89 protein-coding genes and 2 tRNA genes (2 of these 91 running past the window's edge) are annotated in these 115,343 nt (G+C 41.6%); 44 read left to right on the top strand and 47 right to left on the bottom strand.

Going from position 1 to position 115,343, the window contains the following annotated elements:
* The 17 genes from BN3283_RS12415 to BN3283_RS12335 all read right to left on the bottom strand — a co-directional run.
* Positions 1-1,455, bottom strand: partial view of a hypothetical protein gene (locus tag BN3283_RS12415; protein WP_059026807.1) — the 5' portion only. Its footprint begins 333 nt before the window's first position; only the first 1,455 of its 1,788 coding nucleotides appear in the window; the start codon lies at positions 1,453-1,455; the stop codon falls past the left edge of the window.
* Positions 1,452-1,922, bottom strand: coding sequence for a hypothetical protein (locus tag BN3283_RS12410; RefSeq protein ID WP_059026806.1), 471 nt, complete (start codon positions 1,920-1,922; stop codon positions 1,452-1,454). The genes BN3283_RS12415 and BN3283_RS12410 overlap by 4 nt, the downstream gene beginning before the upstream one ends.
* 164 nt (positions 1,923-2,086) lie before the next feature.
* On the bottom strand, positions 2,087-2,641 hold the full coding sequence (locus tag BN3283_RS12405; protein ID WP_059026805.1) for a hypothetical protein: 555 nt from the start codon (positions 2,639-2,641) through the stop codon (positions 2,087-2,089).
* Positions 2,642-2,716: 75 nt separating this feature from the next.
* Complete coding sequence (locus BN3283_RS12400; protein ID WP_147625605.1) at positions 2,717-3,289, bottom strand: hypothetical protein; 573 nt, start codon at positions 3,287-3,289, stop codon at positions 2,717-2,719.
* Positions 3,290-3,574: 285 nt separating this feature from the next.
* Positions 3,575-4,465, bottom strand: a complete 891-nt coding sequence (locus BN3283_RS12395) for a hypothetical protein (protein ID WP_147625603.1) — start codon at positions 4,463-4,465, stop codon at positions 3,575-3,577.
* A 288-nt stretch (positions 4,466-4,753) separates the two neighbouring features.
* Positions 4,754-8,068: an HD domain-containing protein gene (locus BN3283_RS12390; protein ID WP_059026802.1), complete on the bottom strand. Its 3,315-nt coding sequence runs from the start codon at positions 8,066-8,068 to the stop codon at positions 4,754-4,756.
* Positions 8,069-8,072: 4 nt separating this feature from the next.
* Positions 8,073-8,612: a hypothetical protein gene (locus BN3283_RS12385; RefSeq protein WP_147625601.1), complete on the bottom strand. Its 540-nt coding sequence runs from the start codon at positions 8,610-8,612 to the stop codon at positions 8,073-8,075.
* A gap of 175 nt (positions 8,613-8,787) precedes the next feature.
* Positions 8,788-9,987 (bottom strand): site-specific integrase, encoded by a 1,200-nt coding sequence (locus tag BN3283_RS12380; protein ID WP_059026800.1) that lies wholly within the window; start codon positions 9,985-9,987, stop codon positions 8,788-8,790.
* A gap of 102 nt (positions 9,988-10,089) precedes the next feature.
* Positions 10,090-10,162 (bottom strand) — tRNA-Lys (locus tag BN3283_RS12375).
* 71 nt (positions 10,163-10,233) lie between these two features.
* Complete coding sequence (locus BN3283_RS12370; RefSeq protein ID WP_041503178.1) at positions 10,234-10,950, bottom strand: YebC/PmpR family DNA-binding transcriptional regulator; 717 nt, start codon at positions 10,948-10,950, stop codon at positions 10,234-10,236.
* A 116-nt stretch (positions 10,951-11,066) separates the two neighbouring features.
* Positions 11,067-12,473 (bottom strand): FimB/Mfa2 family fimbrial subunit, encoded by a 1,407-nt coding sequence (locus tag BN3283_RS12365; protein WP_082667107.1) that lies wholly within the window; start codon positions 12,471-12,473, stop codon positions 11,067-11,069.
* Between the two features lie 187 nt (positions 12,474-12,660).
* Positions 12,661-13,575: a glutaminase gene (locus BN3283_RS12360; RefSeq protein WP_041503176.1), complete on the bottom strand. Its 915-nt coding sequence runs from the start codon at positions 13,573-13,575 to the stop codon at positions 12,661-12,663.
* Positions 13,576-13,640: 65 nt separating this feature from the next.
* Positions 13,641-14,666: an AMP-binding protein gene (locus BN3283_RS12355; protein ID WP_059026798.1), complete on the bottom strand. Its 1,026-nt coding sequence runs from the start codon at positions 14,664-14,666 to the stop codon at positions 13,641-13,643.
* A gap of 10 nt (positions 14,667-14,676) precedes the next feature.
* The gene (locus BN3283_RS12350; protein WP_059026797.1) at positions 14,677-15,723 is read right to left on the bottom strand and encodes an o-succinylbenzoate synthase; all 1,047 of its coding nucleotides are present in this window, start codon (positions 15,721-15,723) and stop codon (positions 14,677-14,679) included.
* Positions 15,724-15,727: 4 nt separating this feature from the next.
* Entirely contained in the window at positions 15,728-16,549 is an 822-nt protein-coding gene (gene menB / locus BN3283_RS12345) for a 1,4-dihydroxy-2-naphthoyl-CoA synthase (RefSeq protein WP_041503173.1), read from the bottom strand.
* Between the two features lie 8 nt (positions 16,550-16,557).
* Positions 16,558-18,261, bottom strand: a complete 1,704-nt coding sequence (menD, locus tag BN3283_RS12340) for a 2-succinyl-5-enolpyruvyl-6-hydroxy-3-cyclohexene-1-carboxylic-acid synthase (RefSeq protein WP_059026796.1) — start codon at positions 18,259-18,261, stop codon at positions 16,558-16,560.
* A complete protein-coding gene (locus BN3283_RS12335; RefSeq protein WP_059026795.1) occupies positions 18,242-19,381 on the bottom strand; it encodes an isochorismate synthase in 1,140 nt (379 codons plus the stop codon). Before BN3283_RS12335 ends, menD begins: the two co-directional genes overlap by 20 nt.
* Before the next feature lie 116 nt (positions 19,382-19,497).
* Between BN3283_RS12335 and BN3283_RS12330 the strand changes: the two genes are divergently transcribed.
* Positions 19,498-20,859 carry an MFS transporter gene (locus BN3283_RS12330; RefSeq protein ID WP_059026794.1) on the top strand — a complete coding sequence of 454 codons (1,362 nt, stop codon included), beginning with the start codon at positions 19,498-19,500 and terminating at the stop codon, positions 20,857-20,859.
* 177 nt (positions 20,860-21,036) lie between these two features.
* On the opposite strand, the gene BN3283_RS12325 is transcribed toward BN3283_RS12330, so the two are convergent.
* Entirely contained in the window at positions 21,037-21,675 is a 639-nt protein-coding gene (locus tag BN3283_RS12325; protein ID WP_041503167.1) for a trimeric intracellular cation channel family protein, read from the bottom strand.
* Between the two features lie 410 nt (positions 21,676-22,085).
* On the opposite strand from BN3283_RS12325, the gene BN3283_RS12320 reads away from it, so the two are divergent.
* Together BN3283_RS12320 and BN3283_RS12315 are read left to right on the top strand one after the other, a co-directional pair.
* Complete coding sequence (locus BN3283_RS12320) at positions 22,086-23,930, top strand: DUF262 domain-containing protein (RefSeq protein ID WP_059026793.1); 1,845 nt, start codon at positions 22,086-22,088, stop codon at positions 23,928-23,930.
* 11 nt (positions 23,931-23,941) lie between these two features.
* Positions 23,942-26,050, top strand: coding sequence for a DUF262 domain-containing protein (locus BN3283_RS12315; protein ID WP_059026792.1), 2,109 nt, complete (start codon positions 23,942-23,944; stop codon positions 26,048-26,050).
* Positions 26,051-26,400: 350 nt separating this feature from the next.
* Here the strand turns inward: BN3283_RS12315 and BN3283_RS12310 are convergent, their stop codons facing one another.
* From BN3283_RS12310 to BN3283_RS12285, 6 genes are all read right to left on the bottom strand, one after another.
* Positions 26,401-27,939 carry a DUF4998 domain-containing protein gene (locus BN3283_RS12310; RefSeq protein WP_059026791.1) on the bottom strand — a complete coding sequence of 513 codons (1,539 nt, stop codon included), beginning with the start codon at positions 27,937-27,939 and terminating at the stop codon, positions 26,401-26,403.
* A gap of 3 nt (positions 27,940-27,942) precedes the next feature.
* Positions 27,943-29,262, bottom strand: a complete 1,320-nt coding sequence (locus tag BN3283_RS12305; RefSeq protein ID WP_059026790.1) for a DUF4959 domain-containing protein — start codon at positions 29,260-29,262, stop codon at positions 27,943-27,945.
* 38 nt (positions 29,263-29,300) lie between these two features.
* On the bottom strand, positions 29,301-31,265 hold the full coding sequence (locus BN3283_RS12300) for a RagB/SusD family nutrient uptake outer membrane protein (RefSeq protein ID WP_059026789.1): 1,965 nt from the start codon (positions 31,263-31,265) through the stop codon (positions 29,301-29,303).
* 18 nt (positions 31,266-31,283) lie between these two features.
* A complete protein-coding gene (locus BN3283_RS12295) occupies positions 31,284-34,730 on the bottom strand; it encodes a TonB-dependent receptor (RefSeq protein ID WP_059026788.1) in 3,447 nt (1,148 codons plus the stop codon).
* A 113-nt stretch (positions 34,731-34,843) separates the two neighbouring features.
* Positions 34,844-36,004 carry a FecR family protein gene (locus BN3283_RS12290; RefSeq protein ID WP_059026787.1) on the bottom strand — a complete coding sequence of 387 codons (1,161 nt, stop codon included), beginning with the start codon at positions 36,002-36,004 and terminating at the stop codon, positions 34,844-34,846.
* A gap of 53 nt (positions 36,005-36,057) precedes the next feature.
* Entirely contained in the window at positions 36,058-36,627 is a 570-nt protein-coding gene (locus tag BN3283_RS12285) for an RNA polymerase sigma-70 factor (protein ID WP_059026786.1), read from the bottom strand.
* A 328-nt stretch (positions 36,628-36,955) separates the two neighbouring features.
* Between BN3283_RS12285 and BN3283_RS12280 the strand changes: the two genes are divergently transcribed.
* Both BN3283_RS12280 and BN3283_RS12275 read left to right on the top strand, forming a co-directional pair.
* Positions 36,956-37,144, top strand: coding sequence for a PLDc N-terminal domain-containing protein (locus BN3283_RS12280; protein WP_041505285.1), 189 nt, complete (start codon positions 36,956-36,958; stop codon positions 37,142-37,144).
* Positions 37,145-37,714: 570 nt separating this feature from the next.
* A complete protein-coding gene (locus BN3283_RS12275) occupies positions 37,715-38,113 on the top strand; it encodes a fibronectin type III domain-containing protein (protein WP_059026785.1) in 399 nt (132 codons plus the stop codon).
* 179 nt (positions 38,114-38,292) lie between these two features.
* Here the strand turns inward: BN3283_RS12275 and scpA are convergent, their stop codons facing one another.
* Together scpA and BN3283_RS12265 are read right to left on the bottom strand one after the other, a co-directional pair.
* Positions 38,293-40,449, bottom strand: a complete 2,157-nt coding sequence (gene scpA / locus BN3283_RS12270; RefSeq protein ID WP_041503154.1) for a methylmalonyl-CoA mutase — start codon at positions 40,447-40,449, stop codon at positions 38,293-38,295.
* 60 nt (positions 40,450-40,509) lie between these two features.
* Complete coding sequence (locus BN3283_RS12265) at positions 40,510-42,387, bottom strand: methylmalonyl-CoA mutase family protein (RefSeq protein WP_041505287.1); 1,878 nt, start codon at positions 42,385-42,387, stop codon at positions 40,510-40,512.
* Between the two features lie 241 nt (positions 42,388-42,628).
* On the opposite strand from BN3283_RS12265, the gene BN3283_RS12260 reads away from it, so the two are divergent.
* Positions 42,629-43,525 (top strand): diaminopimelate dehydrogenase, encoded by an 897-nt coding sequence (locus tag BN3283_RS12260; RefSeq protein ID WP_041503152.1) that lies wholly within the window; start codon positions 42,629-42,631, stop codon positions 43,523-43,525.
* Between the two features lie 32 nt (positions 43,526-43,557).
* Here BN3283_RS12260 and BN3283_RS12255 read toward each other — a convergent pair whose 3' ends face one another.
* On the bottom strand, positions 43,558-43,887 hold the full coding sequence (locus BN3283_RS12255) for a hypothetical protein (protein ID WP_059026784.1): 330 nt from the start codon (positions 43,885-43,887) through the stop codon (positions 43,558-43,560).
* A gap of 457 nt (positions 43,888-44,344) precedes the next feature.
* Here BN3283_RS12255 and BN3283_RS12250 point away from each other — a divergent pair, with 457 nt between their 5' ends.
* The 3 genes from BN3283_RS12250 to efp all read left to right on the top strand — a co-directional run bounded on the left by BN3283_RS12250 (position 44,345) and on the right by efp (position 46,357).
* A complete protein-coding gene (locus tag BN3283_RS12250; protein ID WP_041503150.1) occupies positions 44,345-44,920 on the top strand; it encodes an L-threonylcarbamoyladenylate synthase in 576 nt (191 codons plus the stop codon).
* 20 nt (positions 44,921-44,940) lie between these two features.
* The gene (gene tsaB / locus BN3283_RS12245; protein ID WP_059026783.1) at positions 44,941-45,627 is read left to right on the top strand and encodes a tRNA (adenosine(37)-N6)-threonylcarbamoyltransferase complex dimerization subunit type 1 TsaB; all 687 of its coding nucleotides are present in this window, start codon (positions 44,941-44,943) and stop codon (positions 45,625-45,627) included.
* 160 nt (positions 45,628-45,787) lie between these two features.
* Positions 45,788-46,357, top strand: a complete 570-nt coding sequence (efp, locus tag BN3283_RS12240) for an elongation factor P (protein ID WP_041503148.1) — start codon at positions 45,788-45,790, stop codon at positions 46,355-46,357.
* 161 nt (positions 46,358-46,518) lie between these two features.
* On the opposite strand, the gene rnc is transcribed toward efp, so the two are convergent.
* The 3 genes from rnc to BN3283_RS12225 are packed head-to-tail and all read right to left on the bottom strand — an operon-like array spanning position 46,519 to position 48,781.
* The gene (rnc, locus tag BN3283_RS12235; RefSeq protein ID WP_041503147.1) at positions 46,519-47,262 is read right to left on the bottom strand and encodes a ribonuclease III; all 744 of its coding nucleotides are present in this window, start codon (positions 47,260-47,262) and stop codon (positions 46,519-46,521) included.
* 22 nt (positions 47,263-47,284) lie between these two features.
* The gene (fabF, locus tag BN3283_RS12230) at positions 47,285-48,529 is read right to left on the bottom strand and encodes a beta-ketoacyl-ACP synthase II (protein ID WP_041503146.1); all 1,245 of its coding nucleotides are present in this window, start codon (positions 48,527-48,529) and stop codon (positions 47,285-47,287) included.
* A gap of 15 nt (positions 48,530-48,544) precedes the next feature.
* Positions 48,545-48,781, bottom strand: coding sequence for an acyl carrier protein (locus tag BN3283_RS12225; protein WP_041503145.1), 237 nt, complete (start codon positions 48,779-48,781; stop codon positions 48,545-48,547).
* Between the two features lie 171 nt (positions 48,782-48,952).
* On the opposite strand from BN3283_RS12225, the gene purN reads away from it, so the two are divergent.
* The 5 genes from purN to trxA all read left to right on the top strand — a co-directional run bounded on the left by purN (position 48,953) and on the right by trxA (position 58,464).
* Positions 48,953-49,519, top strand: coding sequence for a phosphoribosylglycinamide formyltransferase (purN, locus tag BN3283_RS12220; RefSeq protein ID WP_059026782.1), 567 nt, complete (start codon positions 48,953-48,955; stop codon positions 49,517-49,519).
* A 53-nt stretch (positions 49,520-49,572) separates the two neighbouring features.
* Positions 49,573-52,776: a S41 family peptidase gene (locus BN3283_RS12215; protein WP_059027259.1), complete on the top strand. Its 3,204-nt coding sequence runs from the start codon at positions 49,573-49,575 to the stop codon at positions 52,774-52,776.
* Positions 52,777-52,836: 60 nt separating this feature from the next.
* Entirely contained in the window at positions 52,837-54,237 is a 1,401-nt protein-coding gene (locus BN3283_RS12210) for an MFS transporter (RefSeq protein WP_059026781.1), read from the top strand.
* 161 nt (positions 54,238-54,398) lie between these two features.
* On the top strand, positions 54,399-58,058 hold the full coding sequence (gene dnaE / locus BN3283_RS12205) for a DNA polymerase III subunit alpha (protein WP_041505294.1): 3,660 nt from the start codon (positions 54,399-54,401) through the stop codon (positions 58,056-58,058).
* Between the two features lie 88 nt (positions 58,059-58,146).
* Positions 58,147-58,464, top strand: a complete 318-nt coding sequence (gene trxA, locus BN3283_RS12200; RefSeq protein WP_041503141.1) for a thioredoxin — start codon at positions 58,147-58,149, stop codon at positions 58,462-58,464.
* A gap of 88 nt (positions 58,465-58,552) precedes the next feature.
* On the opposite strand, the gene BN3283_RS12195 is transcribed toward trxA, so the two are convergent.
* Positions 58,553-59,482 carry a DUF3137 domain-containing protein gene (locus BN3283_RS12195; RefSeq protein WP_059026780.1) on the bottom strand — a complete coding sequence of 310 codons (930 nt, stop codon included), beginning with the start codon at positions 59,480-59,482 and terminating at the stop codon, positions 58,553-58,555.
* Positions 59,483-59,491: 9 nt separating this feature from the next.
* Positions 59,492-60,043 carry a LemA family protein gene (locus BN3283_RS12190; protein WP_059026779.1) on the bottom strand — a complete coding sequence of 184 codons (552 nt, stop codon included), beginning with the start codon at positions 60,041-60,043 and terminating at the stop codon, positions 59,492-59,494.
* A gap of 215 nt (positions 60,044-60,258) precedes the next feature.
* On the opposite strand from BN3283_RS12190, the gene BN3283_RS12185 reads away from it, so the two are divergent.
* A complete protein-coding gene (locus BN3283_RS12185; RefSeq protein ID WP_059026778.1) occupies positions 60,259-61,113 on the top strand; it encodes a helix-turn-helix domain-containing protein in 855 nt (284 codons plus the stop codon).
* Here BN3283_RS12185 and BN3283_RS12180 read toward each other — a convergent pair.
* The 3 genes from BN3283_RS12180 to araJ all read right to left on the bottom strand — a co-directional run bounded on the left by BN3283_RS12180 (position 61,110) and on the right by araJ (position 63,481).
* Positions 61,110-61,646, bottom strand: a complete 537-nt coding sequence (locus tag BN3283_RS12180) for a chromate transporter (protein ID WP_041503137.1) — start codon at positions 61,644-61,646, stop codon at positions 61,110-61,112. The two genes, BN3283_RS12185 and BN3283_RS12180, sit on opposite strands and share 4 nt — an antisense overlap.
* Positions 61,647-61,666: 20 nt before the next feature.
* Positions 61,667-62,236, bottom strand: coding sequence for a chromate transporter (locus BN3283_RS12175; protein ID WP_041503136.1), 570 nt, complete (start codon positions 62,234-62,236; stop codon positions 61,667-61,669).
* Positions 62,237-62,329: 93 nt separating this feature from the next.
* Positions 62,330-63,481: an MFS transporter AraJ gene (gene araJ, locus BN3283_RS12170; RefSeq protein ID WP_041503135.1), complete on the bottom strand. Its 1,152-nt coding sequence runs from the start codon at positions 63,479-63,481 to the stop codon at positions 62,330-62,332.
* 157 nt (positions 63,482-63,638) lie between these two features.
* Between araJ and BN3283_RS12165 the strand changes: the two genes are divergently transcribed.
* Positions 63,639-65,759, top strand: coding sequence for a DUF3352 domain-containing protein (locus BN3283_RS12165; RefSeq protein WP_059026777.1), 2,121 nt, complete (start codon positions 63,639-63,641; stop codon positions 65,757-65,759).
* A gap of 10 nt (positions 65,760-65,769) precedes the next feature.
* Here the strand turns inward: BN3283_RS12165 and BN3283_RS12160 are convergent, their stop codons facing one another.
* The 8 genes from BN3283_RS12160 to BN3283_RS14555 form a co-directional block, all read right to left on the bottom strand.
* Positions 65,770-67,020 carry a peptidoglycan DD-metalloendopeptidase family protein gene (locus BN3283_RS12160; RefSeq protein ID WP_041503133.1) on the bottom strand — a complete coding sequence of 417 codons (1,251 nt, stop codon included), beginning with the start codon at positions 67,018-67,020 and terminating at the stop codon, positions 65,770-65,772.
* Positions 67,021-67,165: 145 nt separating this feature from the next.
* Positions 67,166-68,614, bottom strand: coding sequence for a carbon starvation CstA family protein (locus BN3283_RS12155; RefSeq protein WP_059026776.1), 1,449 nt, complete (start codon positions 68,612-68,614; stop codon positions 67,166-67,168).
* 81 nt (positions 68,615-68,695) lie between these two features.
* Positions 68,696-70,975, bottom strand: a complete 2,280-nt coding sequence (gene rnr / locus BN3283_RS12150) for a ribonuclease R (protein WP_059026775.1) — start codon at positions 70,973-70,975, stop codon at positions 68,696-68,698.
* 247 nt (positions 70,976-71,222) lie between these two features.
* Positions 71,223-72,191: an NAD-dependent epimerase/dehydratase family protein gene (locus BN3283_RS12145; RefSeq protein ID WP_041503129.1), complete on the bottom strand. Its 969-nt coding sequence runs from the start codon at positions 72,189-72,191 to the stop codon at positions 71,223-71,225.
* Positions 72,192-72,291: 100 nt separating this feature from the next.
* The gene (rnhA, locus tag BN3283_RS12140) at positions 72,292-72,777 is read right to left on the bottom strand and encodes a ribonuclease HI (protein WP_059026774.1); all 486 of its coding nucleotides are present in this window, start codon (positions 72,775-72,777) and stop codon (positions 72,292-72,294) included.
* 1 nt (position 72,778) lies between these two features.
* A complete protein-coding gene (locus BN3283_RS12135; protein WP_041505298.1) occupies positions 72,779-73,789 on the bottom strand; it encodes a DUF3089 domain-containing protein in 1,011 nt (336 codons plus the stop codon).
* Between the two features lie 219 nt (positions 73,790-74,008).
* The gene (locus tag BN3283_RS12130) at positions 74,009-75,337 is read right to left on the bottom strand and encodes a metal-dependent hydrolase family protein (RefSeq protein ID WP_041505299.1); all 1,329 of its coding nucleotides are present in this window, start codon (positions 75,335-75,337) and stop codon (positions 74,009-74,011) included.
* 171 nt (positions 75,338-75,508) lie between these two features.
* Positions 75,509-75,676, bottom strand: coding sequence for a hypothetical protein (locus tag BN3283_RS14555; RefSeq protein ID WP_154665530.1), 168 nt, complete (start codon positions 75,674-75,676; stop codon positions 75,509-75,511).
* Between the two features lie 208 nt (positions 75,677-75,884).
* Between BN3283_RS14555 and BN3283_RS12125 the strand changes: the two genes are divergently transcribed.
* From BN3283_RS12125 to BN3283_RS12115, 3 genes are all read left to right on the top strand, one after another.
* Complete coding sequence (locus tag BN3283_RS12125) at positions 75,885-77,765, top strand: heavy metal translocating P-type ATPase (protein WP_059026773.1); 1,881 nt, start codon at positions 75,885-75,887, stop codon at positions 77,763-77,765.
* A gap of 5 nt (positions 77,766-77,770) precedes the next feature.
* The gene (locus BN3283_RS12120; protein ID WP_059026772.1) at positions 77,771-78,193 is read left to right on the top strand and encodes a Fur family transcriptional regulator; all 423 of its coding nucleotides are present in this window, start codon (positions 77,771-77,773) and stop codon (positions 78,191-78,193) included.
* Positions 78,194-78,826: 633 nt separating this feature from the next.
* On the top strand, positions 78,827-79,177 hold the full coding sequence (locus BN3283_RS12115) for a hypothetical protein (protein WP_059026771.1): 351 nt from the start codon (positions 78,827-78,829) through the stop codon (positions 79,175-79,177).
* Positions 79,178-79,470: 293 nt separating this feature from the next.
* Here the strand turns inward: BN3283_RS12115 and BN3283_RS12110 are convergent.
* Positions 79,471-79,545, bottom strand: a tRNA-Val gene (locus BN3283_RS12110).
* Between the two features lie 384 nt (positions 79,546-79,929).
* Here BN3283_RS12110 and BN3283_RS12105 point away from each other — a divergent pair.
* The 4 genes from BN3283_RS12105 (at position 79,930) to BN3283_RS12090 (ending at position 82,881) form a co-directional block, all read left to right on the top strand.
* Positions 79,930-80,403, top strand: coding sequence for a Dps family protein (locus BN3283_RS12105; RefSeq protein ID WP_041503468.1), 474 nt, complete (start codon positions 79,930-79,932; stop codon positions 80,401-80,403).
* 173 nt (positions 80,404-80,576) lie between these two features.
* Positions 80,577-81,455 carry a TonB family protein gene (locus BN3283_RS12100; RefSeq protein ID WP_059026770.1) on the top strand — a complete coding sequence of 293 codons (879 nt, stop codon included), beginning with the start codon at positions 80,577-80,579 and terminating at the stop codon, positions 81,453-81,455.
* Between the two features lie 188 nt (positions 81,456-81,643).
* The gene (locus tag BN3283_RS12095) at positions 81,644-82,555 is read left to right on the top strand and encodes a DnaJ C-terminal domain-containing protein (protein WP_041503120.1); all 912 of its coding nucleotides are present in this window, start codon (positions 81,644-81,646) and stop codon (positions 82,553-82,555) included.
* 11 nt (positions 82,556-82,566) lie between these two features.
* Positions 82,567-82,881: a chaperone modulator CbpM gene (locus BN3283_RS12090; RefSeq protein WP_041503119.1), complete on the top strand. Its 315-nt coding sequence runs from the start codon at positions 82,567-82,569 to the stop codon at positions 82,879-82,881.
* Positions 82,882-82,963: 82 nt separating this feature from the next.
* Here the strand turns inward: BN3283_RS12090 and BN3283_RS12085 are convergent, their stop codons facing one another.
* Entirely contained in the window at positions 82,964-83,887 is a 924-nt protein-coding gene (locus BN3283_RS12085; protein WP_059026769.1) for a DMT family transporter, read from the bottom strand.
* 282 nt (positions 83,888-84,169) lie between these two features.
* Between BN3283_RS12085 and BN3283_RS12080 the strand changes: the two genes are divergently transcribed.
* From BN3283_RS12080 to BN3283_RS12000, 17 genes are all read left to right on the top strand, one after another.
* Positions 84,170-85,390, top strand: coding sequence for a dicarboxylate/amino acid:cation symporter (locus BN3283_RS12080; protein ID WP_059026768.1), 1,221 nt, complete (start codon positions 84,170-84,172; stop codon positions 85,388-85,390).
* Between the two features lie 271 nt (positions 85,391-85,661).
* Positions 85,662-85,964 carry a hypothetical protein gene (locus tag BN3283_RS12075; protein WP_059026767.1) on the top strand — a complete coding sequence of 101 codons (303 nt, stop codon included), beginning with the start codon at positions 85,662-85,664 and terminating at the stop codon, positions 85,962-85,964.
* An 8-nt stretch (positions 85,965-85,972) separates the two neighbouring features.
* Complete coding sequence (locus BN3283_RS12070; RefSeq protein WP_059026766.1) at positions 85,973-86,416, top strand: DUF6973 domain-containing protein; 444 nt, start codon at positions 85,973-85,975, stop codon at positions 86,414-86,416.
* An 11-nt stretch (positions 86,417-86,427) separates the two neighbouring features.
* Positions 86,428-86,817: a hypothetical protein gene (locus tag BN3283_RS12065; protein ID WP_059026765.1), complete on the top strand. Its 390-nt coding sequence runs from the start codon at positions 86,428-86,430 to the stop codon at positions 86,815-86,817.
* A gap of 185 nt (positions 86,818-87,002) precedes the next feature.
* Positions 87,003-87,602 carry a TetR/AcrR family transcriptional regulator gene (locus tag BN3283_RS12060; RefSeq protein ID WP_041503114.1) on the top strand — a complete coding sequence of 200 codons (600 nt, stop codon included), beginning with the start codon at positions 87,003-87,005 and terminating at the stop codon, positions 87,600-87,602.
* Positions 87,599-88,201 (top strand): TetR/AcrR family transcriptional regulator, encoded by a 603-nt coding sequence (locus BN3283_RS12055; protein ID WP_059026764.1) that lies wholly within the window; start codon positions 87,599-87,601, stop codon positions 88,199-88,201. The genes BN3283_RS12060 and BN3283_RS12055 overlap by 4 nt, the downstream gene beginning before the upstream one ends.
* Before the next feature lie 106 nt (positions 88,202-88,307).
* On the top strand, positions 88,308-89,744 hold the full coding sequence (locus BN3283_RS12050) for a TolC family protein (RefSeq protein ID WP_059027258.1): 1,437 nt from the start codon (positions 88,308-88,310) through the stop codon (positions 89,742-89,744).
* 26 nt (positions 89,745-89,770) lie between these two features.
* Positions 89,771-90,766, top strand: coding sequence for an HlyD family secretion protein (locus tag BN3283_RS12045; protein ID WP_059027257.1), 996 nt, complete (start codon positions 89,771-89,773; stop codon positions 90,764-90,766).
* Between the two features lie 52 nt (positions 90,767-90,818).
* The gene (locus BN3283_RS12040; protein ID WP_059026763.1) at positions 90,819-91,991 is read left to right on the top strand and encodes an ABC transporter permease; all 1,173 of its coding nucleotides are present in this window, start codon (positions 90,819-90,821) and stop codon (positions 91,989-91,991) included.
* A gap of 28 nt (positions 91,992-92,019) precedes the next feature.
* The gene (locus BN3283_RS12035) at positions 92,020-93,189 is read left to right on the top strand and encodes an ABC transporter permease (RefSeq protein WP_041503111.1); all 1,170 of its coding nucleotides are present in this window, start codon (positions 92,020-92,022) and stop codon (positions 93,187-93,189) included.
* 73 nt (positions 93,190-93,262) lie between these two features.
* On the top strand, positions 93,263-94,330 hold the full coding sequence (locus BN3283_RS12030; RefSeq protein WP_041505309.1) for an efflux RND transporter periplasmic adaptor subunit: 1,068 nt from the start codon (positions 93,263-93,265) through the stop codon (positions 94,328-94,330).
* Positions 94,327-97,452: an efflux RND transporter permease subunit gene (locus tag BN3283_RS12025; protein WP_059026762.1), complete on the top strand. Its 3,126-nt coding sequence runs from the start codon at positions 94,327-94,329 to the stop codon at positions 97,450-97,452. Before BN3283_RS12030 ends, BN3283_RS12025 begins: the two co-directional genes overlap by 4 nt.
* A gap of 26 nt (positions 97,453-97,478) precedes the next feature.
* Positions 97,479-98,888, top strand: a complete 1,410-nt coding sequence (locus BN3283_RS12020; RefSeq protein ID WP_059026761.1) for a TolC family protein — start codon at positions 97,479-97,481, stop codon at positions 98,886-98,888.
* 149 nt (positions 98,889-99,037) lie between these two features.
* Entirely contained in the window at positions 99,038-100,117 is a 1,080-nt protein-coding gene (locus BN3283_RS12015) for an efflux RND transporter periplasmic adaptor subunit (RefSeq protein WP_059026760.1), read from the top strand.
* 66 nt (positions 100,118-100,183) lie between these two features.
* Positions 100,184-103,342 carry an efflux RND transporter permease subunit gene (locus tag BN3283_RS12010; protein WP_041503108.1) on the top strand — a complete coding sequence of 1,053 codons (3,159 nt, stop codon included), beginning with the start codon at positions 100,184-100,186 and terminating at the stop codon, positions 103,340-103,342.
* A 41-nt stretch (positions 103,343-103,383) separates the two neighbouring features.
* Positions 103,384-104,817, top strand: coding sequence for a TolC family protein (locus tag BN3283_RS12005; RefSeq protein WP_059026759.1), 1,434 nt, complete (start codon positions 103,384-103,386; stop codon positions 104,815-104,817).
* Positions 104,818-104,822: 5 nt separating this feature from the next.
* Positions 104,823-105,542 (top strand): head GIN domain-containing protein, encoded by a 720-nt coding sequence (locus BN3283_RS12000; protein ID WP_059026758.1) that lies wholly within the window; start codon positions 104,823-104,825, stop codon positions 105,540-105,542.
* Here BN3283_RS12000 and BN3283_RS11995 read toward each other — a convergent pair.
* On the bottom strand, positions 105,529-106,869 hold the full coding sequence (locus BN3283_RS11995; protein WP_059026757.1) for a S41 family peptidase: 1,341 nt from the start codon (positions 106,867-106,869) through the stop codon (positions 105,529-105,531). The genes BN3283_RS12000 and BN3283_RS11995 overlap by 14 nt on opposite strands.
* Positions 106,870-107,280: 411 nt before the next feature.
* Here BN3283_RS11995 and BN3283_RS11985 point away from each other — a divergent pair, with 411 nt between their 5' ends.
* Together BN3283_RS11985 and BN3283_RS11980 are read left to right on the top strand one after the other, a co-directional pair.
* Positions 107,281-107,640: a hypothetical protein gene (locus BN3283_RS11985; RefSeq protein WP_052649415.1), complete on the top strand. Its 360-nt coding sequence runs from the start codon at positions 107,281-107,283 to the stop codon at positions 107,638-107,640.
* Between the two features lie 224 nt (positions 107,641-107,864).
* Positions 107,865-109,202: a sigma-54-dependent transcriptional regulator gene (locus BN3283_RS11980; protein WP_059026755.1), complete on the top strand. Its 1,338-nt coding sequence runs from the start codon at positions 107,865-107,867 to the stop codon at positions 109,200-109,202.
* On the opposite strand, the gene BN3283_RS11975 is transcribed toward BN3283_RS11980, so the two are convergent.
* Positions 109,197-111,680: an ATP-binding response regulator gene (locus BN3283_RS11975; RefSeq protein ID WP_059026754.1), complete on the bottom strand. Its 2,484-nt coding sequence runs from the start codon at positions 111,678-111,680 to the stop codon at positions 109,197-109,199. The two genes, BN3283_RS11980 and BN3283_RS11975, sit on opposite strands and share 6 nt — an antisense overlap.
* A 303-nt stretch (positions 111,681-111,983) precedes the next feature.
* Between BN3283_RS11975 and BN3283_RS11970 the strand changes: the two genes are divergently transcribed.
* Together BN3283_RS11970 and BN3283_RS11965 are read left to right on the top strand one after the other, a co-directional pair.
* On the top strand, positions 111,984-112,469 hold the full coding sequence (locus BN3283_RS11970) for a hypothetical protein (protein ID WP_059026753.1): 486 nt from the start codon (positions 111,984-111,986) through the stop codon (positions 112,467-112,469).
* A 24-nt stretch (positions 112,470-112,493) separates the two neighbouring features.
* Positions 112,494-115,343: the 5' portion of a golvesin C-terminal-like domain-containing protein gene (locus BN3283_RS11965; RefSeq protein WP_059026752.1), read on the top strand. The gene runs 447 nt beyond the window's last position; 2,850 of the gene's 3,297 nt are visible here — the first part of the coding sequence; it begins with the start codon at positions 112,494-112,496; its stop codon lies off the right edge, out of view.

The following is a 115,343-nucleotide window of genomic DNA, read 5'->3' as shown; positions in this document are numbered from 1 at the left end:
TACTATAAATGGATCGGTCTGAAACAACTGATCCTTCCATTGCCTCTTTGATTCGGAATCCATGTCCTTGATTAATTCCAGCAGTTCTACCATAACCTTCTTCTTTTCCTTGATGGTTTTAGACTTGCTGGCAACAACTAACTTTTCCAGCTTCTCGCTTGCCTTGTGGTAACCTCCCCTGATGTAATTTATCTTGTAATCATTATTCTGGTTGTAGCCATCCAGTAGTCTGTCAACGCTATTATAAAATGATGTCACTATACCTTCATCAATATAATTATCTATTAACTGCCAATCCTTTTGATCGTTCCTGCCTAGAAACTTTTTATAAGGATGTGACTTCAAGGTTTCCATGTACACTATTCTAGCATTCCTATTAGAGGCATGATCGTATTGTAGCTGGAGATAATCATGTACCTGTTCCATGATAGAGATTTGTTCTTTTAAATCGGTAATAGACTGTACTGGCAAGTTCTGGTTAAAGTTGGTGACGTGATACACGTCTGCCACTCCATTCCTGAATCTCCCGATTATTTGCCAGATGTCTGTTCTGGGGTCGAGCATGGTATGGGTGGCATGGTACAAATCTGTTACCATTACAACCGTGGGACGTTCTTGCATCTCTATATCGAGGGCGCAATAGAACCTGCTGGTAAAGAAATTGTATTTCTTCATACTTTCCTCTTTCCAGTCCTCATGGGCGTTCATGAATCCTTTAACGTTTAATCTCTCCACGCTTTTAGGGGCACAGAAGACGGTTGATTCTTCCTTTATTTGCAGGGTGTTCATTATAGAGTCTATGATGTCAGTGCTGTTTATAAAGAAACATATCTTACCTTCCCGCTGGATTACTTCCTTTAATGTTTCCAGAATATTATTGGTGGGATAAAGGTTGATAGTCTTTTGGATGTTGTAAGCTGGTACAACCTCCATGGTTTTAAACGTGTTGAATCTAGGGTCACTAAATTTTACTGGTGTAGCGGATACCAGAGCCTTACTTTTAAACTGGAAAAAGTCATCGAAAGGCAGGGTTATATCCTCCCTGTAATCCACGTCCTTCACCACCTTGTGACACTCGTCAAACAACAGGAAACATTCCTCCTTCATGTCTATATCCAGAACGCTAAAGGCTTCCTTGACCTTTTGAAAACTCTCTGGGGTGGATAGAATCTTGAATCGCCTATTCTCCTTGATACTCTGGTGAAGGTAATTGATAACCTGTTCCCTGTAAACTCCTTCATGAACTCCAAGCAGGTTATCTTCTCCATGCTCTGGCTTAGAATATTTGCCTTTTATCACAGGAACGTTAGGCTCTATTATTATGGAGTGGCGGTCTGCCTTGATCTCGCCATAAGTTGCCCCGCAACCAGTGATCTTTTTATCCAGTATCGTGTTGTCTGGAATGACGGGTAGCACATCTGACAGGTGTTGATCTTTGTTCATATAGACTTTCATCCCACGAGTAAATTTACAGGTTGATCGTTGGCTTTCAGGTATTGTAACAGTTCTGGCGTTCTCTTTAACTTGAAAAATATAGTTCCTCGCTCGCACGAGGCTAACGCCCTGACTTTACCCGTGTTCTCCCTTAATAGAGGGATGTATTGCATCTTCACTTTAGCTTGTACCAGTCTCATGAAGACAGGTAATTCCACGTCATCACGTGTGTCTACTTTACACGGGTTAATACCGAAATCCTCTATCTCTCCGTGTAGGAGGTAACCTAACAACCATTGCAGGCTGTCATTATTTAAATAGTAGGCAAAACATTTCACCCCAATCGTTTCAACGGTGGCAAATGGCAGTCCCCTGTAATCCGTGTTAAACGTGATCTCCAGCCTGCGATCATATAACATCAGGAATTTGAGTGTTTCATGATTCGAGGTGTTATCCTTTAAATGGATGGATGGTAAATGTAGTTTCATACCGCTTGTTTTAGTTTGACATGACAAAAGTGTGCGAACTCCAAGAGGTATGTAATAAAGAATGAACGGGGTTTTGAAGGGGATTCTTTAGATGCCTGATACAGAAGAAGAGGGACATTCATCCCTCTTGATCTTTTTATAATGGAAAAGGAAGTGATTTCCCTCTAGGATTCTTGTTCCTTGTTAAAGGTACGGGTTAAAACTAGTCCCCTGTCTATCAAAAATTGTTCCAGTTCTGGGGTGCGCTTGATACAGAATTTAATGACACCTCTCGTGTGCCAGATGTCCGCTTTCATGCAACGTTCCCCCCTGCTAGTGATGAAATCTTCTTTAAAAATGATCCTTGACTTGTTCTCCACTTCCAACTTGAACAAGGTAAAACCGAAATCTTCTCCTAGCTCTGCATCGTAATCCTCCTCGCCTGTTAATTCTGGCTTGTCGGGGAAACGAGCGTTTACAAGCAGGTAAACGTACTCCACTATTTCTTGATTGACATAAACATCAAAATAATACTTGCACCCGTTCTTCTCGACAGCAACCTTGAAAGCCCGCTTACCATTTATAGTAGTCGGCATTAATTCTGGTTTTACTCCATCGAAGTTTATAGCATCCAGCTTGTCGATACTATCTTGATTAAACACTTTGCCAGTCTTGCTCGCTGGAGTCTTTTGATCCAGCCCCAAGCTCGGGAGATTAATGGAATTTTTTAATGCTACCATGATTATGTATTTTAAATTAATGAAATAAATATCGTTCGAGAGAGGAGAGGGGAACATACCCCTCTCTTTAGTTTGCTACCTGAGATTATTAGCTTTTAAATAGTTTTCAACTTCCTCGTTCAGGGGCAGGTACAAGTCAATGACGAACTTGCCCCCGTTCTTGACTTTAAAGGGTACGCCAACAACCTCACCCTCCTTCACCTTGTCCTCCTCGGCGATCATCCGCACCCCTGCCTCGTTCAGTAACTTGAATACCTCGAAGCTAAGGTTTTCTTCTGTTTCTGCCTCCCAGCCAGCAATGTCAAAGCTAGTGATCTCTTTAGGCTCTTGCCCGAACCAGATCGAGATTAGGGCATCAAACAACTCCTGATTCAGAGGAAGTTTGAACTCTCTAAAGCTTCTCGTGTTAGGAATATAACTTCTAACGATAGCCATCCTCACGCCATTTCTGGTGTTGTAGAAGCGAAGGGTTAATAAACTTGCCACAACTACAGCCATTTTTAACTTCTCGTAAGCCGATTTTACTCTTTCTACATCATCTTTTTTTACATTTTGCGTCAAGGGCGCATTCATACTGATTTTTGTTACCATAAAAGTTGCCTTTTTAAAATTTGTAATATTAATTTCAATCGCTAACGAGGTGCGCACCGTTCATCTTTGATTGCTGGTACAAAACTACTGCCCTGTTACTGGCAAATCCATAAAGAATAAGGAGCGTTTGAAGTCCCATTCTTTAGAAGATCATTACCTGTCAGAACTCTCGTTTCGTGTTGCAACCTTACTTCAAATCGAGGTCTGTTTTAATCACTCTCTTTACCCGTTCGATTGCGGAAGCAAAGGTGGTGCAAAATAAGGGGGTGAGTTATAAAGAAATATAGCCAGTTCAAGGGGTATTCTTTAGCTGGCTATTAATCAGACATGTAAGTGGTAATACTACCAGAAATAAAGTTTGGAAGGATTGTTAGGGGAAGTTCTATAATTACCTTGTGAGGCTGGTATCCATTCTGGTTTGTAACCATGCTTGTCCAGATAAGCTATTTTAGAGTTTATGTAGTTCTCGTCGATTTGTTTATCTTCATCCTTTACCAGTCCTATCAATTCCATGTAATCGAGGATAAATTTATATATATCACTTTTTCTCTCCATGCCAGAACGGTTTACCAGTAAACGGTATATCCCTACCATCACGAGATTCTGTGCTGGGTTATCTGCCTTACGCCCTTTCTTCGGTGAATAGACTTCTTTTAATTCTTCTTCCGCTTCTTCAATAGAATTTACTCCCAAGTATACATGAAGGTAAGAATCTAGGAGATTGGTGAACCAGCTTTCCATGGCGTTGTTAATGGTGATCTTTTCTTGATTATTACTTAAAGTGATTGATTTATCTTTCTTCCTTTTATCCCTTTCAAGGAACAGGTAGAGTTGTAACATTTCAGGTCTTACTTGCTGGAAATAGGTATCCATGTTATACGTTTCTTCCAGTAATTCAGGGTCGAGGATAGGTTTGAACGCTTGATGCTTCTTGTAGATAATGACTAGCATCCAGAGAGTGTGAAATATGGCATCCCTGTTTTTATCTGGCAATTTACTAGTCAACTCCTCTATTTTCTTTTTCAATCCATCATCTTCAAAAAGGATTCCTTTTATGTTTTCTGTCATGTAAGCCAAGGTATCAACCACTTTTATCATCTTTTGCTCTCTGGGAGCGTAACGTTGCCAATCAAACGGGTTATCACTTGTTGCCAGTTCATCTAGCGTGTTAGGAACTTCTATCATGTATTTATCCTCTACCTTACCCATGAATCCCCACGTGGCTAGATACATTTTTTCTATTTCTGTATATAACATAGTTCTGTTATAGGCGAAATACTCTACTAGAAATGGTTCTACTTGTAGTAAGGTTGCAACTGGATAGATAATATTTGATATAATATTCATATTACATTAATTAAAGTATCTTATTGACATAAGAAAGTAATATCGGATTATCAATAATTTGTATTACATTTCAATTTTTTTAGGAAGAACATTTGAAATCTAATAATATCTGCATTCCTTTTAATAAAAAGTAATAATTTATGAATCACAATAGTGCAATAAGGTGAAATTGATTTATGAAATCCTATTTCTCACTATATCAATGTATTCTGCTGAAATTGAATTCAAATCTTCATAATTTAGAACAACTTTAATTTTGGATTTAAATAAATTATTTATATTCCTATTTAAATAGCGTTGTAAATCATATAATTCATCGAATAAATACTGATTCTTTACCCTCATCCATTTACATAAGAAATAGCAATTAGAACAATTTTCAAATTCTTGCTTAGTACTATCCTCATGAATTTCAATCTCAAGTTTTTGATTCGTTTTATCTAATTGACAACTCATATAAGAACATCGATTTATGGTATTTACATTTTGAAGCCTTTTCATATTTAAAGTCAACTCAACTATAAACTCTTCAACAACAGATCCATTTTGACAATATTTATTTACATTGCTAGGGTTATGATAATAATTAGATTTTATTTCACATTTATCTGTTACTAGATGGGAAATCCAATGAAATTTAGATTCTGATGGCATATACTTGATATTTTGTTTTAGTATATTGATACTAACTCTATCTTTTACCATATCCATCAAATCTGCAAGACGAAGTAATATCATCAAATATTTTAAATTGATTATATCACTTTTTGCTGTTGATTTTAAGCCATATATATCATAAGTATTATAACCATGAGATTCAGACACTTCTGCAATATATTTTTTCTCAGGACCAATTAAGATACTATCTATTTCTTTATTTTTTTTTATAATAAAATTAGCACTTAATTTTGCATGTTCTTCTCTAATTTTTGTTTCAAAAAAATTATTGACATCTTGATAATTATCAACTATAAATTTTTTTATCTCATCTCTATATTTAATATCCTGATAATTATCGATCTTCTTTAAGCGTTCTTTAAATATTGTATATATTTGCTCTGATTTCTTTTTATCTGGTATAAATTGATATATATCAGGATAAATAACCATCGATATGTCATGTAAATAGCATGCTGAAAATAAAATGAAGTAATCAGATTGTTTCAGAGTTAGAAAGTTTATTGCTCTCATTAACTTAGTTACCAACTTTATTAATTCTACTGAATGTTCTTCATTATGCAATGTATAGAAATACAAAAATTTCGAACCATTTTTCCATAAACTATTTACATATTTGTGAAGTAGGATCAGACGATCAATATCTTTAGGCTCTGCCACATGTTTTCTAAAAATAGGTAACACATCTAATAACGTAAGGTCTATTTTTTGATAACCATTGTTATCAATATCAGTTATAATGTGATGTATTTTTTCCTTAAAAGTTTCTAGATGAAATCTACTATTTCTTAACAGTACAAGTATCCTCAATTCAAAATATCTAATACTCTGACCATTTATTTTTATGATATTCCCTTCATCAGAAATAGGGACAGAAAATAAATGTGAAAATAGAGTATTTAAAAATCTTCTTTGATACGAAACTGAATATTTAAATACAAAATTATTATAGCTACCTTTTATATTTAAAATTTCGTTTACGGCATTAAGTGCATTACTTGAAACAATATACTTGTTTAGATAACTATCAATTTCAGTTTTTAAATAAGATGTGTTGATACTGCGATAATCAGGAAAATATATTTTTATTTTAGAAGAAAGACTCTTATACACATCATTAATCAGAGATAATTCTAATTTTAATCCATTTATGTATTTCTTGTAATACAAAGATTTAAGTTTTTCTCCAAACAATTTTCTTTCGAATGCAATTATGTTATTTGTTAGTTCTTTCTGTTTCTTTTTATTGGACTTTAAATTTTTAATCATCAATAGAGATTCAGCCCAAAAAATATCTTCTTCTACTAATTCCTTGCATTCATTAAGTATTTTGGGATCTTCATTCTTTAGAATATCACAATAACGAGTGTTATAATCTTTTTCTTCATTGTCATCCATACCATCGTAAAGATTATCTCCTTTACTCTCATGTAATTTTAGCAACAATAATCTAAAAGAATAAAACTTTTTATAGCGTATTAATAATTTAATCCTATTCTTATATTTAGTTGCAGATTCATTTTCATGCTTTTTCAAACGAATTATTTCTTGATTAATTTCATTCAGTAGGGCTTCAACTTTTTCTTTCAAAGTATAATCATCAGAATCGTCAATACTAGAAAAAAGATCGTGAGATATAACAGATGCTTGTTTAGCTATAAAAAATATGCCTCCCCACTCATCATCCTTTGTTGTAATATCTTCACATGTAGATTTTTCTTCTTCATGAATACGAATGAGATAGTTTAAATAACTATTAAATTTTTGACATGCTATATACGGTGTTTCTTTATCTTTCTTACAATACTCCTCTAAATATTTATTTATATTATTTATACATATTCTAAATGTTTGAGGATTAGAAAAATCAGTATTAGAAAAGATCGTCGAATCATCAACATAATAAAAAAATTCTCCTTCAATTTCTCTTTTTATAAAAGAATCTACCTGAATCATGCATAAGTTTCCAAAAAAATAAGATTGAGGTAGTCCTTGAGGTATACCTAATGTATAGAAATCAGCATTTCCAATGAATTCGTCATATTTTTCTTCGTTTACGACTTTACCATAATACTCATAATAATCTTCAGGATCTATGCTTAATTTGAAATATAAGAGTTTAAATAGAACCTGATCTAAACAATCTAGTTCACTTTCAGGATATAAATGTGCAAATGAATTTTTAATTAACTTATAAATAATATTAGGGTTTATTGACGGGAAAAAATTTTGTATATCTAAAGTTATTTCATATTTATATCGTTTATTTTCTTTATAATTATGAAATCCTTCTATTACATCCTGAGTATATTCTTTATATTTTTTTATCCAAGGGATAAAAAGATTATCAATATCCGTACTGGGAATATTGCCATAAAAATAGGATGGTAGCATATTACTGATTTCGGACAGTTGTCGTCCTTTTTCAGGAGAATCTTCAAACATCAGTATATTTAGCATACAAACGATACAAATTTGACTTATCAAATCAGCCGAATGAATTGGACGAGATTTTGCGACAAATTCTCCTTGGTCATTCCGATCAATTTTTTTGAACTTAAAATAGACTGAAACATTAAAAAGAGAATCTTTGTTACACAATATGTCTTCAAGTTTTTTTTCACATCTTTCAATAACTTCACAAATAATTTTATCATTATATCTGTCTACAAGTGCATTTAATAATGTTATATCTTCCTCATCTAATAATTGTCTTTCAAAAATATATGATTCAACAGAATATATTGCTGTGAAAATATTTTCTTTACTTGTTATTTTTTTATATAATTGAGTCGTTTTTATATCAATCATAGCATTAATTTAAAATTGATTTTATTTTCATTAAAACATCATTGTTTATATTTCCCTTTAATTCCACAAAATTTTTATAGGTCAATATATATAAAGATTCCTCTTTATATCCTTGGGGAAATTTAATATTACATTGAATACAAGTATTTTTTAAGGAGAGTATCTCCATAGGAAGAGATTCTAAATTCGAAATAAACCGTATGTCATTCTCTGTATTTAATTCACATAAAAAGCAGTAGTCAATAATAAGAATACACTCATATTTTTCTTTAAAAGTCTTGAACCATGTTACCAGTTCCTTTTTAAGCTCACTATACAACTGTTTTTTTTGTTTTAATGTCTTAATTGTATTGACAAATGAATCAATTTGATCTGTAATATAGGTAATATTATATTTATAATTCTTGTTTGTAGAAATATAATAAGAGAATGCTTTCAAAATATTAGAAGTTTGAGATTCTTCAATTTCAAAAAAAAGATTCAGGTAATCTGTGATGTTAATTTTTCCATCTGGCTCCATTAGTGATTGTTCTATTAACAACATAATTTATATACTTAAAGTTTTCTTGATTCAATATTTTACTAACAACGTATTTATCTTCAAAGATAAGTAATTTCATGAATTATTCATAATTGTATTATAAATAGCCAGAAGATACATTGTTATGTACCATTCTGGCTAAAACTCACTTTACTAAATTTATTAATTTTAGATGTACCTAAAGTAAATTACTCATGGCTTCATCTATCTGGTCATTCTCGAAGCTATCCAGATATATTTGTGTTACCTTTTCAGAACTATGCCCCAATGCTTCACAAATGAGTGATGTACTTACACCTGATCTTTTGAGTGTGGTTGAGAATGAATGTCTAGCAACGTAGGTTGTCAACTTCTTATCTAAATCTAATTCAACTCTTAATGTTTTCAAATGCTTGTTTACCTTACCAATAACTTTATGAATCCTATTTATTTTCTGCTGTTCCGTTTTGTGAAATGTTGATAGAATAGGGAAAATGTAAGGATTGCTAAGTGATTTATATTTGTTGATAATTTCCATAGCTTTGGGTTGCAACGGTAATTGTATCAGCTTCTTTGTCTTCTTTCGCTTATATGCCAATCGTCCATCAATGATATTATCATGCTTGATTCTTGCCATATCAGTGAAGTTGATACCTCCCATGAAATAAGAGAAAGTGAATAAATCAATGGCTAATTCTTTATAAGCATTATTTGTGGAGGTCGATACGATCTTTTTTACATTATCTTTCACAATAGCCCGTTTGGGAGTGTCTTCATGTAGTTTTGAAACATTATAATCTTTAAATGGGTAAAGATCGGCTTTGACATACTTTTTTTTGATAGCAATGTTATATACTGCTCTTAAAGTACGAAATCGGATACCGATAGAGTTTTCTGCACTTCCATTCTTTCTTTGCCAATCTTCATATTTTTGTAACCATTGTACATCAATATCGGAGAAGTAAATATCTAAATGTCCGTTGAACTTTAATAGATTCTTATAAACAAATTTATGCGATAAAGCATAACTAATTCTATCTGCGTTGTATAAGTGTTGAATTTGTTCTTGAAATAATTCTCCTACTGTTTTGCGTTTTGTTGGGTTATTTACTTTATCAATGAGGCTTTTGCTTGTAAAGTCCTTCTTTTCAATTTGTAAATCAACAATATTATCTGTATATTCTTTAATTTTGTCTGTAATAAGTCTTTGAATTGCCATATAATTGGGGCAATTAGTTTTAGGCTTGTTCTTTTTTGTATCCCAAAAATTCGGATGAATATTAATGCCTAAACTCACATATTTAGGTTTCCGATTTTGAGTAACTCTTAGCATTAAAGGGTGATTCCCATTCTTTAATGTTTTTGATGTGTAGTAAACTACTGAAACAGAAGTATTCATGTCTAAATTCTGGTTTAAACATGGTTTAAACATCTACCTCAAAACACCCCAATTTTACTAAAAAAAGAAAACCACCTACTTTCGTAAGTGGTTCATTTTCTGTGACCTCGGTGGGACTCGAACCCACGGCCCATTGATTAAGAGTCAATTGCTCTACCAGCTGAGCTACGAAGTCATCCTTTGCTTACAGTGTTGACTGATTTGCGGGTGCAAATATGCAACTATATTTTTTAATCTGCAAGAAATTTATTCTTTAATGTTGTGATAAACATTGGTGACATCGTCGTCTTCGTCCAGTTTGTCGAGGATTTTGTCGACTTCGGCACGTTGTTCTTCCGTCAATTCTTTCGTATCTAACGGTATCCGTTCGAATTCTCCGCTAACGATGTCGTATTTGTTGTCTTCCAAGAATTTTTGGATGTTTCCATAAGCCTCGAACGGGCCGTAAATTACGATAATGCCGTCCTCGTCTTCGAAGATTTCGTCAGCTCCGTAATCGATCATTTCCAGCTCGAATCCTTCCATATCGAAATTTTCCGGTTTATGTATTTTGAACACGCATTTCCGGTCGAAGAGAAAATCCAAAGAACCGGTGGTTCCGAGAGAGCCGCCGTATTTGGTGAAAGCATGGCGTACATTGGCTACCGTACGCGTATTATTGTCCGTGGCGGCTTCAACGACAATTGCTATTCCGTAAGGAGCATAACCTTCGTATACCACTTCTTTGTAATCCGAGGTATCCTTTGAAACGGCTCTTTTGATGGCTCGTTCCACGTTTTCTTTCGGCATGTTTTCAGCCTTAGCGTTTTGGATTAAGATACGGAGGCGTGTATTGTTTGCGGGGTCGGGTCCTCCGGCCTTCACGGCGATATCAATTTCTTTACCTATCCGAGTAAAAGTACGGGCCATGTTACCCCACCTCTTCAGTTTACGTGCTTTACGATATTCAAACGCTCTTCCCATAGTTGTATCTATTTGATTATTATTCTATCTCTGAATTAGGGTTGCAAATTTAATGGTAAAACTTAAAACTAAAAAGGAAATAAAAAGAATTTATTGGGATGACCCGTATGAAATCGTTATTCTAATTTACGGACTTCGAAATTATCCACGTAGACAGCCTCTGCGGGGTCTGGTATTTTTGATCCCGGAGAGTAGGTTCTGATCTCTATTCTCAGGAATTTAGCTCCCATCGGAGCCCTGAATTTATTATTGGCTCCTAAAGGTTCGATCCAGCCATCGGTCGCTTTGGTTTCTTGGGTCTGAAGTTTTTCGTTGAAACCGGATAGGGCGGTTGATGCTTTACGCCATGTACTGGTTATTTTCCAAGCGTAAGAGGCCGCTGTCGAGTTTACGTTTAATTTGATTAGAAAACATTCTCCTTCCATGACCGGAATATCTTGATAAATATAGGTTTGATGTTCCAGTCGAGCGGAGTTACCCGAGAGAGAGAAAGTCGCATCCGTGTTTTTATGAACAACGTTATGAGCTCCTCCGGTTACCAGCCAACCGATAGGGGTTACCGGTGCCGTTTCCCAGGTTTCAAAATCTCCGTTTGTCAGGAGATTCGGGCCGGTCGGATTGCCTGTAATCGGTCGGTCGTCGGCGACAATGGGGTTATTGTCGTCAAACGTGAATTGGCTACCCGCATCGATGACGTTCTCGTCCCAATCTTGAATAATAAAGTTGAAAGTTTGTCTTGTCGTCGGGATGAATCTTCCGGATATTCTTACGATCTGATTTGCTCGGATGGCAGGAGCCATGGGCATGACACCCCGGTAGGTGACCTGATTTTTTGTATACAGAATTCCGATTTCCGCTTTATTGGCCGCAACGGGAAAGGTTAAGAGTTCAGCCGTACACGTTCGCATACCTTTCACGTGGGCTAACTTTTTAAGGATAGTATTGGCTGTTCCGAGTTTGCTTCCGTCGACGGTAGAGGTGTATGGAACCCCTTTCAGTTCCACTTTGATCGAATCGATATCCGGATCGATGTCGTTGAGATCGACAATTACTTTTCCGACCCGTCGTTGGAGGTGAACGGCAATGGGGGCCGGAGGTGAGTTTTCGGTAATATTCACGCGTTGTATGACCGAGAGAAATTCAGAAGATTCCCGGTAGTTTTCACCTGTTTTTAAAAGTTTCAACAGTATCTTCTCTTTCGGGTCACCTATTTTGGCACTAACTTCGTTTTCATCCGTTCCGTTGGCAATAAAAGCAATGTCATAATTGCCTATCGGGAGGTTGATCGATAGGTCGGTTCCGTCGAGATCTTCTTCCGAATAGGAAAATAGGCGTGCGACATGATTGGTTTCATCGAATGCGATAATGCGTAAACGGGAAAACGCGGCGTTTACGTCTTTCGTCTGCGAACCTGCAAGCGTCGTACTAAAACTAACGTGAGTTTCCTGACCTGTAATGATTTCATCCATGAAGCAGCTTATGCAAAAGCATACGATTACGAGTAGAAAAATTAATTTTTTCATGGGGTCTACATTTATTATTTTTCAGCATGTTAACGTACCGTGATAAAATCACGTAATAAGACGAGGATATACTCCTTCTTTTCCCGAGTAGAAGGAGGGAGCATCGGATAAATAATTTTGGTAAGAGATTTAATACACGCCTCCGTGTTTCAAAATTATGACAAAAAAACGAGAAACCAATGGAATGTTAGAAAATAGAGATACCAATATTGGTGGTAAAACGTTCCAAGGTCTCTATGCCCATGTATGAATTCCCATGGCGATTTAATTCGGGACTCCACACGGCAATACTGAGTTTACCGGGAATAATGGCTACTACTCCTCCTCCGACACCGCTTTTTCCGGGCATACCTACCCGGAATGCAAAATCTCCGGATTCGTCGTAAAATCCGCAGGTCAGCATCAAAGCACTAAGCCGTTTGGAACGACTGACGGTAAGAATTTCTTCCTGATTATAAGGATTCGTTCCGTGATTTGCCAAAAAAAGAAAAGATTTGGCTAAATCGACACAATTCATGGCAATACTGCATTGATGACAGTAAACGTCTACCAGTGAATCCACGTCATTCCGGATATTTCCGAAGCTTTTCATAAAATGCCCCAAAGCTTTGTTTCTGCTGGCGTGTTCGAATTCGGAGGAGGCTACGTTTTTATCGTAATAGATATCATCATTTCCTGCCACCTCCCGAATAAATTGTAAAATTGCTTCTTTTGGGCGCGGATAAAGGTCCATTAACTTATCGGTAACGACAAGGGCTCCCGCGTTGATAAAAGGATTTCTGGGAATACCTTGCTCATGTTCCAATTGTACTAACGAGTTAAAAGGAGTACCCGAGGGCTCTCGTCCCACGTATTGCCATAAGTCGCTTCCGAGGTGACGGACAACCATGGACAGAGTAAAAACTTTGGATATGCTTTGTATGGAAAACTTGGTGAGGTAATCTCCGGTACCGATTATTTCACCGTCTAAAGTAGCGATGGCAATACCGTACTGGTGCGGATCCACATGGGCTAAAGCCGGAATATAGTTAGCTACTTTTCCTCTTCCGAAAAAGGGTTTGACTTCCTGGTATATGTTCTCGATGACCTCTTTGTAATCCATCTCGTTCGTAATTTATCGGTCCAAATATACGAAAGATTTTATTTGGGTTAAGTACGTGACATGATTTAAAGTTTTCGAATGACTTTTCCGGAATAAGTTTCCCGGAACGGATTTTGGAATAGAATATTTTTAGGTACCTCGTAGGGAGGAAGTAACTGTTTTATTTGTTTTTTCAGGGCTGTACACCGTTTCTTGTCCCAAGGAGCGTCTTCTATAACTAAAACGGCTTTTTCTCCCAAGTAGTCGTCCGGTTGGGAAGTAATAAAAAAACGTTGAGCGATGTAAGGGGCTAATTTTTGCTCCAATGTTTCGGGGAAGAGCTTTATGCCCCCCGAATTGATAACGTTATCGTGGCGCCCTAACCATTCGAAGTGTCGCTCGTCTATAAGCCGGACGATATCGTTGGTTGTGAATGTTCCGGTATGCAAATGCGGAGTATGGATAACCAAACAATCCCTGTCGTCGGTAGCAAACCGGACTTGGCCTATGGCAAAATACGGATCGGAAGCCTGCGGACCGTTGAGATAACGAAGAGCTACGTGTGAGACGGTTTCCGTCATTCCGTAAGTTCCGAAGCAATGGGAAGAAATATATTGCAGCTTTTTATGGAGTAAAGGAGAGGTAGCTGCCCCTCCGATAATGACGTGCCGGATCCGGTTAAGTCGTTTGGCTGTCTCCGGGGTTGATAATGTTGTATCTACTTGCATGGGAACCATTGCGGCAAAATCGATTGCTCCGGAGAAATGGGATAAAGGGGAGGAAGAAGGAGGAGTAACCCATAAATTTGCCTGCGCCGTCAAAGCTCTTACGATCATCATCTTTCCGGCGATGTAAGAGGGGGAGAGGCATAACAGCATATTGGTTTCCTGGCCTATTTCAAAAAAAGCATTGGTGATCCGGGCGGAAGCCAGCATATCTTTTTTTAAAAGTCGGATCTCTTTCGGCTTCCCTGTTGAACCGGATGTACGACCAATAACGTATTCGTTCGGGTCGAACCATTCTTTTAAAAAAGAAGCGACTTCTTTATTTTCGGATGGATCGATTTCCGAAAGTTTTGTGTAAGATTTGCCGTTCAGTCGAATTTGTTTCATGCGGTTGGTATTAAAAAGAGAGTGGATTCAATTCCCATTTTTTAGTCGGATTATAACTGATAAAACAACCTTTTTGTTCTAAGGGAGACGGTATATTGTTGATGTATAATTGCCCGGTTCCTAACCCTTGGGGCATGGCGGTAGGTAGTGTTGCCGTCCATTGGGCAATGGCGTTTAGCCCTATGTTCGATTCCAAGGCGGAAGTAACCCACCAGCCGATACGGAGTCGACCGGCTATTTCGATCCACTCTTCCGCGCCGGAGAATCCTCCTGTCAGGGCGGGTTTTAATATGATGTACCGGGGTTGTATCGTCATCAGCAACTCTCTCTTTCTTTCTGTTTCCGATATCCCGATTAACTCCTCGTCAAGGGCGATAGGTACGGGAGATAATCGACAAAGCCGGGCCATCTCTTTCCATTGGCCTTGGCGAATGGGTTGTTCGATGGAGTGGATATCGTAACGAGCTAATTGTTCTAATTTTGATAAGGCTTCATCGGGAGTAAAGGCTCCGTTCGCGTCTACCCGTAACTCTATATCGTGACGGTTAAAACGGGAACGGATCAGTTTCAATAGTTCCAGTTCCGATTGAAAATCGATTGCTCCTATTTTTAATTTTATGCAATGGAATCCGGCGTTCAATTTTTCAACCAGACGCTCTTCCATCGTTTTCCGGTCTCCCATCCAAATAAGGCCGTTAATCTCTATCGGCCGGCTATTTTCAAGGAAAGGGGTAGGGTAAATCCAACGTTTACCCCCGTTTCCCAAATCAGCCAAAGCGGTTTCTACGCCGAAACGGATCGAACTCCAATCATTCAATGTCTCCAACGGTAATCGGTCTATGTTTAGGCATACCTGTTCCAGTTGTTTTTCGTAGTCGGGCCGATCGTCGGCACTTAACCCCCGGAATAGTGCGCATTCCCCTATCCCGAAGACCTCGGGGCGCTCGGTGTTCCATACTTTTATAAACCAGCTCTCTTTTGTCGTCAGGATTCCTCTGGAAGTTCCCGCCGGTTGTTTAAAGACGAGACGATAAGGGATATAGGATGCCTTTAACATAGAATCAGGGGAATTTAGGGAACTTTTTAAAATCCGGATCTCTTTTTTCCAAAAAGGCGTTTTTGCCCTCTTGGGCTTCCTCCATAAGATAATACATCAAAGTGGCATCTCCGGCGAATTCCATTAAACCGTGCTGTCCGTCCAATTCGGCATTAAGCGCCCGTTTGATCATCCGAACGGCCATAGGGCTCCGTTGCATGATGGTTTTGCACCACTCTACCGTTTCGTCCTCCAGTCGTTCGAAGGGCACCACTTTATTCACCATTCCCATCTCTTCTGCTTCCCTGGCCGTGTACTGTCGGCATAAGAACCAAATTTCCCTTGCTTTTTTCTGGCCGACATGTCTTGCCAAATAGGAAGAACCGAATCCCCCGTCGAAACTTCCTACTTTAGGACCGGTTTGACCGAAACGGGCATTTTCGGAAGCGATCGTTAAGTCGCATACGACATGCAGGACATGGCCGCCTCCGATAGCATAGCCGTTTACCATGGCGATGACGGGCTTAGGAATGGAACGGATGGCTTTGTGCAGGTCTAAAACATTTAACCGGGGAACTCCGTTTTCGTCTATATATCCACCACTCCCCTTTACGTTTTGATCGCCTCCTGAACAAAATGCTTTATCCCCGGCACCCGTGAGGATGACGACATAAATATCGTTTCGCTCCCGGCATATGGCCATGGCATCCAGCATCTCCGCATTGGTTTGCGGCCGGAAAGCATTGTAAACCTGTTGCCGGTCGATCGTTATTTTTGCAATTCCTTCGAAGAAATCGAATTTGATATCTTCGTATGCTTTAATTGTAGTCCAGTTTCTTGTTGTCATATTATTATTCAGTTTCTTTTACTTAGGTGTTTAAAATATTCTTTCAATATATTGCCGTTTACAGTCCGGGGTGTTTTTACAACTAACAGATAAGGTTTTTCTGCCGGTTGAAAAAAAGAGGAGATGCATTCTTTCAGGGTTATTTCGTTGTCTGCTTCAAATACCTTAAATCCGTGGAGCTCTCCTAATCGAACGATATCGACTTGATGCGGCGTTTCAAAGAACTCTTCTACCTCATCCAATACAGAGGGACCGGGAAGAAATCTGAAGATGCCCCCTCCTCCGTTTTGGATAACAACGATTTTTAAATTGGAAGACTTGTATTTTATCCATAAAGCGTTCGAATCATATAGAAATCCGATGTCTCCGGTAATCAGTATCGTTGGATCGCGAGTTGTCACGGAGGCCCCAACAGCGGTGGAGGAGCATCCGTCGATTCCGCTTGTCCCCCTGTTTCCGTCTGCTCTTGCTATCGTGTTACAATGGAAAAGTTGGGCATATCTTACGGGGGTGCTATTCCCCAATTGTAAACGCGTATTCGCGGGCAAGGCGGGGAGAAGAAGCGAGAAAGCCTTCAAATCGCACCATGGAATCCGGCTAAGGTATTCATTATGCCGTTTTTCCGCTAAGTTCTCTTTTTCTTTCCAGAGCCGGAAATAATCCGAAGGTTCCGGTTTTTCCGCTAATCCGCTTGTCAGTTGAGTAAAAAAAGCCCGGGCCTCCATTTTTATCGGTAGAGTCAGGGATTGATAAGTATCCGGGGCAATTTCTCTTAAATCGATATGCCAGTGTTCCCGCGGCGGATGATGGCGAATAAAAGTTTTGATCATTCGCGAAACGACGGCTCCTCCGAAAGTAATCAATAAATCGGGAGCGAAGAGGGATTCCTCTTCGTATTGGATCGTGGCCAAAACCCGGTCGATGGTCGGAATGGCCTGCGGGATGTTTTTATTTGCTATATTTTCGGTTAAGACGACAACTTTATGTTGCAGGATGAGTTGTTCTATTTGTTGGGTAATAATTTTGTCGGGTGTATGAAAACCTACGATCAGTAAAATTCTGTTATACCGGGAGAATAATCCTTGTAATTTTGCTTTTTCATCCGGCAGCAGTTCGGCTCGAGTAGGACTTACCCGGATGATTCGCTGGGGCGATATCCCGTGTGAGTGAAATCCGTACAGGGGTTCCCGCAGGGGTATGTTTACGTGTACAGGACCTTTATATGCTGTCTGGGAGGCATTGATCGCCTCGTTGATCAAACGATTGGCATACCACCGGTCTTCCGGCGTAACGATATTTACCGGTAACTGGCAAGAGTATTTGACGAAAGGGGTCAGGATGTTGTTTTGCCGGATGGTTTGGCTATCGTCCTGATCGATCCATTCCGGCGGACGGTCGGCCGAAATGACAAGCAAGGGAATCCCTTGATAATAAGCTTCGGCTATCGCGGGAGCATAATTCAGGAGTGCGGTTCCGGATGTGCAAATGAGGGCGACTGTTCGTTGACTTTGTTGCGCTATGCCTAAAGCGAAAAAGGCGGCGGATCGTTCATCGGGAATGACGAAATGCCGTAACTTTTTTTCTTTGGCCACGGAGACCAGTAGGGGGGCATTTCTGGAGCCCGGGGAGAGGACGATATCGTGAATCTCCTTTTGAACCAACAGTTCCGTGAGTATACGTACGCTCTCTATATCAGAATGTAGTTTTTCCATAATTGATCTGTCGTATTAAATTTAACAGGGTATCGGCTTTTGTACAAGTTTCTTCCCATTCGTTTTCCGGGTCGGAGGCCGGAGTAATTCCGCCGCCCACGTATAGTTTTAATGCATCGTTAAAAAGCTCCATGCTCCGTAGGTTTACAAAAAGATTGAAGGCGCCGTTTTGTTGTATGGGGCCTAAGTAGCCTGCGTAATACCGCCGTTCCTGTTTTTCTATTTCTGAAATCAGTTGCATGGCCCTCTTTTTAGGAATGCCGCAAACCGCCGGTGTCGGATGCAATAGGGAAATCAATTGATCTATCTCTTCGGCAGGCAGTTGTTCGTCGCTCTTAAACAAGGTACAAAGGTGGTATACGTTTCCGGCTTGTACGGTTTCCGGTCCTGTTATTTCTAAGTTGCGAGTAAAAATAGGTTGTAAAATCTGAGTAATATAGTCCGTTACGATCTGTTGTTCTATTCTATCCTTTTCACTCCACACGATTTTTTCTTTAGGTGTTGTGGCCGGTTGTGTTCCGGCAAGAGACATTGTAAAGAAACCGTTCCTGTCGTATTTCAAAAAAGTTTCCGGGGTAGCTCCCATCCAGGCACATTTGCCGGGAATGACCACGAAAAAGAGAAAAGCGTGATGATATTGTTTCATCTGCTCGAAAAGAATGGGAGCCATTTTGAGTGAATCGCAAGGGAGGGTAATTGTTCGTGAAAAGACCACCTTCTTCATGGATTCTCTTTTTAAAGTCGCGATTAAAGTCCGGAGTTCATCGATGTATTCAAGATGATCGTAATCGTTTTTGGTAAAATGGCGCCCTGGAGTATTGAATACCGTGTTCTTGAGATTTATGATCGCTTCCTGGTCGCACAGGTAATCGGTAAAAGCGAGGTCTTCTTTGATAAAAAAAGGAAAACTCCAGGAGGCCCGGCTAAAAGGTGCAATGATAAATCCTTTGCCTTTCTGGTGTTTATCGAAACCATTGAATATATTGATATCGTTTGAAAGCTGTGCTCCGAAAACCATCTCCTGGGAACCGGGTAGACGATACGTGTAAAAAGGAATGTTATTTCTCAGACAAATTCCTTGCACTTCCGCGATAGAAAGTTTGCTTTTTGTTTCCGACATAGTACTAAATTCTTTATTAAACGAATTTGTCTTACAAAAATAGCCAAAATTCTGCTGTTGATGTCTACATTGTTTAAAATCTGACTACTTTTGCCTAAGTTAGATTTCTGATCGGAATGCATGAGGATAAAAATAAAAAGAAATTTTGGGGAGGAAGAAAAGGATGGCGAGAGTTATTACCCAATAACTCGAGTGCTTTTTTTTATATTTTTTCTTCTTTGAAAAATTATAATTTCCGTCTTTATTTTGGCGGGCAATGTGTTTCTCTGATCGGAACGTGGATGCAGCAAATCGCCATGAGCTGGTTGGTATTCCGTTTGACGGGTTCCGTTTTTTTGTTAGCCACGGTGACTTTTATGGCTCAGATTCCGATCTTGCTCGTGACACCTTTCATGAGTGTTTTTGTCGATCGTTTTAACCGTCGTCATATTTTGATCTTTACCCAAAGTTTATCTATGTTGCAAGCGTTGATTATGGCTTGGTTGACCTTATCGGGTTGGATCGAAGTGTGGCATATTTTAGTTTTAAGTGTATTTATCGGTTTGATCAATGCCCTGGATAACCCTACCCGGCAATCGTTTTATCCGAGTTTGGTTCCGAAAGAGAATTTGGGGAATGCCATAGCTTTAAATTCAGCGGTAATTAACGGTTCCCGGTTAATAGGTCCGGCTGTAGGAGGTGTATTGATCGGATTATTCGGGGAGGGATATTGTTTCTTATTGAATGGAATCAGTTATTTGGGTGTTATTGTTGCTTTATTGATGATGCGTTTGACCCCTTTCCGGCCGAAACCGGTTGTTCAGCGGGTATGGGTGGATATAGAAGACGGATTTCGGTATGTATGGGAAAATATTCCTATACGGACTTTATTGTTATTAATGAGTAGCGTTAGCTTTTTCGGTATCCCGTTGATGACTTTTATTCCGGCATACGTGAAGACGATCCTCGGGGGAGAGAGCGAGATGTTGGGCGTATTGCTCTCCAGTATCGGGATCGGTTCTTTCGGGGCGGCCCTCTATCTGGCGGCCCGGAAAAGCGTGTTGGGGTTGGGAAAGGTGGTGATGTTATCCACACTCTTACTTGGAATCGGGATTATTCTGATATCTTTTGTCTCCGTTCCCTGGGTGGCAACGATCTTATGCATACCGATCGGTTTTTTCATAATAGCGGCAGTAGCTTCCGTCAATACGTTGTTGCAGACTTTGTCCGATGAGGACAAGCGGGGGCGGGTTATGGGATATATGGCCATGACTTTTACGGGGATGGCTCCGATCGGGAGCATGGTTTTGGGAGCTATTGAAAAGTATATCGGGTTACCCGCTATCATTATGTGTTCGGGTATCGGTTGCGTATTGGCTGCTTGCCTTTTCGAGCATTATCGCCCGTTGATCCGCCGCCTGACCCGGCCTGTTTACGTGGAAAAAGGCATTATCCCTGAAATTGCTGTCGGCATAGAGAACTCAGAGGAGAACTTTTAGATTCAAAGATTTAAGTTATTGAATGATCTTGAGATTAAGGGATTTTGAAATTGTTCGATTAAATAATTGGGGGATTTTAGAGATTAAGGAGAAATTTACGATTTAAACTTTAGATTATCGTATCTCCTGCGATCGGAGTGGTTCCTCTCTATGATCCGATCGGGACCGTATATAAGTTTATGGATTATTGTGATGCTCTCCTTTTAACACGGGCAAACTGATATGATATTTTACGGCTAAGACACGAATGATGATGACACTGATTGCCGTGACGATTTGAGTAGATACCGGGCCGATTTGTATAAAATCGCAGAAAAAATAGATGAATCCTCCTATGATGCAGGCTATCGCGTAAATGTCTTTTCGGAAAATCAGAGGAACCTCGTTGATACAGATATCCCGGATAACTCCCCCGACGGCTCCGGTTGTCATTCCCATGATAATCGCCACCCAGGCAGGAAATCCGCTTAACAGACTTTTTTCAATGCCGACCACGGTGAATAGTCCCAATCCGATGGCATCGAAGATAAAGAAGGTGTTATTCAATCTGATCACGTGTTTTCCGAAAAGGATAACAAAGCCTAAGGCAAGTGCCGTAACGATTAAATAAGAGGGCTGGTGCATCCAGAAAGGCGTCACTCCGAGCAAAAGATCCCGGGTGGTTCCGCCACCGATAGCCGTGGCTGCCCCGACCACGTATGCCCCGAACCAATCGAAGTTCTTTGCTGATGCTAATCGGATACCACTGATTGCAAAAGCAAAGGTTCCGATGTAGTCGATAATTGTCGTAAAATTGATATCTGAAAAATGGAACATATTATTGTTATTAGCGGTGGCAAAGTTACGATAAATCTATCGAATAGGCGAATAAAACGGATAGATGTCTTCGAATGGCTATAGCTAAGTTGTTTGTAGGAACAGATATAGTGTATTGATCAGATTTCTGGTCTTCGTTATTTTGCTTCCGGTAAGATAAAACAACTTTTACCGTTTTAATGTATATGGTGACCTTTGATGCGCAACAATATAAGTAAAACTAAATTGAATTTTTCCACAACTTGTGTATTGAATTGACATGCCTTTATATAGTTTTGTGATATTAAATAAAGTTTTATGGCAAAGAACCCGTGTGTTTATCGATAAACTTTGTGGAATGATGCTTTATGACAATACCATGAAATGGAAAAATTTCGGAAAAAAGAAAAGATGTTGATAAATATAGTTATATGGACGAACTAATATATAGCGTACGTAAAGTATTTAGAGATTATTTACCTTCGCAGGGTTGTGATTTCTTTAATATACCGGAATATCAACGGGGTTACAAATGGACGGCAGACAACGTGAAACAGTTGCTCAACGACCTGAAGAACTTTAGAAAGGGTGATTCTGAGGCATTTTATTGCTTACAGAATATTACTATTACAAAAAGTAAATTGAATGAAAAGGTTTGCATGAATGTTATAGACGGACAACAGCGTCTTACGACATTGTTTATTATCGTTTCATACATTCAGCGAAATATGATGAACCGTATCCTCGAGAGTAATTCTGACATTCTCAGATATTCGGTTCGAAAGACAACCGATGAATTCTTGCGTACGGAAATTATTTCAGGTTCCTTGTGGAATACTAATATAAATCCGGATAAAGCAAAATCGAAAGACCAATATTATATCATGGAAGTTGCTCGTGCCATAGACGATTGGTTTAAAAAAAACGATTTAGCCCCCGAAGTGATACTCGATAACCTAATTATTATTGTGAACAAAGTTGATAGTGGCGATGAAGAGACCGTTTTTGCAAGTCTCAATGGGGGCAAAGTTGATCTTGATGGAGCAGATTTAGTTCGTGCAATACTTATTACCAGAGCTGCAAAACAGAAATACCCGTCTATGATTTCAAAGGAACAGCTTCGACAGATTACCAATGAAGATATCAATCTGAATATCGATATCACCGTGTCTTCACGAGGGAAGATCAACGAGTTTCGTGTGAAATTGGGTATTGAACTTGACAAGATGAATAAATGGTGGTCTGACAGAGATGTACGCAATTACTTTGAACAATTACTGCCAAATAGAATATCTCAAAATCGTTCGTTCAAATATAGTCAATATCCTATTGATTTACTGTATTATGCATTTTACGAGGCATATAAGGAATACTTTACAGAATTGAAGAGTGATCGTGATTTGGAATTAAGATTCTTTGAAAATGGTCTTGACTTAAACGGTGATAATAGTGACGATCATCTCGAATTTTATAATGCAGTGGAAGAATTTCATTTTACGATGGTAGATTGGTATAGTAATGATGAGATTTACAACTTAGTCGGCTATCTTATGTATAATTTCAAGGGCTCCACGGTTACTTTTGAGAGGCTTTGGCGTATTTGGAAAACTTCAAATTCAAAGCGTTTATTTATAGATGAAATCAAACGAATAATTAATGAACAATTGGCTTTCCATTTTTCAGGTGAAACGGAACAATCCGGAGAAGAACTTATAGCTTTGAGAAAAGCGATTCTTGATACATCGTATGATTGGTATACAAACGATTTTACAATTAAATTATTACCTCTTCTGGATATACTTCCTATTGAAAAGAAACAAAAAAATAGTGTGACAACTGTTATTAAGCGAATTCAAACAGATTATTTCAAACGCATAAAAGAAGAAGATAAAGAACATGTACGTTCTCAAACTCGTCGTATTAATGAAGAAAATATTACAGAAGAGGATAAAGAAGCGCAACTTGATGAGAACCGTAACGGGTTGAATTCCATAGGTAATATCGTTTTGCTGCATGAGAGTATAAATCGTAGTTATGGAAATGACAAACATACATTGAAAATGGATAGAATAGCTAATGAGTTTATAATGAATAACTGTTATATTCGTCCACATACTTTCAGCGTATTCATTTCAAAATTGAAAAATATGGACAACAACGGAATAAATGATAACGAAATATTTTGGTCTGACGATGACATTTTAAAAACCATTCAGAAAATAGATATGCGTATCAGTAAATATTTGAATTTCCCTGAAATTAGCCAAGAGGATTAATTAGTGGAATTATGGAAAAGAAGACTGTATTCGATTTGCTTTGCAACCACTATTTCGTTGTTCCTGAAATACAACGTGAATATGTGTGGGGAGATAGCAGGAACAAAAATGTTCTCATACAATTCCTTAAAGATTTAAATGACAGGGTTTGTCATGGGGAAGCGAACATCGGTTTTTTGTATTCATATCAATCGGGAACTGAACACTATCTGATAGATGGGCAGCAGCGGTATACAACCGTGTTGCTTCTTCTCTATCATTTGTCTCTAAAAGATAATCCTGTTGTCTATTTTAATTATTTGAAACTTCATCACCTTGATAGCAAGATGCCCGCTTTCTCTTATAGAGTGCGGACACATACAGAATCATTTTTTGCTCACCTACTCAAATCTAAAGTAATAGATTCCAAAACGATAAAAGATCAGGTATGGTTTAAAAGCGAATATTCTAATGATCCTACAATAGAATCTATGTTAGGTGCTCTTGATGTATTTGAGGAACTTTCGTCAAAATTGACAAATTTAACCTATGAAGTAGTTATGGACAAGGTTTGCTTTTGGTACTTTGACGTAGACCAAACTTCGCAAGGGGAAGAGCTGTATATTACGATGAACAGTAGAGGAGAAAAGCTGACGGATTCGGAACAGATAAAACCGCGTTTATTAAACAAAGTGAAGGATATATGGGATAAGGAGACGTATGGGAAAAAGTGGGATGATTGGGAAGAATTTTTCTTTGATAAATCGTTGCGTGGCGAACGTAAAATAGAGTCCATAGATAATGCAATGAACAATATGGTACGAATTGTACTTGAACTTATTACTCGTGGTGAGCATAACTACATCAAACCCGTTGAAGATGCAGAGAGTATAAGTCTTGAGGACATAGAACTGTATATGGATGCTATCGTACGACTTTCAAAATTATCTAATGGCAGATATAAGGCCGAGGTGGAAGGTATCTATGGTGATAAGGAAAGTGATGGAAATTTTTATGTGTTAAAGGCGTTACTTACGGAGATTATAAAAAAACAGGAAGACGACTTTGAATATGAACGAGTTTATCAGACCATCCTAAACCAAGTGCGACGGAACAAGATTAAAAAGCACATAGATTATTTATACTTTTTATCAAAATATAAAGAAAGCCCATTATCCTTTTATGATTTTATTTTGGATTCTAATGATGAACGTATAAAGAGTATTGTTACCGGGCATGAGTTTGAAAAAGTGATGATATGCCGTGATGCGCGAGACAGGGTAGTAGAAAATGCTATTTGGAAAGAACAATCTTTAAACTTCTGGAATGGAGAAATCAAAGCTTTGATGAATTGGTCGAAAGAAAATGAAAGATTCTCTTTCCTTGAATTTAAGAGGATATGTTGCAATTTCCATAAAATCTTTAACGAGAATGCAGACTGGACCAGTGATCTTGTCCGGCAGTCTTTGATAACTTGCCGGATGCCTCATTATCCAAATAATGAGAAATTTGGATTCTATTCGAACGAGTGGAAAGATATTTTTGCCGCCAATAGCCTGGAGTTTTTAGCTTTTCTAAATCGATTTGACAGGATTGAAGGTTCAGATGTCGGAATTATTTTGGAGAAAATGAAAGAAACATATCCAGAGAATCCCAATAATCCATGGGCAGAATTTGTGCATTACAACTATTTGTTGGAATATTGTAATACAAAACACCTCTATTGGGCAGATAATTACGGTTGGATGCTTGTGCAACGTTCGTGGGCAAAGCCTATATCTGTTAAAAATATGCGTTTATATCATGATTTGAAAGAAAAATATGGTCATGAAGATATAAACGGATGGAGATTTCATAAAAACATCACATGGGATTCCAGTATTCGTATGCGAAACGAAGAATCAAAAGTGTATGTAGACATGAGATATTTGCGTCAATCAGATAATAATTATTTTTTGAAAATCGATATAGCAAGGGCAGACTTTCCTGTAAAGGATCAATCGATCCTCAAGCATGAATTGACAAAATATATTTCTCCTAATGTAGAGATGCAATGGGATGAAGAGCGTAAATTATACACGGTTACGGTAGGTTCTATCGATGTCCTTCATATTATACTCTCGCATTGTCTTGTCCAGTAGAGAAAGTGTCCTTGTATCGTCTTCACGGTAGTGAACAATGATCGGGATACCGGGAATAATTTTGTTAAGGAAGTGTTTATTTCGATGAACAGTTTTGCTCTTGGTATGTGCCGCTTGATATTGCATAGAGTTTGAAAACAATCGCTCAAATATTCACACGAAGTATTTTACTACCTTATTCTAAGCCGAACAGTGTTTATAAATATTATGCATAAACAAATCTGTCAAAATTTTTTATTCCATATTTTTCGTGAACGGGTATTTGGCTTGTTTTGTTGCATTCGTTTGATTTTTTTTATTGGTTAATAACCCGTCTAACGGGTGTTATTGTTAGACGGGTTTGACTGATACTACTGATAAGCTACGATGTCTGCTAATTTGATTCTGAATATACCTTTGTTTACTTCGTCGTGTAGAATGATTTTGATGTATCGGATCTCTCTGGAACCTTCGGCGATTGGTAGTAAGGTAACCTCGCCGGAACCTTTGCCGAGAATGTTCTCTTCCATGTAAGTGACGTTTTTCCAGTCGATCTGGTCGGTCGAGGTTTTGATGATAACGGAAGGGGGCAAATAATGTGGCGAATCCCTGTCCTTGGTGGGATCGAACAGCATTTGTGTTATCTTGATCCCGCGTACTCTTTGGGGCTTTTTCAATACGATGGTTAACTCGTAAGTACGGGATATCGGAGATACGGAAGATTCCCACCAGGTATTCGGGTCGTTGTCCAATAGATCAGTTAGATAGGTATCACTGTCGCTATCGGGGACAGAACATTTAATGGCCTCTACTTCTGTTTGGGGGATATAATGGAGTTTGTCCAATTCTTTCCGGTCGGGATAGCCCATCTCCCGGATGTAGTTCCGGTGGATATTACCGAAATAGTGGTTGTGGTAACGTTCGACGTTTAATCCCGTTAATCCGTTTGCCGCATCCAATACGCGGAGACTGCGTTCTTTTTCATAAAGGAGGCTGTTGTCTTCCGGGGTTGAGTAGGCGGGATCGGGGTAGAGGTAACGATTTTTACCGAGTAGCAACTTTTCGAGCTTCGGGCAATAGAGAACATCTTCGAAAGTGGTTGCGTCATAATCGAATTCGAGTATTCTGACCGTATCGACAAAGTGTCTGAATGCCGCTTCTTCAGCCGTGCTTTGATCGTTATAACCGTAACGTTGCCGTATGGCCGATTTGAAATCCGAGGAAAAAGTCCGCTCGTTACCCAATAGCACGGGGGCAAAACGAATAATATCCGGACATCCTTCTAATTTTCCCAAACGATCGATCGTGATCGGCTTGTCATGATCCACATCTTCCAAGACCGTAAACTCTTCGTTGAACTTCTCTTCGGTCAGCGGGTAGATTTGACTTTTGCCTTGCGTGTCGGTGTAATTGAGCTTTATTTCTACAATATTGTCATTCCATTGATCCATAAAAAAGACCAGATTGTCTTTGACTTTATAGAATTTGGTGACTGCTCTCGTGAAGGTCCGTACGGCCTCGTGATCCTCCGTGTAAGGGCGGGCATAATTCGATACGATTAACGATTCGTTACCGTTTTTATCCACGGCACAAACGTCTACGCGATAGGTCCCGTCTCCCAAATTACGAAGATCGCACGATGTTGCGGATTTTTCTAACAAGGAGTCGTGTTGTATATTTGAGGCAGACCAAGATACTTTTATCTTATCGGTGAAGGCATCCACGCCGTTGTTCCACTTTAATTCCAACCGTTTCCATCCGACGGTTACCTCTAAGTCGGAACATTTCGCCGGATAACGGATCTTACCGTTACCGGCATAGTCGCTGTACGTGTCTTCCAGACTTTCTCCGCAGCTTACTGATACCACCGTCGCTATCAGTAAGTTTACCAAATATTTTATTCTTTTCATAACTTAATCTTTTTTTACGTAAACTTCCAACTCTTGTATTGAAATATATTTACCATTATTTTCATCTACACCAGGATAATAGTATTCGTATGTATCGTTCACTATCAATTTTATATAGCGATATCTTATTGGAGTGGCAGGAAAGAGTATTTCCAAATAAGCCGGATCGGTAGCTTCAAGCATTTCCAAGGACTCCATCCTTCCTTCATAGTTTATATTTGAACAAGGCCATGACCATCTATCTTTGTCTTTTGTTGCCGGATGCTGATAAAAATAGCCGATCTTTGTCCACGAGGAAGGATTGCCCTCCTTCTCATTACCCGCGTAAACTGTTACTTCGCAGGGGAGTTTATTCGTGTATGCTGAGTTCCATACCGTTCCTAAAAGTTCATCTTTTCGGGTAAAATAGATTCCCAGGTTCAGCATACCGTATATTCGGATACTGGCCGGGATTTTTTCTTCTTTCAAGTCTATGATAAAAGGGTTCCCTTGTGCGTTGGGGCCAGCCACAAAAGTGTAAACTTTTTCCTTTTTCTTAGTTTTAAAACGCTCTTCTCCTTTCGTATCTCCGTTAAACAAATAATTTACTCCCGTACAGGCTTCTTCGTTTTCGATAGAAAGATCGCCCGCAAAAAAATTCTCTTCGGAAAGGTTCCATTTCTCGAAATAGAAAGATTCCACGTCTTTCCATATTTTTTGTCTTACGCGATAACCACGGTAGTCCTCGGTACGAATAACCACGGTATTCATTGTCTGATCTTGTTGCAAATGAAACTTGATGGTGTCCCCCCCTTTATTAATCGGAAAACTTTTTAACAGGATGGTATCTTCTTGTTGGGTCAGGGGATTGGTACCCAAATAAAGAACGTGTGCCATTCCCGATACTCGTTCGGGTGTATTGTATATTACTTGAAAACCACCCCAGTAAGAGGAGACTTCCGCCGTATTGAAAAAAGCGTATGGTGCGGAGTCCTGCGTGTCAAAGGTCACCTCGAAAGGGGCCGACTCCTCGTTCCGGTTATTCACGAGGGAGACACGGGCGGAGACTTTTTGTCGGGCCTCGTTAAAACCGTCGATAAGAAGCGAGTCAGATCCGTAACCTCCGGTTTTTAATACCTCGTAACCCCTGGAATCGATATAGCGGATATTAATGGCGAAAATTTCAAAATCGGAAGGTAGGTCGTAATACATTGCAGCTCCACCCGGCAAAGCTTTGAACCGGATATTGTCCTTGGGCATAGTTGCGTCGAATGCAAGGTGATCGTCTTTCGAACAGGCAAAAAATCCCAAGAGTATGATTGATATAAATAAAATATGTTTCATGATTGACCGTTTTAATGTTTTTTTTATGATGTCCGTTTTTACCACCCCGGATTTTGAACCACTCCGGAAATCAATACTTGTTCCGCCCTGATCGGGTTGAGATAGTCTCTCGGGGCCGTAAATTTGCACTTGTTCCAGATAACCACGGGACCTTCGAAATTGTTGTAAAATCCCCGAGCCGTTTCGCCGAGTACGTTCCACCCGTATTGTTTTTCATTTAGCTTTTCGTGTGCGATTTTCCAACGGCGGAGGTTCCAGTAACGGTGTCCCTCGAATGCGAGTTCTATATTGATCTCCTGACGGATAATTTCGCGCATCCCTTCCCGGGAATCGACCTTATCGGGATTTTTTGAATAGGACTTCCATGCGGTTAGCACGTCTGGGATTCCGGCTCGTTTGCGTACTTTATTTAGCGGGGCATATACCCGGTTGTCGGGTTTCTCTAAATATTCGTTCCAAGCCTCGGCCTGAATCAGGTAAAGTTCCGCCAAGCGGATGATCGGTAAGGTTTCTTCCCGGGTAAGATTTCCCTGATATGTTCTGGTAGCCCAGGTAGAATACGAGTGTTTTTTTAGCCAATAACCGTTGATGTTTTGCCAGGAATTGCTGGTAACGATATCGTATTGGGAGCCGAACTGTTCTCCTTTATAGGCTTTCACGATCAGGTTATAATCGTCGCGAGGAGTATTCGTGCCGAGTTGCCAGTGAAGGCGGTCGGCCGCAATACAGGCGTAGAAACGGGGCTCTCGACGCAAGTGAAGTTGAAGTACTTCCGTGTTGGGCGGTACCACGTTTTTATATAACGAACTGGCTTCCTTACTCATTTGGTAACGGCTGTTGTAGTTCCAAGTATTGTCGGCATCGATGGGAAGCCCGTGTTCCGTGTAATACATCTCTACCATTTTCATGGAAGGAGAGAGACAACCATACAGTTTTTCATTAAAATAAGTCAAATCCGAGGACTTAAATCGAGGTAGACAAAACTTGTAAAATCCTTCGCTTGTGTATTTCCACTCCAAAAGGAATTCGGGATTCGAAAACGTGGAATACATGGAAAATTCGATATCACCCATTCTGTTCAGCAAATCGGACTCTTTGCTGTTTGTTCCATCATACAAGTGGTGCCCGACTTGCTCGGATACTCGGATTGCTTCGTCAGCAGCTTCTGCCGCCCGTTTCCATTTCTCGGGATCTTTTTGAGTACTGAAAAGGGGCTCGCCGTTCTTACCTTTAAAATCCGAGTAGTACTCGTTACCGTTAAAAAGGGGTGAGGCTGCATAAACTAATACCCGAGCTTTAAGGGCAAGTGCAGATTCCTGGCAAAAATAGGGTGCCCGGTCTGATGTTCTTGTGGTAGTTGTCGGTAAAAATGGGACGGCTTCGTCGAGTAGACGTACGATGGTATTGAAACAGGTGTCCACGTGGACCCGGGGTTGTTGCATCTTGGACATGTCTTCGTCCACACCGATGTTATCGGGTACAAGGACGATCGGGCCGTAACGGCGAACTAACTCGAAATAGATAAAAGCCTTTAGGGCCTTGACCTCCGCTTTCCATTGCCGTTTTTCGCTTGTTAACATATTGTAAACGTTATCGATATTCTCGATAAAAATATTACACGAACGTATGAGTTCATAAAATGAACTATAATAGTTATTTATACCGCCTTCTTCCCATAAGTTATCATAAGGAGCTTGGGACATTTGCAGTCCGTCGGAAATTTTAAAACCCGGGTATTCGTATTTACCTTTACCTCCCGCTGCATTTCTGAGTCTATTACAGGTAACCAATTCATCTGCACCTAAATAAGCTACATTATCACATATGTTTGCCATTAACATTGTCGTTAATCCGTATATACCGGCGAGCCAACTATCAGCACTCGTGCGTTGCTCAAAAATAGTCTCTATCGTATCGATATCTTTTTCAGGTGTCATATTCAAGTAATCGCTACACGCGAATAACAGCATGACGGTACATAAAATATATAATGAATGTTTCATTGTTCAATCGTTTTAAAATTAGAAACTTACGTTCATTCCGATCGAGAAGGTTCGCTGTATCGGGTAACTGAAACCGTTATCTCCCAGCTCCACGTCCCATATTTTGAAATTACTGATCAGAAAGGGGTTATTTACCCGGGCGTAAAACTTTGCATTTTGCATTTTTAATTTGGTCATCAGATTAACGGGTAGGTTGTAGGCTAACTCCATCGACGTGCAACGCAAAAAACGGCACTCGCGCATGAAATAGGTACTTTTGCGATTTTCTGTTCCGGCATCCCAGTCTTCTTGCGGGTTATGGACGCTGATCGGCTGGGTCGAAAGGCGGGGCCAAAAAGGACGTTCTTTCATATTGCTCTCGCTCCAGTGGTCGTCGTGTATGGCTTTTAACATGGCCCGATCTCCGACAAAAGGATTGATTTGCATGGGGTCCATAAAGAAGGTCCGTTTGCCCGATCCCTGGAAAGCAAAGCTAAATTCCCAGTTTTTATAGTTGATGAATCCGCTGAAGCCGTAGATGATCCGCGGTGTGGTCGGAAAACCGATATGCGTGGCGTCGTTGACATCGATTTTTCCGTCGCCGTTCAGATCCCGGTAACGGATATCCCCGGGCATGACGTCGCCTCCCTGGACGGGGGAGTTGTCGATTTCTGCCTGATCACGAAATAGTCCCTCTGCAATATACCCGATAGATTGCGATAGTTCGTGCCCCTCTTTTAATTGCCAGGCAGGTTTGTCGGAGGCTTCCTCGATATTGAGGTAAACGGCCTTGTTGTAGGTGAATGTGCCGTTGAGGATGATCCAGCAATCTTTATTGAAAGCGTGTTGGATTTTTCCCGATAGGTCGACTCCCCGGGAACGGGCTTTGCCGACATTGGCTAATTGATGCTCCTCGATACCGACGCTTGCCGGAATCGTGATGCGGTAGTCGAGGATGTTATGACGGATTTCCTGGTAGAGATCGGCCGTCACCTCTAAAAAACCTTTAAATAGTTTGGTCTCGATACCGATGTTGATCTGTTCGGCAATCTCCCATTTGATTTTATTGTTGGGATAGGAGACTATTTTGTATGTCTTTACTCCTCGTCCTCCAGGACGGGGGTCAGGAATTTGCCTTTCCGTAAGTAACGGAAGATGAGTAAAGCGGGGGGAGGAGATAATCCCGTCGTTACCGACCTTTCCCCATGAAAACCTGAATTTCAAGAAAGACAGCCAATGAGCGGTATGGTCGGCTAACAAACTCTCTTTGGAAGCGATCCATGCCGCCCCGACAGCCGGGAAAAATCCCCACTGGTGATTTCTGGCAAAACGCTCGGAGCCGTTGTAACCGAAACTCGCCTCTGCAAAATAACGATCCTTATACCCGTAAGAAGCCCGCATGGAGAAACCCATGTTACGTCGGGGAATACCGTCCAAAACGGATGCTGTCTGTGAGATGGTGGTTTCCTGTACACCGAGAACTGCGGTCAAACTGGTTTGATGCTCTTTCCAGGCGGCCGTATGCAAGGCACGTACTTCGTAACCGAGTTGCGTACTTTGGCTACTGCCGCTTGCCTCTCTGTTTTTTTCTAAAGTTCTGCTGGCCGTGTTGGGATTCAGAGCGGATAACGTGTGTTTTCCCGTTTCAAAATCGTAATTATTGTCCAATAAGGCGTATAAATAGGGTTCTGTGTTATAGGCATTGACGTAATATCCTATTTTATTCAAAGAGATACTGGCTCTCATTTCAAGGCCTTTGACTATGGACGAGAGGTTGTGGATGTATTCCGCCCGGGTGGTCGCCGAGTAGCGACTCCGTTCCTTATACCCCATTTGGATGGCCATGTAAGGATTAACACTCTCCCGAGTGGTAGCTCCGAATCGCAGGTGTGGCCAGGCATAGGTTTCATCTGCGGGATACATGGGTGCAAAATCCACGGGTGAAGCGGCAAAGGCCATGGCGTAGGCTTGGGTTACATCAGTGAAGGGACCGTGATATTTGTCGAGTGAAGCCGTGGAGTTGATCAGCAACCTGATTCCTGTACTCAGATCGATATTCAGATTGGTACGAAAAGTGAACGTGTTGTTACTGATATTGCAGTCGAACTGGTTCAGTCTATCGGTTTTTAGCATACCTTCATCCCGGGTATAATTGACAGAAGCGTAGTATTGTATAATCCTCGATCCGCCGCGTAGATTCAATCCCATGTGATGGTTGACGGAATGGTCGTGGAATAGAATCTTATACCAGTCGTTGGCCGGATAGACAAAGGAGGGATATTTGCCGGATCCGGTGCGTTCGATACGTTCTACGCTGTATTGCGGCATGGCCATCGGGTTTCGAGCCAGGAGGGCTTGATTGTACATCTTCATGTAAGTCACTGGATCGACCACGTCGATTTTTCGTGTAGGCATGGAAGTGATTGCCTCGTAACGTACGGAAGTGTATACGCTACCCTCCACGCCTTTTTTAGTTGTGACGAGGATTACTCCGTTGGCTCCGCGAGCCCCGTACATGGCTGTTGCCGAGGCATCTTTCATCACACTGAAGCTCTCGATGTCTTCGACGGGCATGCGCGCTAAATCCAATTTCGACGATTCCACGCCGTCGATCAGAATCAGCGGGTCGATGTTGGCATGAGTTTGAAACGAGGTGATTCCCCGGATATAAAATTTGGTATTCATCTCGTCTTCCGTCAATGCCCCGGGGAGTCCTCCCGTTTGCCACCCGATGATGCCGGCGATCTTTCCTGCGAATTGGGTGGTCAGATCGCTACTCGATGATTTCAGGCTTCCCGGGTTAACGGTAGTGATGGCCGCTACCACGCTCTCTTTCTTTTGTTCCCCGAAGGCCACCACGGTTACCTCCTCGATATTTTCAGCGGTAGGATTTAGTCGTATATTGATTTTGGTTTTTCCCTTAATCGGTACGATCTCTGTTTTATATCCGATAAAAGAGACTTTTAGTACATCATCCGGTTTTGCAGGAATTACGTACCGTCCGTTGGTATCGGAGGCAACACCCCGGGTTGTTCCGTGGATAATTACTGTAGCCCCGGGAATGGGATTCCCTTTTTCATCCGTAATCTTACCGCTTATTTTAAGCAGGGATACCGTTGTTTTTTCACGGATCGTGATTAAATTTCCTTGAATGGAGTATTCCAACCCCAAGCCGGGAAGAATTTCATCAAGAATCAGTTTGACTTCCTTGTTTTCGGCCTTTACGGAAATTTTTCCTTTCGATTTTGCCAATTCGCTGTTGTAAAAAAAATCGTAATCGGTTTGTTTTTTCAGTTCCGCAATCACTTCGTTTAAAGTGACCTCTTTTAAGTCCAGTGTAACCTTGTTTTTCTGTTGTGCCTGCAGGGTTATGGGTACGGAAAGAGATACGCCCAAAAACAAAAGCACAAAGAAATTCTTAAAGATTAACATTCTTCGTCGTGTATTCCAACTTCTTGGTAATGCATGGTCTCGTTTTTTTTTCATAAATTTGTAGTATTATAATTTGACATCGATACATCCGTTTCTTGCAGGGATGTCGGATGTATTTATGAAGAGAAGCAGGTTGAAGATTGATCAGGTTTTCAACCTGCTGTGTTTTATTTCCCTTGTATCGTTATGTGGTCTTTTTCCACGACAAATTTTACATCTCTGGTATATTCCAACCTATCGAATAGAGGTTCGAGGTCATCGTATCTTTTTAAACGTCCGCTGAATTTTATGTTTTTCAATTCCGAATCGGAGAATTCGATTTTGATATTATACCACCGGGAGAAGATTTGCATTAGTTCCTCTAAAGACATGTCTTCAAAATCGTAATAGCCGTCTTTCCAGGAGGTAAATTGCCGCGTGTTTACGGGAAAGTAGTCTGTTTCCTTGGTTTGTTTATTATATACGACTTGCGTTCCGGGGACCATGATAACGTGATGATCTCCGCATCGGGTTTCCACGCGACCTTGTTCCAATGTCGTTTTTATCCATGTTTCGTCGGGATAGGCCTTTACGTTAAAGGAGGTTCCTAATGCCCGAACCGAAACATTTGCCGTGTGTACGATAAACGGGTGTAAAGAATCGTCGATAACTTCAAAATAGCCTTCTCCGGTTAGAAAAACCTCTCGTTTTTTTTCGGCAAACTGATCGGGGTAACGTAAGGAACTCCCCGCGTTAAGATAGGTCTTGGTCCCGTCCGGGAGGATCACGTTGTATTCCGCTCCGAACGGGACGTTTATCGTGTAAAATTCGGGAACCCGTTCTTCGGTTGTGTAGGACTCGAAGATCAGGGTTTGTTTGTCTGTACGAATCTTTTTCTTGTCATCGGATAAGATGACGGTCGATTTGTTTTGGCTGAGCAGTTGTTTTTTCCCGTTCGGTAAAATCAATTCCGCCGCAGGTTTGGTGACAGAGAGACCGGATAGGTATATTTGATCCATGTGAAATTTCTTTTCTGCCGGTTTTTCCCATTTAAAGGCAAAGTAAAAACCTACCAACAAAACGGATACGGCGGCACAAGATGACCAGAAAATACGTCTCCGTTTTTTTCTCCGGAAAATTTCTCGTTTGATCTGGACGAAAACCGTATCTCTTTTTTGGTGTTTATCCAGTATCCTCTTCTGAAATGTTAATTCCTGGATGATTCTTGCAATTTTTGCGTTTTGAACGGAAGTACATTCCCATTCTTTAAACAATCGTTTTTGATCGTCTGTCAACGCATTGTTGTTCAGTATGTCTGCTAATATTTCATCGATCTTGTTTTCCATCATTTACCACGCTTTTCTTATATATTTATAAAATAAGAAAAAAGGGTGATAGAGAATCAATCTTTTTTTGTTAATAAATATAAAAGTGTTAAGAAGATCTTTTCCTGAAGGTTCTCACGCAGGAATTTAAGAGCTGTTTTCATTTGAGTCTTTACCGTGTTGATGCTGATTTTCATCTCCTCTGCAATCTCTTGATACCCTTTGTCGTTCAAGCAGGCCATTAGAAATATTTTCCGGCATTTTTCGGGAAGTAGGTTTACGGTTTCATATAGAATTTCGGCTGTTCCCTGGTACTCTTCCGTCGTGTCGTAGTGATGTATGTCATTTTCTTTTGAAAAAGAGAGCTGGGTTTCGTATCTTTTTTTATGTTCTTTCAGGAAAAGTAGAGAGCGGTTTTTGACGATCTTATAAATATACCGGTCCAGATCTCCGGTGAACGTGTGGAGCTTTTTGCTGTTCCACAAGCCGATAAAACAATCTTGTACGATGTCTTCCGCGGCTTCCAAATCATCTGATATATGGTAAGAATACAATAGTAGATTATCGTAATATTGTTCAAAAAGAAGTTGGAAAGCATTGCTTTCGTCTTTCTTGATCAAATGTAGTATGGTTGCCGATGAATTCATTTCTATTATTTATGTATACAAATATAATGAACTCCAATATTGAAGCAAACTTTTAAGGGAAAGAATTCGTGTATCGATGTTATTATGGCCGAATACCGTTGCGCTAATCCACCGTCGATACTCCTGTCGGGCAGCGAGAATAGGGGTATATATACGGGAATTTTTTCTGAACGCGATCTAAAGGATACGCGTATATTTTATGAGAAATGGGAATTATGGTTTTATTTAAGTTAAATTTTAAAATTTGTCGTATTTATTTCTGTTTTCAGTTGATGAATTCGACTAAAACAGGTTATTTTGCAGTATTAATTTTAAATAAATAAATGTTATGGGATTGATTATCTATATTATCGGGATCGTGGCGACAATTTATGCCATTCTTGATCTTGTAAAGAAAAACATTTCGACGCCTTGCAAGTTGCTGATTATCATTGTTCTTTTGTTGACCAGCTGGATCGGTTTGATTATCTATTTCTTGTACGCGAAAGACCACGTGGAAGAGTGGTGTAAACAATGAGGTGATTCAAAAATATACGAGACACTCTTCACAAACTTGCGAAGGGTGCCTCGTGAAAAGTAATTTTATGAAAGCGGAGGCCGTTCGTTTACGGTTTTGTCTCCCTGTTACGATTATTGAATCTACCGGTGTATCTGCTAATTCATTTTTCGAGCGGCCTAAATTCCTGAACAAGTACAAATTTACTGTATAGAGCCGATAGCTCAAAAATGATCTGTCTTCTAATTCGAGGTTGCTTTTCTTTTCGATAATTTTTCTATCGTGTTTAAGCTATAACGGCATCCGCAGTTTTTCGGAATGTCTCCGCATGGTATGCTGTCTCTTTTAAAATGGGAGTTTTAATTCTCGGATAATAGGAAGATCCGTTTCTATTTTCGAGATAGGGATAATCGGATCTTTGATTGCATGGTTACGGTTAAAAAAGGATGCCGTGAAAAGTAATAAAAGTAGTTTTCATTCGTTATAGTATAATTTATTTAATAAAATAAATATAATTATTTTTAAATATAAAAATTATATTAATTTTGTAAGTGATATATTTAAGTTATTAATCTTATAATTAATAAAACTATGAAAAAGATTAGAAAAAACATTTTGAAGTTATTTTTATTCGTCTGTTTGGGTTTAACCCTTACGACGATAGTGTATGCCAATTCAGATTTTTTTATTACTCCTGATGCTCCGGGGGAGCCGCAGATTGATAGAATACGAGTTGATGGATGTGACTTGTCATACGAAGCGCCCAAATACGATGGGGGGGCACCAATTACGGGTTATCTTATTGAGTATAGAAATATATTCAACTGGTACTGGGAAAAGGTTGGTATAACGAAGGGGCGTACATATGCCGTTCGTAATAAGCAAGAAGGAGACAGGGGGGTATTTCGTGTTTCAGCTATAAATGAAGCTGGAGTAGGAGTACCGTCAAGGGAGTCAAGTGTTGTTATATTTAGAAATCCATACAATTAACAATAAAATGTCAAGGAATAATAAAAATTAAACCTAATCGAAAATACGTGTTTTTTACACTTGTTTTTTAACAGAATGAGGTTGGATTTGGATATACATTTATTCCCATTTTCTTAAAGCAAAAAAGAACTGTCTATATTTATTAGACAGTTCTTTTTATTTTATAGAGCATTCGAAAATTATTTCTTAGCTAAATCGATCAGGATTTCGAGAACCTGAATAGCGCTCTTGGATACTTTGGTTCCGGGACCGAATACGGCGATAGCACCGGCATCGAACAAGAATTGATAATCTTGATGAGGGATAACTCCTCCTACATAAACGAGGATATCCTCGCGGCCTAATTTTTTCAACTCGTTGATAACGGCGGGTACCAATGTTTTATGTCCGGCAGCCAAAGAGGAAACTCCGACTACGTGTACGTCGTTTTCCACGGCCTGTTTAGCGGTCTCTTCCGGAGTTTGGAACAAAGGTCCCATGTCCACGTCGAAACCGAGATCTGCATAACCCGTGGCAACAACTTTAGCACCGCGGTCATGTCCGTCCTGACCCATTTTGGCAATCATGATACGAGGACGACGTCCGGTCATTTCTGCAAATTTGTCTGCTAACTCTTTTGCTTTCCGGAAATCTTCGTCTTCTTTTGCTACGCTTGAATATACTCCGCTCACGGTTCTGATAACTGCTTTATAACGTCCTACAACTTTTTCACACGCGTATGATATTTCGCCCAAAGAGGCTCTTTTCTTGGCAGCATCTACGGCCAATTCCAGTAAATTGCCTTCTCCGGTTTCCGCACATTTGGTGATGGCCTCCAAGGCTGCATCCACTTCAGCTTGATTACGGTTTGCTTTTAATTCTTGCAAACGGCGAATTTGTGCTTCCCGTACGGCAGTATTGTCCACCTCAAGAATATCGATCGGATCTTCTTTTTCCAAACGGTATTTATTTGTTCCTACGATAGTTTGAACTCCGCTATCGATGCGGGCTTGCGTACGTGCGGCTGCCTCTTCGATCCGAAGTTTAGGTATGCCGGATTCGATGGCTTTGGCCATACCGCCCAATTTTTCGATTTCCTCGATATGAGCCCATGCTTTGTCTACCAATTCCTGCGTCAGGCTCTCCACGTAGTAGGAACCTCCCCACGGGTCGATGGATTTGCAAACGGTGGTTTCATCCTGGATATAGATCTGTGTATTACGGGCTATACGTGCGGAGAAGTCGGTCGGAAGAGCGATGGCTTCATCCAGCGCGTTGGTATGCAAACTCTGGGTGTGTCCAAGAGCGGCGCCCATGGCTTCTATACAAGTGCGTCCCACGTTGTTGAACGGATCTTGTTCGGTCAAGGACCAACCGGAAGTCTGGCTGTGTGTACGTAATGCCAAAGATTTCGGGTTTTTCGGGTTGAATTGTTTTACGATCTTTGCCCACAACAGACGGCCGGCTCTCATTTTGGCGATCTCCATGAAGTGGTTCATACCGATGGCCCAGAAGAATGATAAACGCGGAGCGAAGGCATCGATATCCATTCCCGCGTTCACTCCTGCGCGCAGATATTCCAAACCGTCGGCCAATGTATAAGCCAGCTCGATATCGGCGGTAGCACCTGCTTCTTGCATGTGGTATCCGGAGATAGAAATAGAGTTGAACTTCGGCATATTTTTGGAAGTATATTCGAAGATATCGGCGATAATCTTCATAGAGAATTTAGGCGGGTAAATATAGGTATTACGCACCATAAACTCTTTCAGGATATCATTCTGAATGGTTCCTGACAATTGATCCAGGGTGGCTCCTTGCTCTAATCCGGCAACGATATAGAAAGCCAAGATCGGAAGAACCGCACCGTTCATCGTCATGGAGACGGACATTTTATCCAACGGAATCTGGTCGAACAGGATCTTCATATCCAAAATAGAGTCTACGGCAACACCGGCCTTACCCACGTCTCCGATTACGCGCGGGTGATCGGAGTCGTACCCGCGGTGAGTGGCCAAGTCGAATGCCACTGACAAACCTTTTTGTCCGGCGGCCAAGTTACGGCGATAAAAGGCGTTAGACTCTTCTGCCGTGGAGAATCCGGCGTATTGACGAATCGTCCAGGGGCGCATCGGATACATTCCGGAATAGGGTCCGCGGAGGTAGGGAGGAATACCGGCTACATAGTCCAGGTGTTCCATACCTTTCAAATCTTCTTCGGTATACACGGGTTTTACCGGTATAAGTTCAGGGGTCATCCACGATTTTTCAATCTGATTGGCTTTCTCCCACTCGGAAGCGGTCGTAGCAGGCTTTTGTGATGACTTGATATTTATATCTTTAAAATTCGGTTTCATCTTTGTAATTTGTAATTATGATTAAGGCTGTGCTCTCAATCTGAAATCTAAAATCGTCAACTATTTAATTCCCAATTTTTGTTGGTAACCCTTCAGGTCTTCCAGTACGTTACATTTTACATGAACATAGTTGGTGATACCGATTGCTTCCAATTCCGGTCTGGATTCCGGGTTTCCGGCAACAACGACAATGGCTTTGTCTTTTAATGCAGCGTAAATCTCCGGAGCAATCGTCGCGTATTCGTCGTCCGAACTACAGATTACCACGATATCGGCTTTGTTGTCCAAGCAGGCTTTTGCTCCTTCTTCCACGGTTTTGAATCCGTTATTATCCATTACCTGGAATCCGGCACAAGCAAAGAAATTGCATGCGAATTGGGCTCTTGCCTTACGCATGGCCAGATTGCCCATGGGGAACATGTAAACGACCGGACGGTGTCCGTTTTCTTTGGCAAACATGTCGGTTCTTAAACGCATAGCCTCAAAAGCCTGGGTTCCGCGGTAAGGTTTCAATGTTTCTACAACAGCATCGGGGGCGGTGAAGTCTTCCGGTTCCAAGATGCAAGAACAAAGAGCTTTGTCGATCTTTTCGTTGAAATTCGGGAATTGGTTTGTTCCCAAGAAGTTTTCTTTGCGGTTTGCGATGTCCTGGTCTCTCTTTTGGGCGGTAGCCTTTATTGCGGCTTGAACGAAGCCTGACTCTAAAGCTTTCTGCATGCCGCCTTGTTCCTGAACTTCGAGGAATAACTTCCAGGCAGCTTCAGCAATGAACTGAGTCAGCTCTTCGATATAATAAGATCCTCCGGCTACGTCTGCAATCTTGCCGAAATGAGACTCTTCTTTTAACAGTAATTGTTGGTTGCGAGCCACCCGTTCACCCAATTCAGAGGGATGGCATTCGTAGATATAGTCGTACGGGTGTACGGTGAAAGAATCAACACCGCCTAAAATAGCGGACATGGCTTCCGTTTGAGTACGAAGCATGTTTACATTCGGGTCATAAACCGTTTTGTTCCATTCTGAAGTTTCAGCATGTATATTCATTTTACAGATGGAGTCGCAGCACGGGTTGTAAGCTTTCACGATTTGAGCCCACAAGAAACGAGCGGCTCTCAACTTGGCTATTTCCATGAAATATTTGGAGCCTGTGGCAAAGTGGAAGCGCATTCTGGGGGCGATATCTTTGATATCCATGCCGGCATCTGTCAGTTTATCTAAGTATTCAACACCGGCAGCCAGACTAAATCCCAATTCCTGTACAATGGAAGCACCGGAATTGTTGAAAACAAATCCTCCGACTTCGATGCTTTTGAAATTTTTCATCTGGGCCGTTCCTTCCGTGGTCGTTTTTACAACATTGAAAGGATGAGGATCACAGAACTTGCCTTCCAGAACCAATTTCGTGATCGGATCTATATTGATACCTCCGTGGATGGATTCCGGATTCACTCCTTTTTCCGTAACCACTTCTTTAAACATATTAAGGATGGCAACTTTATTGCAACATAAAACGAAGTTGATTTCGATGCAGTCGAGGCAAATATCTTTTAAAAGAGCCTCCATGTCGGCTTTCGTGAAGTTCTTGCCATCAGAAATAACGAAGCCTAAGGAATCAACACCTCTGTTCAAAATGTCCAACGCTTTCTTATTCGCCTCTGCAACATTCTCTACCTTAATGTCTTGACGAATAAACCAGTTGTTGTCTTTTTTGTTACCTCTCACGTAAGGAAATTCTCCGGGGAAGCAATCCAAGTACTTGAGGTCCTTCATATTCTCCAAACGATACATCGGTTGGACATTGAAGCCCTCGTTTGTTCTCCAAACCAGCTTTTTATTGAAATCAGCCCCTTTTAGGTCTGCAGTTACTTTGTCCATCCACTCTTGAGTCGTGTTTGGTGCAAATTCACTGAAAAGCTTTGTGTGTACATTCTCTGCCATAATAAGTTTTTATGTAATTGTTCTGTAACTGTTTGTTATTAAAAACGAAAAGCAAAATTAACCCTTTTCGACAATTTAAAAAAGAAAATCCCTTTTATTTTCGGCTATTCGACATATTATCATGGTTTTTTAATAGTTCGTTGAAATAATTTGATATTTGGGGAGATGAAAAATAGAGATACCTTTTTACGGGAGAGGATTATTTTGTAATTTGCAGCGTTAAATTTAAAGTAAGAAACAGATGAAAAAGATAAGAGCTGCCATTGTCGGCTATGGAAATATCGGACGCTATGTGCTTGATGCGCTTCAGGTCGCACCTGATTTTGAAGTGGCGGGAATCGTACGCCGAGATGCCGCGGATATACCTGATGAGTTGAAAAGTTTTCCGGTTGTTTCGGATATCGCCTGTCTGAAAGAGGTGGATGTTGCTATCCTGTGTACGCCGACCCGAAGTGTGGAGACTTATGCTTCTAAGATTTTGAAGATGGGGATAAATACCGTCGACAGTTTCGATATTCATACGGAGATTTCCGGATTACATGAGCGTTTGGGAGAGATAGCTAAAAAATACAATAGTGTTTCTATTATTTCTGCCGGTTGGGATCCGGGGAGTGATTCTATGGTTCGGGCCCTGTTGGAAGCTTGTGCCCCGAAAGGAATTACTTATACGAATTTCGGCCCCGGCATGAGTATGGGACATACGGTAGCCGTAAAAGCTATCGAAGGGGTAAAAGCGGCATTATCTATGACGATTCCTGTTGGTACGGGCATTCACCGCCGGATGGTTTATATCGAATTAAAGGAGGGGTATGATTTCAAACGGGTGGCGGAAGCTATTAAGACGGATCCTTATTTCGAACATGATGAAACCCATGTAATGCAGGTGGACAGTGTAGATGCTTTGAAAGATATGGGACACGGAGTCAACCTGATCCGGAAAGGAGTTTCCGGAAAAACACAGAATCAATTGTTTGAATTCGGTATGAAGATCAATAATCCTGCCCTGACGGGTCAGATTTTGGTGGCTACGGCCAGGGCTTCCGTGCTGCAGCGGCCGGGATGTTATACTTTGATAGAGATTCCGGTTATTGATCTACTGTACGGAGACCGGAAGGAGCTGATAAAGCATTTGGTATAGAGAATATTTTACTGGAAAAGACCGGACCATTATCATCGTCCGGTCTTTTTCAAAAAAGCGAAGACTCGATTAAATGCTTCCTGTTCCATTGCTTCCTGTAGACCAATCCGTACACTGGCTGTAACTTGAATTCCGGTAGCTGTTATCGTAAACGTCAATGTATGTTTCTGATTAGCTATAAGCGTCAGCTCGTTTTCTCCGTCTTTCGGCGTTACGGTTTTATCTGTATTATTTAGGGTCAGGGTAAATTCCGGGGCAGAACCGGGCCATACCAGGTAATCGGTGACGAATGTTTCGCCGGATTCGCTCAGACCGGCTCCGGTAACCTGAGGATAATAGGCGTAAAAATCGAGGGAACCCACGGGTCAAAAAGCTTCATTGCCCGGTTCGAAGTCGAATTTTGTTCCGTTCGTACTTATCGAAATTTTTGCGTTATTTAAATTTTCCTGTGTAGTTTTTGTCCTTTGTAATTAACAACAACGTTAAACCACAAAATAGAGGTATGATAAACGAGAGGACGTACGAAAAATACATCCAGAAAATGGAAGAAAACAATTCACTGATCATGATCCCTTTTGGTACTATAATGTACATATTTACGTGTTCAAATATAGTAAAATAATGTCTTGTAAAACGTTTTTCAGGAGGTAGTGTTGTATTAGGCCGTAATTGATACGAAATGATCCGAATAGAACCGTTGGATATGGATTCGAAGGAAATAGGATGCGTAATAGCACAAGGGAAAAATTATTTATATGAATAAAATTGAATCTGGAAAATAATTGACAATTTTGTATCATCAATTTCAATGATACTGATATGAATGTAGAAAAATGCAGAGAAGAAGTAAAGAAGGCTTGTGAGGTATTGAAAAACGGAGGGATAATCCTTTACCCCACGGATACGATTTGGGGAATCGGATGTGATGCGACTAATGATGAGGCGGTAAAACGGGTATATGAGTTGAAAAAGCGGGAAGACAGTAAGGCGATGTTGGTTCTTTTGGATGATTTGGGTAAGTTGGCATCCTATGTGGATGTGCCGGATATTACTTATGATTTGTTGGAAGCTGCCGATCGTCCGATGACGGTCATTTATCCGCGTGCTAAGAATTTGGCCAAAGGACTGGTTAGTGCGGACGGCACGATAGGAATCCGTATCACGAAAGAGATTTTTTCGCGAATGTTGGTTGCTCGCTTTCGCAAGCCGATTGTTTCTACATCTGCCAATATTAGTGGAGATCCTTCGCCCAAGTGTTTTGCCGATATCAGCGATGAGGTAAAAAAATCCGTCGATTACGTGGTCGATTTTCGACAGGAGGAAACGACTAATCCGGCCCCTTCCAGTATTGTTAAATTAGGCTTGGGGGGAGAGATACAGATTATTCGTCAATAAAGGATATAAAATTTTAATTTATGGCATTGATTTTAAATATAGATACGTCAACAGAGATTTGTTCGGTGGCTATAGCTCGGGATGGAAAGTTATTGGCTTTGAAAGAGAATGACGAGGGATTGAATCACTCTGTTTTATTGGGTGTTTATGTAGACGAACTGTTGAAAGAGAATGGAATACGGGCCAAAGAGTTGGATGCTGTTGCCGTTAGCATGGGGCCCGGTTCCTATACCGGGTTACGTATTGGCGTTTCGTTGGCCAAAGGGATATGTTTCGGAACGGGGAAACCTTTAATAGCTATAAGCACGTTGAAAGCTTTAGCTATTTCCGTTGCCCGGAATGTTGACGAAGAGGCTCTTTTTTGTCCGATGATAGACGCTCGTCGCATGGAGGTTTATTCGGCTATTTTTAATCGGAACGGGGAGATGATACGTGAGGTACGGGCGGAAATCATAGACCCGTCTTCATTTAGCGATTGGTTGGTTGATCATAAAATCTATTTCTTTGGAAACGGTAGTGGAAAAGTAAAAGAGGTCATAGTTCATCCCCATGCGCAATTTGTGGACCGGGTGGTTACCTCTGCTGTCAATATGATAACTTTGGCTGAACAAAAGTGGGAAGAGAAAACTTTTGAAGATCTGGCTTATTTCGAACCGTTTTACTTAAAAGATTTTATCGCTACCGTTCCCAAGAAAAAAGTGCTTTGAATGTTTTTTCCATTTCTCGGATTTTTTATAGAGAGCAAACTTGTCATGATGCTAAAATGGTCATGGCTGTGGAAAAATGATTCGACTTTTGGTCAGTTGGGCTGATTTTCTTATATTTGCACCCTAATTTCAATTATTAAAACTAAAACTTATTAGATAAATGGCAACGACAGCTGATTTTAGGAATGGATTATGCATCGTTTTTAAGGACGATTTATATACCATTGTACAATTCCAACATGTGAAACCGGGTAAAGGTCCCGCTTTCGTGAGAACGAAATTAAGAAATGTAAAAACAGGGCGTATTTTGGAAAATACTTTTACCTCTGGAATAAAGATAGATGTAGCTCGTATCGAGAGACGTCCTTATCAGTTTTTATATAAAGAGGGAGAGGATTATGTTATGATGCATACGGAGACTTACGAGCAATTGAATATTGCAAAAGAGTTGATCAATGCCCCTCAATTTTTAAAAGAAGGAGATGCCGTTGAGATGGTTGTGCACGCCGATACGGAAACACCATTGTATGTTGAGTTATTGCCGAACGTCGTATTGGAAGTGACTTATACGGAACCGGGTTTGAAGGGAGATACGGCTTCTTCAACGGCTTTGAAGGCAGCTGAGGTGGAGACCGGAGCCAAAGTGATGGTACCTCTTTTTGTTAATACCGGGGAAAAAATACGTATAAGTACGCAAGACGGTTCTTACGTGGAACGCGTGAGGGAGTAAAAAGAAGAAAAGATATTTATGGAGAGACTATCCGCGTTGAGGGTAGTCTCTTTTATGTTCATCTCGAAGGGCAAACAGGGCGGATTCGACAATCTGGATGAGGTTATTCCATCAAAAAATTGCTAAATTGCGAGAATGGCTTTTGGTCGGATAAGCTCGGGCTATATGATAATATTGCCTTGCCCTTCATTTTGAAGTTTTTGAATGGCTTTTTCCGCGGAATGTTGTTCAGCTTCTTTTTTGGAAGACCCCACGCCTTTACCGATGACTTCTTCTCCGACTGAGATCGTACAAACGAATTTGGAGCGACGATTTTTAAAGAGCTCTTCCGTGTGTATGCTTAATTCTATTTTATTTTTTTGTCCCCACTCGATAAGTCGACTTTTGAAATTTTTATCGATGTATACCAGGTCTTCTAAGTTTACGTAGTGAGGAAAGATGTATTGTTCGATAAAATCCTTTGTCTTGGCGTATCCCTGATCAAGATAGATGGCACCGGTAAAAGCTTCGAACACATCACCGTATATGTGTTTGTTTTTTGAAATGTCCGATTTGGCGATGACCTCTTTACTTAATCCCATCTTTATGGCTATTTCGTTCAAGGATTCCCGGCTTACGATCTTGGAACGTAGGCGGGTTAAAAATCCTTCGTCTTTGTTCGGAAAAAATTTGTAAAGAATTTCAGCCACGATGGCACCCAATACGGCATCGCCCAGGAACTCGAGGCGTTCATAATTAAGGATCGTTCCGCTTTTCGTATACCTGGAAGCAGACTTGTGCAGTAAAGCAAGGTTATATAACCCTTTATTTTGAGGGATAAATCCCCATTCGTAAATAGACAATCCATAAAACTTATCTTTGCGATGCAGATATAGTTTTATGGATTGAATTATTTGCCTAATCACTTTCCAACGTTTTAGTTAGTGATTATTTTTTAAATACAACACAGGCATTGTGACCACCGAACCCGAAGGTGTTACTAATGGCAACATTTATTTTTCTTTCTTGAGCCTTATTAAATGTAAAATTTAATTTCGGATCCAGTTCCGGATCCAGGCTCTGGAAATTAATAGTCGGGGGAACAATGTCGTTTTTCACGGCCAAGACACAAGCGATTGCTTCGATGGCACCGGCGGCGCCTAATAAATGTCCGGTCATTGATTTGGTAGAACTGATGTTCAGCTGATAAGCGTGTTCTCCAAATGCTTTAAGAATAGCCTTAGGTTCTGCTATATCTCCTAATCCCGTAGATGTCCCGTGTACATTGATGTAATCGACATCTTTAGGAGTCAGGCCTGCATCTTCGAGGGCAGATTTCATTACGTCTCCGGCACCTTCTCCTTCCGGGTCGGGAGCCGTCATGTGATAAGCATCACAATTCATTCCTGCTCCTGCAAGTTCTGCATAGATTTTAGCTCCTCTCTTCATGGCGTGCTCGTATTCTTCAACGATTAGTGCGGCTCCGCCTTCTCCCAACACGAATCCGTCACGGTTTGCGTCAAACGGACGAGAAGCGCTTTTCGGATCGTCATTGCGGGTGGATATGGCTTTCATGGCGTTGAAACCTCCAACACCGGGAACGGTTATCGCGGCTTCAGATCCGCCGGCAATAATCACGTTTGCTTTTCCTAATCGAATGAGGTTTAATGCATCTACTAAAGAATGAGCCGATGATGCACAAGCAGAAACCGTCGTATAGTTAGGCCCCTTTAGGCCGTGTTCGATAGCGATCATTCCTCCTGCCATATTGGCAATCATCTTGGGGATAAAGAAAGGGTTGAATCTGGGAGTACCATCTCCGATGGCAAATGTTTTACACTCTTCATAGAATGTTTCCAATCCTCCGATACCTGCGCCCCAGATTACACCTACTCTTCTCTTATCCTCTGCGGATAAATCGAGTCCTGAATCCTTAATGGCTTCCCGGGCTGCAATGAGACCGAATTGCGTGTAAAGATCCATTTTACGGACTTCTTTCTTGTCGAAATGTTCCGTCGGCTCGTAATTTTTTATTTCACACGCGAATTGCGTGCGAAATTTAGATGCATCAAAACGAGTAATAGGACCGGCGCCGCTAACGCCTTTTTTCAAGTTGTCCCAAAACTCGGACACCGTGTGACCGAGAGGATTGATCGTTCCAAGACCTGTAATTACTACTCGTTTGAGGTTCATAAAATCAATATTAAATTACTGAGCGTTAGCTTCAACATAAGCAATAGCATCGCCTACGGTAGCAATTTTCTCTGCTTGATCGTCCGGAATAGTGATATTGAATTCTTTTTCCAATTCCATAATCAATTCTACCGTATCCAAAGAGTCAGCTCCAAGATCATTTGTAAATGTTGCACTTGGTGTAACTTCTGATTCATCAACTCCTAATTTATCAACGATAATAGCTTTCACTCTGTTTGTAATGTCAGACATAACTTTAAATTTTAATTAGACATTTTTTAATTTCACACTTAATCACCCTTGGGGTGTACATAACTCTCAAAGTTCGGGGGCAAAGTTAGAGAATTTATTTTTCATAGAAAATTTTTTTGCTTGAATAAAGTTTTATTATCTTTATGACTTTGATTTTTAATTAATTACATCATGAAGAAAATAGCAATATTTGCCTCTGGTTCAGGGTCTAACGCTGAAAATATCATTAAATTTTTTAAAAATGATCCGCAAAATAGCGTGATCGGCGTGTTTTGTAATAAGCCGGATGCTTTTGTTTTGGAGAGAGCAAGACGTTTGAATATACCCGCCTTTGTTTTCAATAAAGAAGACTTTTATCGGTCTGATCGTATCTTGTCACAAATGAGTGAGTTGGGAGTGGACTTGATCGTGCTGGCCGGTTTCTTGTGGAAGGTACCCGAGCCTATCATCGATGCCTATGAGTACCGGATCATCAATATACATCCGGCTCTTTTGCCTCGTTACGGGGGAAAGGGCATGTACGGAATGCATGTCCATGAGGCTGTAATCGCTGCCGGGGAAAAGGAGAGCGGAATCACCGTCCATTATGTAAATCGTCATTACGATGAAGGGGCTGCAATTTTTCAGGCAAGATGTGAGGTTACGCCCGAGGATACGCCGGATTCGTTAGCTGCCAAGATACATGATTTGGAATACGAGTATTTCCCGAAAGTGGTAAAACAGGTATTGGAGAAATGAGGGTTATTCCTGCAAGAATAAAAAGAATTTATACGGCTTATTGATTGGGAATGATGAAAAAGAATATAGTTTTATTATTGGGATTTTTTTTAGGCTGTCTGTGCTTGAAGGCAGAAGAGGCTCGTTTATTACGTTTTCCTCATAGTGTTGGGGAGAAGGTCGTTTTTTCGTATGCCGGCGATCTTTATACGGTACCTGTATCGGGAGGAGTTGCCCGTCGCCTGACTTCTCACGTGGGGTATGAGATGTTTCCTCGAATTTCTCCGGATGGTAAATATATCGCTTTCACGGGACAATACGACGGAAATACGGAAGTGTTCGTTATTCCTGTCGAGGGGGGAGAACCGAAACGGCTGACTTATTCCGCCACCTTGAAGCGGGATGATTTGGGGGATCGGATGGGGCCTAATAACGTCGTGATCGGATGGACTCCGGATAGTAAATCTATTTTATATCGTTCCAGGCAATATACCTTTAATGATTTTACCGGACAATTGTTCACGGTTCCCGTATCGGGAGGAATGCCAACGGAGATTCCGTTGGCGAATGGAGGGTTTGCGTCTTTTTCTCCCGATGGGAAAAGATTAGCTTATAACTATATTTTCCGGGAATTTCGGACATGGAAAAGATACGAAGGCGGGATGGCCGACGATATCCGGGTTTTCGATTTCTCCACCAAAAAATCCGAAAGAATAACGCATGATGTGAGGCAGGATATTATTCCCATGTGGTCTCCCGACGGAGAGGATATCTATTATATTTCGGACCGGGACGACATCATGAATCTTTACGTTTATCATATAAAGACAAAAGAGACTCGCCAATTGACTTTTTATAAAGATTACGATATAAAATTTCCGGCCATAGGCGATAAGTCGATTGTTTACGAGCATGGAGGATATATTTATCGTTACGATTTGAAGAACGGTAAAAACGAACGGATTAAAATTGATATCGATAATGATCAGGTTTATTCGCGTCCGGAATGGAGACGGGTAAGCGATCAGATCGACTTCCGGGCTCCTTCTCCTGACGGACGGCGGGTTTTGGTTTCGGCAAGAGGAGATATTTTTTCACTTCCGGTGAAAGAGGGCATTACTTATAATTTGACCAACTCTTCCCATGCCAATGATCGGATGGGGGCTTGGTCTCCTGACGGCAATTACATAAGCTATATATCCGATAAGGAGGGTGAGTTTTCGATTTATATCCGGGAGGTTGCGACCGGCAGGGAAAAAAGGTTGATAAAGGGTTTTAAAGGATACATCTTTAATTACAAATGGTCACCTGATTCCCGGTCTATTTTATGGAGCGATAAGGGGAATACCTTAAATATTTCGGATGTTTCTACCGGAAAGAGGGAAATTATCGAAACTTCTCCCGTGCGCCCGATGACGGATTTCAATTGGTCTCCTGACAGCAGATACATTACTTATGTACGTCCGGGAAAAGCGGTCGATCATATTATAATATACGAGTTGTCCGATAAGCGGAAACATCAGATAACTGACGATTGGTACGGGGTGGCTTCTCCGAATTTCAGTTGCGATGGAAAATATCTTTTGTTCGTTTCTGCCCGCTCTTTCTCCCCCTCTTACGGCAGAACAGAATGGAACCATGTCTATCGGGAGATGAATAAAGTTTATATTTTGCCTTTGGTGAAAGGAGCTTGGATTCCTTTTTCTCCTGAAAACGACGGAATGCCGAAGGTGAAAACGCCGGATGGCGAAGGAATAGAAGGTGGCTATGATTTTACGGGTGTAAACCGTCGTTTGATCGAATTACCGATTTTGCCGGCCGATAATTACGGTAATTTGCATATGATAGGTAACTATGTTTATTACGATCGGGGAGGTCATACAATGGTGTATGACCTGGCGGGTAAAAGCGAATCTTCCCTTGGCGGGCAAATTGTTTTCAGTCCGGGGTATGATAAGGCGTTAGGAGTTGTCGGGCAGGTTTTTCAAATTATTGATTTGCCGACGACCTCTCTTTCCGTGGGGAGTGGAATTTCGACAAATGGCGTGAAGAAACGGATTAATTACCATGAAGAATGGATGCAAATTTATAACGAGACCTGGCGTCAGATGAGGGATTTCTTTTATGCTGAAAATATGCATGGGGTGGATTGGAATAAAGTATACGAGAAGTATAAAGTGCTCGTGCCTTATGTTAACCATCGGACGGATCTGACTTATCTGATAGGAGAGATGATCGGGGAGCTGAACGTGGGGCATGCCTATTCTATAAACGGTAAACATCCTGAACCGGAACGAATTAAGATGGGCTTATTGGGAGCAACTTTCAAAAGGGATAAATCCGGTTATTTTCAGGTAGAAAGAATCATCGAGGGGGCTAATTGGAAAACTTCGACCCGCTCGCCTTTGACCATGCCGGGAGTGGATGTCCGGGAAGGAGATTATTTGATCGCTATCAATGGAAAATCTTTGCAAGAAACCGATAATTTATTTACAGAATTAGTAGATATGGCCGGAAAGACGGTTGAATTGGAGGTCAATTCAAAACCTTCCGTTACCGGATCTCGCCGGGTTTTAGTAATTCCGTTGGCAGATGAATCGAAACTGTATTATTATCATTGGGTACAAAACAATATAAAGAAAGTGGAGGAGGCGACGAACGGAGAGGTGGGTTATATCCATATACCGGATATGGGAACGGAAGGATTGAATGAATTTGTGAAACACTATTATCCCCAATTGCAAAAAAAGGCTTTGATTATCGATGACCGGGGAAACGGGGGAGGCAATGTTTCACCCATGATTATTGAACGTTTGATGCGTACGCCGACTTATTTTACGATGCATACGAATCAAAAGGAGGGATCGGTAAATCCGGTCGGTACGTTTATTGGTCCCAAGGTGTTGTTGGTGAACGAGTACTCGGCCTCTGACGGAGATTTGTTTCCTTATCGTTTTAAATACAATAAATTGGGTACGGTTATCGGAAGACGTACCTGGGGCGGAGTGGTCGGTTATAGCGGAACCATTCCTGTCGTGGACGGAGGGGCGATCGTAACTCCTTCTTACGCTCCTTTTGCTGTTGACGGAAGCGGCTTTATCATCGAAGGAACCGGTGTTACTCCTCATATAGATTTGGAAAACGATCCTTATTTAGAATATACGGGGCGGGATCAACAGTTGGAGAAGGCGATAGAAATTATTTTAGAGCAATTAAAAACGGCGAAGAGATCGGTTCCGCCTATTCCTGTTTTCCCGGATAAATCGGGAAAGAACTGAGATAGGTTGAAACTTTTTTCCAAATGTTTCGATAGGTAAGGATAAAAGGAAAAGATTTTTATGGGAACTGAAGAAGTCAAGATGGACGGGCTTCCATTGCCGAGACGTTATTGGGCCATTTTGTCCATTGCATTGGGTATAACCGTCTCCGTTCTGGACGGGACGATAGCGAATGTCGCTCTTCCTACTATCGCGCAGGATCTGCAGGCGACACCCTCCATGTCGATATGGATCGTGAATGCTTATCAGTTGGCTATCGTTGTCTCGTTGCTCTCCCTATCCTCTTTGGGGGATATTTGGGGCTACCGTAAAGTTTATATAAGCGGATTGTTCTTATTTAGTTTTACCTCGTTGGCCTGCGCGCTTTCCAATTCTTTGTGGACGTTAACGATTGCCCGTGTTCTTCAGGGATTCGGGGCTGCCGCGATTACGAGTGTGAATACTTCGCTCATTCGTATTATTTATCCTCAGCGTATCATAGGCCGGGGAATGGGAATAAACGCTTTGGTAGTTGCGGTATCTGCTGCCGCCGGACCTACTATCGCCGCCGGGATCCTTTCCGTTGCTTCCTGGCCTTGGTTGTTCGCGATCAATGTTCCGATAGGGATTGCGGCCTTGATGTTGAGTTTTAAATTTCTGCCTTCCAATACGGTGCGGGTAGAGGGACGGCGTTTTGACTGGATGAGCGGGTGGATGAACGCTTTGACGTTCGGATTGTTGATATCGGCAATTGAAGGCTATGCCCACGGTATCGATTCCATATATATCGTTTCGGGCTTAGCGGTCATGTTCGTTGTCGGTTTCTTTTTTATTCGTCGTCAGTTGAATCAGACTTATCCGCTGTTGCCCGTGGATTTGTTGCGAATTCCTATTTTCGCTCTCTCCGTCGGCACATCGATATGTTCTTTTACCGCTCAGATGTTGGCTATGGTTTCTTTGCCTTTTTTCTTACAAAACGCGTTGGGGAGGGATGAGGTAGTGACGGGTTTGTTGTTAACTCCCTGGCCTTTGGCTACCATGTTGGCGGCTCCTCTTGCCGGTCGGTTGATCGAACGCGTTCACGCGGGTTTGTTGGGTGGAATAGGGCTGACCTTGTTTGCTGGCGGTTTATTTCTGTTGGCTACTTTACCCGAAATGCCGACAAACGCGAGTATTGTTTGGCGAATGGCGTTGTGTGGTGCCGGATTCGGCTTGTTTCAAACGCCGAATAACAGTATTTTGATTTTATCTGCCCCCCGGCAACGTAGCGGAGGAGCGAGCGGAATGTTAGGGACTTCGCGTCTTTTGGGACAGACCTCCGGAGCCTCTTTGGTCGCTTTGATGTTTGCCTTGTTTCCGTATAACGGGACGCATGCCGCACTTTATTTGGGGGGTGCTTTTGCAGCGCTTGCCGCTATCGTGAGTTTTTCCAGAATGTCTTTACCTGAACCCGGAGCTTTGGGGAAGAGAAAAAAGGGATAGATCCGGATAAAGAATGTGGAAAATTTTAGAACTGTTTTTCAGTTGTTGATGATCGTTCTCAAGAGATTATTCCTTACCTTTGTTTAGGTATAAATCAATGGAATCGTTTTTTCTATTCTATTGACAGTTAGGTGTTTGTTTTAATTCTTAGCGTATAATATATGTCTTTTACCCATTTTCATGTACATTCTCAGTATTCTATTTTGGATGGAGCGGCGAGTATTCCCGGTTTGATTGATAAAGCCATCGCTGACGGGATGCCGGCGATTTCCTTGACAGACCATGGAAGTATGTTTGGTATCAAACTTTTCTATGATCTTTGTCGAAAGAAAGGTATCAAACCGATTTTGGGTGTTGAAGCTTATGTCGCCCGGGTGTCATTGCATAATAAAAAAAATCCGCAGGATCGTTCCGGGGAACATTTGATTCTTTTGGCAAAGAATCTGCAGGGATACAGAAATCTTGTGAAATTGTGTTCTGTAGCCCAGGTGGAAGGATTTTATTATCGGCCTCGTATCGATAAGGCCCTTTTGGAGAGGCACAAAGAGGGATTGATTATTTCCTCTGCTTGTTTGGGAGGGGAAATCTGTCAGAAAATCATGGCCGGGGATATAGAAGGAGCGGAGGCTGCTGCCCTATGGTATAAGGATTTGGTAGGGGAGGATTATTATTTGGAAGTGATGAAACATCCGACGACCAATCCTCTTTTGAGAGCGGATGTATACGACAGGCAAGTGAGGTGTAATGCCGAGATACTGAGAATCGGGAAAAAATTGGGTATAAAGGTTATTGCTACCAATGATGTGCATTTTTTGAATGAAGAGGATGCCGAAGCTCACGATATCCTAATCTGTTTGCAGACGAATAAGGATTTGGATGATCCCAAGCGGATGCGGTATACTCAACAGGAGTGGTTTAAGACAACGGCGGAAATGGAAGCCTTGTTCAGTGACGTTCCGGAAGTCATTGCGAATACGCAAGAGATTGTGGATAAGGTAGAGGATTATAAATTGGATTCCGATCCGTTGATGCCTGTATTCCCGATTCCTCCTGAGTTGGGAACGGAAGAAGAGTATCGAAAAAAATACACGGAAAGAGATCTTTTCGATGAATTTACTCAAAATGAAAAGGGTGAGGTGGTGATGAGTGAAGAGGATGCTCAAAAGAAGGTGAAGAAATTAGGAGGTTATGATCGGCTTTATCGTATTAAATTGGAGGCCGATTATTTAAAGGAGTTAGCGATGAAGGGGGCGGTGAAGCGTTACGGAGAGCATATCCCTCCCGATATCATGGAGCGTTTGATTTTTGAACTTCATATCATGAAGACGATGGGTTTCCCGGGCTATTTCCTTATTGTACAGGATTTTATTCGGGCAGCCCGCGATATGGGGGTGATTGTCGGTCCCGGACGGGGTTCGGCGGCGGGGAGTGCGGTAGCTTATTGCTTAGGTATTACAAATATAGACCCGATAAAATATGATTTGCTGTTCGAGCGTTTTTTAAATCCCGACCGTATCTCTTTACCCGATATCGATGTGGATTTTGATGACGACGGACGGCAACGCGTATTGGAATGGGTAACTCAAAAGTATGGAGCAGATAAAGTGGCTCATATCGTTACTTTCGGAAGTATGGCCGCTAAAATGGCAATTAAGGATGTGGCCCGGGTGTTGAAGTTGGAATTATCGGAAGCCAATCGATTGGCTAAAATGGTTCCGGAGGCTCCGAAAATGACACTGAAAAGGGCATATGAAGAGAATCCCGATTTAAAGAAAGAGAAAGAATCACCCAATCCGGTAGTGGGCAAAACGATTCGGTTGGCGGAGATTTTGGAGGGTTCCGTGCGACAGACGGGTGTCCATGCCTGTGGAATATTGATTAGCCGGGATCCGCTCACGGAACATATTCCGATTATGCCGACCGAGGGGGAGAGCTTGATGACGACGCAGTATGACGGTCATTTTGTAGAACCTATCGGATTGATTAAAATGGACTTCTTGGGGTTGCGGACTCTCTCTATTATAAAAACTTGTTTGGATAATATTAAAAAATCCCGCCACGAGGTTTTGGATGTGGATGCGATTTCTCTGGAGGACCAGGAGACTTTTGCTCTTTTTTCCCGGGGAGAGACGACGGGCCTGTTCCAGTTCGAGTCGCCGGGGATGAAAAAACACCTGCGGGCCTTACAGCCTAACCGCTTCGAGGATTTGGTGGCGATGAATGCTCTTTATCGTCCGGGACCTATGGAGTATATTCCTGATTTCATCAAACGTAAGCACGGGGAGGAACCCATCGTGTACGATCATCCTATGATGGAACCCTTTTTAAAGGATACTTACGGGATCACTGTCTATCAGGAGCAGGTGATGTTACAATCACGGGCTTTGGGGAGTTTCACCCGTGGTATGTCCGATACGCTTCGAAAAGCTATGGGTAAAAAACAGATCGATACGATGAATGCCCTGAAGACGCAATTTATAGAGGGGTGTAATAAAAATCCGGAGTTCGTAAAGGGATGTAAAGAGATGGGGAAAGAGGTCAAACCTTTGGTAGAAAAAATATGGGGAGATTGGGAAGCCTTTGCCTCGTATGCTTTTAATAAATCTCATTCTGTTTGTTATGCTTATATCGCTTACCAAACCGGTTTTTTGAAGGCTCATTACCCGGCTGAATTTATGGCGGCCAACTTGAGTTGTAACTTATCCCAAATAGAGAAGGTGACCACTTTTATGGATGAGTGTAAACGAATGGGATTGAAGGTGCTGGCTCCTGACGTGAACGAGTCGGATAATGACTTTACGGTAAATCATAAAGGTGACATTCGTTTCGGAATGGCGGCAATAAAAGGAGTAGGGTTGGCGGCAGTAGATTCGATCATTAAAGAGCGTACGGAAAATGGCCCTTATAAAGATGTGTTTGACTTTTTTGAACGTATCGATTATCGTACCGTAAACAAAAAAACGTTGGAAAATTTAATTACGGCCGGAGGATTGGATAGTTTCGGTTTGCACAGGGGACAGTTTTTTTACCAAGTTGACGGGCATACTTCTTTGCTCGAGAATTTAGTAAATTACGGACAGAAGAAACAGGCCGACGGGCTGAAAATGCAAGCGACCTTATTTGGGGGGATGGACGGATACGAGGTGACAAAGCCCTCTATTCCTTTGTGTGAACCTTGGACGGATATGGAAAAGGCCCGAAAAGAGAAGGAATTAATCGGTATTTACCTCACTTCTCATCCTTTGGATCCCTATAAATTGGAGATAAAAACGCTTTGCACTCCTTTGGAAGAGTTGAATAGTAATTTCGCCTCTTTTAAAAACCGGGATGTTACTATTGCCGGGATTATCATCGCCATGAGGCAGGGAAAGACCAAAAAAGGAAATGATTTTGGTATTTTGACGATAGAGGATTTTAGCGGAACCTACGAGTTGCCTTTCTTTGGTGAGGATTATATAAAATTCAGGAACTATTTTATTTTGGAAACGGCAATATATATTAAGGGAAAGGTACAAACGAAAAAGTGGAACAATGAACTGGCCTTTAACGTAATCAGTATGGATCTGCTCAGCGTTATCGGAGAAAACCTGATTCGTTCCATCACGTTGCAGGTCGATATAGAGAATCTGACACACGAAATCGTAACGGAGATTCATAATCAATTGGTAAACGAAGCGGGAGACATCCCGTTGAATTTTATCCTTTACGACCGGGAAGGGCATAGAGTTAAGATGTTTTCAAGAAGCTGTAAAATAAAACGTTCGAGAGAATTATATGAATATTTTGAAAATAATGATGTGATTAAGATGAAAATTGATTAATATTGCACGGCAAATAAGGGTATTTTTATTCTTAATTGTAGTGATTTTCATATAGATAAGAGAATGTAAACTTAAAAGATAAAAAAGTATGGCTATTGCAGTTAATGATTCAAGTTTTGAGGAAGTGGTTTTGAACTCAAAGCTTCCCGTATTGGTAGATTTCTGGGCGGAATGGTGTGGACCATGTAAAATGATGCTGCCGATTGTAGAAGAATTGTCTAAGGAATACGAAGGTAAGATTGTTGTTGCTAAAGTAGACGTGGACAATTGTGCTGGGACATCCGGAAAATTCGGAATCCGTAATATCCCGACGATTCTTTTCTTCAAAAACGGAGAAGTGGTTGACAAACAGGTCGGTGCTGTGCCTAAAACGGCTTTGGTTGCAAAAATCAATGCACTGCTTTAAAATTGTTGAAATATGATATATAATCCGTCTAACTTCAGGTTAGGCGGATTTTTTGTTTAATATTGTTTTCGGGAGGTGGAGGAAGAAGTTATTCTTTGCTCCAAATCCGTAGGTTTAGATTCAGGTCGTTGACAATACCTGTCAAGGCCGAGAGGGTATCGTACTCCTGTTTTAAACTGTTGTTATGGAGTTGAGAACGCCAAATACTGGTTTCGAAATGATCGGTTCGGTCGGGAATAGCGATGATAATATTGGAGTTATAGAAACTGACTGTAATTTTTCCCGGGAATTTTCGGTCGAGCATCAGAAGTTTTTCCATCATTCCCGGAGTCAATAGATAACGGGCTTCTACCTGATCGGTAGAATAAACGTCGAAACTTTTCTCGAAGTCCGGATTTTCCAATTTAACCCGTCGGTTGTTGAAATTCAGCTTAATCCAAGCATTTCGATAAATGATGGTTTGTCCTTTGAAATCTTTGTGGAAATCGGCAATAAAGAAAAAACCCCGGAAAATATCCACCCAACTTTCATGTCTGTGTCCTTTGGAATCTACTGTCACGTGCTTTTCTTCAGCGTGGACTTCCGAACATACGAAAGCTGTTTTTTCGAGCTGTCCGGTTATCATGTCTTCGGAATGATAGCGGTCGGGCGTGGTGGAAAATAATCCGCTACTCATAAAAGCGGTTTTCGAGATGCCTTTCTCGGGTTGGAACGAGGAATCCTTGCATAGGCTCGTTAACAACGTGGTAATGATATCCTTTTTATAATGTCCGGATAGTACGGCAGATTGGCTATTGATACAGAGGAACAAGACGATTATTCCGATGAGGGTAGCAATTATGATTCCCGTATAGCCGGCTTCGATCCCAATGGTTATGCCTGTTCCGACCATAAAACATATACCTCCGGCTATCAGACCGTTCTGAGTCCCTTTCTTTTTTAATTCCAGTCTTTTATCTTCCAGTTGTTTAAGGGCCGGGGTCAATTGTCCGTACAATCTGTCGAAATTATTATCCATACAACCGCTTTAGGATTGGAACAGATCTTTTACATCGGGTACCGCTTTTTCCTCTTCCGGAATACTCAGTACTTCTTTCTTGTAAAAATTGAAAAGGTTGGCAATGATATTCGAAGGAACGGTCGTGACAGCATTATTGTAATCAGTGACACAGGCATTGTAAGTTCTTCTGGCTGCCGCTAATTGCTCTTCTGTTTCATTTAGGGCTTTTTGTAATTGCATAAAATTCTCCGAAGCCCGTAATTGGGGATAATTTTCGGCGACCAGAAAAAAACTTCGTTTGGCCGTATTGAATGTCCGGTCGAACTCGCTTTTTTCTTCCGTGGTCAGTGAATCGTAATTCCGTGAACGTAATTCCGTGATCCTGCTAAAGGTATTTTCTTCGTGTTTGGCGTATTGTTGTACGGTTGCAACCAAATTCGGAATCAAATCGAATCTTTTTTTCAACATGGCATCGATCGAACCGAATGCATTTTCGGTGTTGTTGCGTTTACGTGTCAAATTATTGTACGCAATGATGCTGTAACCGAAAATAACGATAAGAATAATAAGTGAAATCATGGTGTCGACGGTTTAAATGATTTACAAAATTAGTTTTTTTATAAAACAGAGATCGTATTTGTTGAAATATTTTATGGTTGGAATATTTTTTTCCTCCGGGGAGATGATCTTAAAGAGCCTGTTTAGTTTATAAAAGAACTTATAAAATGTAATTTGTAGGCAATAAAAAAACGGAATGCTTATATTTGTTTGTACTATACAAGGAAAAGGGGCAAATGAATACGAGAATATGCGAGCAGTCTACGTGTGAAAAATATGATCCGAAAAATAAATACGGCTTCGTTTTACAGGAGGTAAAAAGAAATACTCAAAAAGTTTACCAGGGAAGCAAGTTCTGTCATGAACTGATGGTTGTATTGGAGGGAGACATTTCTGTAACTTTTAAAGGACGACAGATTGTTTGTGGAAAGGAGGAGATGTTTCTTGTTCCCAAAAATTGTGAAGTGGAGATAAATACGTCGAATAATCCATGTAAATTATTGTGTATCCGATCTAATATGGAAGAGCAGATCTGCCTGAAAGATCATCAGGAAATTCTTTCGGGGTTGAAATATTTTCGGTGGGAGTATAGCTCTTTAAAAGTGAATGAGCCTTTACGGCTGTATTTAAATTACTTATTGTATTCCATTCATAATGTCATGCCTTGCCATTATTATTTGAATGTCTATAAATTGAATATGGCGGCCATTTTTTCTCAATATTACACGAAAGAAGAGATATATAAACTGTTTTATCCGGTATTGGGTGATGATTATTCCTTTAAATTGCTTGTGTTTAAACATTATCAATCCGTTACGTCGTTAAAAGATTTTGCCGAAAAAACGGGGTGTAGTTTGTCTACTTTTAAGCGGAGGTTTAAAAAAGAGTTCAATACTTCCGCCTATAAGTGGTTACAGATAAAAAAAGCGAAAGCAATTGAAAGCGATTTAGCTAATTTGACTCAGGATATTCAGATCATTATAGATAAATATCATTTTTCGGGGCATACCTCTTTTTATAATTTTTGTCTTAAATATTTAGGAGGAACACCCTCGGAGATCAGAAAGAGGTTGTTGAATAAAAACGATTAATAGAGGATATAGCCGACGATTCCCGCGATAACGATCATGAGTATCGGATCCATTTTGAATTTGAAGGTTAGTAAAAAAGCCCCGATAAAGATAAGCCAGCTTTTGTAATCGATGAAGTTGTTTTTATTGATTAAAAGCAGTGCTGCAGCCCCGATTAACCCGGTGACGGTAACTTTCAAGCCATTCATGGCCATATCCACGTAACGATTTTCCCGGAAGGCAAAAAAGAATTTGGAGATGGTAATCATGATTATCAGGGAGGGAAGACTGACGGCAATGGTACATATGATAGAGCCCCATATGCTGTTGGTGGCCGTGTAGCCGATGTAGGTTGCCGTGTTAAAAGCAATAGGTCCCGGGGTTGTTTGAGAAATAGCCACGATATCCGTGAAATCGGAAACACTGATCCATTGGTGAACCTCGACCACATCATGTTGTATCAAAGAGAGCATGGCATATCCGCCCCCGAAACCGAAAAGGCCGATTTTAAAAAAAGTGATGAAAAGACTGAGATATAAATCGAATTCTTCCATGAACGTTGTTTCGAATTTGCTTATTTATTTTTATCCTTAGGCGTTATTTTGTTTTTCCCGCTTCTGAATAAACCGTAACCGACACCTCCCAGTATGGCTAAAATGATGATGTAAATGGGAGATATTCCGACTTGCCATATCAATAGGGCAGCTAAGATAGGTATGATCACCGTCTTCGGTGTCACCCCGGCTGCTTTGCCCATTTGCCACAACGGGGCTGCAATCAGGGCTACTACGGCGGGACGTATGCCTTTAAACACCCGTTCGACGACCGGGTTATCTTTAAAATCGGTAAATAAAATGGCGATCAGCAGAATGATGATGAAAGAAGGTAAGATGGTGCCGAGGCTGGAAAAAACCACCCCTTTACCTTTTCTGGCTTTATAACCCACGAATATGGCCGTGTTCAGGGCTATGGGACCGGGGGCAGATTGGGCAACCGCTAACATTTCGATAAACTCTTTCTCTTGAAGCCATCCTTTTTTATCAACCACCTCTTTCTGTATGAGGGGAATCATGGCATAACCACCTCCTAACGTGAATGTTCCGATTTTGAAAAAAGACCAAAAAATTTGCCAATAAGATGCCATAATAGTTGTTTTTCTATATCGAACAAATGTACATGATAAGATTTACTTTTTATTAGAAATAGGTGAAAAAAACAGGTAAAAATCCGGGCTTATCTATGCTTTTATCGTTTCGTATTTCCGGGTGAAAACGAACAGTAACATAAAACCGGTCAGCGCGAATGGAGTTCCCGCGAGAGCCGAGTATTGATAGCTTAATCCGGCTTGTAAGGGTAGCCCCCCGCAATAAGCCCCGATAGCATTTCCTAAATTGAAGGCGATCTGAACGCTTGCTGCTCCTAACATTTCTCCTCCTTTGGAATAACGAATGAGTAAAACTTGTTGCGGCGTGGACAAGGCGAAAAGGCAAGCCGTACATAGGCACATGAGTGTTGCCGAAATCCAGGATACCCGCGCTAAAAAGAATATAAGCAACAGAATCGTGAATGCACAACCTTGGGTGAAAAAGGCTACCCGTCCCGGAGTGTATCGATCTGATAAACGACCGCTGATCAAATTTCCGGCAACCATTCCCGCTCCGGCTAAAATCATAAGTAATGAAATACTGTCGACTGGAAATCCGGAAATTTGTGTCAGTAACGGGTTGATGTAACTATACCAACAAAAGATGCCTCCGTTTCCCAATAAGGTGGCAAAAATTAGTAACCACGGAGCCGGGGATTTTAAAAAACGGAATTGACCTGTAAAGCCGGTATCGGGTAGGTTTTCTACCGGAGGGATCCATTTCCAGATGTAATAGAGAATGACGATCCCCCATAGACCGACGAGTAGGAATGTGACTCTCCAGGAAAGGAACGTACTCAAGAAAGTTCCTAAAGGTACTCCGAAGAGGTTCGCGATTGTCATGCCGGCAACCATGATGGAAACAGCTTCCGAACCCTTCCCTTTGATAGCTAATTTTTCGGCAACGATGGAACCTACTCCGAAATAGGCTCCATGCGGGAGTCCCGAGATAAAACGGGAAATCACCAGGGTCCAATAATTGGGGGCAAGGGAAGCACAAATATTGCCGATCATTATTACAGAAACCAATCCCAAAAGGATGTGCTTTAATGGAAATTTACGGGCAAGAATCAGTACCGGAGCTCCGAAGCAGACTCCTAAGGCATAGGCCGAGATCAGATGGCCGGCGGTAGCGATGTCGATGTGTAAAGCACGTGCAATGTCCGGTAAGATTCCCATGATCACAAACTCGGCAATACCTAATCCTAATGTTCCGAAAGCTAATGCGATGAAACTTTTTTTCATATTTATTTTTTTCGGGGCGTAAAATTAAAATATATATTTATTCTTTGTTTTCTCGTTTTCTTGCTTTTTGTAAAAAATAATACGTGATATGGCGTGAATGGTTGTATAATATTGTATACTTGTATTTTGTACGGTGTTTTAAATTGATGACTTTATCATGAGAAGCAAACTTATTCTTATAACGATTCCATTCGTGACCTTGATCGTTTTGATCTGGTTGGCTTTTTATAAAGATGCCGGGCGTTATAAAATAACACAAGCTTTACCGGAGAATGCAGTTTTTACGGTGGAAATACCTTCTTTCAATCATATACACGAGAGTCTAAGTCGGAATAGAATATGGCAATCGCTTAAAACTTATCCTTATTTTGAAGCATATCACGACTATTTTGAACGGGCCGATTCTTTGTGTAAAGTCTATCCGACGTTGAAGCGAATGTTGACGGATAGACCTGTTTCTATTTCCTGTTATGAAGTTACTTCTTTTAATTATGATTTCTTATATGTATGCGATTTGGGTAAGTTGAACGTGATCAGGACTTTTGAAGGCATGGTTTCGGTATTGTTGAATAACGGTGATTTGAAAATAACGAAATTAAAAGGCGAGGGAGAAAAATTTCATGAACTGACGGGCAAAGGGTTTAAATTGTATTTCGCCATAAAAGGGAATCTTTTAATTACCTCCTGTTCCCGGGAATTAGTTGAGCGTTCTCTATCCGCATGCGAAGGTCTGGTAAAAATAAAAAAAGACCTACCTGGTGGAGATGCCGTAATCGACGTTGACCATAAACGGATAGGGAATGCAATCAATGCTTTTTTGGAAACGGCGTCTATAACGGAAGAAGAGCCTTTGCTTGATTTTACTCGTTTAGTGTTGCAGTTGAATGATCGAAATCTTCGTTTCTCCGGTATTACCAAATCGAATCGCGATGTATTTTCGATACTTAATTTGTTGAACCGGACCAAAGGGAAGGCTTCCGGAATTGACCGGATTGCAGGAGAACACACGGCGGCCTATGTTTCTTGGTGTTTTTCTTCTTTTTCAGAGTTACAAAAAATCTTGATTGAGAATTATAGGTCGGAACGGGAAGAAGACTATAAAGCGATAGAGCGTTCGGTCGGGAAAATAAATAGATTTTTGAATCTTGATATTTTAGATCTGTTTACTTCCTGGGTCGGGCATGAAATTGCCCTGATCAAACCGGCTCTCGATGAAGAGAATCGGCAGGACAATATTATTTTGGCTATTCAGGCGAACGATATTATTTATGCGCGAGATCAGTTGAACTATTTGATGGAACAAATAGATCGTAAGACTCCGGTCCGTGAGAAAGCTATGGAATTTAACGGGTATAAGATTCATTATTTTAGTTTGAAGGGATTTTTTAAACTGTTTCTGAATTCTAAGTTCAACCGATTGGATCGTCCCTATTATACTTTTATAGGGGATTATGTCGTATTTAGTAATTCGCCTCTTTCTTTAGCGGAGATGATCAGGGATTACTTGTTAGGCAAGACATTAGCTCATGATGAAGAATACATCGGTTTAATGCAAGATTTAGGTAACGGAAGTAATATTTATGGTTATATCAATACTTCCAACGCGTACGACTTTTTGTATCATGATTTAAAATCGGATGCCCGGCAGGAGTTAGAAAATAATAAAGATGCATTTTTGAGTTTTGAAGTTATCGGACTGGCGTTGTCGGCACAAGGTGAGGATTTTAAAACCAATGTAATTGCAAATTTTAATAAAAATGCTCCGGAAGAGTATAAGATACGGGAACTTAACCGGGAATTGGAAAAACAAATAGACCGGATCGAGTCCGGTTTTTATTATCCGAGCATTCCGGATAGTATCGCTATAGGAGTGAAAGATTTTTATGTATACAAAACTTCTCTTTTCACGGTGAAAGGAGCTTTGAAAGATGGAGATCCGGACGGGTGTTGGAGTATTTACGATCCGCTTGGAAAAATGATAGGACTCTTCCCGTATGAGGAGGGTAAAATAAACGGAGAAGCTCGTTTTTTTTATAAGGATGGCAAATTACAAGGGAAGGTCGTTTACCGTAAAGGAGAGATTCAATTCTATAAAGAATATTTTCCCGATGGGACATTGAAATTAGAGATGCCTTACCGTAAAGGAATGCGTCACGGTGTGGTAAGATTTTATTACAAAACCGGTCATTTATTGTGTGAGGGACGTTATAAAAAAGGTCATCCTGTTGGTAAATGGCATTACTACCGAATTACCGGGGAAAAAAGAACCGATTATTGATTCCGGTCGGTTATAACTGTTTTAATCGTCGAGTTAGAGAGTCCCGCACGACAATGAATTGAGGCATGTTCTCTTTTGAAATCGGTTCTTTCGGAGGAGATACCATTTTCAGGGGATTGATGGGAGTTCCGTTTTTATATACCCTGAAATCCAGGTGAGGACCTGTCGCTAATCCGGTACTGCCTACGTAGCCGATGACTTCTCCCTGTTTAACCCGTTTTCCCGGGGCAATTCCCTGGGCGAACCGGGAGAGATGCATATAGGTGGTGGAGTAGACGCTGTTGTGTTTGACGGTGACATAATTTCCCCCTCCTCCTTTTTGGAAAGCCTTTTTGGTAATGACTCCGTCTCCGATTGTATAGACAGGGGTTCCCGTGGGAGCGGCATAGTCTATTCCGTGATGGGAACGATATTTTTTCAATACCGGATGGAAACGGTTGTTTGAAAATCCGGATGAAATCCGCGAATATTTAAGAGGAGCTTTTAAGAAAGTTTTTTGCAAACTATTCCCGTCTTCATCGAAATAGGAGAATTTTTCGTTTTGAACGAAAGGGATAGCGTAAAAATCCCTACCGGCATGGGTGAAGATAGCACCCTTTATTTTGAAGTCCCGTAAAGGTTGTTCTTCGACATAGGATTCCTCGTAGATCACCCGAATGGAATCTCCTTTGGCAATGCCGTAGAAATCGATAGACCAGGCGTATATATCCGCTAAACTAATGGCTAATGTAGGGTCTGTTTGTGCCTCTACCATCGCATTCCATAAAGAGGATTGAATACCGACTTTTGCGGATAGCTCCCTTACTTCGACCTCTTTTTTCCCGATATAAACAGGCGAGGTCTCTTTGAAGTCAATGACAACAAATTCTAATGCATTGTTTTCATAAATGAAAAATTCCGGAGATTTCAAACTGTCTTTGGCGAGAAATAAAGTGTATTTTCGTCCCGCTTTTATTTTCCGGACATCGAAAATATCTTTACAACGTTGAGAGATTTCGTGTATTTTTTTAGGAGAAACTCCGTATTTGGCCAAGATGGCCGAAAGGCTTTGGTTGCGTCCCACGACTCCTTCCTCTACTTCGAAATTATCGGAAGGAATACCGTATTTGTAATGTTCTTGTTTTAACTCCGTCGTGTCGACTACCTCTTCCACTGCTTCGGCTTCCAATACAGCTTCTTTGTACTCTTTAGGCCAAAAAATAACGATAGCCAATACAACGCCTACGGCTGCCCAAATCCAGATCCATTTTGTTTTTTTCATTCTACAAAATATTCATATATTCATAGATAACATCTTACCTTCGGGATAAGATGTGTCCCTTTTTGTTTGTTTTGTATGTTGCTTTTTCCGTTTGCAATTTAGAGTAAACTCTTATAAACTGCAACCCGTTTTTTATTATTTTAAACTAAATCTTTTTCCCTTTTTTTAGTTTGCTGGTTCTCAGAAAGAAAAGAATCAATAAGCCGATGCCTGCGGCTATTCCGATCGGGTAACCGACAGACGGTTGAATGAATATTCCCCCGGCCTTGTATGGAGCTACAAGGATGTAGGTAACGCATACGATACTTAGAAAGGTGGCCGGAATAGAGAGCATCCAATGGGGTTTCCCTGTTTTTGCCAAGTAAGTGGCAGCAGTCCATAGGGTTACCGTGGCTAAAACCTGATTCCCTATGCCGACATATTTCCATATGGTGGAAAAATCAAAACTGCAAAAGAAATAAGCCAGAATGAAGATAGGAATCGAAACGATCAGTCGATTCTTTATAGGCTTTTGAGTGAATTTAAGAGCATCGGCAATGATCAATCGCATACTGCGAAAAGCTGTGTCTCCCGAAGTAATAGGGCATGCGACTACACCTATAATGGCAATAATGGCTCCCAAACGTCCTAACCAGGAACGACACACTTCATTGACAATTATGGCCGGATCGCTACCGGAACCTGCTGCCGCATTTAATCCTTCCGCTCCCCCGAAGTAGGCCATGGCGGCTGTGGCCCAAATCATGGCAACAATACCTTCGGATATCATGGCTCCGTAGAAAATGGGTCTTCCGTATTTTTCATCGGTCATACAACGGGCCATCATGGGGGATTGGGTAGCATGGAACCCGGATATAGCCCCACAGGAGATGACGATAAACAGCATCGGGAAAAGAATGTTTTCCTGTGGATTAACGTGCAGGTTACGCATGGTGTCGAAAGTGAGTTCCTCTAATTGAACTTCCCCGCTGAATCCCCCGTACAGGAGATAACCGCCTACACTGAGTGCCATAAAAATCAAGGCTGCTCCCATAAAAGGATAAATACGCCCGATGATTTTATCTATCGGCAATAAAGTTGCCAGTATGTAATAGGCAAAAATAATGTACAGCCATGGGGCCATACTTGTTCCGGTTAAATTGCCTAAGAGTCCCGCGGGACCGTTCACGAAGGAAACTCCCACCGCTAATAAAAGAAATCCGGTAAAGAATGTCATGAATTTCCGGATACCGTTGCCCATGTATTTACCCACGATATCCGGAAGGCTCATGCCATCGTTCCGTACGGAGAGCATTCCGGAAAAGTAATCGTGTACAGCACCCATGAAAATACAACCGATTACGATCCATAGATATGCCATGGGACCGTAGGCTGCTCCTAATATAGCCCCGAAAATGGGACCTAACCCCGCGATATTCAGAAATTGAATGACGAAAATCCGCCAGGGTTTTAGTTCGTGGTAGTCAACTCCGTCAGCCAGTCGTTTAACCGGAGTTTTTATTTCAGATGATGCACCGAAAAATCGTTCGACAAATTTCCCGTAAGTAAAATAAGCGACGATAAGCAACGCGATGGAGATAATAAAAGTAATCATTGGTTTAGTCGTTTTTCACACCTCCCAAAGATAGAAAAAATGTTTTTTTATTGTTCTTCATTCAAGAAAGAACTTAAAAAGTTAATTCCTTTTTTTCGATTTTTTCCTCCCTTTGTTTTTGTTGCTTTCATCTCCTCGTCTTCCTCGACGTGATTTTCGTACAGAACGGGGCGGCGTTATAGCCTTGGAGCGAATAACGGATGGAGAGGTCTCCGTTTTTTCATTACCTACCAAAGTGAAGTCCAATTGACGGGCAACTAAATTAGCTTTCGCTACTTTGACCATTACCTGATCTCCCAATTGGTATACCTTTCGGTGGCGACGACCGACAATGCAGTAGTTCTCTTCGTCGAATTCGTAATAATCATCCTCTAACTCGGTCATAGAGACCAATCCTTCGCATTTGGTATCGTTCAATTCGACATAAAAACCCCATTGGGTCACTCCGGAGATGGTTCCCATAAAGGGCTGATCCAGTTTGTCGGACATAAATTCCACTTGTTTGTATTTGATGGAAGCTCTCTCCGCGTTGGCTGCCACTTGTTCCATTTCGGAACAATGTTTACATTCTTCCTCGTATTTTTCCTGATTGACCGAACGTCCTCCTGCTATATAACGTGCCAACAGACGGTGGGTCATTACATCCGGATAACGCCGGATTGGAGAAGTAAAATGGGAATAATAGTCGAAAGCTAAACCGTAATGTCCTACATTCTCTGTAGAGTAGGCGGCTTTAGCCATGGTACGTACGGCAAGTGTTTCGATCATATTTTGTTCCGGCCGATCCTTCACATCGCTCATCAATTTGTTCATGGAGGAGGAGAGGGTTTTGGGGTTGCTTGAACGTAGATGATAGCCGAATTTCGCGATGAATCGTCCGAATTCTTCTAATTTATCCGGGTTCGGCTGTTCGTGTACACGGTAGACGAAAGTTTTGGGTTTTTGTCCGGGCTTAAGCTTTCCGATTCGTTCGGCTACTTTTTTATTGGCAAGCAACATAAATTCCTCTATCAATTTATTGGCTTCTTTGGATTGTTTGAAGTAAACCCCGGTAGGCTTTCCCTTTTCATCTATATCGAATCTTACTTCCACCCGGTCGAAGTCGATGGCTCCGCTTTTAAATCTTTCCGCTCTTAATTTTTGGGCCAGGTCGTTTAATTCCAGGATCTCCGTCTTGTAATCGCCTTCGCCTCCTTCGATCATCGCCTGTGCTTCTTCGTAAGTGAAACGGCGATTGGATTTTATAACCGTGCGGCCGAACCATTGGTCCGCTATTTCCGCGTTATCATTTAACTCGAAAACGGCGGAGAAACATAGTTTTTCTTCATTCGGACGTAAGGAACAGACCCCATTGGAGAGCCGTTCGGGCAACATAGGAATCGTACGGTCTACCAAGTATACGGAAGTGGCCCTTGCGTCAGCTTCTTTATCCAATACGGAGTTCTCTTCGACGTAATAGCTCACGTCGGCGATGTGTACGCCAACTTCATAATGACCGTTTTTTAATTTTCGGATGGAAAGGGCGTCGTCAAAATCCTTGGCGTCTTTAGGATCGATCGTGAACGTTGTTATTTCCCTGAAATCTTTTCGTGTTTTATACTCCTCATCGGGGATCGTATCCGGGATTTTTTCTGCCGCTTTTTCCACGTTTGCCGGAAATTTAACGGGAAGTTCGAATTCCGCCATGATGGCATTCATCTCCGTATCGTTGTCTCCCGGTCTTCCGAGGACCTCCAACACGGTTCCTACCGGATTTTTTTGGTTCTCAGGCCATTCTGTGATTTTTACTATGGCTTTATCCCCGTCTTTTGCCCCGTTTAACTCGTTGAGGGGAATGAAGATATCATAAGGAAGTTGTTTGCCGGAAGGAACTAAAAAAGCATATTGCCGGGAACATTGTATGATTCCCACGAAGGTCTCTTTTTTTCTTTCAAGGATTTCGACAACCTCTCCTTCCGGTCTTCTGCTTTTACTTCGGGCATAGACGATGACTTTTACCTTGTCCCCGTTTAACGCGTGATTTAGGTTTACCTGAGGAATGAAAACATCCTCTTTGGTTTCATCCGAAACCAGGTAAGCGGTTCCTTTTGCAGTTAAATCGATAATTCCGGTAATATATGTGCTGACGGCTTTTAATTTGAATTTTCCTGTCGATTCTTCGGATATCAGTCCGTCGATCTTCATCTCGTAAAGTACCTCGTTGATCAGGCGCTTTAATTCCATGTTTTTGATGCCCAGCTGCAAGGCTAATTGCTTGTAATTGAAATATTCGTTGGGCTTATGAGTAAAGATATCGAATAAGGATTGATAAAGTTCTTTTTTCCCGATACTTTTATGTGGTTTTTTCTCTTTTTTTGACATACACTACAGATTTATGAAGGATATATAATCCTTTAAAGTTTAATGTCACTAAAGTAATATTATTTTTTGATATCTGTTTTATGATGAGGCAGTCTATTTTAATAGCACTTTGACCCCGTCCCAAAGTGCTATTATAATTGCTCGTTCAGACGGCTGACGGAGGTATTCGAAATAAAATTCGGAAGAATAAAAAATGGCTTTCGGGTGTAATAAGCCGAAAGCCATTTATGAGTAAATAGGGAAGTTCTTATTTGATCAATCCCTTATCGAATTTTTCTTTTACCTTAACGAGCATATCGTTTGTCATGCTGGTTAAATCGTATTTCGGAGCCCAACCCCACTCTTGGCGGGCACAGGTATCGTCCATGCTGTTAGGCCAGCTGTTGGCGATAGCTTGTTTTACCGGGTCGATTTGGTAGTCCATCTTAAATTCCGGTATGTGTTTGCGGATTTCTGCGGCTATTTGCTCCGGTTCGAAACTCATGGAAGCGATATTGAAGCTGTTCCGGTGTTTTAACTTGGTCGGATCGGCTTCCATCAATTGAACCACGGCATTCAATGCATCCGGCATATACATCATATCCATGTATGTACCTGCTTGAACGTTGCAGGTAAAGGAACCTTTGCGAATGGCATCGTAATAAATTTCAACGGCATAATCAGTGGTGCCTCCGCCGGGTAGGGTTACGTAAGAGATCAACCCCGGGAAACGTACGCTTCTCGTGTCGACTCCGAAACGATGGAAATAATAATCGCTTAAAAGTTCTCCCGTTACCTTGCAAACACCGTAAATGGTCGTGTTGGACCGTTGTAAGGTGTCTTGAGGTGTTTTATCTTTAGGGGTGTCGTTACCGAAGGCACCGATAGAACTCGGCGTGAACACGGCGCAATTGTTATCTTTAGCGATATACAAGGAGTTGGTTAATGCTCCGATATTGATATCCCAGGCTAATTTCGGGTTTTTTTCTCCGGTAGCGGATAATAGGGCCACCAGATTGAAAATGGTATCGATACCGTATTTTTTAACGATAGCGGTGTAAGCTTCTCCATCCAAAGCGTTTAATGCTTCGAATGGTCCGGCTTCTGCCAATGCTTTACATTTATCAGCGCTGATATCGGCTGCCACTACATTGTTGTTTCCATAAATGGATCTTAAATGAGGAACAAGTTCTGAACCGATTTGTCCCCCTGCTCCGACGATTAATATTTTTTTCATCCCAATTGTTTTTTGATGAACGATTTACTTTTGTTTGTTCTCGCGAAAGTAATTATTTAATGTGATCGTTGGATTAACAAAACGAAATTTTTTTTGTCTTTCAACTAAAAATATTTTCGTCGGATCGACCGATAGCTTCGTAATAGTCATCTATTTGTAGGTGTGTACTTTTATAAGCTTCAACGGCGAGTTGGTCGCATCTCTCGTTTTCCGGGACATTGGCATGACCTTTTATCCAAATAAATTTCACCTGGTGTTTTCGGTAGAGAGATAAAAATTTTTTCCATAAATCCGGATTTTTCTTGTTTTTAAACCCCTTTTTTTCCCATCCGAAAACCCATCCTTTTTCTACCGCATCGACTACGTATTTCGAATCCGAATAAACAGTCACGTTACAATGATCGAACCTTAGCGCATTCAGCCCGATGATAACGGCAAGTAATTCCATGCGGTTATTGGTGGTAAGGCGAAAGCCTTCCGATAGCTCCTTCCGGTGGGGACCGGAGATCAGGACTACCCCATAGCCTCCGGGGCCGGGATTGCCGCTTGCTGCTCCGTCTGTATAAATGGTAATATCGCGAGACATATTATAGAATAGGTGTTTTTTGATAAGCGTGGATTCTGTCGATCACGTTTTTTCGAAGATTTTTGAAATAGAGATTTAATTCCTGTACATGTAAATTTCCTTTGGGAAAAATACGGGCAATGGAAGGAATGAAATAGGGATCGGGATCGATATCCGGAACAATAAGTAGATGATAAACCGGGTCTATACGCGCTCCGGTAAAGCAGGCTGAATCTGATTTGATATTTCCCTTTCTGTCAAAAAATACGGTTCCCCGGTTCAATGACCGGTTAGCATAGGTCGTATCGGTTTTCCAGTTGAGAGGATTAATACACACCTTGTTATCTTTGAATAATGGAGCGATGGCATTGGTGTCCGTAACACTGTTGAAACAGACGATTACACCCGTATCCGTGGAGTCTTTGGCCGGGCGTAGATGGGGATAGTGGTCCAGTTCCTCTTTTGTAATGAAAAAACCGATCGGATAAGCGGCCACAAGTTGCCGGTAATTGGCGGCGTTTAATTTGTGTTTGAGTAACTCGATAACCGATTTCGCCCCTTGACTATGACCGGCCAGAATAAAAGGACGTCCCTGATTATAGTGTTTGAGGTAGTAATCAAAAGCATGTTCGATATCTTGTAAAGCTATCGGATAACGTTGGCTCGTAATTCTCTCTCCGTTCATCCACGATTCCATGGTAATCTGTCGATAATAGGGGGAGAAAAAGTTACAACTGTCGGCAAAAACCCGTTTCCCCAACAAAATGGCGGGAGTTAACATGAGGCGTTGCTTTTTATTTTTGATATCCATATGGTGAAGGGTATCTCCCTGATCGTTTTTCCAATCCCATATACAGGTCGGAGCGATATAAAAAACATCCGTTTTTTTATCGAAAGTCATTTTCCCGGGTTGAAACCAACTGATGGTGTCGGCATAATTCGGAGGCGCCGGTAGTTTCGGGTTTGACGTTCGGCAAGCATAAACCATCAGCATGCATGAAATCAAAATAAAAAAGAGTTTGTCTTTCTTCATAAAGCGGGTAATCGGTTCGTGAACGAGACAAAAGTAATGAATTTGTTTTTAGTTTACCCCGGGAGAGGCCCTTATTTAAAGTGTGCAAATAAAAAGTCGGCCGAGAGGAGATGAATGAACAAATATCGAAAATACAGCAGGTAGTTGCGTCATTTGCTGTTGCTATTCTCATTTTTATCCGCCCGGCCGATAAATTATGTTTGTTGTATGAAAAAAATATTATAATTCGTTTTTGTAGATTTTACCGTCTTTCATAATGAATTTCAGATTCTTTTGAAAATCGACGACCACCTGAATATCTTGCAAGGGGTTACCTTCGTATATCAACAGATCGGCATAGGCACCTTCTTTGATAACTCCCAATTCTCCGTCGGGGTAAGGATTGAGTTTTCCTGACAAGGCGAATAGTTCGGCATTCAGAGAGGTAGCTTGTTTCAACACTTCTACCGGAGTATACCATCTTACTCTACTGGTGAATTCTGCCATACTTTGAGGTGCGATACCGAGATTCCCGAATACATCGCTTCCGAAAGCAACTTTAACACCGTATTTTTTGGCCAGATTCATTTCGTTTTCCGCTCCTTTTCGTACTTCGAGAAATTTTTGTGGATTCGAAGAAGTTGCCGGATCTCTCATTGTCCAATAGCTTTGAGGAACTAAAAAAGCATCCTTTTCTTTGATCATTTTCATAGCCTCTTCATTGATCAACTGCCCGTGTTCGATACTTTTTACCCCGGCATTAAGTGCCCGGATGATAGCGGCAGGGGTATAGACGTGGACTCCGACATAAGTACCCCAATCGGAAGCCGCTTGTACTCCGGCTTCTAATTCTTCTTGCGTGAATTGAATCGTATGTATGGGGTCCGATTTACTTGTAATTCCTCCTCCTGCCATCATTTTGACTTGAGTGGCTCCGTGCCGGAAGTTTTCTCTAACAGCATTTAGAATTTCACTGCGTCCGTCTACGATATAGGACCAACCCTGTAGTTGGAAAAAGTTTGCGTTGTTTCCTGTCCAATGCGGGTTCATATCGTTAGGGTTTCGCATATCCCCGTGTCCGGCGGTTTGGCTGATGATCGCTCCTGACGGATAAATACGAGGTCCGGGAATTAACCCTTCGTCAATGGCTTGTTTAAGACCTTGTACGGGACCACCCATATCCCTGATCGTCGTGAATCCCTGCATTAGAAATTGTTCTGCCATTTTGGTCGCTCTGATAGCCAAATAGGCCCAATTGGCGTTATTGTAGGCTTTATCCATGGGCATGGTAAACATCAGGTGAAGATGGGCATCCGATAATCCGGGAATTAGCGTATTGCCTTTACCGTCAATGATTTTAGCGCCGGCAGGTATGGTAACACGCGGGGCTACTTGTTTGATATGGTTTCCTACAATTAAAACCTGATAATTGTTTTTTAAAGAGTTGCCTATCCCATCCCAAACATTTACATTGGTGATGATAATAATTTGATCTTGAGTCGGTTCGGCTTTGGACGTCGAATACCATAAAGTGATCATTAACGGGAGAATTAGACGGAATATTTTCATAAAAATTCATATTATGTTGAATTATTCGTTTTCCAGTGTAAAAAAGTTACACCGAAAACGACAAATGATAGTTATTTGTAAAATCGAGAAAATTTTAATGAGATGGGCCGAAAAGATTTATTTCAGGGTATTTTACATGTTCTTCTCGGTCCATCGTTATGGATTTAAATCTCATTGCTTTTTTTTCTTTTTCTTGAATTCCTCTTCATCGAACTGGGTTTGTTCCATTTGCGAGGTTCCTACCCAAGGTTTGTCTTGTTTTGACGAAATGTTCTTGACAGCGTGTTTGTCTTCTTCGTGATCCTTTTTTCCTTTGGTTTGTTTTTTCTCTTTTTCCATGATAGTTTATTTTGATGTTAGCGTTTGTACCAAAGAAACGAGTCGGCCTGAGAACAGGTTTCCAAAATTCCTCCTTATTATTATTAAATATAGTATTGAAAGTTGAAACGTTCTCTTTGAGATAAAAAATACCTGTTTCGATGGCTTTCTGCAATTTTGCAACTTAGTTGCAAGGGTTTGATCTTATTTTTGTCATAAAAACAATAAGATGATGAAAAAATATAGAGCAGAATTGTTTTCCTTCCTGTTTTTGATAGGTGGAATTTTAATGGACGAATTCGGTGGAGAGTGGTTTCGGCAACCCTATGTGCGGTTTATATGGTTCTTTGTTGCGGCTCTTCCGGTTACGTTTCCCGTTTTAAGAGAAGCGTGGAAGAGTATTTGTGAAAAAGACTTTTTCAACGAGTTTATGTTAATGGGATTGGCTGCGATCGGAGCCTTTTATATCGGAGAATACCCGGAAGGAGTAGCGGTGATGTTGTTTTATGCTGTTGGCGAACGGTTTCAGGATCATGCCGTGGGTAGAGCGCGGGATAATATAAAGGCATTATTGGATGTCCGGCCCGATACGGCATCCGTAATAAGAGAAGGTGAACGGTTGAAAGTATCTCCCGAAGAGGTGGAAGTCGGAGAAATCGTAGAGATCAGAGCGGGGGAGAGAGTTCCCTTGGATGGCGAATTATTGAGCGAAAAAGGCACTTTCAACACGGCGGCTTTAACCGGAGAAAGCGTTCCCCGGGTTTTTCGCAGGGAGGAGACCGTATTGGCCGGAATGATATCCACCGATAGAACGGTGGAAATACGGGTTACCCGAGCGTATGACCAGAGTGCGTTGGCCCGAATATTGACTTTGGTGCAGGAGGCATCCGAAAGAAAAGCTCCGGCTGAGCTGTTGATCCGTCGGCTTGCCCGTGTTTATACTCCTGTCGTGACCGGCTTGGCATTGTCGATTGTCTTGATCCCGTTTTTCTACTCTTTGATGCGTCCCGGATTCGAGTATGTGTTTAACGATTGGTTATACCGGGGATTGGTCTTTTTGGTGATTTCATGTCCTTGTGCTTTGGTGGTCAGTATACCTTTGGGATATTTCGGAGGGATCGGGGCAGCTTCCCGTTTAGGAGTACTTTTTAAGGGGGGTAATTATCTGGATGCCATTACGAAGATCAACACGGTAGTATTCGATAAAACGGGAACGTTGACTCAAGGGGTTTTCGACGTGCAAGCTATCGATAATGCCGGAATCGTTTCGGATAGAGAGTTGCTTCGTTTGATCGCCTCTGTGGAGGAAGGCAGCAATCATCCGATAGCCAAGGCTATTGTGAAATACGCACGGAACTGCAAGGTGGAGTTTTCTCCGGTAAAAGACGTGACGGAGATGGCCGGTTACGGGTTAAAGGCGTCGATAGCCGGGAAGGAGATTTTGGTCGGTAACGCTCGTTTGCTGGTGAAAGAAGGGATCGCTTTTCCGTCAGCCATTAGGCAGATTCCGGAAACCATCGTGATTTGTGCGGCGGATAAGCGATATATCGGTTATCTTCTTTTGGCTGATGCCGAAAAAGAAGATGCGTTGATTGCCGTTAAAGGACTTGAAGAATTAAAAATTCATAATATTCAGATCCTGTCCGGCGATAAACAGGCAATTGTTTCTAAATTAGCAAAACGTTTGGGTATCGGTAGAGCGTACGGGGATTTATTACCCGAGGGTAAGGTAGAACATATGGAGGAGTTGAAGAAAGATAAGGAAAATCGGATTGCTTTCGTGGGAGACGGATTGAATGATGCGCCGGTTTTAGCTTTAAGCGATGTCGGTATCGCCATGGGAGGGTTAGGTAGTGATGCCGCAATAGAGACGGCAGACGTGGTTATTCAAACGGATCAACCGAGTAAGATCGTAATGGCCATACAAGTAGGGAAACAGACGCATCGGGTGATCTGGCAAAACGTGACCTTGGCATTCAGCGTGAAAATGATCGTGTTGTTGCTGGGAGCCGGAGGCTTGGCTACTTTATGGGAGGCCGTATTTGCGGATGTCGGAGTCGCTTTGTTAGCCATATTGAATGCCATAAGGCTACAGAGATTAATAAAATAAGAGTTATGGATGACAAGATTTATTTGGATAAGTTCGCTCAAAGGGGGATAAAGCCCACTGCCATACGGATATTGATACTGAAAACAATGATGCGGTTTCAACGGGCCGTCTCTTTACTCGATATCGAAAATGCTTTGGATACGGTCGATAAATCGACAATATTCAGGGCGATTACCTTGTTTCTTGCTCATCATCTTATTCACGCGGTGGACGATGGTTCGGGTTCTTTGAAATACGCGGTATGCAGTAACGATTGTTCCTGTGAAGTGGACGATCTGCATACCCATTTTTATTGTGAGAAATGCCACCGCACATTTTGTTTTAAGAACGTCCATGTGCCCGTTGTGGAAATTCCCGACGGATTTTCCGTGCGAAGCGTGAATTATGTTTTAAAAGGTTTGTGCGCGGATTGTAGGGTTCATGAATAGAATATGAGATTCGAATGGAAATTTTATCGCGAATTTAAATAATGATAAAAATGGATTCCCTTTTAAAAAGAATAACTTGCGATTGGGTGATTGACTTCTCGATTTTCAGTATGCCGTTTTTATTCTTTCTGTTTTAATATTCTCGAGAGGATCTCTTTTTTACTGATGATAATGGACATGTTGAGGTTTATGCGCATTTTCATGTAAGTATAGTGGTAGTACGTTTTCGGAGACATGGTATTCAAATTATGTATTAATTTTAGATGTTTGTCAAAAATATTTTATAGTTTTCTTAGAAAGTTAGTGGAATGGCATGAATGGTGACTGATTAAAGTCTCCAAGTGAATGAATGTGTTATTGATGTATGTAGTTGGAATTGAATGATAATAGTCGATGATTAAACATTGGTATCTTTTATTTTTGTCACAATTCTAAAAATATTAATTAATATAAAGTATATATAAAAATATTTTTATATATTTACAATATAATATGATTCTTTTTGACGAAAATATTATTGTGCTAATTTTTAAAATTATGATTCCAAGAGCATTACTAATTATAGCTATACTGTATTCTTGTTGTATAACCGTGTTTATGAGGGCCTGCCAACAAAATGAAAATTTCGAGCAAATGGAAGAATCATCGTATGCTATAAGGTATGCGGATTCAGCCTATCTCGAAATTGAAGGAAATTTGAATGATGCCAAAATTTTATGGGGAAATAAGGATGTGTATACACGTGCATTAAAACGTATGGAACAAAATGTGTTGATAAATAATAATCGTTTTGAATCATCTATGAAGAACGGAAGGGAACTAAATGTTTCCGAGAACTTGTTTAATCATTTTGTTTCTAAATGGGATTACTGGAATAAATTACTGGAAAAAGGCGATAAAGTAATTGTTAGAAACAAATTAAATCACTATTCTGTCGTGAATAAAACTGAAGCGGGAGATACCGCGAAATGGAAAAAACTTTAGTAATATAGCTATGTGATATGTATGAAATAGCACAGAAGGAACGGGTGAAGTTGATTATTTTTAATTGCGGATTTAGTGATTGGGGAGATAAAGGGATTCTGTGATTAAAATGATTTATGGTTGGTTGATTATAAAGAAATACACGCTTTTGGGACACTATCGGCGCTGAAGGATGACGACTCGCTTTGCTCGTCGTCAATGCGTTACGAACCCGCTTTCCCTTCGTTCGAACCTTTTATGTTATGAGAAATTTTTGTGGAAATAAAAAAGAGGCTCTTTTGAACCTCTTTCTGTGGGCGCTGAGGGAGTCGAACCCCCGACCCTCTGGGTGTAAACCAGATGCTCTGAACCAACTGAGCTAAGCGCCCGTGCGACCTATTCGATTGCGGGTACAAATGTACAGCAAATTCCGGATTCTCCAAATGATTGAAGGATTTTTTTTTGAAAATGTAATTAGATCTTTCGCGTAAAGGTACGTTTTACATGTGGTTTTTGTTTTTTATGGGTAAACGGAAGAGAACAGATATAAAGAATGAAATATAAGATCGTGTGGATATAACTAATTTTCTATTGGAAACGTAAAAAATATAGTTTGATTTTTATAAAATGTAAATATAATTGTTTGAATATCAATGTTTATAAATGTTGTATATATTTATGTAGATGTAATTGATTTGATTTATGTGAATAAGCGACTTACATTTGTAACAGAAAAAATAACAAGAGTATAAACAAATTAAAAATAAATGAATATGAAGACGAATTTTATCGGATTGGACGCACAAAAATCAAAAGAAATCGTAAATCAGTTGAATGACCTTTTGGCTAATTACCAAATATTCTATCAAAATTTAAGAGGTTTCCATTGGAATATCAAAGGTAAGTTGTTTTTCGGTTTACACGCGAAATTTGAAGAGTATTATCGAGATGCGATGGATAAAGCGGATGAAATAGCAGAACGTATTCTTGCCTTGGGAGAAACTCCGCTTCATGCTTATTCCGATTATATGAAAAAATCGGATATAAAGGAGGTTGTCGGGGTGAGTGATCCGAATGTTTGTATAGAGGATATCGTTAAAAATTTGTTGATTCTTCTGAAGAAAGAACACCAGATTATGGCTTTGGCTGCCGAGGCGGGAGACGATGGGACTCAGGATATGATCAATCCTTATATTTCCGAGCAAGAAAAGACTTTATGGATGCTTCGTGCATATTTAAATGAATAGTTAAGTTTTGAATTTGAGTAATGACCGCCCGATGTAAATAGGGCGGTTATTTTTTGTAGGGGAGGAAAAATGTATAAAAGACCTAAATTTATAGGGGACAATTAGCAATTTTGTGATATAAATTGTAAGTTTACCTGATTTTTATAAAAAGAATTTCAAATAAACGAACAACTATGAATCATTTGAAAATGTATTACAATTTAGCTAAGACGGGAATAGTTTTAGGAATGATGCTGTTTGTCGGCCATGTATCGGAAGTGCGGGCTTCCGAGGTACGATTAGTCGATGAGGATACGACGATATGTGTGGTTGTCGACCAGAATCCGGTGTTTAAGGGAAATATAAATCAATGGATCGGGGAGAATGTGGTTTATCCGGAGGATGCCCAGAAAGAGGGTATCGAAGGACGGGTTTATATCTCTTTCGTCGTGGAAAAGGACGGGTCGATTACAAATGTAACGGTTGCTCGTTCGGTACATCCGCTATTGGACAAAGAGGGTATTCGGGTAATGTCCATGATGCCCAAATGGTTTCCGGCGTTGTTGGAGGGGAAGCCGGTACGCTATATGATAACTTATCCGATTACGTTTAAATTGCAAGCCGAAGAGGTTCCGCAATTGACCTATGAGCAATACATAGAGAATTTAATTAAAGAGAAGGAAGCATTGGCTGTGGAGAAGGCTTTATCGGCTGAAGAGCAAGCTAAGCGGGTTGAAGGATTAAAAAAAGAGTTAGGAGATGATGCTACCGTCTATGATCTGATGCTGAACAGATGCAACGAAATTAAGGGAGAGATCGATGGCCGGGTAAAAGAGGAAGCTAAAATATTAAAGTTGAAAAAAGCCGATGCTAAACTATTGGCTCAAATTTATCAAAAAGAGATTGACGGAAAAGTAGCTTTAATTCATGATTTCGGAAAAGATGGATTTATTAGTAAATACGTGGCGGGTGAGTCTGGGATGAGGAAGTTGGAATTGAATAAAGTATTGGAGATACAATCTTTATTGAAAGATAAATTCAAAATCTATTTCGAACAGATTATTTTGAAATGATAGGTTCAATGTATTAAAAAACGGGGGGGGACTACTGACTTTTTGTCGGAGCCCCTTTTTTTATATGTCAATTTTTACGTGTAAAAGTTTTCAGCCTGTTTTTATCCGAACAGAAAATGAATTTTGTACGTATAATTACTATTAGGTACGATATTTGTTATTTATATAAAGTCTAAATTAATCAAAGCATGGCCTATATAGATTATTACAAAATTCTGGGGGTAGATAAAAAGGCTTCTCAGGAAGATATTAAAAAAGCATTTAAAAAATTAGCGCGAAAGCATCACCCCGATTTAAATCCGAATGATCCGAATGCGCAGCAACGATTTCAAGAGATCAACGAGGCAAACGAGGTGTTGAGCGATCCTGAAAAGAGAAAAAAATACGATCAATACGGGGAGAATTGGAAGCATGCCGATGAGTTTGAGGCGCAAAAACAGCGCTACGGACAGCAGGGAGGTTTCGGGGGAGGTTCTTATCAGTGGTCTTCGGAGGGAGGTTTTTCCGGTATGGGAGGAGACGGAGAGTTTTCTGATTTCTTTGAATCTTTGTTCGGTTCTCGCCGGGGAAGAGGGGGTGGAAATGCCGGTTTCCGCGGGCAGGATTACAATGCCGAGTTGCATTTGAGACTGCGAGATGCGGCTAAAACCCACAAACAGGTATTGAGTGTAAACGGGAAAAATATCCGAATTACCGTTCCTGCAGGCGTTGCAAACGGACAAATCATCAAGTTGAAAGGACAGGGAGGTCCGGGTGTAAACGGGGGGCCTGATGGAGATTTGTATATTACTTTCGTGATTGCGGAAGATTCGGTATTCAAACGTTTGGGTGACGATTTGTACGTCACGGCACCCTTGAACCTGTACACGGCTGTATTGGGTGGAGAGCAAACGGTAGAAACGTTGGACGGAAAAGTAAAGTTGAAAGTAAAACCCGGAACACAGAATAACGCTAAGGTCAGATTACGGGGAAAGGGCTTTCCGGTTTATAAGCAAGATGGAAAATACGGAGATTTGATTGTGACCTATTCCGTGGAGGTTCCCACGAATTTGACGGAGAAGCAGAAAGAGTTGTTTAAAGAAATTCAGGGATTAAATTAAAAGACATTGTTATGGAAACAGATTTGATAATTGTTAGTGAATACTGTCAGAAATGCCATATAGATCCCTCGTTCATCGTGTTGCTGGAAGACGGAGGGCTTATTGATGTCCGGATCATTGGAGGTGAACACTATTTGTTGCTTTCTCAATTGCAAGAGTTGGAAAGATATACCCGGATGTATTATGATTTATCTATTAATATCGAAGGAATAGATGCCATTCGTCATCTGCTGGAACGAATGAAAGACATGCAGAACGAGATGGATCGGTTAAAACAAGAACTTCGGGTACTTCGTTCCGGGGAAGTGGAGTATTCGGAAGATTGATATTAAGTGCAATAAAATGCCTTATACCGCATGCCGATAAATGGGATGCGGTATTTTTTATGGAAAGAAGGGATATGACGGGTTATTGTTTTTCTTCCTGTTCGATGTCTGCACGAGACTTGCTTTGGGTAACGAAATAAACACCCGTAAAGACCAAGATAGCCGCAATCGGCTTGTCCCAGGACAGGTTGTCTTGTCCGATCAGGATTGCCACGACGGAAGCGATTAAGGGTTGGGCGTAATTATACATGCTGATCGTGGTCGGCCGGATTCGTTTCAATGCGACCGGAATGAGGAAATAAGCGAGGAAGGTAGCTCCGAATACGACATAAAATAGGCTTAGAATGGCGTTCCAGTTCGTTTCGTAAGTAAAGATTTTGGCTTCCTGCATGTCCGTGATACCAAATGGAATCGTGAGTAGAGTAGAAAAGAGAAACATCCATTTCATCAGGGTGACAGGAGTGTAGCGTTGGGCGATGGGGCGGGAGATCACCAGATAGGTGGCGTAGCTGACAACGCTCAGAAAGCAATAGAGGTTACCGAGAAGCGAACTGCCTTGTCCTGCGGATGCGGATGCCGATTGCCAGATAATCAATAAGGCCCCACAGGCCCCGATAAATACTCCTCCCGCTTTTTTAGAGGTGATGGGTTCTTTTAGTATAAGGGCCGAAATGATCATGACTACCACGGGATTCATCGTGACGATAAGTCCGGCGTCGATAGGGGAGGTCATACCTAATCCGATAATAAAAAAGAGTTGGTTGACCGTCGTCCCGAGTACGGCACAAAAAAACAGGATTAATAAATCTTTTTTTGTAACTTTTTCGTTTATAAAGAAGATGGAGGCGAACCAGAAAGCGATGGCTCCGAACGCCATACGCGCGAAGGTAAGTCCCATGGGGCTAATCCATTCCGGCATCAGTGTTTTGGCGATCGGAATGTTCAGTCCGAAAAGAATGTTTGCGGAGAAGATGGCGATATGCCCGTGCCATTTATCTTTTGTCATGGATTACGTTCTTAATTTATTGCGAAAGTACTCTTTTTTAAACAGATTGTTTATGAATGGTAAAAAAATAGGAGGAAAAAGGCCTAACAAGCAGGGCTTTATTTTTTCTTATTTCTTTTTATGAACAAGGAGGTTGCGTAATAGGTGAAGAGGTATTAATTTGGGCGAGTTAAAAATTAATGTGATGCGAATTGGCGGTAACGTATTTGGGGTGGTAGAATTTTTGCGAGTAAGCAAGGATGAGGGTGTAGCTGATTCGTGGAAAATAAATGATAAAAAAATATGAAAAAAAAGAGATTGGGTTTGTTACCGAAGGTGGCAATAGCTATAATACTCGGGGTAGTTTGTGGCTTCTTTTTTCCGGATTGGTTGGTTCGGATCTTTTTGACGATAAACGGATTATTCGGAAACTTCTTGGGCTTTATTATTCCTTTATTGATTTTGGGATTAGTGGCTCCCGGTATTGCAGATGTCGGTAAAGGAGCGGGACGTCTGTTAATGTTTACCGCTCTTTTAGCCTATGGATTTACTATTTTTTCGGGCTTCTTTACTTATTTTACCTGTGATTTGACTTACCCGTGGTTGCTCGATACTGCGGAGCAATTGCATCCATTGGAAACGGCAAAAGGGGAGACTTTGACTCCCTACTTTACCGTGGCAATGCCGCCGTTAATGGATGTGATGACCTCCTTGCTTCTGGCTTTTACTTTGGGTTTGGGAATGTCTGTTATTAACGGGGTCACGCTGAAAGGGGCCATGGAAGATTTTAAAGATATCATCAATAGGGTAATCACGGGGGTTATTATTCCTTTATTGCCTCTTTATATTTTCGGTATTTTTTTAAATATTACCGGTTCCGGTCAGGTATCCGGGGTAATGGGTGTGTTCGTGAAAATTATTGTCGTAATTTTTATAATGACGATCATTCTATTGTTCATGCAATTCTTTATCGCCGGTTTTGTTTCCAAATCGAATCCTTTCCGGCTTTTCAAAAATATGCTTCCGGCCTATATGACAGCCTTGGGGACACAATCTTCTGCAGCCACTATTCCGGTTACGTTGGAGCAGACGATTAAGAACGGGGTCAATCGAGAAGTTGCCAGCTTTGTCATACCGCTTTGTGCGACCATTCATCTTTCCGGCAGTACGATGAAGATTGTTGCCTGTGCGATGGCTATCATGCTGATGTCCGGCATGGATATCTCCTTCGGGCAATTTGCCGGATTTATCTTGATGTTGGGTATTGCTATGGTGGCGGCTCCGGGAGTCCCCGGCGGGGCGATTATGGCGGCTTTGGGATTATTGCAGTCCATGTTGGGTTTTGACGAAACGGCCCAGGGATTGATGATCGCCTTGTATATTGCGATGGATAGTTTCGGAACGGCTTGTAACGTGACCGGTGACGGAGCAATCGCCGTAATCATGAATCGCATCAGCAAATACGAATTAAAAGCTCATCCGGGAACCCGGGAAGAGCTGGAAGAGATTGTTTCGGTAGAGTAGGTTATTTTTCAGATATAGATAAACATGCCGCCTAATTATTAAGCGGCATGTTTTGTTATGTATTTCGTGTAATATAGGATGATTCTGGATTCGATTTGATTCTCGATTCTTTTTGCAGATAATTTTCTATTAAACAATTAAATATGCGCCTTGTGGCGTAATAGAGTAGTGTTTATTGTTGATGTATGTTTTATAATATTTGCAATAGATAAAATAATTTACAATGTTGCAATGGGTTTAGATGATATATTGCTACTTAATAGTAAGCATTATGAAAAGAGTGATTTATTTTTTTATTCTCTCTATTTTATGGTATGGATGTGTTCACGAGTTGGGAGAGACTAATAAAGTTGAAAGTATTTATTATGATGGTGATAATAAAGCCGGATTAAATCTTGTTAAAAAACTTGATGAACAAAATCAAAAGAAAGAATTAGAAAAGGTCCTTGATCTTAAGTGTATTCGTTTGGTATTGGATAACACCTGTTTTGGTATGGGGTTTCGGGAGGAAGTGGTAGTTCGGGCGGTACTTCAGGTGAATATGAACACACGGAAGCGGAGCTGGCGGAATTAGGGATAGATTTGGAGACATTTCAGTTAGACCCTTATGATAAAATTCCTGAATTAACGCTTGAAGAAATAATTTTAGTTACGAGGTTTCCCTTGCAAGCTTTGGAAATTAGGAAAAATGCTGAAATTGCGGAAAGAGAGACAGAAGCATTATTCGGGAAAAATGGATGGAATGATAAAAGTGATGCTTTTCGGTATTGTTATTTTAATATTTTAAATTCTATCAGTTGTGGTGTCGTATTGGCAAGACGTTTTGGGAATGCGCATGAAGAGCGTTCAGACCAAAATGCTTTGGAAAAGAGAATGGATTTGCATAATAATAAAGTCGGATATGATATATTTAAAAAATATTCGGGTCTGGATAAAAGATCTGCCAGTGATAAAGCAATGGATGCCTTAAATAATGGCGATTTATTATATGAGAAAAATGGAGAACTTATTCCAACGAATCAATAAAAATAAGTAAGATGAAAAAGAAAAGAATTTTTTTTATTGTATTGTTTGTTTGTGTCATTTTATTGATCATCTACAATTATAGCGGTATAGAATTATTTAGATCTTATGAAAAGGAGTTTTTGATAGAAAATCAGGAAGCATGGAGTCAGCAGTTTTCTCTAAATAGAGAGCTTGTATTCAATATGTCAGTCAAATTGAAGGGAGAGGTGGAAGGAGATCTCGAATTGATTTTTAGTAAAGGAGAAAATGAATGGAAAATAGATGTTCCTCAACAAGAGGTAAATCGTTACACGGGGACCTCTTTTATTTATGATTGGTATTCGAAAGATGTGACGGTGACAATAAAATCAAAAAAGGGTAAGATAAAAGAATTGAGAGCGTATTTTGATTCGTTTTCATAATAGGTGTTTTAATGTTAGAGAAAAAGGTCGCTTCACCATTCGGACGAAACGACCTTTTTGATTTTTATTAGGTAAACTATTGGTCGGGCGGATGAGTTTGATTTTTTAGTTTTTATCGTTTATAACCGTTAGATTCCATTTTTTTTTATATTTGCAGAACTATTTAGCATACCAAAAAGTATAAAATGGCCGAATTACGGGAGGAGATTATCAGCAAATCGTTTGTGCAATTCCTGACGAGGGGGTATAAAGCGTGTTCTCTAAAAGATTTGGAACAGGCTACCGGTTTGACCAAAGGGGCTTTTTATTACTACTTTAAGGATAAAAAAGAGATACTGAAGGCAGGAATTGAGAAATATTTTACCGTTATGCGTGAAATCGGGGATAAGGAATTGGTTCAGATTTCTTCATTGCGGGAATTTTTCGGGTTGGTATTACAATATAAGGAAGAGAGTGCCGATCTTTCGAAAAAATTATTCAATACCTACGTGATAGAGGTTTTATTTTTTCAATTGGTATTGGAAGTGTCTTCGCTGTTTCCCGAATTTAGAGAGCGGATATACGGTATTTCCAAAAATCGATTAGCCTGTTGGGAGTATATTATTTTGAAGGCAAAGGAAAAAGGTGAAATCCGTGAAACGTTAGATACTTCCGTATTGGCGAAGAATTTAATGTCCGTGTCGATCAGTATGCTGAATTTGAAGTTCGAAGAGGCCGATATGAAATTTGTTTTTTCGGATATGCGGATGCAGTTTGAACAATATTATCTGTTGATAAAAAGATGAGCGGTACCAGGGAAACAATCATTGAAGCGGCCTTTTTGCTTTTTCTGAAGCGGGGCTATAAGGCGGTGACTTTATCGGACTTGGAACGGGCCGTGGGGATGACGAAGGGTACGTTTTACTACCATTTTACAAATAAGGAAGAGGTTTTGAAAGAGGGTATCAGCGAGTACTATCGTTTATTGAACCGGAAAAGGACGGAGGAATTTGAACAGATACATTCGTTACGGGAGTTTATAGATGTGACGATACGCCATTTGCTGGAGATCGATAATTATAGCGCCAAAAGTTTTGATAGCGATATTCCGGAAATTTTATGTCTTTCGTTATTGGTAGAAGTGATTTCCATTTATCCCGAGTTTCGGGAAGTCGTGTTGAATACGAAAGTTTCCTGGTTATCTAAATTGGAACAATTGATATTGCAGGCGAAGAGGGAGGGAGAAGTGAGAGATGACGTGGATACGTCTATTTTGGCAAAGAATTTGCTGAATATAGGAGTCGGGGTGATCAATTATCTGATCATGCATCAGGATATTTCTTATGCGTTATCGGCTGTTCGATCGCAATACGAACAATTGTATTCCTTGGTAAAAGCAGGGTAATTTTTTTGGTAAACCACATACCGAAAAGTATAATAAAAAGAGACGAGATTACGTTGAATATTGAAATCGGTTTTTGTTAATGTTTGCATAACTAATGTTTAAAGATATGAGAAGGGTTATTTTTAGTATTGTTTGTGTATTCCTATTTATGAATTTATGCGCCCAGCGGGAAATGAGCTTAGAAGATTTCCGTCGTTTGGCGATAGAGAATAATAAAAACCTGAAGATAGCCGATGAAGAGATTCGTGCAAGCCGGGAGCAGAAAAAAGAGGCTTTCACGAAATATTTACCCGGAATCGATGCGATGGGTACGTATATGCGGAATCAAAAAGAGATCAATCTTTTAGCTGAAGACGCTCATTTGCCTGTAGGTACGATAGAGAATGGAAAGTTTACTTTTCGGCCGGATCAATTGATGTCGGGGCCGGATGGAAAACCGGTCGTAGTGAATGGTCAGTATGTTCCGAAAGATTATGCTTTATTGCCAAAGAGTGCCATGACGGTAGACGAACGTAATTTAGCCGTATTGCAGATCGGTTTGACACAGCCGTTGTATATGGGGGGAAAGATCCGGGCTTATAATCAGTTGGCGGGATTGTCCGAGAAATTGGCGGAAAGTAACCGGTCTCAGGAGTTACAGAATATTATCGTTGCCACGGATGAGGCGTATTGGCAGATCGTCTCTTTGGTGAACCGGAAACAGATGGCGGAAAAATACGTGGAGACCTTGAAAAAATTTGAGCACGATGTATTGTTGATGGAGGAGACCGGAGTGGCAACAAAGGCGGATGTCCTTTCCGTAAAGGTAAAACTGAATCAGGGAGAGATGATGTTAACGAAGGTGGAAGACGGGTTAAGTTTGTCGCGTATGGTGTTGAACCAGATTTGCGGGTTACCGATCGATACGGTGATCCCTTTAAGGGAGGAGCATATGGATATGAAGTTAAAGGAGGTCTCGGGTGTGGATATCCGGCAGGTTTTTAACCGTCGTCCCGAGGTGGCCAGTTTGACCTTGGCAACCGATATGTATAAAAAAAAGGAAAAAATAGCGTTGTCGGAGTATTTACCGACGATCGCTTTGATGGTTAATTGGTTTGCAAGTACTCCCTCTTTTTATGATGGGATAAGTGCTAAGTTCGATGGAATGTGGAGCGTCGGGATCGGGATAAAAGCTCCGATTTTTCATTGGGGAGCTTCCCGGAAAAGCCTGAGGCACGCAAAGGCCCAGACTAACATTATGAATTATAAGTTGCAGGAAGCGAAAGAAAAAATCGAGTTGCAAGTGAATCAATCCGAGTTTAAGGTTAAGGAAGTAGCCAAAAAGTTGGAGATGGCACGTAAAAACATGGAAAAAGCGGAAGAGAATCTTCGATTTGCCAACCTGGGATTTCAGGAAGGAACGATTCCGGTGTTAAACGTATTGGAGGCACAGACGGCTTGGTTGTCGGCCAACGCCGAGCTAATCGATACGCGGATAGAGGCGAAATTGAGCGAAGTTTATCTGCAAAAAGCATACGGAACCTTGTTGGAGATTGATAAATAAGGTATAACTATAATTACGATATGGTGATGAAAAATGAAAAAAAGGAAAACGGTAAGGTAAAAATTTTTGCCGGAATTGTTTTGATCGTCCTTTTGGTAGGAGTTTTCGGTTTTATTTTTAGGAAACCGCTTCCGGAGATCATACAGGGAGAAGCGGAGGCGAATGAGGTCAGGATTTCCGGGAAAGTACCCGGAAGAATTGCCCTTTTCTTAGTGGACGAAGGGGATCGGGTTCGGAAAGGCGATACTGTCGCTATTCTGGATAGTCCGGAGGTGATAGCAAAATATTCTCAGGCCCGTGCGGCGGAAGAGGCGGCGCAAGCATTGAGTGATAAAGCTCAGAAAGGGGCTCGGGAAGAAAAAATCACTATGGCGTATCAAACCTGGAAAAAGGCTCAGGCAGCCTCGGATGTTGCCAAAAAATCTTATGAACGCGTGCAGAAATTGTTCGAGAACGGGGTTATGTCAGCTCAGAAAAGAGATGAGGCCGAAGCGAATTATAAAGCGATGTCAGCTACGGAGCAAGCCGCCCAAGCCCAATATGAAATGGCTATGAACGGGGCTGAAAAAGAGGATAAATTGGCTGCGGAGGCTCAGGTGAACCGGGCTAAGGGAGCCGTGGCCGAGGTTAGTTCGTACGTGAACGAGACATTTTTAATTTCTCCGATAGACGGTGAGATATCCGAACGCTATCCTCACGTGGGAGAGTTGGTCGGAACGGGTTCTCCGGTCATGGATGTATTGGATTTATCCGATACGTGGGTCGTTTTTAATGTCCGGGAAGATTTACTGAAAGATTTACAGGTGGGGGTTACTTTCAAAGCCTACATTCCGGCTCTGGATAATAAGGAGATTACTTTAAAAGTGACCCGGATGAAAGACATGGGAAGTTATGCGGCCTGGAGAGCGACCAAGACGACCGGACAGTATGATGCTAAAACTTTTGAAGTAAAGGCTGTTCCGACAGAACCGGTAGAGGGTTTGCGTCCGGGGATGAGCGTGTTGAAAAAAGTGAAGGGTTAAGCTACCGGAAAACGGAGTTCTTAGTCGGAAAAATCTTAAATCTTAAATAGAGATGCAAAAGGATATACGGGCTTTGTGGGTTTTGATGAAGAGAGAGTTTAGGATTCTCTCGGGGCGTTGGCTGTATTGGTTTGTGATGGTGGTCGCCCCGATGTTCTGTTTCCTTTTTTTTATGGATTTACTGAAAGACGGCTTGCCGACGAATTTACCGATAGCCGTTGTCGATGAAGACAATACGGCTATGTCCCGTCAATTGGTCCGCACGCTGAATTCTTTTGCACAATCGGAAGTGGCGATGCAGACTACCTCTTTTAAGGAGGCAAGGGAGGCCATGCAAAAGAGCGAAGTGTACGGTATTTTCCATATTCCTGCAGATTTCCGGCGGGATATTTCCACGGGAAAAGAGCCGGTTATCTCTTTTTACACGAATGATACCTACTTTCTTCCGGCCTCTTTGGTATATAAAGATATGAGAACCCAAACCTCTTTGGCCAACGGTGCAGTTCAGCAAACATTATTATTGGCAAAAGGAGAGGGAGGTCCTTTGTTGTCAGCCCGGTTGATGCCTGTCGCTTTGGACTCTCATCCGTTGAATAATCCGTGGCTGAGTTACTCCGTATATTTGGCTAATTTTCTTTTACCGGCTTTTCTTTGCATGTTCGTGATGTTCATGACTGCATACAGTATCGGGGAAGAGGTAAAGCGGGGAACTTCCCGGAAATGGTTGGAAATGGGGCGTAACTCGATCGTGTTGTCGTTGATGGGTAAGCTTATCCCTCAAGCTGTTGTCTTTATCTGTATGGGGATGTTTTATTTGTCACTACTTTATGTTTACGCTCGTTTCCCATTGAACAGCGGTTTTTTCCCGATGTTTTTAGGAATGGTAATGATGGTGCTTGCATCTCAGGGAGTGGCCTTGTTTTTAACGGGACTGGTTCGGCGTAATCGAATTGCTTTGAGTGCTTGTGCTTTGTGGGGAGTGCTTGCTTTCTCCATTTGCGGTTTTACTTATCCTGTCCGTTCCATGCCTTTTTTAGTTCAAGCGATGAGTAATCTTTTTCAAATGAGGCATTATCTTTTGATTTATATCGATCAGGCTCTTAATGGCTTGGATATGATTTATTCCTGGCAGTCTTATTCCGCCTTGTTGGTATTTATGTTGTTACCGTTGTTGGTCCTGAAAAAATTGAAATTGGATTTGTTGAAATTTAAATATATGCCGTGATCGGTAGAATGATTAATTTGTGAAATGGATGATTGATTTCTGGAAAGATATATATTATGTGCTGAGACGGGAATTTTACATGATCTTCCGGGATCATGCCGTGTTAACTTTTTTCGTGGCTCTGACCCTGGCTTACCCGATAACTTATGCTTATATTTATAGCAACGAAGTGGCTCGGGAGATCCCGGTTGCCGTAGTGGATCAGGATAAATCGTCGGAGAGTCGGGAGTTTATCCGGAATTGGAATGCCACGGCAGGGGTGGATGTGGTAGCTTATTGCAGTAATATGGAGGAGGCGAAGAAGTTAATGTACCGGAAAAAGATCTATGGTATATTGGAGGTCCCTTCTGATTTTAGCAGATGGATAGCCAGGGGAGAACAGGCTCATGTTTCGCTTTTTTGTGATATGAGTGCCTTGTTGAATTATAAGACTTTATTGACGGCAGCTACGGATGTCTCTTTGGCTATGGGGAAAAAGATACAAGTAGACGGGATGGAATATGCCTCGAAAATCCAACAACAACTAACAGCTTCTCCTGTTAAAGTACGTGAGGTGAAGATGTATAATCCTCAGAGCGGATTTACCTCTTTCCTAATCCCGGCTGTTCTGATTTTAGTAATACAACAGTCTTTATTATTGGGAATGGGAACTATTGCGGGAACAGAGAGGGATCGTAATATTAAAAAGCGAATGATCCCCCGGAATATGCATTACCGTTACCCTTTGCGGGTCGTGTTGGGAAAGGGCATGATTTATCTCCCGATCTATTTTGTGATGGGTTATTGGATTTTATTCATCGTCCCCCGTATATTCGGGATGACTCAAATCGGGGCGAAGTTGGAACTGATGTGGTTTCTCTTGCCTTTTTTACTCTCGTGTATCTTTTTTGCCATGATACTCTCTTTTTTGTCCAAGGAGCGGGAAATGCCTTATCTTTTATTTGTTTTCACCTCTGTTCCTTTGATGTTTATTTCCGGAATCTCCTGGCCTAAAACGGCGATTCCGGAATATTGGCTTTGGATAAGCAATGTATTCCCTTCTACACATGGAATAAACGGTTTTATCTCTATCAATAATATGGGAGCAACTCTATCCCAAGTCTCTTGTGAGTTTTACAGCTTGTGGATTTTGACATTTATTTATTTCGGATTGGCTTATTTTTTGTATAAAAAAGAGGTGGAAAAAATCTGGGGATGAATGGGATAGCCCTAAGATAGAGAGAACGACTTTTTAGCGTGGTGGTTAATAAACGAATATAAAAACAGCGTGTATGACGAATAAGTTTATTCTTCTGGTATTGAGTATGGTGTTATTGCTCGGGGCGTGCCGTACGTCAAAGACGGGCCGTACTCAGGGAAAAATGGTGGTAAAAGCGGATACGGTAAAAGACCATCAAGGGGAATTATCTATTGTGTATCCGGGAAAAATAAAGGCGGCTTCCGATGTGAATCTGGCTTTTCGGGTGGCCGGTCCTATTTTGAGAATGCCGTTGGAGGTAGGAGCCTTCGTAAAGAAAGGCACTGTAATTGCCGAAATAGATCCCCGGGATTATGAAATTCAGTTTTCTGCCACGGAGGCTGAATTCCGACAGGTAAAAGGAGAGGCCGAGCGAGTGATTGAGTTGTATAATCGGAAAAGCGTTCCCGTGAACGATTATGAAAAAGCCGTATACGGTTTAAGACAAATAACAGCTAAATACAACGCTCATAGAAATGCGTTGGAAGATACCCGTTTACTGGCTCCGTTCGACGGGTATATTCAAAAAAAGATTTTTAATCCTCATGAAACGGTAAATGCCGGTATACCGGTAATTTCTATGATCAATAGTGCTTATTTCGATGTGGAGATCGATATCCCCTCGAGCGACTATGTTCGTCAGGCTTTGTTCAAATCTTTTTCTTGTACTATCGATGTTTTTCCGGATAAGGTATTCCCTTTGGAATTGATAGAAGTTACCCGAAAGGCTAATTTAAACCAGCTCTACAAGATGCGTCTTCGTCTGAGACCGGAAAAAGGATTTGATATAGCTGCCGGGATGAGTGTAAACGTAAACATCGAATATAATCCTCAAATTAGCGAGTTAACGATTATTCCGTTATCCGCTGTTTTTGAAAATAGGGGGGATGCTGCCGTTTGGGTGTATAATCCTTCGACTCGAACCGTTTCTACGAGAGAGATAAAACTTGGTAAAATATTGAAAGACGGGACCGTTATTGTCGCACAAGGGTTGAAGGTGGGAGAGATCGTTATTTCAGCCGGAGTCCACGGGTTGAACGAAGGTATGGAAGTTGAACTTTTGAAAGGAGTGTCATCGACTAACGTGGGAGGATTGCTATGAACTTGACGGAATACGCTTTGAATAATAGAGCGTTGGTGAAATTTTTTATTGCCGTGCTCGTGATTGGCGGTGTTTTTGCTTTTATCTCTATGAGTAAATTGGAGGATCCGGAGATAAAGGTAAAACAGGCGATGATTCTTACTGTTTATCCTGGGGCTTCTGCTCATCAAGTGGAGTTGGAAGTGACCGATGTATTGGAAAAATCGATTCGTTCCATGGGAGCTATATCTACTATCGAATCCAAATCGGTAGCGGATATGTCTTTGATAACCGTGGAGTTGGAGAGTACGGTCAGCGGAGATGAATTAGAACAGAAATGGGATATTTTACGACGGAAGGTGATAAATGCACAGGCCAGTTTACCATCGGGGACCCGTCCTTCCGTTGTCATGGATGATTTTGGGGACGTGTATGGTATGTTTTACGCGATAACGACCGACGGCGTATCAGATGAGGAGTTGATGGATTATGCCCAACTGGTGAAACGGGAGTTACAGGATGTTGCGGGGGTACGTCGGGTCGAACTGTACGGGGATCGGAAACCTTGTATCAATATCGAGATCCTTCAGGATCAAATGGTGAACCTGGGTGTACATCCCATGGAGGTTCTGGCTACATTGAATAATCAGAATAAGACGGTTTATCCCGGTTATTTTAATAGCGGTGACCAACGTATCCGGGTGGCCGTGAATGATAGCTATCGCTCTATTGAAGATATTCAAGATTTAATTATTCAGGGGCACGAGGGAGATCAATTGCGATTACGGGATATTGCTACCGTGACCAAGGGATACGAGGACCCTTCTCGTAACGAGATGCGCTATGATGGAAAACGTGCTTTTGGATTAGCCGTTTCTATGGAAAAAGGGGGAAATATTGTTTCATTGGGGCGTATTGTCGATAAAAAACTGACAGATCTCAAAACTTCCCGGATTCCGGTAGGTATTGATTTCCATAAGGTCTTTTTTCAACCGGAACGGGTAAGTGAGGCTATCGGCGTATTTATGGTGAATTTAGTGGAATCCGTTGTTATTGTCATATTGATTCTGATGTTGACGATGGGCTTCCGGAGCGGTGTTATCATAGGAACCGGTTTGGTGATTATTGTGTTGGGTTCTTTTGTGGTGCTCTATCTTTTTGACGGAACATTGCAGCGAGTTTCATTGGGATCGTTAATTGTAGCCATGGGAATGTTGGTGGATAATGCCATCGTTATTGTGGACGGGATTTTGGTCGACCTGGAACGGGGAATAAAACGTCCGGCGGCTTTGACAAATATTACGAAGAAGACCGCTATGCCTTTATTGGGGGCCACCTTGATAGCCATATTGGCATTCTTCCCGATTTTTATTTCTCCGGATACGACGGGCGAATATGTTCGGGATCTATTTATCGTGTTGGCCGTTTCTTTGTTGCTGAGTTGGATATTAGCCTTGACTCAAATTCCTATCCATGCGGATAGATCGTTGAAAATACAACCGAAGGAGGGTGGTGAAAAACTTTTTGATAGTAAAATTTACCGTTTGTTTCGGACTTTTTTAACTTATATTTTATGGCATAAGAAGTTAGCTATTGCTGTCGTTGTTGTTTTATTGGCGATCACGGCTTATTGTTACCGTTATATCCCCCAGGGTTTTTTCCCTGATCTGAGTTATTCCCAGTTATATGTAGAATTTAAAATGCCTGAAGGAACCAGGATAGAACGAGTAAAATCCGATTTGGCCGAAATCGAGCGTTATTTATTGAATCGTCCGGATATTACCCACGTGACAACGAGTTTGGGAGGAACTCCTGCCCGCTATAATTTGGTACGTTCCATAGCAGAACCTTCCATGAGTTATGGGGAATTAATTGTGGATTATACCAGCCCCGATGCATTAAAAAGTTCATTATCGGAAATCCAGGATTATCTGGAGGCTCATTATCCGGATGCTTACGTGAGGATGAAGCGTTATAATCTCATGTACAAAAAATTTCCGATCGAATTGATGTTTTCCGGTCCCGATCCTGCCGTTTTAAAAGAGTTGACGGCTAAAGCCGAACGTATTATGCGCGATGAACCGGCAGTTATGCTTGTCACGAGGGATTGGGACCCGATGGTTCCCGTGCTGATGGTGAACTATTATCAACCGATAGCCCGCTCTGCGGGACTTTCCCGTTCCGACGTGGGATTGTCTATGTTGTCGGCAACGGATGGACTGCCGGTAGGGGCTTACTACGAGGGAACCCGTTCTCTGCCTTTATACATGAAGAGCCGGAATAGCCGGGGAGAAAAGGTCGAAGCGTTGGATAATATTCCCGTGTGGAGCGTGATGCCTTCTGCTTCTGCTTTAAACGAGGAATCTTTGAAAGGATTATTGATGGGAACGACCTCGGGAGAGGAGTTGTTGGCTCGAACCATAGGTTCGACCCCTTTGAATCAGGTTACCCGTGGTGTGAGTATGAAGTGGGAAGATCCGGTCGTACGGCGCTATAACGGGCAACGGGCGATGCGGGCGCAATGTAATAACGCTTTGGGCTATACTGCCGAAAGTGCAAGGGTTCTTTTGGCCGAGAGAATAGATACGATTGCTCTACCGGAAGGCTATACGATGCAATGGTTAGGGGAGCATAAAGCGAGCGGGGAATCGATGAAGTATCTTTTCGCCAATATTCCGTTGGCTATTATCTTGATGGTTGCCATATTGATTATGTTGTTTAAAGATTTTAGAAAACCGATAATCATTTTCTTGTGTTTACCTTTGGCGACGATCGGTATTGTGGCGGGAATGTTATTAAGCGGTAAAGAGTTCGGGTTCGTGGCTATCGTCGGAGCTCTCGGATTGATCGGGATGATGATTAAGAATGGAGTGGTATTGTTAGATGAGATCGGTTTGCAGATAGCCTCGGGAAAGAGTCAATTGCAAGCGTTGTTAGATTCCTCTTCTTCCCGTTTCCGTCCGGTAATGATGGCCTCTTTAACGACTATATTAGGAATGATTCCGCTTTTAGGGGACGATATGTTCGGCTCTATGGCAGTAACGATTATGGGAGGATTATTAGTCGGAACAGTGATCACGTTGGTATTTATTCCGGTTTTATATGCAATCTTCTTTGAAGATAAAAAGAGGAATAACGTTTAGCGAATGATAAATTAAATCAAGGAAAAATGCGCTTTTTATTTGTAGTTATATTGTTGGTGGGTTTTATACCGGTACAGGCTCAGGTATCATTGGATTTAAAAAAATGTCGGGAAATGGCCTTGGAGAACAGTAAGAAAATAGCTATTGCGGCTCAACAAGTTGAGAAGTCCGCTTATGACGTGAAAAGTTACAGGGCTAATTTCTTTCCGAAGTTTTCGGCCACTGGCGTGTATGCTTATATGCAAAAGAGGTGGAAGTTTAAGATTAACGGCGGTTATTTGCCCACGTATATTCAGGACGGACAAGGGAATTTAGTTCCCAATTTATATCTTGATCCGACAACGCATTTGCCGGTGATGGGAAAAGACGGTATGTTTCTTTTTAATGAATATGCTTTTATGCCTGATATCAATTTGGCTTTGGGCTTGAGGGGTATTTATACGGCGGGGATTTTGTTGGAGCAGCCTCTTTTTATGGGTGGAAAGGTGCGTTCTGCTTTCAGGATGGCAAAGATAGGGAAAGAGATGGCGGATCTGAATCAGGAATACAATCGAAAGGAGGTAATTTTAGAGGCCGACGAGGCGTATTGGCAATATTTGAAAGTGTGTGAATTGGTAACTTCTGCCGAGAAATATAAGTCGGTTGTGAAAGAGTTGGTACTTAACCTGGTAAATGCTTATGAAATCGGAATGAGTTCCCGTAATGATTTATTGAAAGCACAGGTAAAGCTGAATGAGGCAGAGCTTATGTTGCAAAAGGCTATGAATGGTAAGTCTTTGGCCCGTATGAATTTATGTCGGATTGTCGGGATCGATTTTTATTCGGAAGTACAGATTAGTGACACTCTTCAAGAAGGGATTACTCCGGGGTTATTCGAGGTGAAGGCGGGAATCACGGGACGGCCCGAATATAATTTGTTAGAAAAGGAGGTCGAGTTAAAAATAAAAGAGGTGGAACTGACCCGTTCCGATTTTTTACCTCAACTGGGAGTTTCGGCTTCTTACGGGTATTCCGATGGAATAACCGTGAACGGACAGGGTTCTGGTATATCTTCTTTTACGGCAATGGCTTCCTTAAAAATTCCGATTTACAATTGGGGAGAAGGTAGAAATAAGGTTCGTTCAGTGAAGGCGGAAAAAGAGATGAGCCGTTTGAGACAGGAAGACATGGCACAAATGATGCAGTTAGAGATTGCCCGGGCTCGTTTTAACGTGGAAGATGCGGTAACCCGGGTAACATTGACCCGTCAATCGTTATCTCAGGCGGAGGAAAATTTGATTGTTAGTAAAAATCAATACGAAGTCGGGATGGAAACATTGACCGACTATATGGAAGCACAGGCTCAGTGGCAAAAAGCATGGAGTGACTGGATTGATGCCAAGGCTGAATTACGTTTAAGTGAAACCCGTTATTTGAAAGCGACAGGGCAATTGTAAAGATTCGTCCAGATACGATCGATTGAAATAATATACTTGTTTTCGCTGTTTTCGTTTTTTGTTTGGATGTTTTTATCGAGTTTCGGAAAAGAAAGTGAAACATTTGTTTAGTCTTTTGAGTATATGGTTATGATCTTTAACTGTATATTATGAAGATGATGTTTTTTTCTGTATTGAAATGGGCTCCGGTGATAGGAGCTTTATTTGTAGTCGAATCCTGTCGCAGAGCGGCGCCTGGATTAGAGATCCCGCAGTTGGTTAAAACGGCAGAGATTCAAAAATATGAAGGAGAGAGTAGTACGAGTTATCCGGGGAAGATAAAAGCGGCTTCGGATGTGAAATTGGCCTTTCGGGTGGCGGGTCCGATCATAAGGTTTAGAGCAAAAGAGGGGGAATACGTGAAGAAGGGACAAGTATTAGCCGAAATCGATCCCCGGGATTATAAGTTGCAATTTGATGCTACGGCGGCCGAGTATAAACAGATCAAAGGTGAGTCGGAGCGAGTGATGGAGCTTTATCGCCGGAAGAGTGTTCCGGTAAATGATTATGATAAGGCGGTTGCTGCATTGAAACGGATTACGGCTCTTTATGAGGCGCATCGAAATGCTTTGAACGATACGAAATTAAGGGCTCCTTTTGACGGGTATATCCAAAAAAAGTTTTTTGATGCTCATGAAATCGTTAATCAGGGATTACCCGTATTGTCGATGATCAATGATAATTACTTCGAGATAGACATAGATATTCCCTCGAGTGATTATATTCGCCGGGAGAACTTCGTGAGTTCTTATTGCGTTGCCGATGTGTATCCGGGAATGAAAATTCCGTTGGAACTATTGGAAATCGCACAACAGGCTAATTACAATCAACTCTTTAAAGTCCGGTTTCGTCTGAAACCGGAACAAAAATTGGATATCGCTGCAGGGATGAGCGCTACTGTCACCATCGACTTTATGCCGGGGAAAGACGATTTGGCCTTGATTCCTATTTCCGCTCTTTTTCAAAAAGACGGGAAATCGTATGTGTGGTCTTACGAAAAGAAGGAGGGGAAGATAAGTAAATCTTTAGTAGAGATCGTTGAAATTCAGAAAGACGGGATGGTTTTGGTTCAATCCGAACTGCTACCCGGATCTTGGATCGTTACAGCCGGGGTCAATCATTTGAAAGAGGGACAAAAAGTTCGTCAACTTCCCCCCGTATCAACCTCTAATGTCGGAAAACTTTTATAATGCTTTGTCGGTTACGATTTATAGACGATGGTAACCGGCGGGTAGGCAACTTGTAATTTTGATAATATGAACTTTACGGAATATGCATTAAAAAATAAAGCCTTAGTTTATTTTTTCGTCTTCGTGTTGGTGGTCGGAGGAGTTTATTCTTTTTTTACCATGAGTAAACTGGAGGATCCGGCTATTACGGTGAAGCAGGCTTTGGTGATAACCACTTTTCCGGGAGCCTCGGCTTATCAAGTCGAATTGGAGGTAACGGATGTTCTGGAGAAATCCATACGTTCCATGGGAGATTTGGATCATGTCTCTTCTCTTTCGATGGACGATGTGTCGATGATTACGGTGGAACTGAGCAGTACGGTACCGCTGGCGGAGTTACAACAAAACTGGGACATTTTGCGACGGAAGGTGGCAAATGTTCAAGCTCAATTACCGGAAGGGGCCAATGCCTCTTTGGTGATGGATGATTTCGGGGACGTATACGGAATGTTTTATGCCATGACCTCGGACGGATTCGGATATCAGGAGATGTCCGATTATGCCGAATTGGTCCGTCGTACGGTATTGGATATAGACGGGGTAAGCAGTGTGGATATATACGGGGAGCGGCAGGCTTGTATCAATATCGATATACGGGAGGATAAGATGGCCAATCTCGGCGTTCATCCCGCGGAGATTATCATGACGCTGAACGGACAAAATAAAACGGTTTATTCCGGCTATTTCGATAGCGGAGAAAAGCGGATAAGGGTGAATGTAGACGGAGCTTATAAAGCCATAGAGGATATTCGTAACCTTCTGATAAAAGGGCATGAGCAAGATCAGATCCGGCTTTCGGATGTGGCAACTATCACGAAAGGATACGTGGAACCCCAGCGGGAGGGATTAATCTATGATACGATTCCTGCTATCGCCATCTCTATTGCCATGGAAAAAGGAGGGAATATCATTCAATTGGGTAAGAAGGTGGACGAGAAATTAGCAGAATTGAAACGGGAAATTATTCCGGCTGGAATTGATTTTCAAAAAGTATTTTTTCAACCTACCCGGGTGCAGAGTGCTATTAACGTATTTATGGTGAATCTGATAGAATCCGTCCTGATCGTTATTTTGGTCGTGATGTTATTCATGGGTTTCAGAAGCGGTTATATTATTGGTATCGGTTTGGTTGTCGTGGTTTTAGGGTCTTTCGTGATACTTCATATGATGCATGGAACGTTACAACGGGTTTCGTTGGCTTCGTTTATCGTGGCCATGGGAATGCTGGTGGATAATGCTATTGTAATCACGGATGGGATATTGGTAGATTTGAAACGGGGACTGAAGAAACCCGATGCTTTGGTCAATATTACCAAAAAAACAGCATGGCCTTTGTTGGGAGCAACGACGATCGGGATCTTAACCTTTTTACCGATTTATCTCTCTCCCGATACGACGGGTGAGTATGTCCGGGATCTTTTTATCGTACTGGCGGTCTCCTTGTGGTTGAGTTGGGTGTTAGCGTTGGCTTATGTCCCGATTCAGGCGGATAGGGGATTGAAGGTAAACCCGGCCAAGCAGGTTAGCGAAAAAGAGATGTATGACACGAAGGTATACCGGATGTTTAGGGGGGTGTTGCAATTTTCCGTGTATAACCGGATCGGTGTTTTGGCTGCGACAGTCGTTCTGTTATTAGTCAGTGTGTACATGTTTCGGTATATAAAACAAGGGTTCTTCCCCGATTTGAGTTACAATCAATTGTATATAGAATATAAGATGCCTTACGGGACGAATCCGCAGACGGTAAAAGAAGATCTGGCTTCCATCGAACGTTATCTCTCTTCCCGTCCCGAGATCACGATGGTAACGACGAGCTTGGGAGGAACACCTTCCCGGTATAATTTGGTCCGGACCGTGGCCGAGCCGGCTTTGAGTTACGGCGAGTTGATCGTGGATTTTACTTCTCCGGAGACATTGAAAGCGAATCTGAACGAGTTACAGAAATATTTATCGGAACATTACCCCTCTGCTTACGTACGCATGAAACAATACAATCTGATGTACATGGACTATCCCGTGCAGTTTATGATTTCAGGGCCTGACCCTGCCGTCTTAAAGCGGTTATGTGCCCAAGTGGAGGAGATCATGAGGGATGATTCGACCACGATGCTGGTGACCAATGACTGGGGACCCATGACGCCGGCTTTGAACGTGGAGTATTATCAACCGATAGCACGGGTGGCCAATCTTTCCCGCGAGGATGTCGGAATGGCCTTGTTGGCGACGACAGACGGTTTGCCGGTAGGATCCTATTACGAGGGACAACACGATTTGCCGATTTATGTAAAAAGTGTGGGACAGGATAATCAACGTTTGGGTAAATTAGGAAACGTTCCGGTTTGGAGTTTGGTTCCTTCCACGAATCTGTTGAACATGGAGACCATAAAAGAGCTGATAAGCGGAATGATTTCGGCAGACGAGTTATTGACGGCTGCAATCGGGTCAACGCCTTTAAATCAAGCGACCAATGGAATAAATGCCGTTTGGGAGGTTCCCGTGGTGCGTCGTTATAACGGCCAGCGTTCTATATCCGCCCAATGTAACAATGCTCCGGGATACACCAGCAATGAAGTACGGAACAGCCTTCTTACTAAAATCGACACGATTCAATTTCCTCCGGGGTATACGACCGAGTGGCAAGGGGAGTATTTGGCCAGTACGCAGTCCAAACAATACCTGTTTAAGAATGTGCCGGTTGCTATTGTTCTCGTGTTGGCTATTTTGATTGCACTTTTTAAAGATTTCAAACGTCCGGCGATGATTTTATTGTGTTTGCCGTTAGCGATTACCGGAGTCGTTTTCGGAATGTTGTTGGCCGGAAAAGAGTTCGGTTTTGTTGCTATCGTGGGAGCACTCGGGCTTGTCGGGATGATGATTAAAAATGGTGTGGTGTTGGTGGATGAGGTCGATATCCAGATCCGATCGGGGAAAGATCCTTTCCAGGCTTTGTTGGATGCCTCTTCTTCCCGGTTGCGTCCTGTATTTTTAGCCGCGATGACAACCATATTGGGAATGATTCCTTTGGTTAACGACGATATGTTCGGGGCTTTGGCCGTGACCATAATGGGTGGGTTGTTTATTGGGACCGTGATCACGTTGGTTATTCTTCCGGTTCTTTATTCTCTCTTTTTAAAAATCAAACATCCGAAACGGGAGAAGAAAGATTTTCACATGGGATTAAGTTAATGAATGAGTTTTGAACGATAGAATTTAAATAATAGAAGAAGATGCGATTTTTATTTATTACCCTACTGGTGTTAGGACTGAGTCCGGTGAAGGCGCAGGTCGTGCTGAACTTAGAGCGCTGTCGGGAAATGGCACTTGAGTATAGCCAACAATTGGCTATTGCCCGCCAACAGGAACAAAAGGCCGTTTGGACCAAAAAAGAGTATAGAGCCAATTACTATCCGAAACTTTCGATTACCGGTATTTATTTTTATAACCAGAAAAAACAGAAGTATAGTTTGGACGGGGGATATTTGCCGACTTACGTGCCCGGAGAGAATCAAAAGTTAGAACCGAATTTAGTTGTCGGTCCGGACGGGAAACCTATCTTCGGTCCCGATGGAAAACCCGTGTTTAAAGAGTATGCTTTTTTACCGGATATTCCGATTTCTCTTTCGATGAGAGGAGTATATATGGCCGGCGTGCAGTTGCAACAGCCCCTTTTTTTGGGAGGGAAGATCCGGGCCGCTCATCAGGCGGCCAAAGCGGGAGAAATATTGGCAAAGGAGAATGTGCGCTTAAATCGTTCGCAAGTTCTTGTTGAGTTGGAACAGGCTTATTGGCAATGTATACGGGTTCGGGAGTTGGTTCTCGTGGCCCGGAAATACAAGGAGGTCGTGGGGGAGTTGGTGAAAAATTTGGAAGATGCTCAACAAACCGGAATGACTTCTTTAAATAATGTGTTGAAAGCACAGGTGAAATTCAATGAGGCTGTTTTGCAATTACAGAAGGCCCAACACGGGCAGGAACTTTCCCGGATGAATCTTTGTCGTTTGGTCGGATTGGATTTGGAGACGAGGATAGAATTGACAGATTCGTTATCTTCAACATTAAGTCCGCAAATATGGGCTTTACCCGATCATCTGGAGCAACGTCCCGATTATAATATGTTAGAAAAGGAGATCGAGATGAAACAGAAAGAGATCCGTATCGCTCGTTCCGGTTTCTTGCCTCAGGTCGGAGTCTCTGTAGGGTATGGTTTTAGCGGGGGCTTGGAATTAAACGGGGATGGTGCCGACGATCATTCGTTTAATGCATTGGCTTCGGTACAGATTCCCGTATTCAATTGGGGGGAAGGTCGGAACAAGGTCCGTTCTGCAAAGGTAGACGAGGAGATAAGCCGTTTAAACAAAGAGAAAATGGGGGAATTGATGAGATTGGAAATTGCCGGAAACCGATTTAAACTGAAAGATGCTCAAACCCGTATTCAATTAACCCGTACGGCATTGGTTCAGGCGGAAGAAAATTTAAAGATTACGACAAACCAATACGAGGTAGGAATGGAAAATCTGACCAATTTGTTAGAGGCTCAAGCTCAATGGCAACAAGCATGGAGCGACTGGGTCGAAGCCAAGACGCAGTTGAAACTGAGTGAAACCGAGTATCTGCAGTCTATCGGTTTGTTGGAGGGAAAAAATGAATATGATTATAAATAATTCGAATGATGAAAGGTCTATTATGGGGATTGTGTTTTTTGCTTTTTGCGGTAAGCGGATGGGCAAAAGACAAAAAAGTAACGGGAACGGGTTATGTGTTGATGTCGCAACGACCTTCGGAGGTCCGTTTTGAAAAAATATCCGTTCAACAGGGGATTACACTCTATGTGACATTGGATAAGACGGCAACGATATCCGTGGAGTCGGATGATAATATTCTGCCATATATCAAGACGGAGATAAAAAATAATCAGTTGAATGTATATATAGAACCGGGTATTAGCATTCGCCGCTACACGGTAATGAACGTATTGGTGACCTTACCGCGACTTGTTCGTTTGGAGGCTGCTTCTGCGGCACGGATTGAGGGCTCGGCGCTGTTGCGGGTCGATCAATTGGAGGTGGTCGCTTCCGGTGCATCCAATATGAAATTGGAGGTGAAGGGAAACGAGTTACAGGTGGAAGCTTCCGGTGCCTCCCGTTTGGAATTGAAAGGGGAAGTAAAGCAGTTGGATTTGAATCTTTCAACGGCATCCTACCTGAAGGCATGGGAATTATCAGCGGATACGTGTAATGCTGACATAAGCAATGCTGCTAAAGGAGAGATCTTCGTGCGTCAGAAATTAAACGCGGAGATATCTTCTTCCGGTTTGCTTTTGTATGACGGGAGCCCTGTTATTACTCGTAATTTGAGTAGTGGAGGGTCTTTAGTTAAAAGGAGATAATATAACGTCCTTCTGGCTCCAAGGTTTCGGGAACTGCTTGTTCCGATATCGTGCGGGCCGAACGGAATGAGCTTCGGCCGGTTATTTGGTCAAGCGTGTAAGCGATTAAATATTCGTTTTTATCACCCCAGTCGTTCTGATCCCGGAAATAAGCGTTATCGCTTTCTTTTATGTAGTAATCGGGGACAATCCCGTTTCTTACGGATTCACGGTTACTGTTGGTATATTCGAATGCGATCAAATAGACATTCCATTGGTCGATGCTTGCATCGGAAGGAGTATAAACGATTCCTCCGGCATTTTTACCGGTAGTGGTTTCTCCTACGGTAATAACATCCATATAAGGTTTTAGGCCCGATATGACAACTTCGGAAGCCGAAGCGGTGGAGTTGTTGGTAAGAATCCATACCTTTTCCAAACCTAACCGGGCATTCTCTGGAACTTTGGCATTCAAATGTTCTTCTGTCATAAGAGAAGAATTTTGGTATATCGCCTGGTATTTTTCATTCCATTGTTTATAAATCAACAACTTGTTTGACATAACTGCGGATGTCGGGGCGATAAGAGAGGCCAAATGAACGGCCGCATGATTGTAACCTCCCCCGTTGTAACGAAGGTCTAATATTAATTCGTCTATTTCCTGTGTTTTGAATTCGTTGAAAATCCGGGTTAGTTCATCTAAAGAGCTTTGATTTTTATAAACGAAGCTGGCATAGGCGAGGTAACCGATTTTTTTGTCTCCCTCTTCGATTACCGTATTTTTTAGGATCGGATTGACTTCATATTTTTGGGCATTCAGACTGATACTTTCGGAAGAACCGTTTTTATGGGTCACTTGAATCGTTATCTCTCGGGCGTTTAATGCCGTTTGTATATTAGAGAGATTCGGGGTTAATCCGTTTACCCGTGTAATAATATCCCCTTTACGCAGTCCGGCTTTCCCCGCGGGGGAATCCGGAAAAACCATATTGATTTTGGAAAAAAGGGTATTGCCGGATTGATCGCTCCAAATGGTTACGCGTATGCCGAAACCGTAATCATCTCCGTCTTCAATGGCAGAGAGAGTCCCGTCAGCCGATTCGTCGGTTAAACGAGACCACCTGTCTCCTTCGTATTTTAGGGCATTGAAAAAGCTGGACGGAGCTGTTTCTTTATCCACGTTTTTCGTTTGGACCTCTTTGGCCCAAAAATACTCTTCTTTCATGTGGGACTCTACAAATTGATTGATGTTGTAGTTTTCCGAAAGATCCTTCTTATCCCCTATCTTGTCGTCCTGACAGCCGACGAGTAGTCCTGCGAACAGGAACCCATATAGTAATGTTTTCATATATTTAAATAAACAACAATACTACGATTTTTTGAAGAATAATAAAAGTTTTTTCGACGGATTAATTCGTAAAGTGTGGAATCACGGAATGGGTGTGGAAAATCGCCACAGTTGTTCCCCGTTTTTCTACAATCCGGGAAACGGTGTATGGCGATAAACGATATTGTATAATATTGATTATTAGTATGAAATCTTGGAAGCGGCGGAAATTGTATGTTTTGGCATACTATTTCTTATAGATAAGGCAAAGAGGTTAAAATTAAAAATTGAAAGTATGGTAGTTTTTGGATTTTTTATCGTTGTAGCCGTATCGGGGTTGTTATTGCCGCACTTTTTAACGGAACCTGATCATAAGCTGGAATCTAATAAGTGAACTGAATATATATGAGTTTAATTTTAAAACGGGAAATTATGAAAAATGTATTGAAAAGTATCGTAGTCGTAGCAGTTGTTGTGTTTGGTTTTTCAAATTATGTTGTGGCAGCGTCCCACCAGACTATTGCCAGAGATACGGTTATTCCGGATACAACCAAGCAGGAAGTTATGTTGAGTCTGATCACTCGGGCAGATGTGGTTTGGACGAAAATTGACGTAGCCGATGTGCCGCAAGCAGTAAAGGATGCCGTTGCGAAAAAATACGAGGGCTATACGATTGAAGAGGCTTATAAAGGTGATAACGACCAATATAAACTGATTTTGAAAAAAGATGAACAAACAATCACGGTCATATATGATAAAGACGGGAAATTCATTAGTGAAGGGGAGAAATAAGTGAGGTACATAATCGTGCATTTGTAGGAGGCTGTTCGGATCTATTCCGGGATAGCCTCCTTTTCATTGTATATGTAGATAATAATCAATTTCTGATCTGTATCACCGAATGTGTGGAGGTGATCCGAGGCGTAACGCCTCAAGATTCTTTATTTATTAAATAGCGTTAAATCTTTTTTTGTTTAGTCGTTTAAGGTTATTTTCGTAAGATAAATAATCGATCTATGGCAAAAATTTTAGTAGTCGATGATGATACGACTTTCTGTATCATGTTGAAAAATTGGTTGGGGAAGCGTAAATTTGAAGTAGAGAATGCTTTTACCTGCAAAGAGGCTGTAAAAAAATTGGAGGGAACCGCTTTTGATGTGGTTCTCACGGATTTGCGCTTGCCGGATAAAGATGGGATAGATCTGCTTCGTATCATTAAAGAGAAAACTCCTCAGGCACAGGTTATTTTAATGACCGGTTATGCCGACATTCAGACAGCCGTTACGGCTATTAAATTGGGAGCCTTCGATTATGTATCCAAGCCGGTTATCCCCGATGAGATTCTGAAAAAATTGCAGGAAGCCCTGAAATTGGAAACAAAACCCAAGGAAAAGGGAAAAACCGCTACCGCGAAAACATCGGAAATCACTTATATTAAAGGAATAAGCGAGAAGGCCGATCAACTGTACGACTACATCCGTTTGGTAGGACCCACGAACATGAGTGTACTGATCAATGGAGAGAGCGGAACGGGAAAGGAGTATATCGCCCGTTTGATTCATTCGATGAGTAGCCGGAAGGATGCTCCTTTCGTGGCTGTGGATTGCGGTGCGGTTCCGAGAGATTTAGCCGCGAGTGAGTTTTTTGGTCATATAAAAGGTTCGTTTACAGGAGCTGTTTCCGATAAGGAAGGTTACTTTGTATTAGCGTCGGGGGGTACTATTTTCCTGGATGAGATCGGAAATCTCTCCTATGATGTACAAGTGCAACTGCTACGGGCGTTGGAAGAACGAAAGGTTCATCCGATCGGGGGGCAGAAAGATATATCTTTCGATGTCCGTATCATTACCGCCACGAACGAGAATTTAAAGGAAGCCGTAGCTTCCGGAAAGTTCCGGGAAGATCTGTTTCACCGGTTGAATGAATTTTCTATTCAGGCGATACCTTTAAGAGAGCGGAAGGAAGATATTATGGTTTTTGCCAATCATTTTTTAGATAATGCCAATGAGGATTTAGGAAAAGAGGTTGTCGGTTTTGACGAGAGTGTTGCCGATATTTTCCGGAATTACAGATGGCCGGGGAATCTTCGCGAGATGCGAAACGTGGTGAAAAGAGCGACCCTTTTGTGTCCCGGAAAACTTATTGTTAAAGAGTGTTTGCAGCCTGAATTATGGCAGCAACAAGCCCCTTCTCCCGAGAAGAGTGTCGGAAGTCGTAAGGATATGGAAAAAGAGTTGATTCGGGACGTAATGATTCGGTGTAAAAATAACAAAAGCGAGGCGGCCCGCATCCTTCAAATCGATAGAAAGACTCTTTACAGTAAACTAAAACATTTCGGGTTGGAGGATTTATAACTCTTTTTTCAATTCTTCCAAGATCGTTTCTCCTTGCCGGATGATTTTTTCAACTTGCTCTTTTATTCGGGTTTCCGGGGTCCGGGCAGAATCTGTTTGCTCCAAAAAAGCCAGGAGCGGTATAATCTCTTTTATGGCAAATTGTCTGAACATGGGCAGCATCTTATGGGACAGCCTGCCGATTTGTTGGAACTCTTTCTTATCGAGAAGTTGAGCTAATGTCGAGAAATTGGTTTCGCAGTCCCTAATGAAGGAGCGGATGATTTCCTTTATAGCCTGAGGATCGTGGTCGGCAAATATTTTTATGCTGTTTAAATCGTAAGGAAGGTTATTTGTCACGGACTCTCCTTCCGTGTTTTTTATTTTTACTGAAAATCCGGTTAGTTTGGCGATGCATTCGAAAAGTTGTTGCGGTGTAAACGGTTTATTCAGATAGGCCGAGAAACCCGATTTTTTATAATGGTTTTCTTTCATATCTCCTCTGGCGGAAAGGGCTATTGCCGGGATTTTTTGAATGTCCGGGTCCGGAAATCTCCGGATTTGCTCGATCAATTCGAATCCGTCCATTCCGGGCATTTGAATATCGGAAAGAATAATATCGAACCTTTCCTTCTCTAAATATTCCAATACTTTTGTCGGATCATTGCAAGATGTACAAACAATCCCTTTTTGTCTGAGCAGTTCGGTGCTCATGTGGAGTTGTAATGGGTCGTCATCTACTAACAAGGCTTTCAATTGTTGAACCTCCGGAAGATTGGTCTCCTCTTTTTCGGGCAGCACTTCTACCGGGGATACAGCTTTCAGTAGGGGAAGTTTGACCGTAAAGCTACTGCCGATCTCTTTCTCGCTTTCAAGGCTGATTTCTCCGCCCAAAAGTTGAACCAACTGTTGAGTGATCGTTAGTCCGAGACCCGTTCCTTCGGCTCCGTTATTGTGTTGTGCATCTAAGCGCGTGAATGCTTTGAAAATCAACTCCTGCTCTTCCCGGGTCATTCCCGGTCCGGAGTCTTTAATGACGATAATTAAGGTCTCTGCCTGCGTGGGGCTCACGAAGGCGGATAACTCGATTCTTCCTTCCCGGGTGTATTTAATGGCATTCGATAACAGATTAATGATTATTTGCCGGATTTTCATCGGATCTCCCGAATATGAAGTATCCAAGGCCGAGCTTATGTTGCTTTGTAATATTAACTCTTTTTTCGCTGCTAAAGGTTGTAAACTGTCGCTTGTCTCCTGTAGCAGACGGGCCGGATTATACGGAACGTGGTCTATATCCATTTTGTTGGACTCCAGTTTAGAGAAGTCCAACAGATTATTGGCTAAATGAAGAATGTGTTCGGAGGAACTTTTCATGTTTTGGAGAAAATAACGTTGACGCTCTTCTAAAGATGTGTTGTTCAGAAGTTCAATATATCCCATGATGGAGCTAAGAGGTGCTTTGATGTCGTGGGTAACCGTCAGCATGAGTTGTTCCCTGCTTTGTAAAAGTTTTTCGGTAAATGATTTGGCTTCCTCTAAAGCTTTTCGGTACCGTTGGCTTTGGGATATGTCGCTTATGATCAGTGAAATAAATACGATGACCAATACGCAGGATATGATGGCAATCCATGCTATCGTGCGTGTAATACTGTGAGTCAACTGTTGTTGCTGTTCCATCTTCGTGATGGTATGATCGAATTCCTCATTTTCCAGATCGCTGAGGATGCGTTTTATTCTTTCCGTGATATTTTGTCCGCTTTGAATAACGGCAATCTCTTTCCGGTAGACCTCTTTGGCCATCTCCTGGTTCTGTTGCTGAAATTCGTCCCAGGCCGATTTGATTACCGTGACTAATGAATCTGTCTTTGCCACGGGTTTTTCCTGTGTGATCGTATCGACTGGGATATGCTTGATCGTAACTTGAAGCGTGGTGTCCCGGCGGGAGAAAAGTCCCATAAAGCCTTTTCTTTTCTTCACGGTGTACACGCTATCATATGTGGTGATCGTTTGGGGTGTTGTCTCTTCCGGTTCCACGGCGGTACTGTCTTTTATGGCTTCGACCCGTTCGATGGCGATATTGTAGAAATCTTCCGGAAGGGAAATTTGCTTTACCTCCATTAAAGCCTTGAGGTTATCGATTTTTTGGTTGAGAAGATAATTGATCGTATCTATTCTTTTTTTCTGAAGTTTTATGGTAGTCAGGTTTTTTAGCGTATCCATATTTCTCCGAACCTCTTTCATCAAGTTTATATAACGATTGAATTTCGTTTTGGAATTGGTTTGTGAGAAAGCGATACCGATGCCCTCCGCTTCATAAAGTTTGGCCAATGTATTGCTGATGATGAATAGTTTTGTTTGCGTGATGGTTTCTTTGGGATCTTTTTCTGTCAATTGCAGCGTCTCTTTGTAGATAAAGATAATGGCCACAGTTGCCAGAAAGAGCAGGATAAGATATCCGGCAATCAGTTTCAGTTTGGTGAATTTGAAAAGTTTTTGCATGTCCCGTGAATTCGTTTTTGCGAATATACAAAAAGATCACGAAATGTACACTCGTCGTCCCGGATGAAAGGGTAAAATAAACAAGTACAGATGCTATTAAAAGAGTATGAATTCGAAACGTTTTTTTTGTGAATTATTCGTGTTTTGTTGTCATATTAATATAAATTATATTATAATAATAAATATTATGTATGTGTAGTGTATTGATATGAAAAATAATTACCTTAATTTTACACAAATATTATCTTTTATGATAATATTCATTTAAATAACTATCGTACTAAACTTTTAAAATTAAGAATGATGAAAAAAACGATTCAATTAGTAGTATTAACATTGGTTCTTCTGGTCGGGGGAATATCAACGGGTATGGCACAGGTTAATCCTGTTGAGCGAACTCAATTTTGTTACGAGGGAGAAAATTGGGTTGTCAGTTTTATGGGTATTCAGTTTAAATCAAATGAAATGATTTATATTAGACATCGTATTTTGGGGGATGTTTACGAGACTTGGGATATCGGTACAGATATAGGAATGTATTGTTACGTTGGAGTAACTTTAGAAGAGAGCGGAGTGTATGAATTTGGCCATTGGTCGTCTACTGTTGCTTTTGATACAAGATTAATAGTGACGCTTGTTGTTATGCCAAAGCCGGATGCTTCCATGGCTTCAAGAATGGGTAAAACGGATGATGTAAGAGGTATCAATCACGGTCTTCTTTTTTCCCGGTTAGCTTGTATCGAGGAAAAAAGTTTAGTTTGGCAATCCAACCTGTTTGTATTAGCGTAGCTTAGAATTAAAAGATAAGAGGACATGAACACGAGTGTTTTTTTTCACGTTGCTGAATACGAGATGAAACAACAGGGGCGAAGTTGGCTTTTCCGTTTTTTCGCCTTGTTCTCGTTGGTGGGGATCGTGTCGTGTCACGTTTACTGGCAGGGTCCTGGGGCGGGAAACTGGAAAATGGTTGCTTTTCCCTGTTCCATGCCCCTGGTTAACGCTTACCTTTATAGCGTTATTCAATCGTTGTTCCTGGCGGTAATGATGTCGGAAATTCCCCGTCGGCTCGATCACCGGGGCTCCCAGGAAGCGTTGTTGGCTCGCCCGGTGAGTAACACGACTTATCTCTGGGGAGTGGTCACGGGAAACGGGTTGCTTTTCCTTTCGATGAACGTTGTCGTGATCCTGTCCAGTGTTTTTCTCGTGAACTTGACGAGCTTGGCCCCGGTAAGCTGGTCGTGTTACCTGTTTTACCTGTTGACGCTTACTCTTCCTTCCTGGTTGTTTGTAGCCGGTTTTTCCTTCTGGTTAAGCAGTGTCACGGGTTCCCGTTATCTCGCTATCTTTTTTTCCCTGGCTTGGTTGATTGGTTGCTTGTTCTGGCTGCCTTACGTTCAACACGGGACGCTCGATTACACGGGTAGCGGCGTGCCTAATCTATTCTCGGAGCTTGTGGGTCATTTAAACCTTCCCCGTTATTTATTGCATCGCCTGGCTTACTCGTTGTTGGGCCTGGGGTTGTTGGGCTGGAGCGTGAGCCGTTTCAAACGAATCCCGAATTGCCGTTCGACCCGTGAAACTCAGGTACTCGTCGGTTTATTATTTTTGTTAGTAGGATTAGGCTGTACTTTTTTATTAGAGTACTCTTATTACCGTGATCGTTCCGCTCGTGAAGATTATCGTTCGAGTTTCTCCCGTCACTGGCGGGAGGAGACCTGCCGGGTGAAGAAGCACGCTATCCGGTTGCGGCAGAGGGGTAAAAAATTAAAAGCGGAGAGTAATCTCTTGGTTTATAACCCAGGAAAAGCGTCTTTGGATCGAGTCGTTCTTTTCCTTAACCCCGGTATGCGTGTCTTGTCGGTTAAATCCGGGGGGAACGCCTTGTCTCACGATCGCGATGGACAGGTGATCTCGATCGCTCGTTTTCTGTCTCCGGGCGATACCTTGTCTTTAAGTATCGATTACGAGGGAACGATAGACGATCGTTATTGTGACCTGCACTTGCCTGATAAGGACCACGAGGCTGTTTTTTATAACGATTGTTTTTTCCCGACGGGTCGCCGCGGTTCTTTCGTGGAGAATAATTTTCTCCTTTTGACGCCGGCGAGTGGCTGGTACCCGGTGTCTATTCCCCCTTCTAATCCTTTCATGCCTTTAGCGACGGGTCGTGATTTTACCCTTTTCACGCTGGAGGTGGAAAACCCTCTTCAAAAGACGGTAGTCTCGCAGGGAGTCCCGTGTAGGGTAAATGACGTTATTCGTTTCACGAGTCATAACCCTCTGAACGGGATCACGTTGTACGGTGCTAACACGTTGAATTACACGGTACCGGTAGACACGAGTTTCGGTTTCCGTTTTAACCTTACGAGCTGGGGTCGTGACTTGGCGCGGATGTTCTCTGGTATCAGTCAACGTTTTTTCACCTCTTTCTGGCGTAGCGAGACGATCTATCACTGGTACGATTACAGGAGGTTTCCCAGGATGGGGTGGTACGAACCCCGTAACCCTTACCTTCATTTCTCGGAGGTGCCGGTCTCTTTTCGATTGTCCCCCGGGGTGGGTAAACCGCTGGCGGGTTTAACGGAACCGGGTATCGTCTTTTTTCGTGAACGGGGATTCGAGTACCGGATGCTCGATGTCGTGACGGGGGGAAAGGTGAAGACGGGGGATGAATTTTTCGCGGTGTTTAATCCCTTGTACCAGTCTTTGTTCAACGGTAATTGCCCGAGTGATAACAGTCACCCGTTACGGGGGATCGGGTATGAAGTGAAAGAAGCGTATTACACGGATAGTCGTGTGGAGTCTCTCAACGAGAATTCAAATATCTGGGCTCATTCTTTGAAATATCCTTTTATGGGTAAAATTTTTGAGATTTTTCAGAATAACATGCATATCTTTACTCGACCTACTGATGTTTTTTTCCTTCCGGAGATTAAATCTATTTACGATTATCTTTCGAATCATACGTTACAAGATATGTTATTAGACCCGGGACTGGAAACGAGAATGGGAATATGGGTGTTCCTAATTAAGGTGAGGGATCTTTGGAATAGTTTAACGATGTATATACCACCAATAGAATTTCAGGCGTGTTTGGATAGTCTTTATCGTTATCGGCATGGGGAGATAGATTACGATTCGTTAGTGGGATTGTGGAGTACTCGTTGGGGAGTAGACGTAGACAATATCGTACAGAGATGGGTAATGGCGAGGCACGATCAATGTTTCAGGATAAAGGATGATATTTTGTATTTTGATACTGTTGCAAAACGTATGAAAGTTATGGGAAAGATCATGAACATTGGGAAAACAGGAGGAATGGTTTTTGTCGAGCATAAACCCTTGCCTGACCAAAAAGTAGTCGAGCGCTTCAGTTGCTATTTGGAACCTGGCGAAACCAGAGCTTTTACTTTGGTGTCAGGATCTGTTATAAGTATGAATACTGGATTATCAGCAAATCGTCCTTGTGTTCGGTATTTTAGTCGTTATGTGAAGAAGGAAGGTGAGGATTTTGGAGAGTCTGGGGGAGAGTGGCGTTCAATCTCGGTAGAAGAATTCCTGGCAGGCGAGAACAAGAACGAGTTCGTGGTGGACGACCAGGATGCCGGTTTCGAGCTGGTGGACGGTAACCTCACCTTGTTTCAAAAATGGTTTAGAAAAGAG

Source organism: Gabonibacter massiliensis (assembly GCA_001487125.1).
GTDB lineage: Bacteria > Bacteroidota > Bacteroidia > Bacteroidales > Marinifilaceae > Gabonibacter > Gabonibacter massiliensis.
Note: the sequence above shows the minus strand (reverse complement) of the source record. Positions and strands in the feature narration are given on the sequence as shown.

Coding starts and splice junctions, on each gene's coding strand:
- BN3283_RS12410 (WP_059026806.1), bottom strand. CDS start 1,922: ATGAAACTACATTTACCATCCATCCATTTAAAGGATAACACCTCGAAT.
- BN3283_RS12405 (WP_059026805.1), bottom strand. CDS start 2,641: ATGGTAGCATTAAAAAATTCCATTAATCTCCCGAGCTTGGGGCTGGAT.
- BN3283_RS12395 (WP_147625603.1), bottom strand. CDS start 4,465: ATGTATCTAGCCACGTGGGGATTCATGGGTAAGGTAGAGGATAAATAC.
- BN3283_RS12390 (WP_059026802.1), bottom strand. CDS start 8,068: ATGATTGATATAAAAACGACTCAATTATATAAAAAAATAACAAGTAAA.
- BN3283_RS12385 (WP_147625601.1), bottom strand. CDS start 8,612: ATGTTGTTAATAGAACAATCACTAATGGAGCCAGATGGAAAAATTAAC.
- BN3283_RS12380 (WP_059026800.1), bottom strand. CDS start 9,987: ATGAATACTTCTGTTTCAGTAGTTTACTACACATCAAAAACATTAAAG.
- BN3283_RS12370 (WP_041503178.1), bottom strand. CDS start 10,950: ATGGGAAGAGCGTTTGAATATCGTAAAGCACGTAAACTGAAGAGGTGG.
- BN3283_RS12365 (WP_082667107.1), bottom strand. CDS start 12,473: ATGAAAAAATTAATTTTTCTACTCGTAATCGTATGCTTTTGCATAAGC.
- BN3283_RS12360 (WP_041503176.1), bottom strand. CDS start 13,575: ATGGATTACAAAGAGGTCATCGAGAACATATACCAGGAAGTCAAACCC.
- BN3283_RS12355 (WP_059026798.1), bottom strand. CDS start 14,666: ATGAAACAAATTCGACTGAACGGCAAATCTTACACAAAACTTTCGGAA.
- BN3283_RS12350 (WP_059026797.1), bottom strand. CDS start 15,723: ATGTTAAAGGCATCCTATATCCCTTATCGTCTCGTCTTTAAACAACCG.
- menB (WP_041503173.1), bottom strand. CDS start 16,549: ATGACAACAAGAAACTGGACTACAATTAAAGCATACGAAGATATCAAA.
- menD (WP_059026796.1), bottom strand. CDS start 18,261: ATGGAAAAACTACATTCTGATATAGAGAGCGTACGTATACTCACGGAA.
- BN3283_RS12335 (WP_059026795.1), bottom strand. CDS start 19,381: ATGTCGGAAACAAAAAGCAAACTTTCTATCGCGGAAGTGCAAGGAATT.
- BN3283_RS12330 (WP_059026794.1), top strand. CDS start 19,498: ATGCATGAGGATAAAAATAAAAAGAAATTTTGGGGAGGAAGAAAAGGA.
- BN3283_RS12325 (WP_041503167.1), bottom strand. CDS start 21,675: ATGTTCCATTTTTCAGATATCAATTTTACGACAATTATCGACTACATC.
- BN3283_RS12320 (WP_059026793.1), top strand. CDS start 22,086: ATGGACGAACTAATATATAGCGTACGTAAAGTATTTAGAGATTATTTA.
- BN3283_RS12315 (WP_059026792.1), top strand. CDS start 23,942: ATGGAAAAGAAGACTGTATTCGATTTGCTTTGCAACCACTATTTCGTT.
- BN3283_RS12310 (WP_059026791.1), bottom strand. CDS start 27,939: ATGAAAAGAATAAAATATTTGGTAAACTTACTGATAGCGACGGTGGTA.
- BN3283_RS12305 (WP_059026790.1), bottom strand. CDS start 29,262: ATGAAACATATTTTATTTATATCAATCATACTCTTGGGATTTTTTGCC.
- BN3283_RS12300 (WP_059026789.1), bottom strand. CDS start 31,265: ATGAAACATTCATTATATATTTTATGTACCGTCATGCTGTTATTCGCG.
- BN3283_RS12295 (WP_059026788.1), bottom strand. CDS start 34,730: ATGAAAAAAAAACGAGACCATGCATTACCAAGAAGTTGGAATACACGA.
- BN3283_RS12290 (WP_059026787.1), bottom strand. CDS start 36,004: ATGATGGAAAACAAGATCGATGAAATATTAGCAGACATACTGAACAAC.
- BN3283_RS12285 (WP_059026786.1), bottom strand. CDS start 36,627: ATGAATTCATCGGCAACCATACTACATTTGATCAAGAAAGACGAAAGC.
- BN3283_RS12280 (WP_041505285.1), top strand. CDS start 36,956: ATGGGATTGATTATCTATATTATCGGGATCGTGGCGACAATTTATGCC.
- BN3283_RS12275 (WP_059026785.1), top strand. CDS start 37,715: ATGAAAAAGATTAGAAAAAACATTTTGAAGTTATTTTTATTCGTCTGT.
- scpA (WP_041503154.1), bottom strand. CDS start 40,449: ATGAAACCGAATTTTAAAGATATAAATATCAAGTCATCACAAAAGCCT.
- BN3283_RS12265 (WP_041505287.1), bottom strand. CDS start 42,387: ATGGCAGAGAATGTACACACAAAGCTTTTCAGTGAATTTGCACCAAAC.
- BN3283_RS12260 (WP_041503152.1), top strand. CDS start 42,629: ATGAAAAAGATAAGAGCTGCCATTGTCGGCTATGGAAATATCGGACGC.
- BN3283_RS12250 (WP_041503150.1), top strand. CDS start 44,345: ATGAATGTAGAAAAATGCAGAGAAGAAGTAAAGAAGGCTTGTGAGGTA.
- tsaB (WP_059026783.1), top strand. CDS start 44,941: ATGGCATTGATTTTAAATATAGATACGTCAACAGAGATTTGTTCGGTG.
- efp (WP_041503148.1), top strand. CDS start 45,788: ATGGCAACGACAGCTGATTTTAGGAATGGATTATGCATCGTTTTTAAG.
- fabF (WP_041503146.1), bottom strand. CDS start 48,529: ATGAACCTCAAACGAGTAGTAATTACAGGTCTTGGAACGATCAATCCT.
- BN3283_RS12225 (WP_041503145.1), bottom strand. CDS start 48,781: ATGTCTGACATTACAAACAGAGTGAAAGCTATTATCGTTGATAAATTA.
- purN (WP_059026782.1), top strand. CDS start 48,953: ATGAAGAAAATAGCAATATTTGCCTCTGGTTCAGGGTCTAACGCTGAA.
- BN3283_RS12215 (WP_059027259.1), top strand. CDS start 49,573: ATGAAAAAGAATATAGTTTTATTATTGGGATTTTTTTTAGGCTGTCTG.
- BN3283_RS12210 (WP_059026781.1), top strand. CDS start 52,837: ATGGGAACTGAAGAAGTCAAGATGGACGGGCTTCCATTGCCGAGACGT.
- dnaE (WP_041505294.1), top strand. CDS start 54,399: ATGTCTTTTACCCATTTTCATGTACATTCTCAGTATTCTATTTTGGAT.
- trxA (WP_041503141.1), top strand. CDS start 58,147: ATGGCTATTGCAGTTAATGATTCAAGTTTTGAGGAAGTGGTTTTGAAC.
- BN3283_RS12195 (WP_059026780.1), bottom strand. CDS start 59,482: ATGGATAATAATTTCGACAGATTGTACGGACAATTGACCCCGGCCCTT.
- BN3283_RS12190 (WP_059026779.1), bottom strand. CDS start 60,043: ATGATTTCACTTATTATTCTTATCGTTATTTTCGGTTACAGCATCATT.
- BN3283_RS12185 (WP_059026778.1), top strand. CDS start 60,259: ATGAATACGAGAATATGCGAGCAGTCTACGTGTGAAAAATATGATCCG.
- BN3283_RS12180 (WP_041503137.1), bottom strand. CDS start 61,646: ATGGAAGAATTCGATTTATATCTCAGTCTTTTCATCACTTTTTTTAAA.
- BN3283_RS12175 (WP_041503136.1), bottom strand. CDS start 62,236: ATGGCATCTTATTGGCAAATTTTTTGGTCTTTTTTCAAAATCGGAACA.
- araJ (WP_041503135.1), bottom strand. CDS start 63,481: ATGAAAAAAAGTTTCATCGCATTAGCTTTCGGAACATTAGGATTAGGT.
- BN3283_RS12165 (WP_059026777.1), top strand. CDS start 63,639: ATGAGAAGCAAACTTATTCTTATAACGATTCCATTCGTGACCTTGATC.
- BN3283_RS12160 (WP_041503133.1), bottom strand. CDS start 67,020: ATGAAAAAAACAAAATGGATCTGGATTTGGGCAGCCGTAGGCGTTGTA.
- BN3283_RS12155 (WP_059026776.1), bottom strand. CDS start 68,614: ATGATTACTTTTATTATCTCCATCGCGTTGCTTATCGTCGCTTATTTT.
- rnr (WP_059026775.1), bottom strand. CDS start 70,975: ATGTCAAAAAAAGAGAAAAAACCACATAAAAGTATCGGGAAAAAAGAA.
- BN3283_RS12145 (WP_041503129.1), bottom strand. CDS start 72,191: ATGAAAAAAATATTAATCGTCGGAGCAGGGGGACAAATCGGTTCAGAA.
- rnhA (WP_059026774.1), bottom strand. CDS start 72,777: ATGTCTCGCGATATTACCATTTATACAGACGGAGCAGCAAGCGGCAAT.
- BN3283_RS12135 (WP_041505298.1), bottom strand. CDS start 73,789: ATGAAGAAAGACAAACTCTTTTTTATTTTGATTTCATGCATGCTGATG.
- BN3283_RS12130 (WP_041505299.1), bottom strand. CDS start 75,337: ATGAAAATATTCCGTCTAATTCTCCCGTTAATGATCACTTTATGGTAT.
- BN3283_RS14555 (WP_154665530.1), bottom strand. CDS start 75,676: ATGGAAAAAGAGAAAAAACAAACCAAAGGAAAAAAGGATCACGAAGAA.
- BN3283_RS12125 (WP_059026773.1), top strand. CDS start 75,885: ATGATGAAAAAATATAGAGCAGAATTGTTTTCCTTCCTGTTTTTGATA.
- BN3283_RS12120 (WP_059026772.1), top strand. CDS start 77,771: ATGGATGACAAGATTTATTTGGATAAGTTCGCTCAAAGGGGGATAAAG.
- BN3283_RS12115 (WP_059026771.1), top strand. CDS start 78,827: ATGGAAGAATCATCGTATGCTATAAGGTATGCGGATTCAGCCTATCTC.
- BN3283_RS12105 (WP_041503468.1), top strand. CDS start 79,930: ATGAAGACGAATTTTATCGGATTGGACGCACAAAAATCAAAAGAAATC.
- BN3283_RS12100 (WP_059026770.1), top strand. CDS start 80,577: ATGAATCATTTGAAAATGTATTACAATTTAGCTAAGACGGGAATAGTT.
- BN3283_RS12095 (WP_041503120.1), top strand. CDS start 81,644: ATGGCCTATATAGATTATTACAAAATTCTGGGGGTAGATAAAAAGGCT.
- BN3283_RS12090 (WP_041503119.1), top strand. CDS start 82,567: ATGGAAACAGATTTGATAATTGTTAGTGAATACTGTCAGAAATGCCAT.
- BN3283_RS12085 (WP_059026769.1), bottom strand. CDS start 83,887: ATGACAAAAGATAAATGGCACGGGCATATCGCCATCTTCTCCGCAAAC.
- BN3283_RS12080 (WP_059026768.1), top strand. CDS start 84,170: ATGAAAAAAAAGAGATTGGGTTTGTTACCGAAGGTGGCAATAGCTATA.
- BN3283_RS12075 (WP_059026767.1), top strand. CDS start 85,662: ATGAAAAGAGTGATTTATTTTTTTATTCTCTCTATTTTATGGTATGGA.
- BN3283_RS12065 (WP_059026765.1), top strand. CDS start 86,428: ATGAAAAAGAAAAGAATTTTTTTTATTGTATTGTTTGTTTGTGTCATT.
- BN3283_RS12060 (WP_041503114.1), top strand. CDS start 87,003: ATGGCCGAATTACGGGAGGAGATTATCAGCAAATCGTTTGTGCAATTC.
- BN3283_RS12055 (WP_059026764.1), top strand. CDS start 87,599: ATGAGCGGTACCAGGGAAACAATCATTGAAGCGGCCTTTTTGCTTTTT.
- BN3283_RS12050 (WP_059027258.1), top strand. CDS start 88,308: ATGAGAAGGGTTATTTTTAGTATTGTTTGTGTATTCCTATTTATGAAT.
- BN3283_RS12045 (WP_059027257.1), top strand. CDS start 89,771: ATGAAAAATGAAAAAAAGGAAAACGGTAAGGTAAAAATTTTTGCCGGA.
- BN3283_RS12040 (WP_059026763.1), top strand. CDS start 90,819: ATGCAAAAGGATATACGGGCTTTGTGGGTTTTGATGAAGAGAGAGTTT.
- BN3283_RS12035 (WP_041503111.1), top strand. CDS start 92,020: ATGATTGATTTCTGGAAAGATATATATTATGTGCTGAGACGGGAATTT.
- BN3283_RS12030 (WP_041505309.1), top strand. CDS start 93,263: ATGACGAATAAGTTTATTCTTCTGGTATTGAGTATGGTGTTATTGCTC.
- BN3283_RS12025 (WP_059026762.1), top strand. CDS start 94,327: ATGAACTTGACGGAATACGCTTTGAATAATAGAGCGTTGGTGAAATTT.
- BN3283_RS12020 (WP_059026761.1), top strand. CDS start 97,479: ATGCGCTTTTTATTTGTAGTTATATTGTTGGTGGGTTTTATACCGGTA.
- BN3283_RS12015 (WP_059026760.1), top strand. CDS start 99,038: ATGAAGATGATGTTTTTTTCTGTATTGAAATGGGCTCCGGTGATAGGA.
- BN3283_RS12010 (WP_041503108.1), top strand. CDS start 100,184: ATGAACTTTACGGAATATGCATTAAAAAATAAAGCCTTAGTTTATTTT.
- BN3283_RS12005 (WP_059026759.1), top strand. CDS start 103,384: ATGCGATTTTTATTTATTACCCTACTGGTGTTAGGACTGAGTCCGGTG.
- BN3283_RS12000 (WP_059026758.1), top strand. CDS start 104,823: ATGATGAAAGGTCTATTATGGGGATTGTGTTTTTTGCTTTTTGCGGTA.
- BN3283_RS11995 (WP_059026757.1), bottom strand. CDS start 106,869: ATGAAAACATTACTATATGGGTTCCTGTTCGCAGGACTACTCGTCGGC.
- BN3283_RS11985 (WP_052649415.1), top strand. CDS start 107,281: ATGAAAAATGTATTGAAAAGTATCGTAGTCGTAGCAGTTGTTGTGTTT.
- BN3283_RS11980 (WP_059026755.1), top strand. CDS start 107,865: ATGGCAAAAATTTTAGTAGTCGATGATGATACGACTTTCTGTATCATG.
- BN3283_RS11975 (WP_059026754.1), bottom strand. CDS start 111,680: ATGCAAAAACTTTTCAAATTCACCAAACTGAAACTGATTGCCGGATAT.
- BN3283_RS11970 (WP_059026753.1), top strand. CDS start 111,984: ATGAAAAAAACGATTCAATTAGTAGTATTAACATTGGTTCTTCTGGTC.